Here is a 96,436-nt window from a genome sequence, read left to right as displayed (position 1 = left end):
GTAATGCCGGGCGACAACGTCAAGATGACGATCACCCTGATTGCCCCGATTGCGATGGAAGATGGTCTGCGCTTTGCGATACGCGAGGGTGGCAGGACCGTGGGCGCCGGTGTGGTGGCGAAAATACTAGAGTAGCGAGTGCCTGCTAGCGAATAAAAGCCTTTACTAGCAACCAGCAACGCGCAACTGTTTTCAACGGGAACTGTTTTATATGGCTACTAACCAAAAGATACGCATCAGACTGAAGTCCTTCGATCACAGGCTGATTGACAAATCAGCGCGTGAAATCGTTGAGACAGCGAAGCGCACCGGTGCGCAAGTGCGGGGGCCGATTCCGTTGCCTACCAAGATGGAGCGCTTTACCGTGCTTACGTCACCGCACGTCGACAAGGATGCGCGTGACCAGTATGAAATCCGTACCCACAAGCGGTTAATGGATATTGTGGACCCCACCGACAAGACCGTGGATGCGCTGATGAAGCTCGATCTTGCGGCCGGTGTGGACGTACAGATCAAGTTGAACTAGAGAAACTATCATGGCCTTGGGAGTGATTGGACGTAAATGCGGTATGACCCGCGTCTTTACTGACGCAGGGGTGTCCATACCGGTCACAGTGATCGAAGTGGATCCGAATCGTATCAGCCAGGTAAAAACCCTCGATAACGATGGTTACCGTGCGCTGCAGATTACGCTGGGCACGCGTCGTGCGAGCCGTGTTACCAAGGCTGCAGCAGGTCACTTTGCCAAGGCAGGTGTAGCTGCAGGCCGTGGCCTGTGGGAGTTCCGTCTGGAAGAAGGGGAGGGCGAAGGGCTCGCTGCCGGTGCCGAAATCAAGGTGGATCTGTTCAAGCCGGGGCAAATGGTGGATGTCGCGGGTACCAGCATCGGTAAGGGCTTTGCCGGCACCATCAAGCGTTACCACTTCACCATGGGTGACGCTACTCACGGTAACTCACTGTCGCACCGCGCGCCGGGCTCTATCGGCCAGCGCCAGACGCCGGGCCGCGTGTTCAAAGGCAAGAAAATGGCAGGCCATATGGGCAACAAGCGTCGTACTGCGCAGAATCTGGAAGTCGTGCGCGTTGACGCCGAGCGCAATCTGCTGCTGATTAAAGGGGCCGTACCTGGTTCGGCGGGTGGCGATGTGATCGTACGTCCCTCACCTAAAGTGCGTAACCGGCAAGGAGCGTAAGAAAAATGGAACTGACGCTGACCTCTGTGGGCAAAAAGGGCGCACCGGGCGTAATCCAGGTTTCTGATACCGCTTTCGGCGCTGCATTCAATGAGTCGCTGGTGCACCAGGTGGTTACTGCGTATCTGGCGGCGGGTCGTGCCGGCACGCATGCCCAGAAGACGCGTTCACAGGTGCGCGGTGGCGGCAGAAAGCCGTGGGCCCAGAAGGGTTCCGGTCGCGCACGCGCAGGTACCTCGCGCAGCCCGATCTGGCGTGGTGGTGGCAAAACCTTCGCGGCAGTGACGGGCGATTACTCGCAGAAAGTGAACAAGAAGATGTACGCACGGGCCTTGTGCTCTATTTTGTCCGAGCTCGCGCGCCAGGAACGTCTGACAGTGGTGGAAGAGTTCACGCTGGAGCAGATCAAGACCCAAGGCCTCATAGACAAGTTGGCGACGCTGGGTATAGATGGTGATGTGTTGATTGTCACTGACCAGGCCGACGAGAACCTGATGCTGTCCGCCCGCAACCTGTACAAGGTCGATGTCTGCAGCGTGAAATCAGTAGACCCAGTCAGCTTGATTGGTTTTGAGAAGGTTTTAATGACAACTGCCGCAGTCAAGCAGCTGGAAAAGGTGCTGGGATGAACCAGGAAATATTGATGAAGACGCTGCTTGCGCCGCATATCTCTGAAAAGAGCACGCGCACAGCCGACAAGCACAAGCAGTTTGTGTTCAAGGTGGCAGATCGTGCGACCAAGCCGCATATCAAGCAGGCGGTCGAGCTGATGTTCAAGGTAAAAGTCGACGAGGTTCACGTGGTCAATGTCAAGGGCAAGACCAAGCGTGCCGGTGCGCGTGGAACAGGCCGACGTTCCGACTGGAAAAAGGCCTATGTCAGCCTGCAGCCTGGACATGATATTGATTTCACCGGTGAGGCGAAGTAAGGGTACATATTATGGCATTGGTAAAAACAAAACCCACGTCACCTGGCAGACGCTTTCTGACCAAGGTCGTAACGCCTGGCTTGCACAAGGGCGCACCGCATGCGCCGCTGCTGGAGAAGCAGTCAAAGAAAGCCGGACGCAACAACCGCGGTCGTATTACAGCGCGCCATCAGGGCGGCGGTCACAAGCAGCATTACCGGCTGATAGATTTCAAGCGCCAGAAGGACGGTATCCCGGCGCGCGTGGAGCGTATCGAATACGATCCCAACCGTAGCGCCCATATTGCCCTGCTGCTGTACGCAGATGGCGAGCGTCGCTACATGATCGCCCCCAAGGATCTGGTGCAGGATGCAACTGTGCTCTCTGGCTCCGAGTCGCCAATCAAGACAGGCAACTGCTTGCCGTTACGCAACATCCCGGTGGGTAGCACGGTGCACTGCATCGAAATGCAACCCGGCAAGGGCGCGCAAATGGCGCGTAGCGCGGGTGCTGCTGTGCAACTGGTAGCCCGCGAAAGCGATCACGCTGTACTGCGTCTACGCTCGGGTGAGATGCGCAAGGTTTCCATTGATTGCCGCGCCACGATGGGTGAGGTAGGCAATGCAGAGCACGGGCTGCGCTCATATGGCAAGGCGGGTGCAGCGCGCTGGCGTGGTGTACGCCCGACAGTGCGTGGTGTGGCGATGAACCCGGTCGATCATCCTCACGGTGGTGGCGAAGGCCGCACCTCGGGTGGGCGTCATCCGGTGTCACCCTGGGGTACGCCGACCAAGGGTTACAAGACGCGCCAAAACAAGCGTACTGATAGCATGATCGTCCGTCGTCGTCCCAAGGGCGTAAGGTAAGGAATTAAATTGTATGCCACGTTCAGTTAAAAAAGGTCCGTTTATTGATGCGCACCTCGTCAAGAAGATCGAGGCGGCGGTTGCAACCAACAGCAAGCGCCCGATCAAGACCTGGTCGCGTCGTTCGATGGTGTTGCCTGACATGATCGGCTTGACCATTGCCGTGCATAATGGCCGCCAGCATGTACCCGTCATGATCACCGATAACATGGTTGGCCATAAGCTGGGTGAGTTTGCCCTGACCCGCACGTTTAAAGGCCACACCGGCGACAAGAAGGCTGCGGCACCAGCTGCATAAAGAGAGATACCTATGGAAGTGGCAGCGAAATTGAAGTACACCCATATTTCCCCGCAAAAGGGCCGTCTGGTGGCGGACCAGATACGCGGTCTGCCGGTCGAGCGTGCGCTGCAATTGCTGACCTTCAGCAATAAGAAAGCCGCCCGGCTGATCAAAAAGGTGTTGGAATCAGCGATTGCGAATGCCGAGCATAATGCGGGTGCTGATATTGACGAGTTGAAGGTTGCCACGATCTTTGTGGACGGTGGCCCCATGCACAAGCGCATGCACGCGCGTGCCAAGGGTCGTGGGGCGCGCATTCTGAAGCGCACCAGCCACATCACCATTACAGTTGCTGCCAAATAAACAGACGAGAGATTAGGGCTATGGGTCACAAGGTACATCCTGTCGGAATTCGTCTCGGAGTCATCAAGGACTGGACGTCCATGTGGTACGCCGACACGAAGAATTATGCTGATTATCTGAATACCGACCTGCAGGTGCGGGAATTCCTGCGCAAGAAGCTGGCGCAAGCCTCGGTAAGTCGTATTCAGATAGAGAGGCCCGCCCGCAGTGCGCGCATCACTATTCATACTGCGCGTCCGGGGATCGTGATTGGCAAGAAAGGTGAAGATATCGAGTCATTGCGCAAGCATATTAGCGGCATGATGGGTATACCGGTGCACGTCAGTGTGGAAGAAATCCGCAAGCCGGAAATGGACGCTTACCTCGTTGCAGAGAGCATCGCGCAACAGCTTGAGAAGCGCATCATGTTCCGTCGCGCCATGAAGCGTGCCGCTACCAACACCATGCGCATCGGTGCGCTGGGCATCAAGATCAATGTCGGTGGTCGCCTCAACGGCGCCGAGATCGCGCGCAGTGAGTGGGTGCGTGAAGGCCGCGTCCCACTGCATACCCTGCGTGCTGATATCGACTACGGTCTCGCCGAGGCACACACCACCTACGGTGTGATTGGTATCAAGGTCTGGATATTCAAAGGCGAGGTCTTCAAGGCTGGCGACCAGTTGGCTGAAGAAGGCGTCGAGAAGACAGCAGTGGCAGGGGCGTAATCGACATGCTACAGCCCAAGAGAACAAAATACCGCAAACAGATGAAGGGTCGTAATCGCGGCGTAGCCACGACCGGCAATCGTGTCAGCTTTGGTGAATTCGGCCTGAAATCAACGCGCGGCGGCCAGATTACCTCGCGTCAGGTCGAGGCTGCACGCCGGGCCATGACGCGCCACCTGAAACGTGGCGGCAAGGTCTGGATCAGGGTATTCCCGGACAAGCCGATTTCCAGAAAGCCCCTCGAGGTTCGCATGGGTAATGGCAAGGGCAACGTGGAGTACTGGGTTGCCATGGTGCAGCCAGGCCGCATGCTTTACGAAATTGAGGGTGTAACCGAAGATATCGCGCGTGAGGCCTTCAGGCTGGCCTCCGCCAAGCTTCCTGTATTAACAACTTTTGTAGCGCGTACGGTGATGTGATGAAGGCCTCTGAGCTGAGAAAGAAGTCCGAACAGGACCTGAACAAGGAGTTGCTCGACCTGCTACGCGAGCAATTCAATCTGCGCATGCAAAAGGGTACGGGCCAACTGTCCAAGCCCAGTGCGCTGCGGGCAGTGAGGCGCAATATAGCGCGAACCAAAACGCTACTGAATGAGAAGGCAGGTAAGGCCATATGAGTCAGGACAAGGCAGGCAAGGCAAGCCGCACCGTCACGGGGCGTGTGGTCAGCAATAAAATGGATAAATCCATCACTTTGCTGGTGGAACGCACAGTGCAGCATCCCATGTATGGCAAATACATACGCCGTACGACCAAGCTGCTTGCCCATGACGAGATCAATGAGTGCATGGAAGGCGACCTGGTGGCCGTCGAGCAGTGCCGCCCGCTGTCCAAGAACAAGTCATGGCGACTGGTCAAGGTGCTTGAGAAGGCAGTGGTGTAGAAAAGTCACTGTTTAGTATCAGCATGATTCATGCTACAATTTTCTGTTACCTGATGTAATTAGTAACGAGTCTGGAGGCGGTCCGTGATACAAATGCAAACCCATCTTGATGTCGCCGACAACAGCGGCGCTCGTCGGCTGATGTGCATCAAGGTGCTGGGCGGCTCACACCGCCGTTATGCCGGCATTGGCGACATCATCAAGGTGAGCGTCAAGGAAGCGATTCCGCGCGGCAAGGTCAAGAAAGGCGAGGTATATGACGCAGTGGTGGTGCGCACGCGCAAAGGCATGCGCCGCCCGGACGGCTCCTTGATTCGTTTTGACAGCAATGCGGCGGTCTTGCTTAACAATCAGAAGCAACCTATCGGCACACGTATCTTCGGGCCAGTGACGCGCGAACTGCGCAGTGAGAGATTCATGAAGATTATCTCTCTGGCACCAGAAGTTTTATAGACCAGGATCACAGGCGTCATGGACAGAATCAAGAAGGGTGATGAAGTCATCATCATCAGCGGCAAAGACAAGGGCAAGCGCGGCGCGGTTACTCGCGTTCTGGAAGGTGAACGCGTGTTGGTGGAGAACATCAACATGGCGAAGCGTCATACCAAGCCCAATCCTGCGCGTGGAGCGAGCGGTGGGATTGTGGAAAAGGAAATGCCACTGCACGCTTCCAATATAGCTATCTACAACCCGGTTACCAAGAAAGGTGGCCGCATAGGTTTCCGTACCCTCGAGGACGGTCGCAAAGTGCGCTACTTTAAGTCCAACAACGAAGTGCTCGACAGGTAGTATGAAAATGGCTGCAACTACTCCACGACTGAAGAAGCATTACGAAACCACAGTGGTCAAGACGCTCACTGAGAAATTTTCTTATACCAGCGCGATGCAGGTTCCGCGCATCACCAAGATCACGCTGAACATGGGCGTAGGTGAGGGCGTCGCGGACAAGAAGATCGTTGACAACGCTGTGGGTGACATGGCAAAGGTTGCGGCCCAAAAGCCGGTGGTTACCTATGCACGTAAATCCATCGCAGGTTTCAAGATTCGTGAAGATCTTGCTATCGGCTGCAAAGTGACGCTGCGCCGTACCCGTATGTACGAGTTTCTGGACAGGCTGATCAGTATCGCCATTCCACGTATCCGCGATTTTCGCGGCTTCAGCCCACGCTCCTTTGATGGCCGTGGCAACTACAGCCTGGGTGTGCGTGAACAGATTATTTTTCCGGAAATCGATTACGACAAAATCGACGCCTTGCGTGGCATGGATATCACCATCACGACAAGTGCGAAGAATGACGAAGAGGCGCGCGCACTGCTCGCCGCATTTAACTTCCCGATACGTACCAGCTAAAGACTATGGCCAAGACATCTCTTGTAAACCGTGAACTCAAACGCACACGTACCGTAAAAAAGTACGCGCAGAAACGTGCAGCGCTGAAGGCCAAAATGAGCGATCAGGGCGCTAGTGACAAGGTGCGTGATGATGCCAGGCGTAAGTTTGAGGCGCTGCCGCGAGACGCAAGCCCGGTAAGAATGCATAGCCGCTGCCGCATTACCGGAAGATCCCATGGTTATTATCGAAAGTTTGGTTTGGCCCGTAACAAACTGCGTGAGGCCGCAATGCGCGGTGATATTCCGGGATTGGTTAAGGCAAGTTGGTGAGTGACAGTAGCAAGTGACAAGTTGCGAGACGAGAAAAGAATAATGATTTTTTGTTTTTACTGGCCACCAGGCACTAGAGAGCTGATTTTATGAGCATGACCGATCCCATAGCAGACATGTTGACCCGCATCCGTAACGGATTGGGTGCGAAAAAGGCCGAAGTCATCATGCCGGCATCACGCCTGAAGGTGGCAGTGGCCCAGGTGTTGAAGGACGAAGGCTACATTGCTGACTATGCCGTGCGCGAGGAGGGCGCCAAGCCCAGGCTGCAGGTGGTGTTGAAATACTACAACGGCAAGCCCGTTATCGAGCGTCTGCAGCGTGTGAGTCGTCCCGGTCTGCGTGTCTACAAGCAGAAAACAGATCTGCCGAAGGTGTTGGGTGGTCTGGGTATCACTATCGTCTCTACCTCGCAAGGTGTGATGACAGACCGTGCTGCCCGCAAAGCTGGCTACGGTGGCGAAATTCTGTGCGTGGTCTCGTAAGGAAAGGGTAGGCGGTCATGTCGAGAGTTGCTAAAAATCCAATTCCGGTCCCCAACGGGGTCGATGTAGTCGTGCAAGGGCAGATGATTACTGTCAAGAGTGCCAAGGGCTCGTTGCAGATGCCACTGGACAGGCGTGTGCAGACTGTTCTTGAGAATAACGTGCTGACATTCGCGCCGCTAGACAAGGAGCCCCGTTCTGACGCCATGGCGGGGACGACCCGGGCGCTGGTCAACAACATGGTTACGGGTGTCACGCTGGGCTTTAGCAAGAAGCTCGACCTGGTGGGCGTTGGCTACCGTGCCCAGGTACAGGGCAAAATGCTGAACCTCACGCTGGGTTTTTCGCATCCGCTCAGCTTCCCTATACCTGAAGGCATCACGGTAGAAACACCGACTCAGACCGAGATCGTAATCAAGGGCATGGACAAGCAGGTGGTAGGTGCTGTTGCCGCCAAGATACGCTCTTACCGTCCGCCGGAACCTTATAAAGGCAAGGGCGTGCGTTACTCCGATGAAGTGGTTGTGCGCAAAGAAGTGAAGAAGAAGTAGCGGGGTAAAGGACGAGACCATGGACAAGAAAGAAAGCAGATTACGTCGCTCACGCAAGGCACGCGCGAAGATCAAAGAGTTGGGCATGTACCGGCTGTGCGTAAACCGCACTCCGCGTCACATATACGCCCAGTTGATCTCGCCGGACGGTGCCATGGTAGTCGCGTGCGCCTCCACGCTTGAGGCAGTTGTCAAGGCTGACCTCAAGGGAACGGGTAACGTTACTGCCGCTGCTGCTGTAGGCAAGCTGCTGGCAGAGCGAGCCAAGGCCGCCGGGATTTCAAAGGTGGCGTTTGACCGCTCCGGTTTTCAATACCATGGTCGTGTCAAGTCGCTGGCCGAAGCCGCGCGTGAACACGGCCTCCAATTCTAAGGGCTAACTGGATATGGCGAGCTACGATAGCAGTAAACCGAGCGACGGCTTGAAGGAGAAGCTGGTCAATATCAACCGTGTCGCCAAGGTGGTGAAGGGCGGACGTCAGTTCGGATTCTCTGCGCTTACAGTGGTCGGTGACGGTAATGGCAAGATCGGGCTGGGACGCGGCAAGGCACGTGAAGTGCAGGCGGCGATCCAGAAGGCAATGGAAGACGCGCGCCGCAACATGCGCTCCGTAACGCTCAATGGCACAACCCTGCAGTACGCAGTGACAGCAAATCATGGCGCGACCAAGGTGTTCATGCAGCCAGCCTCAGAAGGCACGGGCATTATCGCCGGTGGTGCGATGCGCGCCGTATTCGAAGTGCTGGGTGTGCATGACGTGCTCGCCAAGTGTATCGGCTCGGCCAATCCTATTAACGTCGTGCGCGCAACCTTGAGAGGCCTGGACGGTATGTCCTCACCGGAAGAGATGGCAGCGAAGCGCGGCAAGACGGTGACAGAGATACTGGAATAATCATGCCAGCGAAGAAAAATGTAAGGGTTACCCTGGTGCGTAGCAAGAATGGGCGTCTGCCCAATCATGTGGCGTGCCTCAAGGGCCTGGGTCTGATGCGCATGAACCAGACGGTAGAACTGCTGGATACCCCTGAAGTACGGGGCATCATCAACAAGATTTCCTACATGCTCAAAGTCGAGGACGCGGCCTGATGCATCTCAATACAATCAAATCAGCTCCCGGCGAGAAGCAGGCCCGTAAACGCGTTGGGCGCGGTGGCGGTTCCGGCCTGGGCAAGACCTGCGGCCGCGGCCACAAGGGCCAGCATGCACGCGCGGGCGGTTACCACAAGGTGGGTTTTGAAGGCGGCCAGATGCCGATTCAGCGCCGCTTGCCAAAGCTTGGTTTTGCCTCCCTCAGCGCCGGCAAATCTGCTGAAGTGCGTCTGGATACCCTCGGCAAGATCGACGCCAAGGTTATTGATGCCGCAGTGCTCAAGGCCGCCGATCTCGTGCCGAAGGGCGCCAAGCGTATCAAGGTGATCGCGTCAGGCGCACTGACCGTGGCTGTAACCGTACGTGGCCTGGCAGTTACCAGGGGTGCACGGGCGGCGATTGAGGCAGCAGGCGGCAAGGTCGAGGAATAAGTGTGTCTGTAGCCCGCTCAACCATGGCAGCTACCCTGGGGGGTATGGGCAAGCTCAGTGAGTTGAAGCAGCGTCTGCTGTTTGTGCTGGGCGCGTTGATTGTATTCCGGATTGGGGCACACATTCCGGTGCCGGGTATCGATCCGGTCGCGCTTGCAGCCCTGTTTGAGCAGCAGCGCGGCACCATTGTGGACATGTTCAACATGTTCTCAGGGGGTGCCTTGGAGCGCCTGTCGCTGTTTGCGCTCGGCATCATGCCCTACATTTCGGCCTCGATTATCATGCAGTTGCTTACGGCAGTCGTACCGTCACTGGAGCAGCTTAAAAAGGAAGGCGAGGCGGGCAGACGCAGAATTACCCAATATACGCGCCGCGGTACGCTGGTGCTGTCCATATTTCAGGCCATAGGCATTGCGGTGGCACTCGAGGCGCAGCGTAGCGGTGGTCTGCCGGTGGTGATTAATCCCGGCCCTGGCTTCATATTTGTGGCAACGGTTAGTCTGGTGACTGGCACCATGTTTCTGATGTGGCTGGGTGAGCAGGTGACCGAGCGTGGCGTGGGCAACGGCATCTCGATCATCATTTTTGCAGGCATCGTGGCGGGGCTTCCGTCTGCCATCGGTACCACCATGGAGCTTGCCCGTACCGGTGAGATGCACTTTTTCATCGTGCTGGTGCTGTTTGCGCTGGCGCTCTGTGTGACGGGATTTGTAGTATTTGTGGAGCGCGGTCAGCGCCGGATTACGGTCAATTACGCCAAGCGCCAGACAGGCCGCAAGGTGTTTGCGGCCCAGGCCAGCCATCTGCCGCTAAAGGTGAATATGGCGGGTGTGATACCCCCGATATTTGCCTCCAGCATCCTGCTGTTTCCGAGCACGCTGGGCAGTTGGTGGGGGAGTAGTGAAGGCATGAGCTGGATGCGTGATATTGCTACCACACTGTCGCCGGGTCAGCCGCTGTATGTGATCACTTATGCAGCCTTGATCATGTTTTTCTGTTTCTTTTATACGGCGTTGGTGTTTAACCCGAAAGAGACAGCCGACAATTTGAAAAAGTCCGGTGCGTTTATCCCGGGCATACGGCCAGGCGAGCAGACCGGGCATTATATTGACGCCGTGACTACAAGGCTGACCACGGTAGGCGCCATCTATATCACCTCGGTCTGCCTGTTGCCCGAGTTTTTGATTGTGTACTGGAATGTTCCGTTTTATTTTGGTGGGACCTCGCTTTTGATTATTGTGGTGGTTGTAATGGATTTTATTGCGCAGGTTCAGGCGCATTTAATGTCCCACCAGTACGATGGCCTGCTGAAAAAGGCCAACCTGAGAGGGCAGTCCCGCTAGGGTGCGCAATCGTGTTTTGAGAGTAGTGTGGAGAATAGTTTATGAAAGTACGAGCTTCGGTAAAAAAGCTGTGTCGCAACTGCAAAATCCTGCGGCGCAAGAGCATTATACGTGTCATCTGTACCAACGCGCGCCATAAACAGCGCCAAGGCTGAGTGCGGCGGATAGATTGATTATTATTCCCTGAATGCGTATACTTAACAGTTTTTCAAGGGCATTATTTCTCTTAAGAGAGCATGGTTGAATGGCCAGAATTGCAGGCATAAATATCCCGGTTCAGAAGCATGCTGCGATCGCGTTAACGTCGATCTACGGCATCGGACACACCCGTGCGCGCGCCATTTGTGCCGCTGCCGGTGTAGAACCCAACGTCAAGATCAAGAGCTTGACCGAAGCACAGGTTGAAGCGTTGCGCGCTGAAGTGGCAAAGGTCAAGGTTGAGGGTGACCTGCGGCGCGAAGTGTCGATGAGCATCAAGCGACTGATGGATCTCGGCTGTTATCGAGGGTTGCGCCACCGTCGCGGTCTCCCGGTACGCGGTCAGCGTACCCGTACTAACGCACGTACTCGCAAGGGTCCGCGCAAAGCCATTCGCAAAACATAACAGGCCTATATGGTAGTCAAAACAGCTTCGCGTGCCCGTAAAAAGGTCAAGAAAAATGTCGTCGATGGCATGGCTCATGTACATGCATCGTTCAATAACACCATCATCACCATTACTGATCGCCAGGGCAATGCCTTGAGTTGGGCGTCAGCCGGTGGCTGCGGCTTCCGTGGCTCGCGCAAAAGCACGCCCTTTGCGGCACAGGTAGCCGCCGAGAAGGCGGGCACTGCGGCACTGGAATGTGGTGTAAAAAGCCTCGAAGTATTCATCAAGGGCCCTGGTCCTGGACGTGAATACGCGGTGCGCGCACTCAATGCGGTGGGCTTCAAGGTCACTAATATCACTGACGTCACGCCGATACCGCACAACGGTTGCCGTCCCCCAAAACGTCGTCGCGTTTGAGTCTGGAGTAAGTCTTGGCTAAATATACAGGTCCGAAGTGTCGTTTGTGCCGTCGTGAGGGCGAGAAACTCTTCCTTAAGGGCGAGAAGTGTTTTACCAGCAAGTGTGCGATGGAGAACCGAGCTTTTCCGCCGGGTCAGCATGGGCAGCGTCGTACGCGCCTGACTGACTATGCCCATCAGCTGCGCGAAAAGCAGAAGCTGCGCCGCGTCTATGGCGTGCTGGAAGGTCAGTTCCGCAGCTACTATGCCGAGGCCGACAGCCGCAAGGGCTCAACCGGCGAGTTACTGTTGCAGCTGCTGGAAGGTCGCTTGGACAACGTCGTTTACCGCATGGGTTTTGGCGCATCGCGCTCGGAAGCGCGGCAGCTGGTGCGCCACAACGCGATCACGGTCAATGGCAAGAAGGTCAATATTCCGAGCTACCAGGTGCAGCCCAATGATGTCATTGCTGCTACGGATGCGGCAAAAGAGCAGTTACGCATCAAGGCAGCGATGGAAATGGCCCAGCAGCGTGGCTTTTCAGACTGGATTGATGTTGATGTCACAAAGCTGCAAGGCATATTCAAGGCTCTGCCTGAGCGCAGTGAACTGTCAGCCGACATCAAGGAACATTTGATCGTTGAGTTGTACTCGAAGTAAACCAGGCAATTCCAAAGAGGGTTTAATATGCAGGGTTCAGTCGCCGAATTCTTGAAACCACGCCTGGTCTCTGTCCAAGCGATTAATGACAGGCACGCCAAGGTAACGCTGGAGCCACTCGAGCGCGGCTTTGGGCACACCTTGGGTAATGCGCTACGCCGCATCCTGCTGTCTTCCATGCCGGGCAGTGCAGTCGTGGAAGCCGAGATCGACAGCGTGTTGCACGAGTACACCAGTATCGAAGGCGTGCAGGAAGACGTGGTCGAAATTCTACTCAACCTCAAGGGCCTTGCGATACGCATGCATGCCCGCGACGAAGCCACGCTTACACTGAAGAAAAAAGGCCAGGGTGTCGTGCTGGCGCGTGATATCACGCTCGACCATGATGTCGAAATCATGAATCCAGATCACGTCATTGCCCATTTGACCAAGTCGGGCGAAATCAACATGAACTTGCTGGTGAAGCGCGGCAGAGGCTACGAGCCAGCTGCAACGCGTCTGAACCTGGAAGAAGACCGCAAGATCGGCACACTCAGCCTGGATGCATCGTTCAGCCCGGTGCACCGCGTGACCTACACCGTAGAGCGCGCGCGTGTAGAGCAGCGTACCGACCTGGATAAGCTGGTGATCGACATCGAGACCAACGGCACCGTTGATCCGGAAGAGGCGATACGCCGTGCCGCAACGATTCTGCAGGATCAGCTCTCCACCTTCGTCGAGCTGAAGGGCAGCGAGGAAGTCCACCCGGCCACGATGCAGGCCGAGATTGACCCGATCCTGTTGCGCCCGGTCGATGATCTGGAGCTCACTGTACGTTCGGCCAACTGCCTCAAGGCGGAAAACATCCATTACATCGGTGACCTGATTCAGCGCAGCGAAAACGAGCTGTTGAAGACACCGAACCTGGGCAAGAAGTCGCTCACTGAGATCAAGGACGTGCTGGCCACCCACAGCCTTTCACTGGGCATGCGGCTGGAGAACTGGCCACCGGCGCACCTGCGCGACAAAGAGAAGGCATCAGCCTGACATATAGGGATTCTGGGAATTTTTTATGCGCCACCGCAATTCAGGACGTCAGTTAAGTCGCAACAGCTCGCACCGCGCTGCCATGTTCAAGAATATGGCCGCCGCCCTGCTGCGCCACGAAGTCATCGAGACCACGCTGCCCAAGGCCAAGGACTTGCGGCGTGTGGTGGAGCCGCTGATCACGCTGGCCAAGGTCGACAACGTTTCCAAGCGTCGTCTGGCCTATGCCCGCATCCATGATCGGGAGATGGTCACCAAACTGTTTAACGAAATCGCCCCGCGTTACAAGACGCGCCCCGGCGGTTACCTGCGTATTTTGAAGTGCGGCTTCCGTGCTGGAGACACGGCGCCAATGGCGCTGGTGGAGTTGGTGGACCGCCCACAACCGGAAGCAGTGAAAGAAGCTGCCAAGTAAGCAATGTGGCATCACACTGAAAAGGCCGAGCTTGCTCGGCCTTTTTTGTTTCGAGCTTAGGAGAGTACATGAATTACCGCTCAGGTCTGGTACGTACCGTTATCGTTGCGGCGCTTGTTGTCTGCGCGCAGCCGCTGCTGGCCTTTGAGGTGTTCTCACCCCTGCCGATTACTGCACCCATCCCGGCGGATAACCCGCAAACCCCGGCCAAGATTGCCCTCGGCAAGCAACTGTTTGCCGACAAGTGGCTCTCAGTCAACCGGGCCGTTGCCTGTAACAGCTGCCATGCCCTGAGCAAGGGAGGTGCCGATGGCCGCGTTCGCTCGCTGGGCGCGCTCGGCAAGCGTACGCGACGCTCGACACCCAGCGTGCTTAACGCAGCGTTTCAGAGCGTGCAGTTCTGGGATGGCCGCGCGGCGAGTCTGGAGGCAGCGGTTAAGGATCACCTGATTGATCCGACGGTGATGGGCAATCCGGATCTCGCCAGCGTGACTGCGCGCATCACGGCGCGAAAGAAATACCGCCCACAGTTTGCCGCTGTATTTGGCGCACAACCGACAGGCGCGGACGACAGCATCGCCCAGGCGCTAGCTGCCTATGTGCGTACCTTGATCACGCCAGACAGCGCCTTTGACCGTTACCTGCAAGGCGACAAACAGGCGCTCAGTGCCGAGGCACAGCGCGGGTTTGAAGAGTTTCAGAAGGTGGGTTGCTCGGCCTGCCACTTCGGCATCAATCTCTCCGGCCCGCCGGTACCCATGGGGGAGGGATTCTACGAATTGTTCCCCAATTACATCGGCAGTGAGTACGATCAGAAGTACAGTCTGGTGACGGACGATTTAGGACACTATGAAGCAACCCGGGAAGCCATACACAAGCACTTGTTTCGGGTATCTACATTGCGCAATATCGCACTCACCGCACCTTATTTTCACACCGGCACGGTGCCGACGCTGGACGAGGCCGTGCGCGTAATGGCGAAGACTCAATTACAGCAGGATTTGAGTGATGAGCAGGTGCAGGCTATTGTCGCGTTTTTGAACAGTCTGACAGGGAAACTTCAGTAGTCAGGTAGATAGACCCTCTAGGGTTCGAAGACTTCAAGGTCTTTGCATATTTTTGCGAGCCAGAAATTCGTTGATCTCGCGGGAACGTAGCTGACTTACGGATAGTGTGATTAATGAAGACGCTATGGTTCCCGCCTTCCCGCAACAGTTCGCAACCGTGACTCTGGAGAAGGCGTACGAGGTCGAGCCGTCTCATGCCGCCGGTGGCAGCAACGGCTCGCGAATAATGTCTTTGCCCTGAAGCATTTCCGCCCAGCGCCCGGTTGGCTGCTAACACAATCTCCACGGCCTCTGGCAGATTCCTGCGTACCTCGTCGAGTGTGTCGCCCTGGGTGTTGGCGCCGGGAAGCTCTTCGACAAAGCCGATATAGCCCTCGGGGGCTTTCTCGAATACTGCGGTCAGTTTCATGGGGTTCTCCATTCGTCAGGAACGGCGAGAAAATTATATCAGGGGTATCTGGGTATGCCTAATGTCAGAGTTCAGCGGCGCCTAAGTAGTAGCAAGTAGCCAGGATGTGGCGCAGCGGTATCCGCGAGACATACTGCACCCCCGCGCTTGTTTCCAATCAAATATAAAAAACTGCCCACCCGGCGCCTGCGCCGACAGCGATGGACAGCATGCCTGCGGCGGTCTTGCGCGACAGCGCCGCGCCGCCGATAAACAGCATCAGGCTGAATTTGAACGCAAGGTTGGCGACAAAGGCGAGGGTGATCGCTGTCACCACCGGGCTTTCGGCCAATATGCCCAACCCAAACAGGCGCAGGCTGGACAGGGTGATCGGGTCTACGTCGGCGAGGCCGGAGGCCAGCGCCACGGCATACAGTCCCTGATTGCCCGCGTAATCGGCGAGCCAGGCAGCGGCGAACAGCACCGCCGCATAGAGCAGGCCGAAGCCCAGCGCAGTGCGTAGCTCGGTGGGATTGTTGAGTTCCAGGGCGGGCAACGCGGCATCACGGTGCAGGCCACGCCAAAACAGGGCCGTACCGGCTAACCCTGCAAGCAGGCCGCCACCCAGCACCGGCAGCAGCGCGGGCAGCAGGTTGGGTGATACAACGGCGGCAATGACCCCCAGCCGTACCAGCACCATCAGGTTGGCGAGCAGGATTACTATTGCGGCAATTGGAACCAGTTCCACGTTGCTGCGCGCGTGGCGCGCGAACACCAGGGTGGTGGCGGTGCTCGATACCAGCCCACCGAACACTCCCATAAGCGGTGCGCCGTGGCGCCGGCCAACGATGCGCAGGGCGGCGTAACCCGCGAGGCTCATGCCGGAGATCAGCACCACCATCCACCATATCCGGTAGGGATTGAGCGCCTCAAAAGGGCCGTAATTCTGATTCGGCAGGAGAGGCAAGATCACCAGCGACAACACCGCGAATTGCAGGAAAGAAATCAGATCGCGCCGGGTGAGGCTGCGGGTGATGCCGTGCAACTCGGTCTTGAAGTAGAGCAGCACGGTGGTCACGATGGCGACCATCACCGCGAGCTGGTGATAGCCATACCACACCATCGCGCCCAGTCCGTAGCACAGCACGATGGCTGCTACCGTGGTGGTGCCCGGGTCTCCGCCCGCATCGGGAGGGGCGTGAGCGTAGGCCGCCACCATCATGCCACCCACCACCAGCAGGCCACCGGCCAGCACCCAGGCAGCACCGGTCTGCTCCGACAACAGCGCCGCCAGGGTGCCGAACAGCGCCACCAGAGTGAAAGTGCGCAGCCCCGCCTTGGCCGTGGGCGTGCGCTCCCGCTCCAGACCGATCAACATGCCGATGGCCAGACTGATGGCGAAGGCAGGCAGATATTCCAGACCGCCGTTGGTTATGAATTCGCTATTGATTTAAGTTTCCTTGATCCAGATATCAAGAAAAACAGAACAGAAAAACAGAAAAACAGGGTCAGGTCTTGACATCACAGTTTTCACCTCTCGCCCTTGATGACTTTGCTCACCGTAGAATAATGCACCCCGGCATGACGAGCAATCGTCGCCATGGTATAGCCATAGTCCAGATACGCTTTTCGAATGGCCTCGTCGCGCAAGGCCTTATCGCTTTGAACCGCCTTGGTAAACAACTTCCTCAGGCTTGGCCGGTGCAGCAGGCGTTGGGCACGTGGAATCTCCTTTATCTCGTCCTTCCCTTCAAGCAACGGGCGTATTTTCTCCACAAAGGCTTCCGAGCCCAGCAGCGCCTGGCCTCTCACCGCAGGCCACGGGGACGGAAGTCCCCCGCCTTCTGCCGCAAACTCAGCGTAGCGTCGTCTGGCTACGGCACGCGTTTTGGCAAATTGGCCCAGCACCCAGTCCGTTTTGAGCCACGCCGGACATTTGGCCAGCCCCATCGTTGCTGGGTAACTGCTCCAAGCGTAGCGCTCAATTTTCTCTACCATACCGGCACGTATCGGGTTTAGCACGACATAGCGGCACAACTCCAGCAGGTAGCTGTCACGATCCACCACAATCGCCTTGAATCGTCCCTGGAGCACATGCCCCACACGTCCGTGACGCCGGTTGAAGCGCTGGGTATAGACGCCGTTCAATTGCCGCATGCCCAGCGAGAGGTTGCCCTCCGGCGTCTCGATAAGCAGATGATAGTGATTGTCCATCAGGCAATACGCATGACACAGCCAGCCAAAGCGAGCAATTACTTCGCCGAGGCAACCAAGAAACAACCCCCGGTCCTCATTATCGAGAAATATCGCATTCCGCGCGTTGCCGCGTGAAGTGACGTGATAGATCGCGCCGGGGAATTCAAGTCGTAGGGGGCGAGCCATGGACAGAGATTAGCCGATCCAAAACCGTGATGTCAAGACTTGACCCCGTTTATGCCGTTTAGATGTCATGACCCTATTGATTCTTTTGATTCTTTGATTCTACGACGTTCTTTTTTCCAGAAATCACCGGAAGGTAGCGTGCTTACGCTGTACCCTGTCTTCTCGACCTCAATTTTTCTGTTTTCAAACTGGCAATACAGGAAATCTTCAAGATCCCCGGCATCGATACGGTATCCGAAATCGATTCCGTCGATCATTATGTGACAGACCGCGCCGTCAACGAGATCGCCAATGGAGGTGAACGCAATATAGAATACAATCCCGCCTATAGCTGAGAAGGCTGAAACCCCAAATAAGTCATGCTCTCGAGCGTTTACAATCATAGCGATTAGACAGAAGATGCCAAACCAAAAGACATGGGGTTTCCCCATTCGTTGATAAAAATTTGGTTTTTTCTTAGCTAGTAGCTCCTTTTTAGCGCAATAACGCCAGTCCGGGTCAATCGATCTGTAATCTTGTCCCATTGCGCCCCCTTCGTTTCATAATTGGCCTAACGTAAAGTAGCCATCCTATTTGACGCCAAATATTGCGTCAAGGTGATGGAATAATAGGGCCAGGCCTTACATTTGACATGGATGTAAATTGTAAGGCCTGACCCCTATGTTCTAAATTGTAAGGCCTGACCCCTATGTTCTTATGTTCTCTCCGAGCCCGTGCTTGCTAACCCCTTAAACGCAATCAAAGATCAAAACGGTAAATCATCATCAAAGTCGGAGCTGTCTGGAGAGCCCGCAAGAACCCACCGAGCCATCCATTTATCCATTTGGCCTAGGCTATCCCCTTTGATAAGTGGAGTCAGCCACCTTTCCCGTTCATCTTTGGATAGTACTTTGGCGGCCAAGAAAATAGAGCGCCTATCCCAGTATGCATAGTGAAGAAGTTGGTTCTTTCTATCTTTCACCCACGCTTGGTTGTTCGAGGTTATTGCGGCTCGAGCTTGCGGTCGTAGTCGCTTGCTTGAGAAAACAAGCGCGTGAGCTTTAGGTATTTTTAAAATCGATATGTGACGAGAGAAATACCACTCAAGCCACAGCCTAACGGCCCGCAAGTTGGCGGCGGGGCTTTCGCAAAGTTTCTCCAATAGTACCGTGTTTGAAGAGATGAAGTCGCTATCGGTTATAGTGTCAAGGTAGAGGGCAATGTCATTAACGGCTGCCGAAAAGAATTCAATATTTTCTATAAGGTACGTGGCTATCTCTCTAATTCCGTGTGCTTTTGCTCGACGTACTATCGCTCGGATCACTCCGAGGTCCACTGTTTGGAATTTCCTGATTCGCACAAGCGCGTCCAGAAGAAGCTCTCCCGCATTCTCTATAACAACCAAATCCAAGTCCTCAACTTCCATTGTGTAGGGGTTGACGACCTCGATTTCAGCTAAAATTTCTAATTTCTCCAGTTGGTACTGGTTGTTGAGCTCCTTGTTAAGGAAGTCATCAGAACTTATGATGTATGTTTTCTCTGCAGAAAGAGAAAGTCGCTGATTCTCATGCATGTAAACGGAGAAATCTTGTAGGAGCGATTGCAAATCTTGTTGAGAATTTCCGAATATTCGAAAGTCATCTACGTATCGAACGTGCTCAAAGCCTCGTCCATCTATAAATTGGTCTGCATCAATAAGCGTGGCTTCTGCCATTATTATGCTCGCCGCTGGCCCGACAGGGATTCCCTGAGAAGCTCTTGTATTTAGCGCGGTGAGGAAGTATTCAATCCTCTTGGATATACCAGTTGGAGTGTCGGTAGCCGACTGAATTGCATTTTGGAGTCTATGTAAGTAAATCTTGTTATAGAAATCTGATATATCTGTGGATAGTACGTATTGGTATGTTTTAGATAAATTCTCACAGCGCTCCCTGTACACATTAAAACCAGAACCATCTGTGAAGAAGCTGGTGTCGCTTTCAGAGATTCTGTATGAGCATGCCACTTCGGGATTTGCCCTAGCAGTCTCCACCGCTGGTGCAACGGTTTTTGCTAGTGCTGTGTAAATAAGGGAGTCGAGCGGCTCAATGCGGTGAACTATTCTGAACCCACCTCTCGTCTTGGGCCAGGGATCGACCAATGGGGCTGCGGACAGAACATCATCTAAATCTGAGTTAAGAATATATTCTTTCACCTCATCCCAGAAATACTTAATTGCAAAAAACTCTTCAGTTCTGGGGTAGAAGTCGGTGTCATAGTAGTGTGAAATGTGCCTAAGAGCAAAGTCGAGGCTCTCTGGGGTGATCACTGTCTTAAGAGGTTGAGACATATATTGTCAGCAACCTTCTCGGGCGATCTTTCCATCAATTGCTTGGTTTTGCACCATGACTATCCCCGGTGTAATAAGAATTCGGCACTACCTAGTATAGGTTTCTCGGTAAGGTTGGCTATTAGATACGTTCTAATACTGATTTCAGATATTGACCCGTATAGGAATGCGGCTCTGCGGCGATGTCTTCCGGTGTGCCGGTGGCGATGACTTGGCCGCCTTTGCCGCCGCCTTCGGGGCCGAGGTCGATAATCCAGTCGGCGGTTTTGATGACGTCGAGGTTGTGTTCGATGACTACGACGGTGTTGCCGTGGTCGCGCAGGTGGTGCAGTACGCGCAGCAACTGCTCGATGTCGTGGAAGTGCAGGCCGGTGGTGGGCTCGTCGAGGATGTAGAGGGTGTTGCCGGTATCGCGGCGCGACAGTTCGCGCGAGAGTTTGACGCGCTGGGCTTCGCCGCCGGAGAGGGTGGTGGCGTTCTGGCCGAGCTTGATATAACCCAAGCCGACTTCCATCAGCATTTGCAGTTTGTGGGCGATGGCGGGCACGGGGTCGAAGAAGGCGCGGGCATCCTCCACCGTCATGTCGAGTATTTCGTGGATGTTTTTGTGTTTGTAATGCACCTCTAACGTCTCGCGGTTGTAGCGCTTGCCCTTGCACACGTCGCAGGCGACGTAGATGTCGGGCAGGAAATGCATTTCCACTTTGATCAGGCCATCGCCTAAACACGCCTCGCAGCGCCCGCCCTGGACGTTAAAGCTGAAGCGGCCGGGGTTGTAGCCGCGCGCGCGGGCCTCGGGCGTGGTGGAGAATAATTCGCGGATAGGGGTAAACAACCCGGTGTAGGTGGCCGGGTTGGAGCGCGGTGTACGGCCGATGGGGCTTTGGTCGATGTTCACGACTTTATCGAACAACTCCATGCCATCGACAGAGGTATAGGGTGCCGGTTCTTCACCTGCATTATGCAGTGCGCGGGCGAGCAGGTGATACAGGGTGTCGTTGATGAGGGTGGATTTGCCCGAGCCGGAGACGCCCGTAATACAGGTCATGAGGCCGGCCGGGAGTGCGACGTCAATGTTTTTGAGATTGTTGCCGCTGACGCCGCGCAGGCGCAGGCAGCGCTTTTCATTCACCGGCTTGCGCTCGGCGGGCAGAGGTATTTTCCGCCGCCCGGAAAGATACTGGCCGGTGATGGAGTCGGGGTGGTTGATGACGTCGAGCGGCAGGCCCTGGGCGACGATGTGGCCGCCGTGCACACCGGCGCCGGGGCCGATGTCCACCACATAGTCTGCACTGCGGATGGCCTCTTCGTCGTGCTCGACCACGATCACGGTGTTGCCGAGATCGCGCAGGTAGGTGAGGGTATTCAGCAGGCGCTGGTTGTCGCGCTGATGCAGGCCGATGGAAGGCTCATCGAGAATGTACATGACACCCACCAGTCCGGCGCCGATCTGGCTGGCGAGGCGGATGCGCTGGGCTTCGCCGCCGGACAGGCTGTCGGCGCTGCGCTCCAGGGTGAGATAGTCGAGGCCGACGTTGACGAGAAAGCCGAGCCGCTCGTTGACCTCTTTCATGATTTTGGCGGCGATCTCCCCGCGCCGTCCGGCGAGCTTAAGCTCAGCAAAGAACTGCCGTGCCTGATCTACCGGCAGGGCGGTGATTTGCGACAGGGTCTTGCCTTCCACATACACATTACGCGCGGCCAGATTGAGGCGTGCACCCTGACATTCCGGGCAGGGGCGGGCGGTGAGGTATTTTGCCAACTCTTCGCGCACCATGCCGGATTCGGTTTCGTGGTAGCGCCGCTCGATGTTGGGGATGACGCCTTCAAAGGTGTGGCGACGCTTGGCGTTGGCGCTGCGCTCGTTGTAGTAGTAAAAGAGAATTTCTTCCTCGCCGCTGCCGTGCAGCACGACGTCCTGAATCTTTTTGGACAGTTTTGAAAATGGTTTTTCCAGATCGAACTTGTAGTGCTCGGCGAGCGAGCTCAGCATCTGGAAGTAGTAGGCGTTGCGTTTATCCCAGCCGCGCACGGCGCCTTCGGTCAGGCTGACGTCGGGTTGGGCCACGATTTTGGCCGGGTCAAAGAACTGCTTGATGCCCAAACCGTCGCAGGTGGGGCAGGCCCCGGCGGGGTTATTGAAAGAAAACAAACGCGGTTCGAGTTCGGTCAGGCTGTAGCCGCACAGAGGGCAGGCGAATTTTGCCGAGAACACCAGGTCTTTGCGTTTTTTGTCCTCGAGAAAGGCGACGCGCACCAGGCCTTCACTCAGGCGCAGCGCCGTTTCCAGCGACTCGGCCAGCCGCTGGCGCAGGTCGGGGCGGGCCTTGAAGCGGTCGATGACAGCCTCGATGGTGTGCTTTTTGCGCAGATCCAGCGCCGGGGCCTCGCTCAGCTCGACCACCTTGCCGTTGATGCGGGCGCGTAAAAACCCCTGACTGCGCAGCTCGCTCAATACATTGTGATGTTCACCCTTGCGCCCTTCGACGACGGGGGCGAGCAGCATCAGGGCGATGCCTTCCGGCAGTGCGACAATCTGGTCGACGATCTGGCTTACGGTCTGGGCGTCGAGGGCGGTGCCGTGGGTGGGGCAGTGCGGAATACCGGCACGGGCAAACAGCAGACGCAGATAGTCGTAAATCTCGGTGACGGTGCCGACGGTGGAGCGCGGGTTGTGTGAGGTGGATTTTTGCTCGATGGAGATCGCGGGCGACAGGCCCTCGATGTGATCGACATCGGGCTTTTCCATCACCGACAGGAATTGCCGCGCGTAGCTCGACAGCGACTCGACGTAGCGGCGCTGGCCCTCGGCGTAGATAGTGTCGAAGGCGAGCGAGGACTTGCCGGAGCCCGACAGGCCGGTGATGACGATCAGCTTGTCACGTGGCAGTTCGAGGTCGATATTCCGCAGGTTATGCGTGCGCGCACCGCGGATACGGATGCTGTTCATGAAGGATTCCGACCAGCTAAACAAACCTGTTAATATACGGGTTTAAAGAAGCAAAAGGAAACCTACCCCATGCAGCAAACGGGCATGACCCCCGGGGAGCGCCGTGCCACTATCTCACTTGCCGCCATTTACGCCCTGCGTATGCTGGGATTGTTCCTGATCCTGCCGGTATTTGCGCTTTACGCCCACGACCACCTGCCTGATTCCACCCCTGCCCTGATCGGCCTCGCCATTGGCGTGTATGGCCTGTCGCAGGCCTTCCTGCAAATTCCATTGGGGATGCTGTCTGATCGCATCGGACGCCAGCCGGTGATTATCGGCGGCCTGCTGCTGTTTGCCTTCGGCAGTGTGGTGGCGGCGATGGCGGACAGCATTGCCGGCGTGATTGTCGGCCGGGCGCTGCAAGGCAGCGGGGCGATTGCTGCTGCCGTGATGGCGCTGGCCGCCGACCACACGCGGGAGGAGCACCGCACCAAGGCCATGGCCGTGATCGGCATGACGATTGGCGTTTCCTTTGCCTTTGCCTTGGTGGCGGGTCCGGTGCTGAACAGCTGGATCGGCGTGCCGGGTATTTTCTGGCTTACCGCCGTGCTTGCGCTGGGGGGTATCGCGGTGTTGAAGCTGGGGGTGCCGCAAGCGGTCGAAAGCCATTTTCACCGCGATACCGAGGCCATGCCGACGAAGTTCAGGAGTGTGTTGAAGAATGTCGAGCTGCTGCGGCTCAATTTCGGCATCATGGTCTTGCACGCCATGCTGATGGCCAGCTTTGTCGCGCTGCCTTTCGCCCTGCGCGAGCAGGCCGGCTTGCCGGTCGAGCATCACTGGCAGGTCTATCTCCCGGTGATGCTGCTGGCCCTGATGCTGATGGTGCCCTTTATTCTCGCGGCGGAGAAAAAGCGCCGCATGAAAGAGGTATTTGTCGGCGCTATCGTTGTGCTCGGCCTGTCTGAACTGGTGCTGGCCCTGTTTTACGACTCGGTGGTCGGCATCACACTGGCCTTGCTCCTGTTTTTTATCAGCTTCAACGTGCTGGAGGCGACATTGCCGTCGCTGATCTCCAAGACCGCGCCGGTCGATGGCAAGGGTACGGCGCTGGGTATCTACTCGACCAGCCAGTTTCTGGGGGCCTTCGGCGGCGGCGTTCTGGGCGGCTGGGTATACGGGGTACAGGGTCTGGCAGGGGTGTTTGTGCTGTGCGCCGTGCTGGCCGGCCTGTGGGCTGCGGTGGCCTATGGCATGGCCAGCCCGCGCTACGTGAAAAGTTATTTGCTTAAAGTGGGGCTGCTGGACGACAATCAGTCTCAGGCCCTGGCCGAGCGTATCCGGCAGGTGCCGGGCGTGGCTGAGGCAGTGGTGGCGGATGGCACGGCCTATCTCAAGGTGGATGCCCTGGTGCTGGATGAGGCGGCTTTACAGGCCTTTTCCGCTGACGCAGAAGGGCGTGCCAGCGTCGCGTGAGGCAGAGCGCGAACAGCCTGACGACGGACAAAACAGATCAAGCGAGGAGAGATAAACATGGCAAGGGGTATTAACAAGGTAATTCTGGTCGGCAACCTGGGTAAAGACCCGGAAATACGCTATATGCCGAGCGGCGGCGCGGTAGCGAACATCACCATTGCCACCAGCGAGTCGTGGAAGGACAAGACCAGTGGCGAGCAGCAGGAGCGCACCGAGTGGCATAATGTAGTGTTTTACAACAGGTTGGCTGAGATTGTTGGAGAATATCTTAAGAAGGGATCACAGGTCTATGTCGAAGGCAGTCTGCGTACCCGCAAGTGGCAGGACAAGAACACCGGCACCGATCGCTACACCACCGAGATCATTGCCAACGAGATGCAGATGCTGGGCAGCAAGGGCGGCGGTGGTTCGGCCTCCTATGCGGACAAGCCAGCCGGTGCCAAGGGTGGTGGCGCCAAGGCCAATGCAGGGGAGATGGAGCAGGCGGTGGGCGGCAAGGCCGACAGCTTCGATGATGATATCCCGTTCTAGAGGTTTTGTTATCTATAAAAATAATAGATAAATTATGATATTATGAATAATTATTCATAATATGGATTAGATCTTGTCGCAGGCGACCCGCAAAAAATCAGGCGGACTTTTCCAGGGGGGCAATCACCCTTGGGCGCATAGTGTGGCCTACGGCCTGCACGAGGTGGGTCTGATCGCCTGTCTGGCGCTGACGATTTATCTGGTGATGGCGCTCGCCAGCTATCAGATCACCGACCCCGGTTGGTCACGCAGCGGTACCACCGAGCAGATCGCCAATCTGGGCGGCTGGCTCGGGGCCTGGATTGCCGACGTGTTGCTGTATCTGTTCGGCGTGCTCTCCTATCTGTTACCCCTCATCGTTGGTTACGGCGGCTGGTTGATTCATCAGGCCCGGCTGGGTACGACGGCATTCAACTGGCACCGCATGGGTGTCCGCACGCTGGGTGTGGTACTCCTCGTGGCTGGGGGGGCGGGTCTGGCGGCGCTGCATTTTAGCGGGCCGTCGGCGTTGCCGCATGAGCTGGGCGGCTTGCTGGGCGCCCAACTTGCAGACGTGCTGGTGCAGGGCGTGAGCTTTCTCGGTGCGACGCTGTTTCTGCTGGTGCTGTTTCTCACCGGGGTCACCCTGTTTACCGGTCTGTCCTGGCTCTGGCTGATGGACTGGGTGGGGCGCATCACCCTGCAAGTAGTTGACTACCTCATTACACGGCTGGGTCTGCGCGACTATTTCATTGGACGGCGTTCGCGCCTCAAGCGTGAGGTGGCGGCAAAACTGGAGCGGCGCAAGGTGGAAACCCGGGTGCCGCCCCGCATCGAACCGGTGCTCAAGGCGGTGGTCTCCAGTGAACGGGCAGTGAAGGAGCGTCAGGTGCCCTTGTTTGACGCCAGCGATAATGCATTGCCGCCGCTGTCGCTACTGGATCCGCCGGAGGCCCAGCAGATAAACCTGTCCGACAGCGCGCTGGAAGCGATGTCGCGTCAGGTGGAAATGAAGCTGATGGATTTCGGCGTCGAGGTGCAGGTGGTTGCGGTGCACCCAGGGCCGGTAATCACGCGTTTTGAAATTCAGCCTGCGGCCGGTATCAAGGTGAGCCAGATTACCAGCCTCGCCAAGGATCTGGCGCGCAGTCTTTCCACTACCAGTGTGCGCGTGGTGGAGGTTATTCCGGGTAAATCGGTGATCGGTCTGGAGTTACCCAATGAGCACCGGGCACTGGTACGGCTATCCGAAACGCTGCAATCCAGGGAGTATGAACATGCCGGCTCGCCGCTGGCACTGGCGCTGGGCAAGGACATTGGCGGTGCGCCGGTGGTGGTCGATCTGGGCAAGATGCCGCATTTGTTGGTGGCAGGTACGACCGGTTCCGGTAAATCGGTGGCTATGAATGCCATGGTGTTGAGTATCTTGTTCAATGCCCGACCCGACGAAGTGCGGCTGATCATGATCGACCCGAAAATGCTCGAGCTCTCCGTTTATCAGGGTATTGCGCACCTGCTGACGCCGGTGGTGACCGATGTGCGCGAGGCCGCCAACGCACTGAACTGGTGCGTGGCCGAAATGGAGCGGCGCTACCGCCTGATGGCGGCGCTGGGCGTGCGCAACATCGCCGGTCTCAACCGCAAGATCAAGGAGGCGGCAGACAGCGGCAAGCCGCTGGTAGACCCTATGGCGAAACCGGTGGAGGATGTTGACCCACCGTTGTTGCAGAGCATGGCCTACATCGTGGTCATCATTGATGAGTTGGCCGACATGATGATGGTGGTGGGCAAGAAAGTGGAAAACCTGATTGCGCGTCTGGCGCAAAAGGCCCGTGCCTCGGGGATACATCTGATACTTGCCACCCAGCGACCCTCGGTGGATGTGATCACCGGGCTGATCAAGGCCAACATACCGGCGCGTATCGCCTTTCAGGTCTCGGCCAAGGTGGATTCGCGCACCATACTCGACCAGATGGGCGCAGAGCAGTTGCTGGGGCAGGGCGATATGTTGTACCTGACGCCGGGCGGTGGTATCCCCACGCGGGTGCATGGGGCGTTTGTCGCCGATCATGAGGTGCACAAGGTGGTAGCGTACCTGAAGCAGCGTGGCACACCGGACTACCACGAAGAGGTGTTGCAGGGAACGATGGAGGACGCGACTACTCTAACGGGGGAAGAGGGTGACAGTGGCGAGGCCGATCCGCTTTATGATTCTGCATTACGTATTGTTACCGAGACGCGACGTGCCTCTGTCTCGGGTATTCAGCGCCGGCTCAAGATCGGCTATAACCGTGCAGCGCGCATGATTGAGGAGATGGAGCGTGCCGGGGTGGTGAGCCCATTGCAATCCAATGGCAGCCGCGAAGTGCTGGCTGCCGCGCCTCCCGAAGATTAGCCGGACAGAAGAATATGGTATTTCCACGCTCACGCTGTACAGGGTACCTCTGCGCGCTGCTGTGCGTGCCGCTGATTGCGGCGGCCACAGAATCAACGCCGGCAAGCGCAACAGCGCAGGCTGCTGTCCGTTCCGGGGCAGACACGGCGCCAGTACACTCCGTGACCGAGCGCCTGCAGGTATTCTTTCAGGGTGCCCGGACGATACAGGCAGATTTCAAGCAGACGCTGCAGGATGGCAAGGGCCGGGTAGTGCAGCGGGCGAGTGGCAGTCTGCTGATGCAGCGTCCGGGAAAGTTTCGCTGGGATTACCAAACACCTTACCGCCAGGTCATTGCCTCCGATGGCAAGGAAATCACGATTTACGACGAGGATCTGGAGCAGGCGACCATCAAGCCACTGGGCCAGGCGTTGGGTGGCACACCAGCGTCGTTGCTGAGCGGCAACCAGCCACTGGAGGAAAGCTTCAGCATCGCTCAGGCCGAGTCAAGGAATGGTCTGGACTGGGTGGAGCTAACGCCGAAGCAGACAGACAGCGGTTTCGAACGTATCCGCCTGGGTTTTGGACAAAGTGATTTGCAGGCGATGGAAATGCACGACAGTTTTGGCCAGATTACGGTGCTGAATTTTTCCAACCTGAAGTATGACGCTGCGCCGGACCCGTCACGGTTTGTGTTTGTACCCCCGGCGGGTACCGATATCCTGCGCGAAACCGCTGCCAGCCCCTCCGCTCACCAGAAGTAGGCCAGCACCAGCAGGCCGAAGCCGATTCGGTACCAGGCGAATACGCGGAAGCTGTGATTGGCGACAAAGGCGAGTAGCCCCTTGATGGCCAGCAGCCCGCTTATAAAGGCGGCAATAAACCCCGTCGCAAACAGCGTGATATCGTTGCTGCCCAGCAGGTGCCAGCTTTTATAGAGGTCATAAAGCGTGGCGGCAAACATGACGGGAATGGCGAGGAAGAAGGAGAATTCGGTTGCCGCCCGGCGTGACAGCCCAAACAGCAAGCCACCCATAATGGTGGCGCCGGAGCGGGAGGTACCGGGAATCAGGGATACGGCCTGACACAGGCCGATTTTAAGCGCCGTCTTCCAGTGGATGGCGTCGACTGAGTCTGTGTGTGGCACATAGCGCCGCTGCTCGATCAGCAAAATAATCACACCGCCCATGATTAAGGCAATGGCGACGCTGGCAGGCGTGAATAAATACGTCTTTATCATGTCATGGAATGCCAGCCCGAGGATGGCCGCAGGCAGAAAGGCAACGAACAGATTGGCAAGGAAAGTGAAGTTCTGTGTGGCCCGCTCGGGAGGGGAGGTCTGCAGCAGTGCGAGCAGGCGGATGCGGTAATGCCAGCATACGGCGAAGATGGCGCCCAACTGAATACAGATTGTAAAAGTCTTGGCACTGATGCCATTAAAACCTACCGTATCCGCAACGATGATGAGGTGTCCTGTGCTTGAGATAGGCAAAAACTCGGTGAGCCCCTCAACGATGCCAAGCAGCAGGGCTTTCAGGTGTAACAGACTATCCATGGGTGTCCTTGGTCATAAGGTGGGGGACATTATACCCCCAGTGATGTGCTTTCTTAAGGCGCGCGCGCCGCTGCACAGATACCTTTTTACACTGCATGACGGCGTCGTGGGAAAGGGTCTTTGCGTGTCGCTTCTATTTCAGTTTCGATATGAAACAGCCGGGCAATAAACTCTTCCAATAACGGCGCACAGGCGAGCAGCAACACGCTGATTTGCAGTGGGGACAGGGATAACGATGCGCCCCGGTAGCCGAGCAGTCCGGCATGCAGTGACGGGTTGTGCGCATGCAGCTCGTCCAGAAAGCGTGCATCCAGCCGCTGTAGCCCGCTGACCTCGAACAGGCCCTGAAAGGTACAGCCTTCCGGTGTCAGCGTGCCTGTCATTAGGCGACGCGGTTGTATAAATGAGTCAGGTGGCGCAGGCGTTCAGTAATGTCCGGCGTAATCTGGGCCCAGTCAAATCGCCATTTCCAGTTGCCGTGCGTAGTGCCGGGTATATTCATGCGATGTTCGCTGTCGAGTGCCAGGATATCCTGCATTGGCAGGATGGCGAGATTCGCGACTGATGCCAGTGCCATGCGGATGAGTGGCCAGGGCATGGGCTCCTCCGGTGCACCGAGGTAATCATTGATGTGTCGTTTTTGATCCGGCCCAAGCTTGTTGAACCAGCCCAGGGTGGTGTCGTTGTCGTGAGTACCCGTATAGACGACGCTGTCAATTTCATGCTGTGGCGGCAGGTAGGGATTGTGCGGGTCACCGTCAAAGGCAAATTGCAGTATTTTCATTCCCGGAAACTTGTATTTTTTGCGTAGCGCATGCACTTCAGGTGTGATCAGCCCCAGGTCTTCGGCGACCAGCGGCAGTCGACCAAAGTCTCGCTTGAGCGCGGCGAACAGTTCATCGCCCGGCGTCTTGACCCAACGCCCGCCTTCTGCGGTCGGCAGTTCTGCGGGAATTTCCCAGTATGCCTCAAAGCCACGGAAGTGATCGATGCGGATCAGATCGAATAACCGCAGTTGTGTCCGCATGCGTTCGCGCCAGCAGCGGAAACCGTCGTCACGAATGCGCTGCCAGTTGTAATGCGGATTACCCCAGCGCTGGCCATGCTCGGCGAAATAATCCGGCGGAACACCGGCGACAACACGCGCCTGTCCGCCTGGATTGAGGTCATACATGTCGCGTCGGGACCAGACATCGGAGCTGTCATGGGCAACGAATATGGGCATGTCACCAAACATCGTCACTCCATGGGCATTGGCGTAGCGTTTAAGTGCATCCCATTGACGGAAGAAAATGAATTGTTCGAAGCAGGTTTGCGTGATGGCGCTGTCATGCTGCGTGCGTGCTTTGCCGAGTGCATGCGGGTCACGATTGCGCAAAGCTGCAGGCCAGCCGAGCCATGAGTGCCCGGCATACTCGCCCTTGATCGCCTGATACAGTGCATAATCAGGCAGCCAATGGCCCTGCTGCTTTATAAAATCAGCGAACTCCTCGTGCTCGGTTGCGGGCGCCTGCTGGGTGAAGCGCTGACAGGCCCGATGCAGGAGGGATGTGTGCGACTCGCTGGCTTCAAAGTGCCCCAGCCAGCCTGCTTGCTGTAAAAGTTCGGGGCTGATGAGGTTGGGGTTGCCGGCATTGGCCGACAGGCACTGATAGGGTGAGCCATCACCGTGCGTAGGGCCGAGCGGGAGCACCTGCCACACCCGCAGGCCATTTGCCGCAAGGAATTCGACGAAGTGATAGGCTTCAGGGCCGAGATTGCCCTGCGCATGCGGGCCAGGGAGGGAGGTGGGATGCAGTATGATGCCAGCGCGCCGGGTTTTTCCTTGTCTCGACTTCACCGGGACTCCTGACCGGGGCGCATCACGCCACCCTGCGCAGGTGCCCCGCTGCCACGGGACAGCACCAGCGACAATTCTTCTGGGATGGCTTCGCCGAGCGAGCGGTACAGATTGGCAAGATGACGCCGGAACAACAATTCAAAATCACTCACACTGTCAGCGGGATTATAGCCACCGAACCACCAAAACCAGTCTGAGCCTTCACAGATGGCCATCAACTGCTCCAGTGCGGTACGCTGCTCATCAGTCACGCGGCCCGAGGCAAGCACGGAGTCATAGGCATGCTTGGCGGCACACAACCGGTCCCACGCCCTGTTTTTGTCATCATCGCCGATCCAGGTAGAGAAATTACCGTATACCCAGCTGCCTGCAACAAGGCTGGGCAGGCACTCCGTGGACGGCAGCTGGTCGAGGCAGGCCGAGAAGGTTGTCATTTCCAGTTGTGGGTGGGAGCTGAGGCGCTGATACAGGGCGCTCAGAAAGTAATAACCATTGTTGGGGTAATACTCCCATGCGTTCTCGCCATCAAGGATGATGGATACAACGCTGTTGTTACAGTCGTAGGTGTGGGCAATGCTGTCCAGGTGTGAGACGAGGTTGCCGACGGCATCGTCCGCATGCCACTTGCAGTAGGTGAAGCCGATGAGGTCGGACAGTCCGTCGTCACGGAAGAAGGTTGCGATCTTGCCTGCACCTACCGTGTACGGCCGGTACAGCCATGCCTTGTTGGCGGGCTCCGCCTTGTTGTGGCGAGTGAGGCTGCTATACAGCACAGCTTCACCACTCGCTGCCCAGCGGAAGCCAAATTCATCCAGTGTACGTAGTGCGGCATCACTGACGCTGCCTTCAGAGGGCCAGCAGCCCTGTGGCGTAAAACCAAAATGGCGGTGAAAGACCTCCATGCCATGCTGGATGTGCCAGCGCACGCGCTCTTCACCGCCAGGATAGGCGCTGGACACGGGCAGGCGCACCTCAGGCATGGCTTCACGGGCACTGCTGAAATCCAGCAGCAGCGGCAGAATGGGGTGCGCGTAAGGTGTCATGGAGAGTTCGACTTGACCGCATTCGGCAAGCTTGCGGTAGCGACCCAGTAATCCACTGAGCAGTTCGGCGATCACTGACAGCAGGGTCAGTCTGTCATTCAAGGTGAATGAATAGCTTTTGTCGAGCAGGGCGCGTACCGTCATATTCTTGCGCCGCACCGTTTCACCCAGCCATGCCAGGTGATACCACATGAGGAGATCGGCAAAGTATTGCTCACCGAGATAGTTCAAGGCCTCCGTATCGTCTTCGAGACGTCCTGCGATGTCGACCAGGCGGCGGTAATGCGGAAACGGATGGATGAGGTGTTCGTGGTTGATGCGCAGGCAGGATTTTACCAAGGCACTGCGTGCACCATTCTCTTCAGGCAATTTTTCAGCGCTGAGCGCCGCCAGTAGAGGATCATTCAGCGGTGTGCGCGAAGTTAAAAACTCATTGAGCTGATGCGCGTAGTCTGCAATCTGTTCCAGCAGGACAGGTGCAAAGTTGACGACCACGCGCGCGGCGGGTGTGTCCTCGAGCAGCGCCGCCATGTCTGTGTAATCCTTGATCGCATGCAGGTAAGTCCATGGCAGCTGGTATTCATGGGTAAGGGAGTCGCGGTATTGTGGCTGGTGCATATGCCAGCACAGCACCACCTTGAGGCGCGGCTTATCGGGCATGGTGTATGCGCTGGCCCAGCATTTCCGGGGTTACCAGCACGACGCCCTTGGGCGTTACATGAAAACGCTTGGCATCTTCGGTGTGATCGAGACCAATCACTGTGCCATCTGCTATCACGCAGGCCTTGTCGATAATGACCTTCTGCAGCGTGCAGTGACGCCCTATTTTTACATCCGGCAGGATGACGGAGTCAGTAATGGTGGAGTGGGGCTCGATAACCACATTGGAAAACAACAGGGAGCGGCGCACGGTGGCACCGGAAACGATGCAGCCTCCTGAGACGACCGAGTCCACAGCCATACCGCGCCGATCCTCTGCATCAAACACGAATTTGGCCGGTGGCAGCTGTGCCTGATAGGTCCAGATCGGCCAGTCTTCATCATACAGATTAAGCTCCGGCGTGACACCGACCAGCTCCATGTTGGCCTCCCAGAAAGTGTCCACTGTGCCCACGTCGCGCCAGTAGGCGCATTTCCCGGTATCGTGATCCAGGAATGGAAAGGCTACTACATGGTGTTTATCGATCGCCCCGGGGATGATGTCCTTGCCGAAGTCGTGTGCGGAGTGCGGAGATTCGGCATCTTTGAGTAACTGCTCATAGAGAAACTCGGCATTGAATACATAGATGCCCATGGAACAGAGCGCCACATCGGTGCGGTCCGGCAGGGGCTGAGGGCAGGCGGGTTTTTCCTGGAAATCTACCACGCGCGCATGTTCCTGCACGCTGAGGATGCCGAAGGAGCTGGCCTGCTCAAGCGGCACTTCAATGCAGCCCACGGTCAGGTCGGCGTTGTGCAAGGCATGGAAGGCGATCATCTGGCCATAGTCCATTTTGTATACGTGATCGCCACCAAGGATAAGAATATATTTCGCCTTATGGCCGCGAATGATATCCAGGTTCTGGAACACGGCATTGGCGGTGCCGGTGTACCATGAAGTTTCAATGCGCTGTTGGGCCGGTAGCAACTCGACGAATTCGCCAAACTCTCCACGCATGAAACCCCAGCCACGCTGGATATGGCCGATGAGCGAATGGGCCTTGTATTGTGTCAGTACCGAGATGCTGCGTATGCCGGAGTTGATGCAGTTGGAGAGGGGGAAGTCGATGATGCGGAACTTGCCGCCGAAGGGAACTGCGGGCTTGGCGCGCCAGAGTGTCAGGTGCTCCAGGCGTGAACCTCGACCCCCGGCCAGAATCAAGGCCAGTGTATTGCGCATGCGGCGTCGTTCGAAGCGGCGAATATGACCTGGATGCATGGGTTCTCCTTGTATCAGCTGAGGCGGTAGGGGTCATTCGCCGCGAGGCGTCGGTATGTCAACTGTAATCGAAAACGCTGTCGTTCCCCAAGCCTCGTCTATATATTGAAGAGTATATTGTATGGTACAGATGTTCCAACAGAAAACAGCAACTTTCGGGCCAGCCTTACCCATCCCGCCGGGTGGGGTGTTGGCCCCCGGATGAGGCGGGACTATGTTGCGCGAAACATGAAATATACCGCGCCCAGCAGGCACAGGCCTGCCCATAGAAAGTCCAGTTTCACGGGCTGCTGCATGTAGAAGACGGCGAATGGCACAAACACCACCAGCGTGATAATTTCCTGCAGCAGCTTTAACTGCGCGAGGCTTAGCTCGCTGTAGCCGATGCGGTTGGCAGGGACTTGCAGCAAATACTCGAACAGTGCGATACCCCAGCTTATCAGGGCAGCAAAATACCATGCCTTGTCATTGAGATTTTTAAGGTGTGCGTACCACGCAAAGGTCATGAACACATTCGACAGCGCCAGTAGCAGCGTGGTTTGCAGTATGACCGACATGCAGGCAGAGACCGGTTTTCAGGGCCCCGGCCCCGCGAGCTGGGACTGCATGAATGCAACGATGTCTGACAGGGGGATATTCCTGCTTTCACTGTCTCGTCGTCCCTGGTACTCCATCGTGCCTGTATCAAGGCCGCGCTCGCCCAGCACCAGGCGGTGTGGAATGCCGATCAGCTCCATGTCGGCAAACATCACGCCGGGGCGCAATGGACGGTCATCAAACAACACCTCTATGCCGCTGTTCTGCAGCTTCTGGTAAAGCTGCTCTGCGGCTTCACGCACTCGTTGAGACTTCTGCATGTTCATTGGCAATAGTGCTAGCTGGAACGGTGCAATCGACTGGGGCCAGATAATGCCGCGAGCGTCATTGTTCTGCTCGATGGCGGCGGCGACGATACGCGAAACACCAATGCCATAGCAGCCCATGGTCATGACCGCTGATTGGCCGGACTGGTCGAGCACGGTGGCGTTCAGTGCGGCGCTGTATTTGGTGCCGAGCTGGAAGATGTGGCCGACTTCAATGCCGCGCGCGATAGAGAGCGAACCTTTGCCGTCGGGGGCAGGGTCGCCCGCGACGACGTTGCGGATATCTGCGACCAGCGGCTCAGGCAAATCCCGCCCCCAGTTGACGCCGGTATAATGGTGGTCTTCCTGATTCGCGCCGCAGACGAAATCAGCGAGCTGTGCGGCGGCACGATCGACAATCACGTCGACTTTCAAGTCCACCGGGCCGAGTGAGCCCGGCTCGCAGTTGGCGGCGGCACGCACCTGTTCAGTGGTTGCGAAGACAACCGGGCTCGCGACCTGCTCCAGTTTACCGGCCTTGACCATATTGAGTTCATGGTCGCCGCGCAGTACCAGTGCGACAACATTGGCATGGGTTCCTTGCACCAACAACGTTTTGACGCAGCGTTCGTGAGGTATTTTCAGGAACTTGCTTACCTCATCAATGCTGTGCTGTCCCGGTGTTGCAACGCGCTGCATTGGGTGCTGTGCAGGGGGGCGGTTCCCTCCTGGCGTCATGGCCTCCGCCAACTCTACGTTGGCGGCGTAGTCGCTGGCGTCCGAAAACGCGATGGCGTCTTCGCCGGAGGTGGCGAGGACATGAAATTCCTGTGAACCGCTGCCGCCGATGGCGCCGGTGTCGGCGTATACCGCCCGAAACTTCAGCCCGAGGCGCGTAAAGATGCGTGTGTAGGCCTGGTGCATGGCGTCGTAGGTTTCCTGCAAGGAAGCCTGGTCGAGGTGGAAAGAGTAGGCGTCTTTCATCAAAAACTCGCGGGCGCGCATGATGCCGAAGCGCGGACGCGGTTCGTCGCGGAATTTGGTCTGAATCTGGTAGAACGTTGCGGGCAATTGCTTGTAGCTGCGGATTTCGTTGCGAATGAGGTCGGTGATAACCTCTTCATGGGTGGGGCCGAAGCAGAAGTCACGCTGATGGCGATCCTTGATGCGCAGCAATTCTGAGCCATAAAAACCCCACCGGCCAGACTCCTGCCACAATTCGGCAGGCTGGATCGCCGGCATCAGGACTTCTTGTGCGCCGACACGGTCCATCTCCGCGCGTACGATGGCTTCCACTTTGCGCAACACGCGCAGACCGAGCGGCAACCAGGTGTAGATGCCGGCGGCCAGTTTGCGGATCATGCCCGCCCGCAACATCAACTGGTGGCTGATGACCTCGGCATCGGCGGGAACTTCTTTGAGCGTGGGAAGCAGTAGTCGAGATGTGCGCATGTGTTGACGGGTCGCCGGAGATTCAGGAGTTGTTATGCAGCAGCCCTGCTGTTTCCGCAAGGCGTTTGCCGAGTGCGCGGCACAGGCGCTTTTCTTCCTCGCTCAGCGCCAGGTTGCTGTCAGCGCCTGCAAGATGGCTTGCGCCATAGGGGGTGCCGCCGGTGGTAGTGCTGGTGAGATCAGGTTCACTGTAGGGCAGGCCCACGAGCAGCATGCCATGGTGCAGCAAGGGCAACATCATGCTGACCAGCGTGGTTTCCTGTCCGCCGTGGAGCGAGGCGGTGGAAGTAAATACCGCTGCCGGTTTGCCGATCAAGGCCCCCGATAGCCACAGTGCGCCGGTGCTGTCGAGAAAGTATTTGAGCGCAGCAGCCATATTGCCGAAACGGGTCGGGCTGCCCAGCGCCAGGCCCGCACACTCGCGCAAGTCGTCTGTGGTGACATAGGGTGGTCCGCTGGCCGGGATGGCATCTTCTGTCGCCTCACACACGGCGGTGACGGCAGGTACGGTGCGTATGCGGGCGGCCATGCCGGGCACCTCTTCGATGCCGCGTGCTATCTGGTGCGCCATTTGGGCTACATTGCCGTTACGGCTGTAATAAAGGACAAGAATATCCGGCATGGCGTGAGAGGTCATCGGTCTGCGGTGCTCTGATACGCTATGGTAGCCGAGTTGGGGCTTGCTTGACAGTGCAGGAGACGGGTGCTAGGTTTGCGAAACCACGCGGTATCCGCCTTCCGTTCCTGATGTGCATGGATATGCCCATGATTGTATCTCGCCTCCGCTACCTTGCGCCGCTCATGTTCAGCATGATGCTGGGTTGCACCAGCATTCCTACCCAGGAGATGAGCGATGCGCGCCAGGCGGTGCAGGCCGCACGTGATGCGAACGCGGGCCAGCTGGCGCCGGAGATTATGGAAGGTGCGGAAACGTTGCTTAACCGGGCCAAGCAGGCGCTCGATGCGGGGGCCTATAACCAGGCGCGCGATGAAGCCGTCGCGGCACGGCGCGAAGCGATCAAGGCACGTAGCGAAGCACTGAAGGCCGCGCCCTTACCTTAAAAGTCAGGTTTTTGGATGCGGTATCCGGGTTAACCAGCCGCAACAGAGCTGCGCGGTGTCACACTTCGATCATTTCAAAATCTTCTTTGCCGGCGCCGCATTCCGGGCATTTCCAGTTCAGAGGAATATCCTCCCATTTTGTTCCGGGTGGAATGCCCTCCTGGGGCAGGCCTGCGGCCTCATCGTAGATAAAGCCGCAGATCACGCACATATATGACTTCATTAAAACTCCTGATGGTGGGCGACAGGTCGTCTTCAGCCTGTCACGAAACGCTATTTTCGCACGTCCTTGCAATGGATGAAACCATCCTCGCTGCGCGACACAAATGCTATAGTACGAATCATGCCCAACCAGCCTGAAAATCCACCGGTAGTGATGGTGTTCGCAGGGAGCGATCCTACCGGTGGAGCCGGGCTGCAAGCCGATATCGAGGTATTGGCGAGTCAGGGTTGTCACGCAGCATCCGTGGTTACTGCGCTCACCGCACAGGACACGACAGGCATCAAGGATTGCATGGCGGTTGATGCCACGCTGGTGATTGAGCAGGCGCGCGCTGTGCTTGAGGATATGCCGGTAGCGGCCTTCAAGATTGGCATGCTGGGTAGCCGTGCGGTGGCCGAGGCCATACATACCATTCTCAAGGATTATCCCGGCGTACCCGTGGTGCTTGATCCCGTGCTTACTTCCGCAGGGGGGTATGAGCTGGCCGATGCATCGCTGCAGGCCGCCATGATTGCACTCTTGCTACCCCTGGCCACTGTGCTCACGCCCAACAGCCTGGAGGCGCGGGCGCTGGCATCCGCCGCCGACACCCTGGATGCCTGCGCCCAGCAACTCATGGAGTACGGCAGCGAGTTTATACTGGTGACGGGCACGCACGAGAACACGCCGGAGGTTATCAACACCCTGTATGGCAATCATCGCAAACTGGAAACCTTTCACTGGGAACGTTTGCCAGGCAGTTATCATGGCTCCGGCTGTACGCTGGCATCGGCTATCGCGGGTATGCTGGCGCACGGACTTGAACCGTTCACCGCGATACATGAGGCGCAGCAGTACACCTGGAATGCGCTCAAGCACGCGCGCCGCCTGGGTAAGGGACAGTATCTGCCCAACCGCCTGTTTTGGGTGCAACACGAAGACGGCGAATGACTGGCCTTGCCTCCCTGGTACGTACTGAAAGGCCGCGCCTGCGCGGTCTGTATGGGATTACCAGTGCTGACGCGCTGGGTGTTGAGAAGCTGGTGCAGCATGTAACGCAGGCCCTGGAGGGTGGGGCTGCACTGATACAATACCGCGATAAGGGCACGGACACGGTACGCCGATTGTCCGAGGCTTGCGCCCTGCGCGAGATTTGTCGCAGTTATCAGGCACCCTTCATCATCAATGATGACGTTGCGCTGGCGCGTGCAGTGGGAGCGGACGGCGTGCATTTGGGGGATGACGATGCCGCAGTGAGCGAAGCACGGCAGCAGTTGGGCCGTGACGCCATTATCGGCGTGTCGTGTTACAACACCTTGATACGGGCACGCGCGGCGGCGGCCGGCGGTGCGGATTATGTTGCGTTTGGGCGCTTTTTTCCGTCACACACCAAGCCGCAGGCCGTCACGGCCAGTCTGGGGTTGCTGCGCGCGGCGCGTGCCGAGCTGCAGATCCCGATTGTGGCTATCGGCGGCATCACACCTGACAACGGTGCGCAACTGGTCGCTGCCGGGGCAGACATGCTCGCCGTGGTGGAAGGCGTGTTTGGCGCGGACGATGTGCGCGGCGCGGCGCAATACTACACACAACTATTTGAACAGCAGGAAAAATAATTATGACCAGGTCACACGAGCTTTTTGTCGCAGCCCAGAAGCATATCCCCGGCGGGGTTAACTCACCGGTGCGCGCTTTTCGCGGCGTAGGCGGCGAGCCGGTGTTTTTCAGTCGTGGCGAGGGTGCGTACCTCATCGATGAAGACGGCAGGCGCTATATTGATTATGTGGGCTCGTGGGGGCCGATGATTGCGGGCCATGCCCATCCGCAGGTGATTGAAGCAGTCAAAATGGCGATAGAGCAGGGCCTGGGTTTTGGCGCGCCTACCGCGATTGAGACTGCGATGGCGGACAAGGTGTGCGAACTGGTGCCTTCGATTGAAATGGTGCGCATGGTCAGCTCAGGCACGGAGGCCACCATGAGTGCTATCCGTCTGGCGCGTGGGTTTACCGGGCGGGACAAGATCATCAAGTTTGAAGGCTGTTATCACGGCCATTCCGACTCGTTGCTGGTAAAGGCCGGTTCCGGCGCGCTCACTCTGGGCGTGCCAACCTCGCCGGGAGTGCCCGCGGCACTGGCTGAGCATACTCTGACACTCGCCTACAACGAGCTTGAGCAGGTACAGGCCGCCTTTGTGCGGTACGGTGCGGAGGTTGCCTGTGTCATCGTTGAGCCTGTGGCGGGAAACATGAATTGCGTGCCGCCCGTGCCGGGGTTCCTCGAAGGATTACGCAAACTATGCGACGCACACGGCAGCGTACTGATCTTTGATGAAGTCATGACGGGTTTTCGCGTGGCGCTCGGCGGTGCCCAGCAGCATTATGGCGTGAAGGCGGATATCACCACGCTGGGCAAGGTTATCGGTGGCGGTTTGCCGGTAGGCGCGTTTGGTGGGCGCAAGGACATCATGCAGCAGATTGCCCCGCTGGGCCCTGTGTATCAGGCCGGTACGCTGTCGGGTAATCCGGTCGCGATGGCGGCCGGGCTTGCCATGTTGCACCTGGTCAGTGAGCCGGATTTCCATGCGCGCCTCAGCGCAACCACCAGGCGCCTGACAGATGGACTGGTGCAACGTGCGCAGCAGGCGGATGTGCCACTGTGTGTGAATCAGGTGGGCGGCATGTTTGGGCTATTCTTCAGCAGTGAAAAAAGCATCCACAACTTCGCACAGGTCATGGCGTGCGATGTGGAGCGCTTCAAGAAATTCTTTCATGCCATGCTGGAGGAGGGTGTGTATCTGGCGCCCTCAGCATTTGAAGCCGGCTTTGTGTCGAGTGCACATGGTGGCGCCGAGATTGACGCCACCCTGGCTGCGGCAGAGAAGGTGTTTGCACGTCTCGTGTCCTAGTCCTGGCAGGGTGCTACTCCTGCTGGTTTGTGCGCATACTCAGCATGTCGCGGAGTGTGGTGTCGCGCGTGAATACGTGGTGCAGCAGGCCCATCGCCACGTGCCCGATCCAGTAAGCCCAGACGAAGCCGGCGATAAATTCATGCACCTCTTTGGCTGCGCCGGTGACGAGGTTGGTCTGGCCGTTTTCCGGTAGCGCGAAGAATAACACCGCGCCGGTGAGCCCCGCGCCGGTCACGGCGAGAATGCCGAGGCCGTGGATCAGTCCCGAGAACTTGCCTTTGGGTCCGCCGGGCGGAAGGCGCAGCGTCAGCAGTCCACGCAGTTCCTGCGCGATGGCGGTGCGTTCAGCTGTACCCCAGGGGAAGAGGTGGCGCATGCCGACGCCGCCCGCGCCCCACAGGCTCCATGCCCAGTGCAGCAATACTACGGCAAGCGCCGTCATGCCCAGCCACTCATGGCTGTGAAACACCAGAGCCTCAAGCCCGCTGAGCGGGTGATCCGGCTCCGGCGCTTCCATCACGAGGCTGTTCAGTAATTGCAGGCTCACCGTGAGTGCCAGCCCCATATGCAGAAAGCGTGTAGCGCGATCCCAACAACGGTGATGATGTGTGTCAGCAGTCATGATCGGTCTCCTGTAAGTACGCCGGACGGAAACCCGTCCGGCGTGCACCAGTAGTAATATGGTTAATCGTGGTCCCTGGTTTCGTCGGCATCTTCCCGCTCATCGTCGTCGGCTTCTTTGCCGTGTTCCTTCGACTCATCCTCGGATTCAGCCTTGCCCTTATGCTCGCGTTTCTCATGAGCGGCTTTATCTTTGTGTTCATAAGGCGCTGCCGTTGTAGAAGATGGTGCCGCGGTCTTCTCGTGTTTCTCGCCGGCAATGGCTGTGCCACCCAGGCCCAGTGCAAGCAGTGAGGCCGCCAGTGCCGCACTTAGTGTGTTTTTGTGTAACATGATGTAGCTCCTCTGTGGATGACGTGTTGAACCATTCAGCACGTTGGAACAGAGCATGGCACTGGCCACATTACCTCCGCCTTTCCGCAGCATTAAAAATTGGTAATGTCACAGACCCATGCGCTGGCTTATGATGGGGCATGCGTATTCTGCTGATTGAAGACGACCGTCAGGCGGCGGCCTATCTGGTTAAAGGCCTGAAAGAGAGCGGCTATGCGGTGGATCACGCCGCCAATGCGGGGGAGGGCAGCCATCTCGCGTTGCAGGAGAACTATGACGCCATGATTATCGACCGCATGCTGCCCGGGGGTGACGGCCTGTCCATCATCGAAGCGATACGGGGGCGTGGCAATGCCACACCCGTGCTCATCCTGAGTGCGCTGGGTGAGGTGGACGATCGCGTCAAGGGTCTGCGTGCCGGGGGTGACGACTATCTTACCAAGCCCTATGCCTTTTCCGAGCTGCTGGCACGGCTTGAAGCGCTGTTGCGCAGGCGAGCGGGCGGCGTAGATGGCCAGCTGCGCGTTGCCGATCTGGAGATGGATCTACTGGCGCGCAGCGTGACACGCGGCGGTACGCGCATTGATTTACAGCCGCGCGAATTTCGCCTGCTTGAATATCTGATGCGTCACAGCAATCAGGTGGTCACGCGCACCATGCTGCTTGAGCATGTGTGGGATTACCACTTTGATCCGCAGACCAATGTGATCGACGTCCATGTCAGCCGTTTGCGCCAGAAGATCGACAAGAATTTTTCCGCGCCACTGTTGCATACGGTGCGTGGCGCCGGGTATTGCCTGCGTGCGCCTGCCTAATCTCTTTCGCACCAGCGCATTCCGCGTGGCGCTGCTGTATGCGGCCCTGTTCGGAGGTTCCGGCTTTGCCGCACTCGGTTTTGTGTACTGGACGACCACAAACTACCTGGAAGCGCAAACTGATACGATGATACGCGCAGAGGTGGATGTCCTGCGTGAGATATATCAACGCACAGGATTAAAGGGCTTGCAACGCACTGTCGATGAGCGCTCCAAGGTGGGGGATGATACTGGTCATATCTACCTGCTTGCCGGCCCGGACTACACGCTGTTGGCAGGAAATCTACCGGCTTGGCCGGAGAGCCTGCGCACCGGTGATGCGTGGGGTCGTTTGAGAGTTGTGGAACACGACAGTGATGAGGGGCATGAGACGCGTGAGGCCCGCGTGCTGAGTTTCACCCTGCCGGGCACGTTGCATCTGTTGGTCGGTCGAGACCTGCACGAACGTGAGGAACTGCGCGAACACACGCTAGACACGTTGTTCTGGGCGCTGGGTGTGATGATTGCGCTCGCGCTTGCCGGTGGTCTGGTGCTGAGCAGGGGTGTCTTGCGGCGCATCGAACATATCAATCGCACCAGTCGCGAGATCATGGCCGGACATTTCGATCAGCGCATGCCGCTCAGCGGCAGCGGCGATGAGTTTGATCAACTGGCGCAGAATCTCAATCTCATGCTGGAGCGGATCGAACGCCTGATGGTCGGGTTGCGGGAGGTTACTGATAACGTCGCGCACGACTTGCGCAGCCCGTTGACCCGTTTGCGCAGCCGCCTTGAACACAGCCAGCGTAGTGCACCGGACAGTACTGAGTATCAAAATATCATCGAACAAACGCTGCGCGATGTCGACGGGCTGCTGGCCACGTTCAATGCCCTGCTCAGCATTGCCCAGCTGGAGGCAGGGACGCGCCGCGGCGACTGGGAGCTGCTTGATGCCGGTGCATTGGAGAACGATATGGCTGAGCTGTATCAGCCGCTGGTTGAGGAGCATGGCGACATGCTGACAGTCGACGCCGAGCGCGGGCTTGTGCTGCACGGAAGTCGTGAGCTGCTATCGCAGGCGCTTGCCAATCTGCTAGATAATGCCATCAAATACACGTCCCGTGGCAGCCACATACGACTCAGCGTGGCGAGTGTTGATGGAGCCATTGACCTCTGTGTGGCCGATAATGGCCCCGGCATTCCGGTCGAGGCACGTGAGCGGGTGTTGGAGCGTTTCGTCCGGCTGGATGGCAGCCGGCATCAGCCGGGTAGTGGGCTTGGCCTCAGTCTGGTGCGTGCAGTTGCGCAACTGCACCGCGCTACATTGCAACTGGATGATAATCATCCGGGGCTCAAGGTAACATTGCGCTTTCCCCTGTCACCGTAACGCTGCAGGGCTCCTTTCCTTTACAATAGTTGTCGTAGTCTCTCAGGGTATTTCAATGTTTGACAATCTCAGCGAACGTCTTGGTCGCATCCTCAAAAACCTGCGTGGTCAGGGCCGCTTAAGCGAAGACAACATCAAGGACACGCTGCGCGAGGTACGCATGGCGTTGCTGGAAGCCGATGTCGCGCTGCCGGTGGTACGCGAATTCGTCGAGCGCGTGCGTGTACGCGCCGTGGGTCAGGACGTGGCGCAGAGCCTCACGCCTGGTCAGGCACTGATCAAGATCGTGCACACAGAGCTGGTTACGCTCATGGGTGAGGCCTGCGAAGAGTTGAAACTCAACGTGCCTCCGCCGGCAGTAATCCTGATGGCAGGTTTGCAGGGTGCAGGCAAGACCACCAGCAGTGGCAAGCTGGCGCGGCTGCTAAAAGAGCGCCTGAAAAAGCGTGTCTTGCTGGTCAGTACTGACATATACCGTCCCGCTGCCATTGAGCAGCTGCGGGTGCTGGCCGCAGACGTGGGTGCGGAATTTTTCCCGAGCGAGGTAACGCAAGCTCCGGTAGCTATTGCTGAGGCCGCGCTGGCGCACGCACGCACGCGCAGTATTGATGTGGTCATCATTGACAGCGCAGGCCGGCTGCATATTGATGGCGAAATGATGGACGAGATCAAGCGCCTGCACGCAGTGCTGAATCCAGTAGAGACATTGTTTGTGGTGGACAGCATGACCGGCCAGGACGCCGTTAACAGTGCCCGCGCCTTCAATGAAGCGCTGCCACTCACCGGCGTCATTCTCACCAAGACCGACGGCGATGCGCGTGGCGGCGCCGCGCTTTCGGTGCGCCATGTCACCGGTAAGCCCATCAAATTTCTCGGCACCGGCGAAAAGACCGGTGCGCTGGAGCCATTTCATCCCGAGCGCGTCGCGTCGCGCATCCTCGGCATGGGTGATGTGCTGAGCCTGGTGGAAGAGGCGGGCCGCACTGTCGACATGCAGCAGGCGGAGAAGATGGCCGCCAAGCTGAAAAAAGGCAAAGGTTTTGATTTGGAAGATTTTCGTGATCAGCTGCGCCAGATACGCGCCATGGGTGGCATGGCAGGCGTGATGGAAAAACTGCCCGGCATGATGAATATTCCCGCTGCTGCGCAAGGCCAGATCAATGACAAAGACCCGCAACGCATGGAAGTCATCATCAACTCCATGACGCTTGCGGAACGCCGCAAGCCCGACATATTGAACGGTTCGCGCAAACGCCGCATCGCAGCAGGCTCCGGCACCCAGGTGCAGGATGTCAACCGCCTGCTCAAGCAATATGACCAGATGCAGCGCATGATGAAGCAGGTCGCCAAGGGCGGCATGGCGAAAATGCTGCACAACATTAAAGGGCGCATGAAAGGGCGCATGCCGTTTTAATGGGTTGTTGGAAAAGACTATCTCTGGTCTTTTTCAGCATGAAAATGAACACGTGTGACTAATTCATGCTCTGTGGCGCGATTTTGCTTCACCATGGTGAGATATCTTGCTCTTGCTCTTGCTCTTGCTCTTGCGAGTTGAGCCCCTATATACTTATAAACCATACGCCTTTGCTCAGTTATTTCTCAGCTAACCAGGTGGCCGGTATTGGCCATATCGGGGTAAGCAATGAAGACGTCTGGTCTCATGGTTGGTTTGACGCTGGATGGGCAGCGCTATGCGCTGCCTCTCGCCCAGGTAGAAAGGGTCATCCGCGCGGTTGAGATTATCCCCCTGCCCAAAGCGCCGGAGATCATCGCGGGCGTGATCAATGTCCGGGGGCAGGTGATCCCGGTGGTCAATATCCGCAAGCGGTTCCGCCTGCCTGATCGGGAAATAATGCTCAGTGACCAGTTCGTCATCGCGCGCACGTCGCGGCGGCCGGTGGCGCTTGTGGCGGATGGGACTGACGGGGTCATCGAACTCCCGGAACATCGGGTCGTGCGCGCGGAGAAAATTCTGCCCGACATGGACTATGTCGAGGGCGTCGCTAAGCTTGATGACGGCATGATCCTGATTCACGACCTCGACAAGTTTCTTTCTTTCCAGGAAGAAAAGACCCTGGAGCACGCGCTGTCCGGCGCTACGGCGCGCAAACCATGAATCCCGGCCTTTCCGAGATGCTGTTGTCGCAATTCAGCGACTTTATCGCCGCCCGGATCGGCTTGCATTTCCCCCGGGAACGCTGGTGTGACCTCGAGCGCGGAATCAGTTCAGCCGCCCGGGACTTTGCGCTGGGGGATGCGCGTGCGTGCGTCGAGTGGCTTATGTCCCACCCGCTGACGAAGCGCGAGATCGAGATACTGGCGAGCCACCTGACCGTAGGGGAGACCTATTTCTTCCGGGAAGAGAAAAGCTTTGCGGCGCTCGAAGCGCACATTCTCCCGGAATTGATACGCCGGTGGCGTGATGGCGAAAAGCGCCTGCGCATCTGGAGCGCCGGCTGCTGTACGGGCGAAGAGCCTTATTCCGTTGCGATTCTGCTCAACCGGATGATTCCCGACCTGGACGACTGGAATCTTACCCTCCTGGCGACGGACATCAATCCGCATTTTCTCGGTAAGGCATCGAACGGCGTATACAACGAGTGGTCGTTTCGCGCGACCCCTGGGTGGGTCAGGGAACGATATTTCACTAAAACCTCTGAAGCCCGCTTCGAGCTTGATCCCCGGATCCGCAGACGAGTCACGTTTTCCTACCTCAACCTGGCGGAGGATGTGTATCCCTCGCTGCTGAACAACACCAACGCCATGGATGTCATTTTCTGCCGCAATGTGCTGATGTACTTTTCTCCGCAACGCGCGCAGCAGGTCATCCGCAATCTTCACCGCTGTCTGGTGGATGGCGGCTGGCTGATCGTCAGCCCGAGCGAAGCCTCGCATACGCTATTTTCGGAGTTTTCGACGGTAAATTATCCGGGAATTATCCTTTACCGCAAAGTTTCGAGTTGCAAGTTTAAGGTTGCGAGCCCTGCGCCGGAACCCATGACATTAAACGTCGAACTCGAAACTTTAAGCTCGCAACCCGAAACGGCCAGCGCAAAACCCGAAACGGAAACGCCCAGGCCGCAACAGAAACCCTCATACCGGCAGGCCCAGGCGCTGTACGAGCAGGGCTGCTACGACGAGGTATCCGAAGAACTGCAAGCCGTGTTGACGCAGGAACCGGGCAACACCGAGGCGATGACGCTACTGGCGCGGACCCTGGCGAATCAGGGAAGGCTCGCCGAGGCGCTGGCGTGGTGCGAGAAGGCCGTCGCCGCGGGCAAGCTCAATCCGGCATCGCATTATCTCCTTGCCATTATTTTACAGGAACAAGGACAGGATGCGGACGCTGTTGCTTCGCTGAAGCGCGCGCTCTATCTCGATCCGGATTTCGCCCTGGCTCATTTCGCGCTCGGTAATCTTGTTCGCCGGCAGGGCAGGCACAAGGAGTCGGAAAGGCATCTTCAAAACGCGCTCTCGATTCTGGACAAGTACCCGCAGGAAGACCGCCTCCCGGTATCGGAGGGGATGACCGCCGGCAGACTCAGGGAAATCATTCGATCAATGGTTCATAAGGAGATGGCGGCATGAAAGACAGCAAGACGGCCCCGCCCAGGAAAAAAACAACCGCTGTTGACTGGGATGCCGTCCGTCGCCGCCTGACGGAGGCGCAGGCGATGACGGATAAGGGATGGACGCCCGCCCCGGCGGAACAGAAGAAAATCCTCAGGGCGCGGGCCAAGGCCGCCGCGCAAGAGCCGCCTGCGCGGGAGGCCGCCGGAGAGCAGATCGAGATCGTGGAATTCCTGCTGGCGTATGAAAGGTACGGCATCGAATCGTCCTATGTGCGCGAGATCCATCCGCTCAAGGAACTCACGCCGCTGCCGTGCACGCCCGCGTTTGTCCTCGGCATCATCAACATCCGCGGCCAGATACTCTCGGTTCTGGACATCAAGAAGTTCTTCGATCTTCCGCAGAAGGGTCTGACCGATCTCAACAAGGTCATCATCGTCAGGTCGCGGGGAATGGAGCTCGGCATCCTGGCGGATGCCATTCTCGGCGTGCGCTCAATTTCGCGCAAAGAGATTCAACCATCGCTGCCGACACTGACGGGCATCCGGGAAGACTATCTCACCGGAGTGACGAAGGAACGCGTGGTGATCCTGGACGCCGCGAAGCTGTTATCGGACAGAAAGATCATCGTGCAGGAGGAAGTGGAAGCATAGGAAAGTGCGGAACGCGGAATAAAAAAGAACACGCATGCCATGAAGGATCGAATCCGCAATCCGAAATCCGTAATTGAAAAACGAGGGAACCGCCATGAAATGGTTTTTAGATCTCACCACGCGCGTCAAGCTCTTGCTCGGTTTCGGGCTGATGGTCGTTTTCCTGGCGGCCGCGATCTTCACCGCCTACAGCGGCATCAGCGCCATCCAGCAAACACAGAAAAACCTGTATGAGGAGGACTTCGCCAATGCCATGAATCTCTATGCCGTCAGATCCAATATTAATGGCATGCGCGCAGCGCTGCTGGACATGATACTGGTGAGCGCGCGGTCCGAGCAGGAGACATGGCATCAGGACGTCAAGAGCCGGACCAAGGAGATAGACACGGCCATGCAGCAACTGCTTGCGCGCAACCGCAACAATCCGCAGTTGCTTGGCCGGATTGAGGAGCTCAAGGCACCCTTGGATAGCTTCGTTCAGGCGATGGACGCACAACTCATCCCCCTGATCTATGCCGGCAAGACCAGCGAGGTGATGGAGTTGGTCTTCGGCGTGCAGGCGGAACGCTACCGGAAAATGCGCGCCATCGCCCAGGAGCTGACAAGCGACGCCGAAAAGCAGGCCCAGGCCAATGTCGCACAGGCAGAACTCAGGGCGAGTGAAACCCTGCGCATCTTCGCGCTGGTCGGCGTAGCCGCGCTGCTGCTGGGCATCATGATGGTGTGGTTTCTGACCCGGGTCATTGCCGGACCTCTGCGGGAGATCGTGGGGGTTGCCGAACGGGTGGCTTCCGGTGACCTCACGGTCAACGTGCGGGCGGATAACCGGACCGATGAGGTCGGTGTCCTGGCGCAGGCGTTCCGCCGCATGGTGGAAGGTCTGCGTGAGATGAACCGGGAGATGAAAGAAGGCATCAACGTCCTCGCTTCCTCCTCCAGCGAGATATTGGCGTCCACCACCCAGGTGGCCGCCGGTGCTGCCGAGACCGCCACCGCCGTGAGCGAGACCACCACGACCGTCGAGGAGGTGAAGCAGACGGCGCAGGTCGCCAGCCAGAAGGCGAAGCAGGTCTCGGAGGGTGCGCAAAGGGCGGCGCAGGTGTCGCACGGCGGGCGCAAGTCCGTGGACGAACTGATCGAGGGTATGAGCCGCATCCGCGAGCAGATGGAATCCGTCGCCGAGAGCATCGTGCGCCTGAGCGAGCAAAGCCAGGCCATCGGCGAGATCACCGCCACGGTCAACGACCTGGCGGAGCAATCGAACCTGCTCGCCGTCAACGCCTCGATCGAGGCGGCCAAGGCGGGCGAGCACGGCGCGGGTTTCGCGGTGGTGGCCCAGGAGATCAAGAGCCTGGCGGAACAGTCCAAGCAGGCCACGGGTCAGGTGCGCGCGATCTTGGGCGACATCCAGAAGGCGACCGGCGTCGCGGTCATGGCGACCGAGCAGGGCAGCAAGGCGGTGGAGATTGGCGTGAAACAGTCGGCGGAGGCCGGCGAGTCCATCCGGTTGCTCGCCGACAGCATCACCGAGGCCGCCCAGGCCGCCACGCAGATCGCGGCCTCGAGCCAGCAGCAGATGGTGGGCATGGATCAGGTGGCCCTGGCCATGGACAACATCAAGCAGGCGAGCCTCCAGAACATGGCGGGCACCAAGCAGGCCGAGACCGCCGCGCACGGCCTGCATGAACTGGGGCAGAAGCTGAGATCCATGATCGGTAGCCAAAGAGGCTGACTATTGCCCCCCCGGATCGGAACAAGGCTATGGCCAATAAAAACGACGATTTCCTGAAAAAGCTTCTCGCGACGTTCAAGCTCGAGGCGGAAGAACACTTCAGTGCCATGTCCTCCCTGCTAGTGGCGCTGGAAGACTCGCCCGGCGCGGACGAACGGCAGAGCCTGGTTGAGACCCTGTTCCGGGAGGCACACAGCCTGAAAGGCGCGGCGCGGGCGGTGAATCTGTTGCCGATCGAGTCGGTCTGCCAGTCGCTGGAAGACGTTCTGGCCGGGCTGAAAAACCGCAACATCGGTTTATCGGCTGACCTGTTCGATGTTCTGCATCAAGTGGTGGACAGCCTCGGCGCGATGCTTGCCTCCGCTACGGCGGGACAGACAAATTTCGACGACAGCCGCATCGCGAACCTCAAGACATTGCTCAAACGCGCGCAGAAGGACGCCGTTGCGCCGCAGGTACAGCGTCCCGGCAAGAAAAAGCCAACAAGGAAAAAAGCCGAAGTCCCGCCGCCGGCAGCGGGGACAGCGAACGCGGTTCCCGCCGTCGTCCCGCTGAAGAAAAAACCAACAGAGAAAGCTGAAACCGTCCGGGTAGCGACCGCCAAGCTCGATACGCTTCTACTCCAGACCGAAGAATTACTGTCACTGAAACACGCCGTCGGCCAGCGCACCGCGGATCTGCGGGCGCTCGGCGGCGCGCTGAAGATATGGACAAAGGAATGTGCCAAGGCGTATCGCGACGCGCGCGGCGTTCAGCGCGCGCTGGAAAAAAACGGCGGACGCAACGGAAAACCGGACGGCATGGAGAAAAAGCGAACGGGGATGAATCAGCTCGTCGAGGCCCTGGAGCGCGGCGATCTCCTTGGCAAGTCGTTCGACAACAGGGTGTCGCTATTGATGAAGGCGGTTGAGCAGGATCACCGCATGCTGGGCGGGATGGTGGACAACCTCCTCGGCGACATGAAGAAGATATTGATGCTCCCGTTCGCGTCGCTGCTGGAGATTTTCCCGAAACTGGTGCGCGACCTCTCGCGCGACAGGCGCAAGGAAGCGGAACTGCTGGTCCAGGGGGCGGAGATCGAGATTGACAAGCGCATCCTGGAGGAGATGAAGGACCCGCTGATCCACCTGGTGCGCAACAGCATAGATCACGGGATCGAGGATCCGGCGCAGCGGCAGCGCAAGGGCAAGTCCTCACGCGGGCAACTCTCCATCGCCATCGCGCAAAAGAACGGCGGCAAGATTGACATCCTTGTTTCCGACGACGGGGCGGGCATTGACGCGGCAAAGGTCAGATCCGCCGCGGTCAAGCATGGCGTCATCACGCAGGAGGACGCGGAGAAATTGACTGAACCGGATACGCTGTCTCTCATCTTCCGCTCAGGTGTATCCACCAGTCCGATCATCACGGATATCTCCGGCCGGGGGCTGGGTCTCGCCATCGTGCGCGAAAAGGTGGAGAGATTGGGCGGCGCTATCTCCGTGGAAAGCCGGTCCGATGGCGGCACGTCATTCCGGATTGCTCTGCCGCTGACGCTCGCCACCTTCCGCGGACTGCTGGTGCAGGCGGGTGAGCGCGTGTTCGTTGTTCCCGCCGCCAGCGTCGAGCGGGTGGTGAGGGTGCGGGGAGACGACATCAAGACGGTGGAGAACCGCGAAACAATTCAGCTCCACGGGCGGACACTTGCGCTGGTACGGCTGGCGGACGTGCTGGAACTCCCGCGCCGCGCCGCGAAACAGGGTGGGGCATCGGGCGCGGCGGCGGTCATTCTCGGCCTGGGAGCAGAGCGCATCGCGTTCATGGTAGATGCCGTTCAGGGCGAACAGGAGATACTGGTCAAGGGCCTCGGCGCGCAGCTTGCGCGCGTGCGCAACATCGCCGGCGCCACCGTGCTCGGTACCGGCAGGGTAGTGCCGATCCTCAACATCTCTGACCTGATGAGGTCAGCCGTGAAGATCGCCGCCGCGCCGGTCGCGGTCGCCGCCGCGGAGACGCCCGCTCAGAGAAAAACCATTCTGGTAGCGGAGGATTCCATTACCGCCAGGACACTGGTGAAGAATATTCTGGAGGCTGCCGGCTACGATGTCAGGACGGCGGTGGACGGCGCTGAGGCGTTCGCCTTGCTCAAAACCGAGAAGTTCGATCTGGTGGTGTCGGACGTGGAGATGCCGAGAATGGACGGGTTCGATCTCACGGCGAAGATACGCGCGGACAAGAACCTGCCGGAATTGCCGGTGGTGCTGGTCACGGCGCTGGAATCGCGCGAACATCGCGAGCGCGGGATTGACGCCGGCGCCAACGCCTATATCGTGAAAAGCAGTTTCGATCAGAGCAACCTGCTGGAGGTTGTGAAAAGGCTCATATGAAAGGAATGATCGATGTCCTGGTTGTGGAAGACTCTCCGGTGATACGGGAGTTCCTGGTTCATACGCTCAGTTCGGATCCGAAGATTCGCGTGATCGGAACCGCAGCCAATGGTGAGGAGGCGCTGGAGCAGATAAGGAAAAAGAAGCCGGACCTCATCACCATGGACATCCACATGCCGAAGATGGACGGCTTTGAGGCCACGCGCCGGATCATGGAAACGTATCCCGTGCCCATCATCATCATAAGCGGAAGCAGCACCGGCGACGAAGTGGCCACGACCTTCCGCGCCCTGGAGATGGGTGCGCTGACGGTGATTCCGAGGCCAAACGGCATCGGACACCCGATGTACGAGGCCACGGCGAAGGAACTGGTTCAGACCGTGAAACTGATGTCGGAAGTGAAGGTGGTGAAACGCTGGGCCCGGCCGGTCACCGCCGCGACCACACGGCCATCCCCGGCGGGGGCAGCGGGTGTCGAACGCGCCCCGGCCAGGATAGGTATCGTCGCCATCGGCGCATCCACCGGTGGGCCGCAGGCGCTGCAGACAGTTCTGTCCGGGCTTCCCGAAGATTTTCCGGCGCCGGTGCTGGTGGTGCAGCACATCGCGCCCGGATTTCTGCAAGGGCTGGTGGAATGGCTGGCCGGATCATGCGCGCTGCCGGTGCGTATCGCCGGCCACGGCGAGACGCTTCAGCCGGGACAGGTTTATATCGCGCCGGACGGATTTCAGATGGGGGTGCGGCGCGGCGGAATCATCGTCCTGAGCCAGGATGAAACGGAAAACAACCATTGCCCGTCGGTATCCTGTTTATTTCGCACCGTTGCCGAAGCGTACGGCCGCAACGCGGCCGGTGTGCTGCTCACCGGCATGGGAAAAGACGGCGCGGAAGAACTGAGGCTGATGAAAGAGCGCGGCGCCGTCACAATCGCACAGGACGCGCAGAGCTCGATCGTTCACGGCATGCCGGGCGAGGCGATCCGCCTCGAGGCAGCGGTGCACGTGCTGGCGCCGGAGCGGATCGCCGCCGCGCTGACCGGCCTGGTGAAGAAAAGATGAAGTGGCCACCGGAACGCAATAAAAATAAGGAGGGTGCGGGACATGAACGCCAAACCAAGATCGGGTAAGAAATCCGAGCGGCAAAGAACGAAAGTCCTGATCGTCGAGGACAGCCCCACGCAGGCCGAGCAGCTCACACATCTGCTCGAAGAGCGCGATTTCCATGTCACCCACGCGGCCGACGGCGAGCAGGCGCTTGCCGAAGCGCGCCGGCGCAAGCCGGCGCTGGTCATCAGCGACATCGTCATGCCGCGGATGGACGGCTATACCCTGTGCAAGACCATCAAGTCAGACAAGAAGCTGAAGGATGTTCCGGTGATCCTGGTGACCTCGCTTGTCGGCGTGCAGGACGTCATGAAGGGCCTGGAGTGCGGTGCAGACAACTTTATCCGCAAGCCGTACGACAAAAAATACCTGCTCGCGCGCATTGATTACATCCTGATGAACTGCGAGCTGCGCAAGAATCAAAAGATGCAGATGGGGGTGGAGATCCTGCTGGGCGGCCAGAAACATTTCATCACCGCCGAGCGCCAGCAGATCGTGGATCTGCTGATTTCGATTTACGAGGAGGCGGTTCACCTCAATGAGGAACTCAAAACACGGCAGCGCGAGCTCGCGCACTCCAACCAGTCACTCAGCGGGCTATACCGCGTCGCGGCGGGTTTAAACGCCGCGGCCACCGAGCATGAGGTGGCCAATAAAGCGCTGGAGCGGGCGTTGGATCTGCCCGGTGTCCGCGCCGGCTGGATCGTCCTGCACGAAAACGATACCGGTTTCCGCATCGCGGCCGCGCGCAACCTGCCTCCCGCGCTAGAGGCGACCGGGGCGTTCGAGGGCGATTGCCTGTGCCGGCGCCAGTTCCTTTCCGGCCAGCTCGACGGCGCAACCAATATTATGGAATGCGAGCGGCTACGCAGGATAAACGGCGAGGCGCACGGCCTGCGTTACCATGCCAGCGTTCCGCTGTGGATCGGCGACCGCCGTCTGGGAATCATGAACCTGGTCGGCGCCGACGAAACGCTGTTCGATGAAGACGACCTGAGAACGCTGCACGGCGTGGGCAACCAGGTCGCCATCGCCTTGGAGCGCGCCCGGCTGCACGAGCACCTGGAAAGCCTGGTGGAACAGCGTACCGCAGCCCTCACTGCAGAGATCGAGGAGCGCAAGCGCGCGGAGGCCAGGGTCATGCGCCTCAACCGCGTGTACGCAGTTCTGAGTGGCATCAACACGACGATTGTGCGTGTTCGCGAGCCTCAGGAACTGTTCGACGAAGCCTGCCGCATCGCGGTGAAGCATGGCCAGTTCACGTTCGCGTGGATGGGCACGTTTGACGTGGACACGCAGCAGGTCACGCCGGTCGCCAGAGCAGGCCGCGACGACGGGTATCTGGATCAGATCAACCTGACCGCCGCGGCCGATACCCCTGGAAACTGCCGGTTGACGGCGGAGGCGATCACACAGGCGAAGCCGGTGATCTGCAACGATATCGCATCGGATGATCGCATGAATATCTTGTGTAACGAGGCATTGAGCCGCGGTTATCGCTCCGTGGCAGTGTTTCCGCTGATTGTAGAGGGGCGGCCGGTCGGCGTGTTCGTGCTCTATGCGCCGGAAGCGGGTGTTTTCGACGAAGAGGAGATGCGGCTGCTGGTCGAGATGGCGGGCGACATTTCATTCACCATGGATAAGCTCGAAAAGGAGGAGAGGCTTAATTATCTCGCCTACTATGATGTGATTACCGGCCTGCCGAATCGGGCGCTGCTCCAGGATCGGGTCGAACAGCGAATCGGCGCCGCATACCGTGATCATAAAGTATTTCCCGTAGTCATGTTCAACCTCAATCGATTCAGGAGCATCAATGAAACCCTGGGCCGGCAGGTTGGCGACGATCTGTTGCGCCAGGTCGCGCAGCGGCTGCAGGGAGTGCTCGGTGGAACGGACATCCTTGCCCATTTTTCAGCCGACTACTTCGGCATCGTCTCCCGCCGCCATGATGAAAAAGTAAACATCGTTCATGTCCTGGAACGTATGTTGTCGGCGATTCGGGATCAGTCGTTCCTGATCGGTGGGCAGGAGCTGCACGTTTCGGCGAGGATAGGGGTATCGTGTTATCCCACCGACGGCGAGGACGCCGAGACCCTGTTACGCAATGCCGATGCGGCGCTGGGAAAAGCCAAGCTTTCCGGCGACAGGTACCTGTTTTACGCTCCTGAGTTCAATGCCCGCGCTGCCGAGAAGCTGACGCTCGAAAACAAGCTGCGCCGGGCGCTGGAACAGGAACAACTGGTGCTGCATTACCAGCCCAAGGTCAATCTCAAGAACGGGCGGATTTGCGGGTTGGAGGCGCTGCTGCGCTGGAACGATCCTGAAACCGGCCTGGTGCCGCCGATGAAGTTCATTCCCTTGCTCGAAGAAACCGGAATGATTATAGAGGCAGGTCAGTGGGCCTTGGAAAAAGCGGTATCGGATTCTCTGGTGTGGCAGACGAAAGGGCTGCGATCTCCAAGGATCGCCGTCAATGTCTCTCCGGTTCAGTTACAACAGAAAGATTTCGTCAGCATGATGGAGCGCGTGGTGAAGGGTGACGGAGATGTGGCCGGCAGGCTGGAACTCGAGATAACCGAGAGTCTGGTCATGCAAGACATAGAGGCCAATATCCAAAAGCTCCGGGGCATTCGGGAGATGGGCATCGAGATCGCGATCGACGACTTCGGCACCGGCTACTCCTCGCTCAGCTATATCGCCAAGCTGCCTGTCAACGCCTTGAAGATCGACCGGGCGTTCATCATAAACATGACCAGCAACGCTGATGACCTGAGCATCGTCTCCGCCATCATTTCCCTGGCGCATTCCCTGAAACTGCGGGTGATTGCAGAAGGCGTGGAGACCGAGGAGCAGGCGAATTTGCTGAGGCTGCTCAAATGCGACGAGATGCAGGGGTACTTGCTCACTCCAGCGGTTCCGGCGGAGCAGATAGAGCAGTTTTTGCGAGAAAAGAAAGCGCTGCCGGGCACCTGAATGAGATCGCCGCATCCGCCCATACTTTCCCTGCGCACCCGCAACGGCGGAACGCAGCGACATGCCGAATGCCGCCATGGCAGTCGGTAAGAGCGAAAAAGGTCATTTTCGCTTTGCGCCATTTCTCAAACCCCTGCAGCGTGTTTGAAAAATGGCGGCCCATCCCTGGGCTGCACGCAGGCTGCTTCTCAACAACCTGCTAAGCCATGATGCCGCAGGGGGGGCAGTCGCAGGCTCTTCCTTGGGGTGTATTTTTGGCGTACAATGCTGGGATTTTCAGGCTCTTGCCGTCTGGGCACGTGGGCCGATTTTGAGGGTAGAGGACGCATGGTAACCATACGCATGGCTCGTGGCGGCGCGAAAAAGCGGCCATTTTACAACATCGTTGTGACAGATAACCGTCAGCCGCGCGACGGGCGCTATATCGAGCGCGTAGGATTCTATAATCCTGTCGCCACCGGTGGCGAAGTAAAGCTGACGCTGGACAATGAACGGATTGGCTACTGGATATCCAAGGGCGCAAAGCCGTCCGAGCGTGTTGCAGGGCTCATCAAGAATCACGCGGCCTGAGTTGTCCGGCGGCGGTGCAGGAGCACCAAGCCTGATCGGGGTAGGCCGGGTTGCAGGCCTGTTTGGGGTGCGCGGCTGGTTGAAGATTGTTTCCTACACGTCGCCGCTGGAAAATATCCTGCACTACCGTCCGTGGTATCTGCGTGCAGCTAACGCAGCAACGGATGCGCCGTGGCTGGAACAGGCGGTCGCAGAGAGTCGTAGCCAGGATAAAGGCATTGTGGTTCGGTTTGAAGCGCATCAGGATCGTGATGCTGCCCAGTCGATGCTGGGGGCGGAGATCGCTGTCAACCGTGATCAACTGCCGCCGCTGGGGCAGGGTGAGTATTACTGGGCTGACCTGGTAGGTCTCAAGGTGGTGACGCTGGCGGGGCTTGAGCTCGGCGTGATTGATCACCTGCTGGAGACCGGTTCGAATGATGTGCTGGTGGTCAAGGGTGAACGGGAACGGCTGATCCCCTATATCCCGGGACAGGTGGTGCATGAGATTGACCCTGCGCAGGCCGTGATGCGCGTGGATTGGGATCCGGAATTTTAGCGGTGGAAATAGCAGTCGTTACGCTGTTCCCGCAGATGTTTGATGCGCTGGCGGATTATGGCATTACCAGCCGGGCGCTGAAGAGCGACGTGCTGCGTCTCACGCGCTGGAATCCGCGCGATTACGCGCATGATCGCCATCACACGGTGGATGACCGCCCTTACGGGGGCGGCCCCGGCATGGTGATGCAGGTACAGCCGCTACGCGACGCGATTAATGCCGCACGCGGCACGGGCGGGGACAGGGCCCATGTGGTCTACCTTACGCCACAGGGGCGGCGGCTGGATCAGGCCGGAGTAGAGGCGCTTGCCGCGCATGCGCGCCTGGTGCTGGTGGCCGGGCGCTATGAGGGGATAGATGAGCGCGTGATCGCCACGCAGGTTGATGCAGAATGGTCGATCGGTGATTATGTGCTCTCCGGTGGCGAGCTGGCGGCGATGGTGATGATTGATGCCATCACGCGCCTGTTGCCGGGCGCGCTGGGGCATGAAGATTCGGCGTTGCAGGATTCGTTTTCGGGCGGGCTGTTGGACACGCCGCACTATACGCGGCCCGAGGAGATTGACGGGCTGCGGGTGCCGGAGGTGCTGCTGAGCGGGGATCACCGCGCGATAGCGCGCTGGCGCGCCAAGCAGTCACTGGGACGTACCTGGCTGAGAAGGCCCGAATTGCTGGAAGGTATTGAGCTTACGCAGGAACAGCGCAGTCTGCTGGATGAGTTTATTAAAGAACAAAACTGATGTTAAATATTTAGGACAGGGATACACCACCATGAGCAACATCATTCTGCAAATCGAAGCCGAACAAATGACGCGTAAGGTACCGGATTTTTCGCCGGGCGATACCGTCGTAGTGCAAATCAAGGTCAAGGAAGGCACGCGTGAGCGTTTGCAGGCCTTCGAGGGTATAGTGATTGCGCGCCGCAATCGCGGGCTCAACTCCGCCTTTACCGTCCGCAAGATATCGCACGGCGAGGGCGTGGAGCGTGTATTCCAGACCTACAGCCCGAGCATTCACGACATCAGCGTGAAGCGTCGTGGCGCAGTGCGTCGTGCCAAGCTCTACTACCTGCGCGAGCTGAAAGGCAAGGAAGCGCGCATTCAGGAAAAGCTGTAGCCGTCTGTGGCCGCGCCGGTCGCTGAAACGACCTACGCGGCCATACTGCCTGCCCCTGCGGATTTACGGGTCAAGCTGGGTGTGCGCCTGCACTCCTCCGCCCTTGTCAGTATCGATTTTCTTCCCTCGCACCATGCTGATCTCACACCTGCCACAGCCCTCGCCCTGCGAGTGACGGAGCAGTTGCGTCGCTATTTCACTGATCCGCGCCATGTTTTTTCAGTCCCGCTGGCGTTGCAGGGAACCCCGTTCCAACAAAAGGTATGGCGGGCGCTCATGCGCATCCCGCCTGGCGCCACCCTCAGCTATGGCGCGCTGGCCGCGCAGCTGACAACCGGCGCCCGCGCTGTAGGCAATGCCTGCCGTGCCAATCCGGTGCCGATTATCGTGCCCTGTCATCGCGTGGTGGCGCGGGACGGCATGGGCGGCTATGCAGGTGCAGCTACAGGTCGCAACCTCCAACTCAAGCGCTGGTTGCTCAGCCATGAACAGCGTGGCGGCTGAACACCCGCCAGTATTGCTGTCAGAGGCCGAGCAGGCGCTGATTGAGAGTTTTCTCGACCGCGTGTGGATGGAGCAGGGGCTGAGCACCAACACGCTTGCCGCTTACCGCAATGATCTGCAAGGGTGCGCGCGCTGGCTGGCAGAAAGACAGTGCAGCCTGATGGATTGCGAGCGCAGACATGTATTGGAGTATCTGGAGGTGTGTGCCGGACAGGGCAGAAAGCCCCGCTCGCGTGCCCGGCTGATTTCGGCCTTGCGCCGGTTTTACCGCTTTTGGTTGCGGGAGGGTCGTATGGCGCAGGATCCCACTGCGCAGGTGGACATGCCGCGCACAGGGCGCAATCTGCCCGCGTCGCTGACGGAGGCGGAGGTCGAGGCGCTGCTGGCCGCGCCGGTGGTCGAGACTGCGCTGGGGCTGCGTGACCGTGCGATGCTTGAGTTGCTCTATGGTTGCGGCCTGCGGGTCTCTGAATTGGTGCAGCTCACGGCAGCACAGATCAACCTGCACCAAGGGGTGTTGCGGATCACCGGTAAAGGCTCGAAAGAGCGCCTGGTGCCCTTCGGTGAAGAGGCGCGGGTATGGCTGGAGCGGCATCTGGCGGAGTCCCGGCCACAGTTGCTGCAAGGGCGGACGTGCGCCTTTCTGTTCCCTACGCGGCGCGGTGGGGCGATCACCCGGCAGGGGTTCTGGTATCTCATTAAACGCCACGCACTGCGTGCTGCGATTACCAAGCCGCTGTCACCCCACACCCTGCGTCACGCGTTTGCCACCCACTTGCTGAATCACGGCGCTGATTTGCGCGTGGTGCAGATGTTGCTGGGGCATAGTGATTTATCCACCACCCAGATTTATACCCACGTTGCGCGTGAGCGTTTAAAAAATCTGCATGCGCAGCATCATCCGCGTGGGTGAGGCGATGAAATCGCCGAACGCCCGGCCATGGAGGGCCGGGCAGGGATTTGTTTGTAAAGCTGAAGTTTCGCCGGGACGGCAACAGATTTCTCCAGTCATGAGTAGAGTTTTCCAACGTTTCCGTAAATAATAGGCACTATGCCATCATTCGACGTAGTCTCTGAAGTTGACATGCATGAACTCGCCAATGCGCTTGACCAGTGCAATCGCGAGATCGGTACGCGCTTTGATTTCAAAGGCAGCGGAGCCAACGTCGAGCAGGCAGCAGCGCTGCTCACGCTGCACGCGGACAACGAGTTCCAGATCAAGCAGATCAGTGACATCCTGCACAGCAAGCTGGCCAAGCGCGGTGTCGATGTCGGCGTGCTCAAGGCAGACAAGATTGAGATCAGTGGCAGCAAGGCCTTGCAGAAAATCACCGTGCGCCAGGGTATCGAGAGTGATCTGGCCAGGAAGATCGTCAAACTGATAAAAGATTCAAAGCTGAAGGTGCAGGCGGCCATTCAGGGCGAACAGGTACGTGTAAGCGGCAAGAAGCGTGACGACCTGCAGGAGGTGATGGCGCTGCTGCGCAACGCCAAACTTGAGTTGCCGCTGCAATACATCAATTTTCGTGACTGATACTGACTAAATAAGGATGAGACGTGACACATAAATCAATGGCGGCGGGATTGTTGGGTTTTCTATGGTTGGGCGTAATCGCACCCGCTATGCCCGTGGAAGATACCACCAAGCTCAAGGCTGCACTGGCCACCCTGTTACCTGGAACCACACCAGACAGTATCAAGCCGTCTGCGATTCCGGGCATGTATGAGATTGGCTACGGTGCTACCGTGCTGTACATGACCCTGGACGGCCGCTATCTGTTGCAGGGTGATCTGATTGATGTCGAGCGTGGCGAGAACCTGACCGAAGTTAACCGGAGCCAGGCCCGTCTCAAGATAGTCAGCGCCATCGACGAGAACAGCATGATCGTCTACGCGCCAAAGCAGGTAAAGCATACGATTACGGTGTTTACCGACCCGGATTGTGCCTACTGCAGGAAGATGCACGGTGAAATGCCGGCATACAACAAGCAGGGCATCAAGATGCGTTACCTGGCCTTCCCGCGTAGCGGGGTGGATACCCCATCATATGAGAAATCGGTTTCCGTGTGGTGTGCCAAGGATCGCGCGGTGGCCATGACCCGGGCCAAGCGCGGTGAGGAGATGGCGAAGAAAACCTGTGACGATCCGGTGCAGATACACCTGCAGGCCGCCAGGAAAATCGGTATTTCAGGCACACCTACGCTTATCCTCGAAGATGGCAGCTTGATACCGGGCTACGTCCCGCCAGAGAGGTTGGCGGAGATTCTCGGCGCACGCACTGGAGGCTAGAGAGCCTCTTATTTATTCAGAGGCTCCCTATGGTGCAGGGATGCACCGCTGTTTATCAACCGCCCAAGTGCTTGATTAAACGATGAAGGGCAAAAACCACGTGGGTTGCTTTCATCGCTGGAAAATCCGGGGATGGAGCTTTCGGGGCTTCCTTTAGGTCAGCAAGGTTTTGGCGTTGGCGCGGCGCTGCTCGTAGGCCTCGCGCGCAATGCGCACGTCTTCGAGGAACCAGGGCAGCTCTTTCAGCGTGAGTGCCTGCGGTCCGTCCACCAGCGCCTTGTGCGGCGCCGGGTGAAAGTCTATCAGTATCATGTTGGCCCCGGCAACGACACCCTGTGCAGCCACATGCACAATGTCGAGGATGCCATCAGGCGCCATGTCGCGCGTACCCACGGAATGGGATGGATCAATGCAGACCGGCATGCGGGTGAGACGTTTCACCACCGGCACATGGGCGAAGTCGACGAAATTGCGGTGTGGATCGCCCGCGTTGGTCTTCATGCCGCGCAGGCCAAAGACCACATTACGGTTGCCTTCGCTGGCAAGATATTCCGCCGCGTTGAGTGATTCCTCCAGCGTAATGCCGAAGCCGCGTTTGAGCAGCACTGGAAATTCGTGCTGTCGTCCGACCACCTTGAGCAGCTCGAAGTTCTGGGTGTTGCGGGTTCCGATCTGAAGCACGATGCCGGTAGGGTTGCCGGTCTGGCGTAGCGCCTGCCGTATTTCCTCCACGTGTGACTCGTGCATCACTTCCATTGCAATGACCTTGATGCCGTATTTGCCTGCGAGCTCGAAGACATACGGCAGGCAGTTCTTGCCGTGGCCCTGGAAGGAGTAGGGGTTGGTGCGCGGCTTGTAGGCGCCCATACGGGTACAGACCTGGCCATGATCGCGCAGGGCCTGCATCATCATTTCGACGTGTTCGGGTGTATCGACGGCACACAGGCCGGCGAAAATGTTGAGAGTGTCCTGCCCGAAACGCACACCGTTATAGTCGAAATGGGTGTCGCGGTTGTCATCCTTGTGGCGGCCAAGAATGCGGTATTCCTCGGTTACCCGGACCGCGCGTTCGACACAGGGCAGATTGTTCATGTCCTCCAGCCCGAGCGACAGCGTATTACCGATCAGGTAAATCTCGGTAAGGGTACGTTGCGCGCCTACTTCATCATGCACGCGCACCTTGATCTCGGAAAGATTTTCGAGATGCTTGATAAGCGTCTGGTAGTCAGCGCTGTGCTTGTCGGTGTCCGGCTTGAGGATGAGTATCATGATGGAATCTGCTTGCGGTTTAGATGGTTTCCGGAGCGGCCTGGCCCGACCTGTTCAAGCCGCGCATTATGGCACAATCAGGCGCGGGGGGCACGTTCCAGAGCAACCGCGTAGTAGGTGTCGGTAGGGTGGCGATGGCTGTAGAGGTGGAGGGCTGGGGTGGTTTCCGGGAGGCTGATGGGCACATGCCTGCGTGCCAGAATGGCGCCCGCAGGCAGGATGCTGAACTCGGGCTGCTCGGCCAGAAACGCCTCAATGACTGCCTCGTTCTCTTCGTGCAGCGGGCTGCAGGTGGCGTATACCAGCCGCCCGCCCGGTTTGACCAGTTCGGCCGCCGCCGCCAGTATGCGGCGTTGCAGTGCTGTGATTTCGTCGAGCGCGTGTGCCCGCCATTTGATGTCCGGGTTACGGCGCAGTGTGCCCAGCCCGGTGCAGGGCGCGTCCACCAGCACGCGGTCTATTTTGCCGCGCAGGCGTAATACGCGTGGGTCGCGTTCATGCTCTATGACAACGCTGCGTACTGTGTCGAGGCCAGCGCGCCGCAGACGGGGCTTCAGCTGGTCAAGCCGTCTGGCAGAGACGTCGAAGGCATAGAGGGTGCCGGTGTTGTCCATCAAGGCACCCAGGTGCAATGTCTTGCCGCCGGCACCGGCGCAGAAGTCCACTACCATTTCCCCCCGTCGTGGTTCCAGCAGCGGGGCAAGCAGCTGGCTGCCCTCATCCTGTATCTCGATCAGCCCCTCGCTGAAGGCGCGGGTTTTAAACAAGGGGCTGCGCGCCTGCCGTCGCAGGCACACCGGCGAAAGGGCGCCGGGTTCAGTGGGGTAACCCTCCTGCTCCAGCAGGGCAGCGGCTTCTGCGGGGGTGGTCTTGAGCGTATTGGCGCGCAGGTCGACTGGCGCGGGTTGATTCAGCGCTGCTGCCAGTGCAAGGGTTTCCGCCTCGCCCAGTTGCGCCGCCAGCCGCTCGTACAGCCAGTCAGGCATATCCGCACGTACGGCAGCGGGCAGGGCGGAGACATCGGTTGCACGAATATGCGCCACCTGCTCCCGGATCCCGGGGCGGCAGCCTGCCTGTTCCAGGGCGCGCGCACTCCAGCCCTGCACGGCGGCAAGATAGGCGGCGACGGTGTCCTGTGCAGCAGGTGACGGGCCCAGAAAGTGTTCCAGCAGACGTTTACGCCGCAGGCAGCCGTAAACGGTTTCGGCGACGAAGCCCCGGTCGTTGACGCCCATGTTGCGGTGTTTGCGGAAATACGCCTGCATCTGCTGGTCGGCGGGTAAACGGCCACGCAGGATCAACTCCAGCAACTCGGCGGCACGCGCCAGTGGAAAATGTTTCATACGGTGTGGGGTGTTAATCGCAGTAGCGCCGGGTCAAATCCTGATAGGCGTCGATGCGTCGGTCGCGCAGATACGGCCAGATACGCCGCACCTGTTCATTGTGGGCGAGATCAATTTCAGCGATCAGGGTAGTCGGCGTATCTTGTGGCGCCTGCGCCAGCAGCTCACCCTGGGGGCCTGCGGTAAAACTCGAACCCCAGAAGCGGATTCCCGCGCTACGCCCCGTCGGGTCGGCTTCAAAGCCGGTACGGTTGCACACCAGCACCGGCAGGCCATTGGCCACGGCGTGTGCACGCTGGATGGTAATCCAGGCCTCACGCTGGCGCGCCTGCTCCTGCGCATCATCGTTCGGATCCCAGCCGATGGCAGTCGGGTAGATGAGCAGGTCGGCACCGCCGAGCGCCATCAGGCGCGCGGCCTCCGGGTACCACTGATCCCAGCACACCAGCACGCCCAGCGTCCCGCGCGAGGTCTTGATCGGCGTGAAGCCCAGGTCGCCCGGCGTGAAATAGAATTTTTCGTGATAGCCCGGATCATCCGGGATGTGCATCTTGCGGTATTTTCCGGCGACAGTGCCGTCCCGTTCCAGCACGACGGCGGTATTGTGGTAGATCCCTGCCGCGCGCCGTTCGAACAGCGAGGCAACAATGACCAGATCCAGTTCGGCGGCAAGTGCACCGATAGCCTCAGTGGCGGGGCCGGGGATGGTCTGGGCGAGATCAAAGTTGCGTGCGTCTTCGGTCTGGCAGAAGTAGGGGCCGAGATGCAGCTCCTGGAGTACCACCAGTTGTGCGCCCGCACGGGCGGCTTCACGCACCGCCTGCAGGCTGGCTGCAAGATTGGCGTGCACGTCAGAGGTCTGAACCTGCTGCTGTATCAGCGCGACGGTGAGTCGTTTTGTTTCCATGGGCACAGTTTACAGTACTGCGGCGGGTATCTGCATGGTCACGCAATGCAGACTGCCGTATTGGCGGATGAGCGGCAGACAGGGGATTGCGATGATGCGGCGATCCGGAAAGCATGACTGCAGTACAGCCAGTGCGGCTGCATCTGCCGGGTCATCATAGGTGGGTGCGAGCACCGCACCATTGATGATCAGAAAGTTGGCGTAACTGGCGGGCAGACGCTTGCCATCCTCGCCGTATTTGGCCTTGGGCCAGGGCAGGGCAACCAGCCGATAAGGGGTGCCGGAAGACATCCGCAACGCGCGCAGCTCCTGCGCCATGGCGTTGAGTTCGGCGTAATGTTCGTCATGGGGGTCATCGCAGGCCACGTAACAGATCGTGTCCGCAGCGCAGAAGCGCGCCAAGGTGTCGATGTGGCTGTCAGTATCATCGCCGGCGAGATAGCCGTGCCGGAGCCACAGCACGCGGGTGACGCCCAGCCACTCGCGCAAATACGACTCGATCTGGCTACGGGTGAGCGTGGGATTACGCTGCGGCGACAGCAGGCAGCGCTCGGTAGTGAGCAAGTTGCCAGCACCGTCCACCTCCAGGCTGCCGCCTTCCAATACAAATCCCAGAGTAGTGATGGGTGTGGCGCCAAAAGCGCCCTGGCCATGCAGTCGACGGGTCAGGGTGTTGTCCAGGCTGGCGTCGAATTTTCCGCCCCAGCCGTTGAAGCTGAAATCAAGCAACTCCAATGTGCCGTCCGTAGTGACAGTGATGGGGCCGTGGTCGCGTACCCAGGTATCATTGGAGGGGGCGATATACAGGCCGACGCGGCCAGGGTCGATGCCGGCCTGGTGCAGCAGTGTTTGTATGTGTGTGCGATGCCCGGCATCGTACGCGCTGATGATGAGGTGCTCGTGTTCAGCCGCAGCGTGTGCAATGGCAATAAACACCGGCTCGACTTGCCTAAGCCACGGACGCCAGTCGCTGTGGACATGCGGCCAGGTGAGCATGATCGCCTGTTGCGGTGACCATTCGGGGGGCAGGTGGGTGTTTGGATGGGTTTTATATTGCATATTTAACTTTAGTATTGTTTTATATCTTATTGTTAATAATTGTGTTTTTTATTATTATAAAAATTTTTATGAGGCCCCGCCTCGTTGCCAATCCATTGTCTCATTTAGCGTGCACTACTTGCACTGAGATATACAACGGTTCTTTTCCCGGTGACCCAGCGTATCTTCACGCTGAGCGACAGTTTCTGATTACCCGATACATGGCTGGATTTTCCAGGGTTGTTTCAGATAGTACAGACTGGGCGCTCCCAGTTTTATTGCGGGGCTCAAACAGCAGGGGTAGCCTGTCTCGGCACCCGCTGAGGCGCATTTTTTTTATGAATATGTTTTAATGTGGACTCATGTTCAGGCCGCTGGAACTCTTCGTAGGACTGCGCTATACGCGCGCCAAGCGCCGTAATCACTTCATCTCGTTTATTTCACTGACTTCTATCCTCGGTATCGCGCTGGGCGTCGCGGCACTGATCACCGTGCTTTCGGTCATGAATGGCTTCCAGCGTGAGATACGCGAGGGGATTCTGGGTATGACTGCGCATGCAACACTCACCGGTGTCGATGGCACGCTCAGCGACTGGCGCGTGCTGGAAAATCAGGTCTTGCAGCATCCGCGTATTCAGGGCATGGCACCCTATATCGAGGCGCAAGGGATGCTGACCAACGCGCAGGTGGTAAGTGGCGTGCTGGTACGGGGCATCCTGCCGCAAGAAGAACCCAAGGTCTCCTACATCGACCAGAAAATGGTGGCCGGGCAACTGGCCGATCTTACGCCGGGGTCATTCGATATCGTGCTGGGGCAAGCACTGGCCCGTTATCTGGGTGTGGAGGTAGGCGACAAGGTCACACTGGTGACGCCGCAGGCGATGGTGACGCCTGTGGGTGTATTGCCGCGCCTGAAGCGCTTCACGGTAACAGGCATATTTCACGTCGGCAACAATGAATATGACGGTAACCTGGCCTTGATGCACATGGAGGATGCTGCGCGCCTGTTCCAGATAGAAGGCAAAGTAACAGGTGTGCGCCTCAAACTGGATGACCTGTTTTTGGCGCCGACAGTGGTGCGTGACCTCATGCAGATATTGCCGGCGCAGTACATGGGCACAGACTGGACGCGTCAGCATGTCAGTTTTTTCCGGGCGGTAGCACTGGAAAAACGCATCATGTTTATTATTCTCACGCTGATTGTCGCGGTCGCAGCATTCAATATTGTTTCTACCATGGTCATGGTAGTCACTGACAAGCAGGCTGATATTGCGATTCTGCGTACACTCGGCGCCACACCGGCGAGCATACTTGCCATTTTCACGGTACAGGGGCTGGTGATAGGTATTATGGGCACCCTGCTGGGCGCAGTAAGCGGAGTGGTGCTGGCGCTCAATGTCGAGACCCTGGTGCCGTGGATCGAGCATACCTTCGGTGTGCAATTTCTGTCGGCGGAGGTGTATCTGATCAGCGAGGTACCATCCGACATGCACTGGAGCGATGTCATCAGCATCAGTGCGGTAGCCTTCGTGCTGAGCCTGCTTGCCACACTCTATCCGGCGTGGCGGGCCGCCCGCTGCCAGCCAGCGGAAGCCCTGCGCTATGAATAGTACGCCGGTGTTGGAGTGTCGGGGGCTGACGAAGACGTTTAGCGAAGGCGGCTTGTACGCGGAGGTATTGAAAAACGTGGACCTCTCCATCGCTGCTGGCGAGAGTGTGGCCATCATCGGTGCATCGGGTTCTGGCAAGAGTACGCTGTTGCATCTGCTCGGCGGGCTGGATGTTCCCACAGCCGGGGAGGTGTGGGTGCAAGGGCGCAGCATGGCAACCTCCAGCGATGCCGAGCGTGGACGGTTGCGTAATCGCGCGCTGGGCTTTGTGTACCAGTTCCATCACCTGTTGCCTGAATTTACTGCGCTGGAAAATGTGAGTATGCCGCTATTGATTCGTGGACTCGCGCCACATGAGGCGGAAGCAAAGGCGCGAGTACTGCTGGAAAAGGTCGGATTGGTGACACGCCTTGAGCACCGGCCAGGCGAGCTGTCCGGTGGCGAACGCCAGCGGGCGGCTGTGGCGCGTGCACTGGTAACCTCGCCACAATGCGTGCTGGCGGATGAGCCCACAGGAAACCTTGACCGGCGCAATGCCGGGCAAGTGTACGAACTGATGCTGGAGATCAATGCAGCATTGCACACCAGTCTGGTAGTGGTGACGCATGATCCGGCACTGGCTGCCCGCATGCAGCGGGTGCTTACCCTCAGCGATGGTGTATTGCAGGATGTGGTACAGTAATCATGCTGAACGGGGAGGGGCGGGCAGCGTGACACAGGCTGGGTTAATGGCAGGTAGACGAACGTGCTAGAAATTATCAAGGCAGGCGGCTGGCTGATGTGGCCGATATTGTTGTGCTCTGCCGCCGCCACCGCCATCATCCTTGAACGTTTCTGGGCTCTGCAGACCAGGCATGTCGCACCGCATTACCTGCTGGGGCAAATCTGGCATTGGGCCAAAAGCAACCAGATCAATGCCGCCCAGATCGACAATCTGCGCAAGAGTTCTCCGCTGGGTTGCATATTGGCTGCTGGCCTGGTCAATCTGCATCACAGTCGTGAGGTCATGCGCGAGAGTATCGAGGAAACCGGGCGGCATGTGGTGCATGAGATGGAGCGCTTTCTGAATGCGCTTGGCACTATCGCATCCGTGACGCCACTGCTGGGTCTGCTGGGTACGGTTTTCGGAATGATAGAGGTATTTAACTCCATCAACGTGCATGGTGTCGGCAATCCCTCGGAAATGGCAGGCGGCATCGCCAAGGCACTGATTACCACGGCGGCTGGCCTGTGCGTAGGTATCCCCAGCCTGATGTTTTACCGTTACTTTCGCGGACGCATTGACGAACTGGTGGTAGCGATGGAGCAACAGGCTATCAAGATGGTTGAGGTGTTGCACGGCGACCGCGAGCATGAGGCGCATCCATGAACCTGCGTCGCACCACCCGCGAGGATCCGGAGCTGAATCTGATCCCGCTGATCGACGTCGTGTTCATGTTGCTCATCTTCTTTATGGTGACCACAACATTCAATCGTGACTCCGGTATCAAGCTCACGCTGCCTGAAGCATCTGCCGAGGCCGATATCGAGCAGGAGCAGAAACTGGAGATCGTGATTGACGCCGAGGGGCGTTACTATATCGACCAGCAGTTGGTGGTGAATACGGCACCGGAAACCCTGAAGCGCGCCTTGCAGCAGTCACTCGCACAGAACAAGGATGTACCGGTCATCATCAGCGCCGATGCCAAGACACCCCATCAGGCAGTCATTACCGTTATGGATGTTGCCCGACAGCTTGGGCTGGTGAATTTCACCCTGGCCACGCAGAATCCCGCAGCAGGACAGCCCTGAGACAGCGTGCCCGCATGACCCATACCCAGGCGAGCGCAACGACCGTTTACCGGCGTCTGTTACGTTATGCAACCCCCTATTGGAAGGCATTTTCAATCGCGACGCTGGCGATGGTGTTTTTTGCCGCGACCGAAACCAGCTTCGCGGCGCTCATCAAGCCACTCGCTGACGGCAGCTTTGTAGCCAAGGATCCGGATATCATCCGCATGATGCCGATCTGGCTGGTAGGCCTGTTTGTGATACGCGGTATCGCATCGTTCGTCTCCAGCTATGGTCTGGCGTGGATGGGACGCAGGGTGGTGAATGACCTGCGTGACCGGATGTTCCGCCACCTGTTGGCGCTGCCAGCCGCCTTTTACGATAACCATTCCTCCGGCCAGCTGCTGTCCCGGTTGATCTACAACGTGGAGCAGGTCACCCAGGCCTCCACCAGCGCCATCACTGTGATCATAAAAGACACATTGACCGTGATCGGTCTGGTCGCGTGGATGCTGTATCTCAATGTTATTCTGGCGCTGACATTTCTGCTGGCGGGCCCCTTCATTGCCTTCATGGTACTTTATATCAATCGACGATTCCGTCGTATCAGCACGCGCATCCAGGGGTCGATGGGTGATATCACGCATGTCTCCGAGGAGGCGATCAAGGCGCACCGGGTGATCAAGGTGTTTGGAGTGCAGGTATATGAGGCGAACCGCTTTGCGCGCACCAACGAAGCCAATCGTCATCTGAACATGAAGATGACGGCGACCTCGGCCACCAGTACCGCACTGATCCAGCTGGTCACGGCGTGCGCGTTGGCGGGGATTGTCTATATCGCCACGCTGGATGAGATGCTGGCTTCCATCAGCGTAGGTACATTCATGTCATTTGTGGCCGCCATGGTGCTCATGCTCGGGCCGATGAAGCGGATCACGACCATCAACGCCACGCTGCAGCGTGGTATTGCAGCCGCAGACAGCATTTTCGGCTTTCTCGATAATGCCGCCGAAACAGATGACGGTACGCAGAGCATCGCGCGGGCGCAGGGCGCGGTGGAATATCATAACGTTTCGTTCGGCTATGATGAGAGCAAGGGCAGTGTACTGAATGATGTCAGCTTCAAGGCAGAGCCGGGCCAGACCATTGCGCTGGTAGGGCGATCCGGCAGCGGCAAGTCAACACTGGTCAGCCTGTTGCCGCGTTTATACAACGTCAGCAGCGGCAGTATTACCATTGATGATCACGACATTCGCAGCCTGCAACTCAGCAGCCTGCGTGACCAGATCGCACTGGTCAGCCAGGATGTAATCCTGTTCAACGATACGATCGCACACAATATCGCTTATGGCAGGCTCGATACCGCAAGCGAGAGCGAGATTGTCGAGGCCGCAGAGGCGGCCCATGCCATGGAGTTTATCCGCCAGTTGCCCCAGGGTCTGGATACCCTGGTGGGGGAAAATGGGGTATTGCTTTCGGGGGGGCAGCGCCAGCGTCTGGCGATTGCACGCGCCCTGTTGAAGAATGCGCCGATACTGATTCTGGATGAAGCGACATCATCGCTGGATACCGAGTCGGAGCGCTACATCCAGTCAGCACTCGAGCGCCTGATGCGCACGCGCACCACGTTGGTGATTGCGCACCGCCTTTCCACCGTTGAAAGGGCCGATCTGATTATCGTGCTGCACGCCGGACGTATTGTCGAGCAGGGCAGGCACGGTGATTTGCTGGCGCGCAATGGCCACTATGCTGCGCTGCATAAGATGCAGTTTCGTGATCCTGCGCCGGGGCACACACAGCAGGCCACTACGTCACATTTGTCTTGATGAAGCGTCTGGACTACTACTGGTACAGCAACAACCCTGTGGCAGTCCTGTTGTTGCCGCTTTCATGGCTGTATGCGCTGGTGGTCATGCTGCGTCGGAGTTTATATCGTGCGGGGGTACTGCGGACGATCAAGGTGGGTGTCCCTGTTATAGTGGTGGGTAATATCACGGTGGGTGGCACAGGCAAGACTCCGCTCGTCATCTGGCTGGCGGAATACCTGAGGGCACACGGCCGGAAGCCGGGCATAGTGAGCCGTGGCTATGGAGGCAAGGCAACGCACTATCCTCTGACAGTGCATGCGGATACCGATACCGAACTTGCCGGTGATGAGGCTGTATTGCTTGCGCGCCGCAGTGCCTGCCCGGTGGTGGTGGCGCCGTATCGGCTTGATGCCGCACGCCAGCTGGCCGCCAGCTGTGACGTCCTGATAGCCGATGACGGCTTGCAGCACTATGCGCTGGCACGCGATATCGAAATTGCCGTGGTTGACGGTATGCGGCGCTTTGGCAATAACCATTGCCTGCCGGCAGGCCCTCTGCGGGAGCGCCCTGCGCGCTGGGAGACCGTTGATCTCAGAATATGTAATGGCGGCAGAGCCCGGGCAGGTGAGCACGCCATGGTATTGCAACCGGGTGATGCATGTAGCCTGACGGATAAAGAGCGCAGGCGAACAATAGCAAGCTTTGCTGCCGAGACGGTGCATGCCGTTGCCGCTATCGGTAATCCCGTGCGGTTTTTTGAGCAACTGCGGTTGTCAGGATTGCGGGTCATCGAGCATGCCTTTCCGGATCACCACCGCTATACCGCACAGGATTTCAATTTCGATGACGGGCGCAATGTCCTCATGACCGAAAAGGATGCGGTAAAGTGCGGACAGGTGGCAAAACCGCACTATTGGTATGTGCCAGTCACGGCGGAGCTTGACCCTGCCTTTGGCGCGAGATTGTCAGAATTTCTGGAGAAGAGAGTGTATGGATCCAAGGCTGCTTGATATTCTGGTATGCCCTGTATGCAAAGGGCCGTTGCTGTATGACAAGTCGGCTGCAGAGTTGATCTGCAAGTGGGACAAGCTGGCTTACCCGATACGTGATGACATCCCTGTGATGCTGGAGCAGGAGGCGCGACGCCTGCAGAGCGAAGATCCGACGTGAGCTTCGATGTGGTCATCCCGGCGCGCTACGCTTCCACCCGGCTGCCGGGCAAGCCGTTGCGCACAATTGCCGGCAGGCCGATGCTGGAGCACGTCTATCGGCGTGCGTTGGAAAGCGGTGCAAATCGCGTCATTATTGCCACTGACGATGAGCGCATTGCACAGGCCGCACGTGTTTTCGATGCCGAAGTGTGTATGACCTCGATGCATCATCGCTCAGGCACGGAGCGGATTGCCGAGGTAGCGGCCAGCCTGAATCTGGATGACGACGAGGTAGTGGTCAACGTGCAGGGTGACGAGCCGTTGATTCCGCCTGCCATCATCCGTCAGTCTGCCCGGAATCTTGCAAACCACACCCAGGCCTCTGTCGCGACCTTGTGTGAGATGATTACCGAGGCCGATGATTTGTTCGACCCCAATGTATGCAAGGTGGTTGTCGACAGCCAGGGCTATGCCCTTTATTTTAGTCGGGCACCGATACCCTGGCACCGGCAGGCATTTGCCCAGGGAGGCCAGCAGCTCCCGGCGGATACCCAGCATTTCCGGCATATCGGACTTTACGCTTACCGTGCCGGTTTTCTCAAGCACTATGCTGGCTGGTCGGAGAGCGTGCTGGAACGTACAGAGGCGCTGGAGCAGTTGCGTATTCTGTGGCAGGGCCATCGTATTCACGTGGATCTGGCCCAGGAGACGCCGGGTCCCGGTGTGGACAGCGAGCAGGATATCGCGCGCGTGGAGCGGCTGTTGGTCTCAGCGGGAAAATAGTCGCAAATGTATAAAGGCCGGATTTAATTCGCCTGGCTCATCGCCCGCCAGCGGTACAATAAACGTGGGGGCGACACGGCGGTGTGCCTCGCCATGCTGGTCTGGCTGGATCACGGTGTGCTGTTCGCAGTCTTGCAGTACCAGTGCCGGGCCATCCTCCAGTACCTCGATGACCTGGCAATCAATGCCGGTATGGCGTACCCGCCGACCGATAAAGGTGCGCAGTTGCTCAAGGCTGATGGCGGAGTGTGGCATGCGTATACAATACCCATGCGGTACCCGGAAAGTCCAATTTTCAGGGCGTAGCACGGCGAGGCAAGGGGTTGATGGAGTAGATGATGGTACGGGTACTATTTGTATGCATGGGCAACAAGAAACATAGCTGATAAAAGCCTTATGCGCTGCGGTATCCCGCCGGATACACCTTGAATTGGATACACGGCTGGATACACCACCGCTTTTTGCAAACATGAAAACCCGCCACAACGCCATGCTGGATACACCGTGTCACTCGCATAAAAAACCCGCCACTTGGGCGGGTTGTGCGGCAGGGGTTGAAGCTACGCCTAGCCTTTAGCGGATGCATCCAGCGCATGGCTGAACGACGCGCTGGCACTCAGCCTGACAAGAGGGTCAGCCGATCACCTGGCGGATTGCGCCAGGGTTGCGCTCGATAATATTCAGAATCGCACGCTCGCCGCTAGTAGTGGCAAGAAAGCCCGCCACCAGCGACGGATCCAGCACGTTGATGTTCTTCATGCTGAATGACACGTTCGGTGCGCCAGGCAGATTCACCAGTCCGCCCTCAGCGTAACTGAGGCGCGGCGCGGCGGGCATGAAGTTACCCGAGCTGATGCGGTGCATGTTGTCCAGCATGCCCACGCCCAGGCGGCGCACGGCGGCGGCGCTGAACACATACTCGCCGCCGTGCACAATCCCGCGCGGCTGGTATTTGCCGCCCGCGCCGGTATAGCCGCCCTCCGCAAAACCGAACAGCGTGCCGATGCCGCCCGCTAGCCCCGACAAGGCCGATCCGAGCGAACTCAACAGGCTCGACAGCAGCGAGCCGAGCGTGCCGAGCAGGTTTGACAGCATGGAGCCGAGGCGCGAGAAAATGGATTCCGTCTGCGCGGCAATCTCGCCGCCGACATCCGCGCCGGCGGCGGTGGCCACGTCTTGCACGTAGACCGCGTTCGCCTGGGTGGAACCGTCGCGCTTGGCGCCGAGCCCGAAAAATTTACCTGCGCCGATCACCGACTCGCGCGGGAAGGCTTGCAGTATAGAATCGGTGAGGCTGGCCGCGAGCACGTTTGACAGCGACACCCGCACCAGATTCACCAGCCCCAGCACCGCACCGCGCGCGACCTCGCCGGTAAAGGCGTTGTTGAGCACATCGGCAATCGAGCGTTGCAGGTTTTCGGCCAGCGCGCGGTAAATATCCTTCGCCTGTTCCACCGCTTCATCCAGCGCCTTGCGTCGCGCTTCCGCCGCCTGCTTGTCGTCCAGCGCAGCATTCAGCGCCGCGCTGAGTTTTTCATATTCTTGTGTGGTCAAATTGACTTGCAGCTTTTCCATCTCCAGCAGCGCGACGCTGCGCTCGCGTTCCTGATTGGTAAGCCCGAGCAGCCGCGCCTCCAGCGTCAGCGCATCCACCATGTCCTGCGCCGTCTTCACCGCGTCGCGGCGCGCGGCGATCTGCGCCGTGGTGGAGGCGGCGGCCTCGCCGGCGACGCGGTTCTGCACCAGCGCGATCTCGGCCTCGATTTTCAAAAGATCGCCGGCGGCCTTGATCTTTTCCGCCGCCTCCGCGCCTGGGTCGCGCTGAATGGCCAGCGCGGCGGCGCGTTGCTGCTCCAGCAGCGCGATCTCGCTCGCCGCCTGCTGCTGTTGCAGCGCCGCCAGCGTGGCGTAGTAGTCACCCGCCGTAATAAGTTTGTCGTCGTAGAGTTGCTTGTTGGCATCCAGCGCGCGCTTGATGTCGTCCTGTTCCAGCCGCGCCAGTTGCTCGGCCTGGGTGCGCGCCAGCGCCAGGCGGGCTTTGGCCGCCGCCTCCGCTGAGACTTTTTCTGCAGCCACTCGCTTGTCCAGTGCTTTTTTATCCAGTTCGGATTTTAGCCTGGCGTCTTCGGCATCCTTTTCGGATTGTTGGCGGGTCAGTTCATTAATTTGGCCCTGAGCTGCCTTGTAGTCCTCCAGCGTTATCCCGGCGAGTAGACCGCCATCCCGGCCGAAGGGGTCAATTCGTGGGGCCTGCAGCTCCGCTAAAAATGTCCCTTCGATCAGCTTTCTCGTAACATTGATCGCACCGGCAAGACCGCCTGCACTGCCGGTCGCCGCCGGGCTTATCTTTTTCCCGAGCACCTCCAATAAATCATTCCAGGCATTTTTCAGATCATTCGTTGCCTTGAGCAGGCCGGTGTTCATTTCTGTTGCAACACCACCGATGGAGCCGCGCAGCGCGTCCATAATGACGTTCTGCGCCGCCGCCTTATCATTGACGTCTTCAAATGATTTCAGCAGACTCTTCTGGTTGTCAGTCAGTACCACGCCCGCTTCTTTCAGGAGCCGCGCGGCAGCTTCGGGGTCGGCGAGTGCCTTACCAAGCTTGGCCGCCGCCTCTGGCAGATCAGTGCCGGTAAGCCGCGCCCAGTCAGCCGCCAGCCGGATAGCATCGCCAAAGGTGGCTTTGCTGATAACCCGGAATTTGAGTAACTCGATCTGCGCAGCAATCACAGACTCATCCGAGAATCCCAGCGTTCGCTGAAACTCGGCGGAATCTTTAATGAGTTCTTTCCGGGTAAGCCCGGCGGCAAGCCTGGTAGCCTTCAAAACCGCGTCGAGTTTGCGCACCGCCTCCTCAGACTCGGCGAATGCTTTTATGGACGCTTTGCTAAATGCGAGAATGGAAGCGACACTCAACCCGGCGCCCATACGACTCAGCAAGCCATTAAGTTTGTTGCCCGCAGCAGCCAGCGAGGCCATGTTGGCCTTGGCCGAGCTGATCGCCGCCTTGCTGCGGTCATCGCCCTCGATGATGATTTTGGTTTTAACCGTCATAAGCAATCTCCCGCGTGGTGTTCGATATCATTCAAACCTTGCACCGGCTGCCTAGGCCGGGTCCGTCGGTTTTTTCTGCTGCCATCAACGATGACAACTACGGTGCGCTGAGCCCATACGGAGGACCACTTGCGTGCCGGAGAAACGCGCAAGATATGCGGCGAGCTATGGGTAGGCGCTCTCTCGCTCGCCGCATAGAAAAACTATATTTCGATTTCGGCGCGGCGTAGCGCGTCCGAATCGGGTGCCGCTTCCGGAAATTCGGTGCCCTCGAAAGGGGGCGCCGGCGCGGTCAGGCTGATGGCTTGGGCAATCACGACATCTAAGCTGTGTGCCTTGCCAGCAAGGCTGCGAGCGCGGTGCAATGCATGGATAGGGCGCACAGCATCGGGGATCATCGCTTCATATTTTTTAGCCTGGGCAAGCCAGAAGTCGCGGTGCATTACGCGCGCCCGATCCACTATATTTTCGAGTTCTGCCTCGATCCTCTGTGCCTCCAGCCGGCGCTGGGTTATCGCCTGGGGGTTTTTTACCATCTTCGCCGCGTGCAAAGCATCAAGCTCGGTATCAAGCAATGCATCGAGCTCGGCGATCTCGGCAGTCAGTTTTTCAAATTCACGGACGCTCATGCTGCTAGCCCTCGTGCGACGCGCCGCTGAAAAGCCTGCGCCTTTTTGACAAGATTCTGCAGGCGCTTCCTCGCTCGCGCCTCGATGGCACGGTACGTCGCCGCGCCTGCATGGTTCCCGCTCGCCAGCGCAGCATCAATCGCCTCCAGCTGGACGCCGATCTCCGCGTCCAGGTTCGCCACAGCCTCTGTTAGCTTGGCGTAATCGCGACGGACGTTCATCACGCGCCACCTCGCACGACACCGAGGCGGCCAAGAGGCACAGCGCCAAAATCAGCCATCACCCTTAACATTATTCCGTCGATACTGATCTTCGGCTCTATCACTTCAACAATGGTTGGCCGCGAGCCGATATTTCCTTCAAGATATAGACGGCCAATCACTGGCGCCACCGAAGGCGCTGCCATCAAATACCAGCGATCTGCCGGCAGCCATGGCGAGGCAATGATATCGATAGTGGTGGCGCCGATGTCATGCAGCAGTTTCATGGCGTGGTACTCGAGCGCGGCAGATATAATCAAGAAGGCCGCCTTGCTGTTTGATAGGTTGCCACTCAGGGTTGGCTGTGTGCGCAAGGCGCCCATGGCCGCCGCGAGGCTGGCAGCGTCCAGGCTGGCGGCAACAATGTTGCCGTGCCCAGCATCGAACATCAGCTCGCCATCGGCCAACATAGGATTCGACTCGAGTAGTGCATAAATAATCCGCGCCTCGGTGCGCGCCGCAGCGGCGCCTCGCTGCGTGAAAACGGTGTCAAGCAGCCCAACATCGTCGTTGATGATAGTGTTCCGCGTCACCAATATTGCGCCGCCATAGGTGTACAGCTGCGCAGAAAGCCCGGTGCTCACATTGACGACCTGGTGTTTGAGTTCGCTCAACTCCCCGACAGGAGGTAGTTCGTCTGATAAGTCAACGGAAGGAAAATCCACTTGCAGAAAGTTCCGGGCTGGAACCGGTAGAGTGAACGCGCGATGGGGGCTGGAGGCATCATATGCCAACGCCACAACCCGACGCAATGAGCCCCCCAGCGCCGCTGTAAAGTCAGAACTACTCATGCCCAGGCCGAGGGCCCTCAGGTCATCGGCGGGCCTGCCCTGTTTCAAGGCCTCAACGCTGCCTACCAGCTTGGCGATATCGGCAAGGCTGGCGTGTTCATCAACCATTCGCCGAGCGATGGGGTGTGGTTTTGCCGGCTGCCTTCCAGAGCGCGTGAGCACCCAATCTGGCATAGCGTCGAGGATGTCAGCGGGCTTAAATTTACCAATCTGCATAATTCAATTCCTCACCAGTTGTTAATGTGAAATTATTAAAACACCCAATTTCTGACCAATGTCAGAAATTTGGTCAGAGAATCTCGAATAGTTTTCGCTGACTGCGTATCGGCCTTGCGCCACTGCGGAAGGCCGCCCAGAGCGCCAGCTTTAGCGGCGGCAGGGGGGGCTGTTCCGCCGCTTCCTTGTAGCGCAGCCACGTGGTTGATTCGAAGGATCTCAGCGCAGACGCAAGCAGGCCAGCCACCGCCCAGCGTGGCATTCCCCCATCCGGGTCGATACATCTGGCGGCCTCGCGCAGCGCACGGTCGCGCGCCCTTCTCATATCGCTGGACTGGAGACCGAGCGCCGCGTCAAGGCTGGTTCCATCCCGCCAGGCGGCAACGCCACTGTGCAGCCAGAGCGCCAGATCCGGATCGTGCTCTTGCGCGATTTCTACCAGGCGCTGGAGGCGGACTGATGGGCTGGCGTCTATCACGGGATGATTAACCTACAGCCCCAACCTTTAACCAATCCAAAAGCCCACCCACTACAAAAAAATCGGGGTTCGAATTACCCCTGCTTGGAGCGGACGGGGAGTACCTTAAGTGCGATCCTCGCGCCAGCCACCCGGCTCGCAGGTCGCTGGTCGGCAGTGCCAGCACGAACGCACATTGCAGCACATGCGGGCAATATGGTAGCGGCCACCAGCGCTCACACAGAGAGCGCAGCGATCCACGCCCCTTACTTTTCGCCGTAAAACGCAAAGTCTTGGTGTGCTTTATTCTGGCAATAGCCCTTGCCAGATACATGTCCAACACTAGTCGCCGCGCACGACACCCCGTGATCGTCTATCCAGCAGCACGACCGTCGATTGGATGATTGCGCGGCGACCGCGACAAGATCAATATCCTCCCAACCTTTCCCCCGAAGCCACTTAGCAGGGTAGGGGATGAACTCACCACCATCCTTCACCCAGTCCTTGCTCTTCTTGGCATGCTCCACAGCGGTGATTATTGTGGTCTGTAGCGCCTTGTCCGGCTTGAGCGTCTTCCACGCCTTCTCGGCATCCCCCTTGCTGCGCTTCTTCGGGTACACCCGCCAGAATGCGGGGAACCCATCACCCCTGACTGTTGGCGCTCTTGGAACTCTTGACGTGTCGGCGCATGCCGCAGGCTGCGCAAGGTCTTCTACGTCTCCGTCTCCGTCTCCGTCTAAGTGCGCATCTGCTACGCAGATGCTACTCACATGCGTAGTAGCTGCCGTGCATCCTTCAGGCGGTGGCGGGTACTTGCTCTTTTCTGCTCGCGTTTGCTGGCGGAAGTCCAGCAGTTGCAGGTATCGCTTCCCGTCCGGTGCCAGGTACACACTTACAAGGGCCGCTGTCACGCAACTGGTGAGCCACTTCCCAGTGTCCGCGTCGGATACTTTATCGATCAAGAGTGGGTAACATGCTGCCCGCAGCAGCTTAGGGTTCGCATGATAACGACCAAAATCATCAACCACCGACATGATGCGGCGGTAAAAAACCTCTTCGGCCCAGGAGAGCATTGCTACGCGCTCGCTAGCGAGAATGCCTTCGCGCAAAATTCTATTTGGCATTGGTAGCCTCGGCCTGGATCATTGGCTTTTCTCGCCCTCAATGAATTGCTCCACTGCTGCCAACACGCCTTCCTTTTCCTCACCGCCGATCTGATATTTATGCGAGCACGCGCCGCAAAGGTGATAAAGAAAAATAAGGGGAAGCTGGATGTGAAGGGGAATAATTTTGAGATCGTATCGCCGCCTGCGCGCTGGCGTGAATAGCTTGCGACAGCTGGCGCAATAAGGGCATGGTGTGCCGAGCGGCGGCGCCTCGTGCTTCACTCCTTTGAACCACGGCAAGACATCCTGCACCCGTTTGCCGGGCGGCAGAGCGACGAAATTGTGCATGGGCTGGTGCTTAGCCATGGCGCAGCTTGCCCATTTTCTGCGGCCGCGTCGGCGGGCGCCCGGTACGGCGGCCTTCGAGATGGGGTGGCGCCGCAGGGCGCCCGGACGGGAGGGCGTCAATCCACGCGGCCAGATCGGCAGTACGGATAAGGACGCGGTTGCCGTGCCGTCGGCATGACAGTTCACCGGCACGGATAGCGTGGTCGATTGTCGATTCTGAAAAGGACGACAGTTCTGCCGCACCCCTGAGGTTGACCGCTAGCGGGAGAGGGGGGGCATGGGGCTTAGTGTCGCGCATTTCATTTCCTCACATCCTTTAACATGAGGGAATGCTAACGTGACTACATTTAACCAATCATTCTAAATAACTGATTGGTTAATATTACACGTCTTGTTTTTTTCGCAGATAATCCAACATCCACTTAAAATCCTTTGCGTAATAGCTGGCGCGAGCTGTCTCATAAGAGACGTGCAGTTGCTTGGTAGCGCGTTTTAATCGCGCAGTGGTGGTGCTGCGCATATGGGCTTTTTCATCTTCGACAATAAACTCTGCCAAGTAGTATCGACGCGCCTCGCGCGTCCGCCTGCGCAGCGGTGCGTGCTTACCGTCATGTGGAATTTGTACTCGCTCAATAACGTAAGCTAGCCAAAGGCGTGCGGCATTTGGCAGTGGTTTACCACTTTTCAATATGCCGATAATTTCGTGTTGCATGGCTTGGCGGTACTCAATCTCGTTGCCGTGTTTTGCTGCCAGGGCAAGCCATGTAAAATCATCCTCAGGTGGTGGTTCCTCACCTCGCAGAGCAGCCGCAGAAGCGGCAGCAGCACGGGCCATGCCCCAGTCATTTTCGCCTAATTTTTCAATTTTTCGCGCGGCCTCATAAAATGCTTCCTCAAAAGCTTTGCTCAGCATTTCAACAAGGACGTGTTGGCCACTACCACGCGAGACTTCATCCCGTAGCTTGCCAGATACTTTGCCGAGTGTTTCAAGCAGCGCTTCGGACACTATTTTAAAGCATGTATTATGAAACTCCTTCGCTTTTTCCTTGGGGATATACTTGTCTTCCTCTCGTCGAAAAGAGACATAATCGAGTACATCATCGATTGGTATTGGTTTTTTCATGGCGCACACCCTTCACAGTGCCACCCTCAAATAAGAGCCGCACCATGCCGGTGAAGGTATCCCGGCTATTCGCCCCGTCGGGCTAGGCGCGGCAAACCTAGTTACATCCGCCGCCAGAACTCCTCAGGCGAAATGAAGCCCTTGTCCCGCAACTCAATGAGGCGTTGCAGCTTGGGGTCCTTGTTCGCTACCCGGATCGCGTACCGTACGGCCTTATCCTTTATCCACTCTGGTGCGGCTTCCAGTTGCCTGCACAAACGGATCATCTTCGGGTCAGTGGTGAAATATACGCCCTTGCTTGCAGCAGGTTGGTTGTTCATATTGAAACAACGCCATCTGCTAGTGCCCGCCGCGACGCGGCGGCGTAGAGCGCCCCCAGCTTATCCTTAAGCCTGTAAAGCCGATACACCTGTTCATGGGCCGGCGGCAGCAGTGCGTAGAATCGCGAGCTCATTCTCACCTCGGCGCTCTGGCCTGAATCGTCCAGGCATTTTCCATCGTATGCCGGTACCCCAAGATCAGGAATTGTATCGGACATCAAGCTGAGATACGTGCGCAGAAGAGCCGCAGCTTCGTCCACGGTACACATTGCATCGAAAATTTCATTTTCAATATTGATGATAGAATTGGTGTCAGCCATGATCGCTACTCCTTGTTGGTTGCGGTTGTGGTCAGGGGTCGCTTGGTGGTGGTTCACCTTGCGGCCCCGCTTTTTTTGCCGCCGGTACTGCCGGTGGCCCCAGTGATTTCGAGCACCACGCGCTCGACCGTCTTCGCTGCAACGATGCGTTCCTCGGTCATTTCGGCGTGGTCGTAAATGCGCAGCATCCCTTCGAGAGCGTGGTTTAATGCCTTCTCGATAACGTGCGGCAGGACGCCGGCATCTTTCGCCAGCGTGGCGAAGGTGCGGCGCAGATCATGCGGCGTCCAAGTCACGCCGCGACGCCGCACCCACGCTTGCACGGCGGTCGGGGATACATTGAATGATTCTGCAAGCTGTGTTTTTGCCGTGGGCGTCAGGAACACCCAATGCGGCCTGCCGTTTTTGGTTTTTTCGATGCGCCACAGATCGCCGTCCTGCCGCCCATGCTGGCCCTCTGATATCCGAAGGCCCGTAAGCAGCAGGAAGCGCAACAGCGCCGCGTTGCGGCCATCCCAGGCCCATAGTTGGCGGATATCATCATGGGTCAGGACGCGGGTGCGCGGCGCGTAGGTGTACCCGGTGACGCGGGCGCCAATGACGGAAGCGGGGTTGTCATCCCGCAAGCCGAGCTCAATGGCGAGGGCGAACATGGCCTTGAGATGGCTGCGCAGGCTGTCTGCCGCCCTCGGCGTGCTCCGGTGGTTCGATACCAACTCCGCTAGGCGCTTCGCGGTGACTTCGGACACGCGGGCATTCCCCATGGCCAGTCGGATGCGTTTCTCGTAGGTGGCGAACTGCGCGGGCCTGGCATGGCCTTTGATGACCGCGTCGTGGTATCGTTGAAGCAAGGTGCCGATGGTGGCGTCAGAAGGTGTTTTGACGGTGACGGCAAGCCGGGATGCATCTTTGAGCGAAAGGGTAGGCCAATCTCCCAGGGTGATAACTTTGGGCTTGCCGGCCACCTTGCGGCGGACGATGAAGGTTTTGCGCCCGGTGGTGCGAACCCGCAACCACAAGCCCCCGCCGCACCCGGTCATATAGTCGGCGGCTTGTTGTCTCAGCGCCCTGATAGTTGTCTCATTCATGGCCTTCGGATACACCGCTGGATACACCGAAAATACTAGATTAAATGTTTATATAAGTAAATATAAGTTTTGCAACTCTTATAAATCAACATGTTACCACAATCATGCCAATCGTGAAAGTACTATTTGTATGCATGGGCAACATCTGCCGATCGCCGCTGGCGCACGGATTCTTTGAGCAGCTGCTTGAGCAGGAGGGCCTGCAGGACCGTGTGGCTGTAGATTCGGCCGGTACTCACAGCTATCACGTCGGCGATCCGCCCGACGAGCGCGCCCAACGCAGTGCCTTGATCCGTGGCTTTGATATCCGTGAGCAACGTGCGCGACGTGTGCAGGTGTCTGATTTTGAGCAGTTTGATTACGTGCTTGCCATGGACAATGAAAACCGTGCCAACCTTGAGCAGCTGTGTGTCGATACGGTCCAGCGGCAGAAGCTACGGCTGCTGCTGGCATTTGCGCCACACCTGAGTGAGCGCGAAGTGCCTGACCCTTACTATGGCGGATCCAGCGGTTTTGAACGGGTCATTGATCTGGTTGAGGAGGCCTCTTATGGACTGCTCGAGGATATCCGCCAGCATCATCTGAAGCGCTGATGCCCGGGTGGCAGGATACGGTTGCCGCGATTACCGGTAGTGTGCCGCGCTCCATAGAGCCTTTGACAGGCGGTTGTGTGGGCGAGGTGTACCATGTCACCTGCGCTGATGGTCGTGCATGGGTGGCAAAAATAGATCGCTCTCCCACCCCGCGTCTGGTCTGTGAGGGCCGGATGCTGTCCTATCTCGCTACGCACACCAGCCTGCCGGTACCGGCGGTTTTGCACAGCAGCAACACATTGTTGTTAATGGAGTACATTGAGGGTGAAAGCCAGTTTCCGCCATCGGCGCAATCGCATGCGGCCGAGCTGTTGGCGGCGCTGCACCGGTTACATGCCCCGCAGGGTTTTGGCTTTGAGGAAGAAACTCTGATAGGCGGTTTGCGCCAGCCAAACCCGTGGACCGCGTCCTGGCTGGAATTTTTCCGCGACCAGCGCCTGCTGTACATGGGCGGAGAGGCGGTATCTGCCCGGCGCATGCCGCAGGCATTATTGACCCGGCTGGAAAGGTTCGCGGCACGTCTCGACAGCTGGCTGGAGGAGCCGAGGTACCCTGCACTGATTCACGGCGATGTTTGGACTGCCAACGTGCTGGCCCGTAATGGTCGGATCACAGGCTTTATCGACCCCGCCATTTACTACGCCCACCCCGAGATCGAGCTCGCCTTTACCACGCTGTTCGGAACCTTCGGCGGGCCTTTCTTTGAGCGCTACAACGAACTTAACCCGATTGCCCCCGGCTTTATGGAGGTGCGCCGCGATATCTACAACCTGTATCCGCTACTGGTGCATGTGCGCCTGTTCGGCGGCAGCTATGTGGCCTCCGTCGAGGGTGTACTGCGCCGCTTTGGTTGCTGACGGCGCGGCGTGCATTAATCAGCCTTGTTCTCCGGTGTGGCGTGCAGGCTCTCACGCGGCTCGGTGGCGGCAGGCGCAGGACTGTGATGTTGTATCCCGGGTAGCGGAAATGCCGGACGCGAGCGCTCCAGATCGGGGATCACTGCGGCCGGAAATGGCGCCTGAATTGGCAGCGGCGCACTGGCGACAGGTTTGCGTACAGGTTCGGCAGGGTGTGCAGCTGCCGCAGGCAGTTGTCCGGCATCAAGCGGGGCTGAGGGAGGCCGTTCGGCAGCAGGCTGCCCGGTTACAGTAGCTTCGTCTGCGCCAGTGGCGGACTGTGGCGCAGGTGCAGAGGCACCGCCTTCCGGACGCCGACGCCTTCCACCCCGGCGACCCCGGCGACCGCTGCGTGGCCGTTCTGGTGTAGCCGCAGCCTCCCGCTCAACGGCTTCTGTGGTGGGCGGCGGGGAAGCCTGTACAGGTGTGGTGTCTGCCGGAGTTTCTGGTTTGTGTGCGGCAGTTCTGTCTTGTGCGGGTTGCTGGAGAGGCTGCGGGGTTGCCGGGCGCTGTGTCTTTGCTGTCTGGGTGCGTTCGCGCTGCTCACGCTCGCGCACCCGACGACCTTCGTGCTGCTCCTGGCGTGCCTTGCTGCGTTCACGGCCGCGTCCCTTGTCGCGGCCACGTGCGGCAGATTCTTTGGGACGCTGTGCAGGAGTTGCCGTGGCCACAGCCGGGGTGTCGCTACCGACCAGTTTTTTCCACAGACGGACAAGCAGGCCAGGGCCATCCGCCACGGCCTCACTGCTTTGTACGTGCACCACAGGTACCGGTGGTGGCATGGGGAGCAGGCCTTTGACGGCCGGTTCTTCTATGGTGGGCCTGTGCATGGTGCCCATTTTCTCGCTTACAGCCTGGACTACCGTGGCCAGCTGGTAGCTGCTGGGCGTATTGGCCTCATCGGCAGGAATGTCATCTGTTCGCAAGCGCTGTATTTCGTACTGCGGTGTCTGCATTGATGCATTCGGAACCAGGACCACACCAATGTGGTGACGCTGCTCGATGCTGTGCACGGATTGGCGCTTCTCATTCAAGAGGTAGGTGGCGACATTGACCGGTAATTGCGCGACAATACGCGCGGTATTTTCTTTGAGGGCCTCTTCTTCAATGATGCGCAGTGTGGAGAGCGCGGCCGATTCGACGCTGCGGATGGTACCCTGGCCGCTGCAGCGGGGGCACATCATCCGGGTGGACTCGCCCAGAGAAGAACGCAGACGCTGACGTGACATTTCGAGCAGGCCAAATCGCGAAATGCGCCCGACCTGAACCCGTGCCCGATCCATTTTGAGCGCTTCTTCCAGACGCTCTTCCACCAGACGTTTGTTACGCGGCGGCGTCATGTCGATGTAGTCGATCACGATGAGGCCACCGAGATCGCGCAGCCGCAACTGACAAGCGATTTCGTCCGCAGCTTCAAGGTTGGTGTTAAGGGCTGTTTCCTCAATGTCGCTGCCACGGGTAGCGCGCGCCGAGTTTATATCGATGGACACCAGCGCCTCGGTGTGATCAATCACAATGGCGCCGCCTGAAGGCAGGCGTACTTCGCGCCGGAAGGCGGATTCGATCTGGCTTTCGATCTGGAACCGGGAGAACAGCGGTACATCGTCTTCGTAAAGCTTGACCTTGACCAGGTTGTGCGGCATCACCTGTTGCATGAACTCGCGTGCTTCGTTGTAGACGGCCTCGTTATCAATCAGTATCTCGCTGATGTCTTTGCGCAGATAGTCGCGGATCGCGCGGATGACGAAATTGCTTTCCTGATAGATCAGATAGGGCGCAGAGCGCGTACCGGTGGCCCCCTGGATGGACTTCCAGAGATGCAGCAGGTAATCAAGATCCCATTGCAACTCCTCTGCGCTCTTGCCGACACCTGCGGTACGTACAATGAGCCCCATGTCTTCCGGCAAGGTGAGGGAGTTGAGCGCATCGCGCATTTCGGCGCGGTCTTCACCTTCGATGCGCCGGGAGACCCCTCCGGCCCCCGGGTTGTTGGGCATGAGCACCAGATAGCGGCCCGCGAGGCTGATAAAGGAGGTGAGTGCCGCGCCCTTGGTGCCGCGCTCCTCCTTTTCCACCTGCACCACAATTTCCTGGCCTTCTCGCAGCATGTCCTTGATGCCGCTGCGCCCGGCGCCCGGGTTGTAGCTGGGGAGAAAATTCGAACGGGCAATTTCGCGCAGCGGCAGGAAGCCATGGCGTTCCGCGCCGTAGTCAATAAACGCGGCCTCCAGGCTGGCCTCTACACGTGTGACCCTGCCTTTGTAGATGTTGGATTTTTTCTGTTCCCGACCGAAGGTTTCAATGGCCAGATCATACAGACGCTGGCCTTCAACCAGCGCAACCCGCAACTCTTCAGGCTGAGTTGCGTTAAATAACATTCTTTTCATGTCATATTCCTTAAAAGTACCAGCGCTCTACCACGTCCGTTGTGGCGGCAGCCGTGCGGCCCATCGTGTTCTGTCCAGCCGCGCACTCCAGGGTCAGGGTGTGCTTCCGGCTGTCGTATTCCAAGGGCCCGCTCGACCTCTCCCAGGCTTGGGAGGCGGGGGCGCGTCGTTTTATCAATCAATGGTCGCCTCTGCTTGCGAGGAGGGGCAACCCTGAAACTGTGGTTATCCTGCCGGGGCAGGTATAATTGTGTATGTCGTGTTGCTCTCTTATCGTTAATTTTAGTTACAAATCACTGCAAATTGCCGCAAACTAGACTGGGTTGAGGCAAGGCAATGGGCTGATAAACCGCCTGAAGTAAATTATCTCAAAAATGAGCAACAGTTGCAAAGATATTGATAAACAGGCCAATTTTATTGAGGTCGGGGCCGAGCATGCAGGCCGCCGACTGGATAACTTCCTGCTGGCATACCTGAAAACCGTGCCCAAGAGTCGGGTATACCGCATAGTGCGCCGTGGCGAGGTGCGGGTCAACAAGGGGCGCATCAAACCAGACTACCGACTGCAGGCGGGTGACCGGGTGAGGATTCCGCCGCTGCGGATCGAAACCGTTGCGCCCAAAGCAGCCCCCCACGATCGCATCCTGGATCTGGTCGAGCACAGTGTGTTGCACGAGGACGAAACCCTGCTGGTGCTGAACAAGCCCGCGGGGATTGCCGTACACAGCGGCAGCGGGGTCGAGCATGGTGTGATTGAAGCGCTGCGTGCGTTGCGTTCCGATGCCCCTTTTCTTGAGCTGGTGCATCGCCTTGACCGGGACACGTCGGGCTGTCTCATGATCGCCAAGACACGGCCGACACTGTCGGCACTACACACATTGCTGCGTGCTGGAGAGGTCGAGAAGCATTATCTCGGGCTGGTCAAGGGCCGCTGGCAGGGCGGGAAGCAAACCGTCAATGCCGCACTGCGCAGGAATGTGCTGCGCTCAGGTGAGCGCATGGTGCAGGTCACGGAGGAAGGCAAGTTGTCCGAAAGCGTGTTTGAGCCGCAACGTCTGTTTGCCGACGCCAGCCTGATGCGTATCGGGCTGCATAGCGGACGCACCCACCAGATTCGTGTGCATGCGGCGCATATCGGGCATCCCTTGGCGGGTGACAGTAAGTACGGCGATGCCGACTTTAATCACGCCATGCGCGCAGTGGGCGTGAAGCGCGTGTTTCTGCATGCACGGGAGATAGCCTTACAACTGCCAGGAGCGGCGCGGAAGCTTCACGTTACCGCACCTTTGCCGGAGGATTTGCAGCGGGTGCTGGAGAAGATGGTTTAGTGGTGGTTGGATATAAACTGCTGGTGTTCGACTGGGACGGCACGCTGATGGACTCCGAGGCCCATATTGTGCAGTGTCTGCGCCTGGCTATTCGTGATGCCGGGTTGCCTGCCGTAGAGGATGCAGCCATCCGGAATATTATTGGCCTGGGTTTGGGCGAGGCATTGAAGAACTTGCTGCCGGGCGTCGGCGATGATCTGCAGGGGGCGCTGGTCGGGCATTACCGGCGCCACTTTCTCGCAGGCGAACACACGCCCTCCGAACTGTTCCCCGGTGCCAGTGAAACGCTCACCCGGCTGGCAGAGGAGGGCTACCTGTTGGCGGTCGCTACCGGTAAGGGGCGCCAAGGGCTGAATCACGTGCTGGAACGTACCGGGCTGAAGCATGTATTTCATGGTACGCGTTGCGTAGATGAAGCTCCCTCAAAACCGCACCCGCAAATGCTGCGGGATATCATGGCTGTGCTGGATGTGGCACCGGGAAACACGCTGGTCATCGGTGATACGGAGTATGATGTGAATATGGCGCGCAATGCGGGCTCGGCTGCGGTGGGTGTGAGCTATGGCGTCCATGGGCGCGCACGGCTGTTGCAATGTGGCGCACTGGCTTGTCTGGATAGTCTGCATGAGCTGCCCGGCTGGCTGGCAACCTCCGCCCCGATTTCAGTTCCCAACACCTGAGAGGCGCATGAACATGTCAGAAGGGCAAAACACATCTGAACCCGGAAGCAGCGGAGAGCCGGCAGTTTGGGAGCGTGAGACACTCAATAAGGTCTTGTTTGCCTCACTCAAAGAGCAGCGCAGCACGCGTCGCTGGGGCGTATTTTTCAAACTGCTGTTTTTCGGATACCTGTTCGCGCTGCTGTTGTTGTACCTGCCAGGGCATCTGACCGGGGGCAGCATGTCGTTGAGCAAACATACCGCCCTGGTTGAGGTCGGAGGTGTCATTGCCGATAACAGCAACGCCAGCGCCGACCACATCATTACGGGACTGCGTGCAGCATTCAAGGACAAAAATACCCAAGGTGTAATTTTACGCATCAACAGCCCGGGCGGTAGTCCGGTGCAGGCCGGCTATATCAACGACGAGATCGTGCGTTTGCGGGAGCAGTATCCCAATGTACCACTATACGCAGTGATCACCGATATCTGCGCCTCTGGTGGCTATTATGTTGCTGCGGCAGCGGACAAGATTTATGCCGACAAGGCCAGCATAGTGGGATCCATTGGCGTGCTCATGGACGGCTTCGGCTTTGTCGGGACGATGGAAAAGCTGGGTGTTGAGCGCCGCCTGCTGACGGCAGGCGAACACAAGGGCTTTCTGGATCCGTTCTCGCCCGCCCGAGAAGAGGACATCGCGCACGTGCAGGGCATGCTCAAGGATATTCACCAGCAATTCATTGCGACAGTTCAGAAAGGGCGTGGTGCGCGGCTGAAGGAAAGCGACGAGCTGTACTCCGGCCTGATGTGGACCGGCGAGCAGAGTCTGGAAATGGGGTTGGTGGACGCGCTGGGCAGCAGCAGTTACGTAGCGCGTGAAGTGATAGGGGCCGAGACCATCGTCGATTTCACGCCGCGCGGCAACTACCTTGACCGGCTTGCCGAGCGCATCGGTATGGCTCTGGGTGAAGTGCTGCTGTCTGGCACGACAGCATGGGGTGGTCTCAAATAAGGCGTACGCCTTCCTGCTCCAGCATGCGCGTGAGGCGGATCAGGGACAGACCGATGAGTGCGCTGGGGTCGTCGCCGATCAGGCGTTCGATGAGTGCGGCACCTGCACCTTCGGAGCGGAAGCTGCACGCGCACTGATAGGGTTGCTCGCGCTCTAGATAGTTTTCGATCTGTGTCGCGTCGAGGGAGCGAAACACCACGGTAGAGGGGACGATATCGACCTGCACCGTGCCGGTGGCGCTGTTGAGCAGGCACAGCCCGGTATAGAAGGTAATATGTTTGCCGGAGACACGCTGTAGCTGGTGTACCGCCTGGGCATGATTACCCGGTTTTCCGAGGATGTCATCCCCCAGCGCCGCGACCTGATCAGCGCCTATGATCAGTGCAGCAGATTGCTCTGCGGCTACCGCACGGGCCTTGGCCTCGGCCAGGCGCGTAACCATGGCGGTGACCGGCTCGCCGGGCTGGCGGGCTTCGTCTACGTGAGGCGCGCTCACGCTATAGGGCAGCCCCAGGCTTTCCAGCAGTTGTTTGCGGGCGGGTGAGGTGGATGCGAGAATCAGTGGCAGCATGCGGTAAGGGTGGCCGGGAAAGCTCGGCAGTGACGGGCTTGGGTGATTTTGACACAAAATACAGTTAATTATACAATGCGCGGCCTATGATAGAGCGCCTGCCGTTGGTCATTGACCCGATACGGCTTGCCGAGGCGGGAAGCCGGTTTCAGGGTCAGCTGGAGCTGGCGCAGTTGCAGCGGCTTGCACCCACCCTGCAGCAGGTACAGGGCAAGGTGGAAGTGGAGGTTGAGTTTGGCCGGGACGACCTGCATATCGCCTACCTGAGCGGCCGTTTGCAAACCCAGCTTGGGCTGGTGTGCCAACGCTGCCTGCAGCCAATGACATGGCCGGTGAATACCACGTTTGCGCTGGGGCTGGTAACCACAGATCAGGCGGCCGAGCAGTTGCCGGAGGGTTACGAACCACTCATGGTGAGTGGCGCCATGACGTTGGCGGATATTATTGAAGATGAATTGATACTCGCCGTGCCGCTGGTGCCAATGCACGCCAGGGCAGAATGCCAGGCGCAGGGTCTGGGCGGTGGGCAGCAGGGAAAGGAGACGCATCCATTTGCGGCACTGGCCCAGCTGAAGCGGCATTAATAGCGTACGATGTTGATAAATTTTACAGGGAGTTAAGCCCATGGCAGTCCAGAAAAGTCGTAAAACCCCTTCCAAGCGTGGCATGCGCCGTTCGCATGACGCCTTGACCGGGCCCACCTTGTCGACCGAGTCCACGACAGGTGAAACCCATCTGCGGCATCACATCAGCCGCGATGGATACTACCGTGGCCGCAAGGTCGTCGCCTCCAAAAGTGAGTAGCCGCGCAGTAAAGCCAGAGCCACGTCTCTGAACCTTCCCGGGTTGTTGCCTCACGGCCCACGTACTTAAAGCAGGCATCCAGTGGAACTGCATTCAGGTTTTGTTCCGTCGACGACGCACGCCCTGACGATTGCGCTCGACGCCATGGGTGGCGATCATGGTCCCACTGTTGTGGTGCCTGCGGCACTGAAGGCGCTGGCGGACTATGAAACCTTGCGCCTGATTCTGGTGGGCGACGAGGCCATCCTGCGCACGGCAATACAGGGCAGCAGGACTGCGCGTGACTATGCAGCAAGTGAACGCCTGCTGGTGCAGCATGCGTCGCAGCGGGTGGAGATGGATGATCTTCCGTCCCAGGCGATGCGCAACAAGAAGGATTCCTCGATGCGAGTTGCGCTCAACCTGGTGAAGGAGGGGAGCGCGAATGCCTGTGTCAGTGCCGGTAACACCGGTGCGCTAATGGCCTTGGCACGCTACGTACTGAAAACCCTGCCGGGTGTCGACCGCCCCGCCATCATCACCGCACTGCCGACCGTGACCGGTCATACCTATATGCTTGATCTGGGCGCGAACAGTGACTGCACCCCCGAGCAGCTGTATCAGTTCGCCGTCATGGGTTCTGTGCTGGCGAGTGCAGTGGATGGTATGCCGCGGCCACGCGTAGGCTTGCTCAACATCGGGGCGGAAGAAATAAAGGGCAACGAGCGGGTGAAGGAAGCCGCCCGTCTGCTGGCAGAGAGCTCCCTGCACTACATCGGTTTCATTGAAGGTGACGGCATTTATGCCGGTGAGGCGGATGTGGTGGTGTGCGATGGCTTCACCGGCAACGTGGCCTTGAAGTGCAGCGAAGGTGTGGCACACATGCTGCGGCATTTTCTGAAGCAGGAATTTCAACGCAATCTCTTTACGCGGATGTGCGCCCTGGTTGCCATGCCGGTACTCAAGGCATTCCGCAACAAAGTGGACCCGCGTTGCTATAACGGCGCCAGCCTGCTGGGGTTGCAGGGCAGCGTGATCAAAAGCCATGGCAGCGCCGATATCTTCGCCTTTGGCTGCGCCATCCGTGAAGCCATACTGGAGGTGGCGCAGGATGTGCCGCAGCGCATCGGCTCACACTTGCAGGCACACTTGACGGAGAGCGCGCTACAGTGAGTATCTATGCCCGCATTCACGGCACGGGCAGCTATCTGCCGTCCCGGGTGTTGACCAATGCCGACCTGGAAAAAATGGTCGAGACCTCCGATGAGTGGATCGTCGAGCGCACCGGCATTCGTGAACGGCACATTGCCGCCGAGGATGAAACGACCAGCGTGCTGGCCGAGCACGCGTCACGGCAGGCCATCGAGGCGGCGGGTATCAACCCCGCCGACATTGACCTCATTATCGTCGCCACGACTACGCCAGATAAAATTTTCCCCAGCACGGCCTGTCTGCTGCAACAGCGTCTGGGAATTCAGGGGGGTGCGGCGTTTGATGTGCAGGCCGCCTGTACCGGCTTCGTCTATGCCCTGAGTATTGCAGACAAATTTATCCGCAGTGGTACAACGCAGTGCGCACTGGTGGTGGGCGCCGAGATTTTCTCGCGTATCGTGGACTGGAAGGATCGCAACACCTGTGTGCTGTTTGGCGATGGGGCCGGTGCGGTGATTGTGCGGGCAGACAGCGAGCCGGGCGTGTTGTCTACCCATCTGCACGCCGATGGCCAGTACCATCACCTGCTGACCACAGAGGACATCAGCGACGCGCCCAGCGGTGGCTACGTCACCATGCAAGGCAGCGAGGTGTTCCGGATGGCGGTCAATACCCTGGATCGCATCGTGGATGAAACACTGGCAGCCAACCAGATGGAAAAAGCAGACATAGACTGGCTGATTCCACATCAGGCCAATACCCGCATTATCAGCGCCGCCGCCAGGAAACTCGGCATGCCGATGGAGCGGGTAGTGGTGACCGTCGACAAGCATGGCAATACCTCGGCCGCATCCGTGCCCCTGGCGCTTGATACAGCAGTGCGTGATGGCCGCATCCAGCGCGGTGACACCCTGCTGCTGGAGGCCTTTGGTGCCGGCTTCACCTGGGGCTCGGCCCTGTTGAAGTACTGAGCCGGATGACGACGGCATTTATTTTCCCCGGTCAGGGCTCGCAAGCTGTCGGCATGCTGGCAGAGCTCGCCCAGCAGCACCCGCAGGTAGAGGCGACCTACGCCGAAGCCTCGGCGGTACTGGGCTATGATTTGTGGGCGCTGGTGCAGCAGGGCCCTGAGTTGGAGCTGAACCAGACCGCCCGCACCCAACCGGCCATGCTCGCGGCAGGTGTGGCCGTCTGGCGCGTCTGGCAGGCCAGCGAGGGTAAACTGCCCGCACGCCTTGCCGGGCACAGCCTCGGTGAATACACGGCACTGGTGTGTGCCGGGGCGATCAGCTTCGGTGACGCGGTCGCACTGGTGGCCAAGCGCGGCGAACTGATGCAACAGGCCGTACCAGACGGTGCGGGCGCGATGGCAGCGATACTGGGGTTAGAGGATGCCGCTGTACGCAAGGTGTGTGCTGAGGCGAGTCAGGGCGAGGTGGTGGAGGCGGTCAATTTCAACGCGCCGGGCCAAGTGGTGATCGCCGGTACACAGACGGCGGTGGCACGTGCGGCGGCATCGGCCAAGGAGGCGGGCGCCAAACGGGTGCTGCTGCTGCCGGTGAGTGTGCCTTCGCATTGCGCTTTGATGAAACCGGCCGCGCAAAAACTTGCAGCGTATCTGGAGCAGATTGTATGGCAGGCACCACGTATCCCGGTGGTCAGCAATGTAGATGTTGCAGCCTATGAGACTGCTGCCGCTATCCGGGATGGGCTGGTGCGCCAACTCTATCAGCCGGTGCGCTGGGTGGAGGTGATACAGTCGCTGGCGGCTGCGGGTGCTGACAGCTTTGTCGAGTGCGGGCCGGGCAAGGTGCTCGCAGGCCTGAATAAACGCATCGTGCCGGAGGTGCGCACGCTCGCCGTCTATGACACGCCAACACTGGCTCAGGCGCTGACTGCCTAGTCCGTGATCGCAGGAGAACAGTATGCAGCTTGCTAACGAAATTGCCCTGGTAACCGGCGCCAGCCGTGGTATAGGTCTGGCAATAGCCTTGGAGTTGGGGCGGTTGGGGGCCACGGTTATCGGTACTGCAACTTCACAAAATGGTGCAGATTTAATAGTCAAGATATTGAATGAAAATGGTATTAAAGGCAGTGGCGAGGTGCTGAACGTGACCGACCCGGCCTCCGTCAGTGCGTTGCTGAGCAGGCTGGAGCAGGCTGTGGGTACGCCGAGTATACTGGTCAATAACGCCGGCATTACCCGTGATGGTCTGCTGATGCGGATGAAGGACAGCGACTGGGAGGAGATCATCGCTACCAACCTCAGTTCGGTTTATCGTCTCACTAAGGCCTGTATCCCGGCCATGATGAAGGCCAGACGCGGTCGTATCATCAGCATTTCGTCCGTGGTGGGCGCGAGTGGCAACGCCGGCCAGACCAACTATGCGGCGGCCAAGGCCGGCATTCTCGGCTTCACCAAGGCGCTGGCGCGCGAAGTCGGTTCACGGGGTATTACCGTGAATGCCGTGGCGCCCGGCTTCATCGATACCGACATGACCCGGGCCTTGCCGGAGGAGCAGCGTAACGCCCTGTTGCAGCAGATTCCGCTCAAGCGCTTGGGCAGCGTGGACGAGATTGCAGCGGTGGTGGGGTTTCTGGCCTCGCCGGCGGCGGCCTATATCACGGGCGAAACACTGCATGTGAACGGCGGAATGTACATGACCTGAGTTTGGCTGCACTGTTTTTCGTTTTAATATCATTGTGTTGATGGTAATTATGGCCTAATCAGCCGGTTTCCCATAAAATACCGCCAGTCTTGGAACTATTCATCACCGCTGGGAGGATGTATCTGTCATGAGCACCGTCGAAGAACGTGTCAAGAAAATCGTGGTTGCGCAGCTCGGGGTCAAGGAAGAAGAGGTCAGCAACGAATCCTCGTTTGTCGACGATCTTGGCGCTGATTCACTCGATACCGTAGAACTGGTGATGGCGCTTGAAGAGGAGTTCGAGTGTGAAATCCCGGATGAGTCGGCCGAAAAGATCACAACCGTTCAGCAGGCCGTTGATTACATCAAATCCCAAGCCCCCGCATAAGTCATCCCCTGTCCGGGGCCGCTCCATCACGATGGCTGCGGCCTTTGGTTTTCACCTTGATAGACAACGAGGTTTAACGTGAGCAAACGTCGCGTGGTGGTTACGGGGCTTGGCATGGTGTCGCCCGTGGGGCTTAGCGTGCAGGAGTCATGGGGCAACATACTCGCCGGCAGGAGTGGCATTGCGCCCATCACCCACTTTGACGTCTCGGCGTTCCCCACCCGGTTTGGCGGCAGCGTGAAAAACTTTGACCCCGCCCTCTACATTCCCGCCAAAGATATCAAGAAGATGGATCCCTTTATCCATTATGGCATTGCCGCAGCGAAAGAGGCGGTAAACGACGCAGGACTGGTGGTGACCGAGGCCAATGCAGATCGCATCGGCGTAGCTATCGGCTCGGGTATCGGCGGCCTGCCCGGCATTGAGAAGGGTCACAGTGCCTATCTCGAGGGGGGGCCACGCAAGATCTCACCCTTCTTTGTGCCCAGCAACATCATCAATATGATTTCCGGCCATGTGTCGATCATGTATGGCATGAAAGGGCCCAACATTGCTATCGTCACCGCATGCTCCACCGGCTCGCACAACATCGGCGAGGCTGGCCGCATCATCGAATACGGCGATGCCGACGTCATGGTCGCGGGCGGTGCCGAGATGGCGACCTCACCCACCGGGCTGGGTGGCTTTTGCTCGGCACGGGCATTGTCGCAACGCAACGATGATCCGGTGACCGCCAGCCGTCCGTGGGACAGGGATCGTGATGGGTTTGTGTTGGGAGACGGCGCCGGTGTGCTGGTGCTGGAAGAATATGAGCATGCCAGGCGCCGTGGTGCCAGAATCTATGCGGAGCTGGGCGGGTATGGCATGAGCGGTGACGGCTACCATATGACGCTGCCGGCCGAGGGTGGCGAGGGCGCCAAACGTTGCATGCAGTCCGCGTTGCGCAACGCCGCTGTTGCGCCTGCAGCAGTCGACTACGTAAACGCCCACGGTACCTCGACACCGGCCGGTGACAAGGCCGAAACACTGGCCATCAAGAGTGCCTTTGGCGATCACGCCCGCAAGCTTGCGATCAGTTCCACCAAGTCCATGACCGGACATTTGCTGGGTGCGGCCGGTGGCATCGAGGCTGTGTTCAGTGTGTTGGCGCTGCGCGACCAGGTTGCGCCGCCCACCATCAATCTGCTCACGCCCGATCCGGCATGCGATCTGGACTATGTACCAGACACTGCGCGCCAGATGAAGGTTGATGTTGTATTGTCGAACTCCTTCGGCTTTGGCGGCACCAACTGTACGCTGGTGTTCAGCCGCCCGCGCTGACACGGCAACGGCCGGGTACGGGATGGCCGCGCATTACCTGCTCGAGGGCGATTGTGACCTGTTGGCGCTGCATGCTGCCCAACCGGCACGCTACCCCAGTTTGCTGGAGAGCGTGGTGCATGGCACGGCCTCCGCGCGCTTCGACATCCTGTTCGCCTTCCCCGGTGCCACCCTGGAGTTGACAACCCTGACCACGCTGCGCGGCATGGCGGTGGAGGGCGTGGATTTTCTCGCGCAACTGGATCGCTGGTGGGGTGCGGAACACAGTTCAGAGGATCACACTGAGCGCGCGTTGCCGTTCCGCGGTGGCTGGTTTGTTTATCTGGGGTATGAGTTGGCCGCCCAGATAGAGCCGGGTTTGTGTCTGCCTGAAGGCGAAACCGGCCTGCCCGTGGCCTACGCCACGCGTATCCCGGCAGCAATCATCCGTGATCACCACAGTCAAAGTGTTCACCTGATTGCAGAGCAGGGTGGTGAGGGTTTGTTGGCGCAGATGCGCGAGGATATCGCCACGCTTGCGGCGAGTGAGATAGCTGAGGTCGCAGCACCGGTAATCGCATTGCAGGAAGATGCGCCGCAGGAGTTTTTGGAGGGTGTTGCCTGCATTCTGGAGTATATCCGCGAAGGCGATGTGTTTCAGGTGAATCTGTCGCGC

The 96,436-nt window shown here is 58.5% G+C and carries 112 protein-coding genes and 2 pseudogenes (1 of these 114 only partly in view); 79 read left to right on the top strand and 35 right to left on the bottom strand.

Features of this window, described 5'->3' with window-relative positions:
• The 30 genes from tuf to Q8L89_01275 all read left to right on the top strand — a co-directional run.
• A partial coding sequence (gene tuf / locus Q8L89_01420) for an elongation factor Tu (protein MDP1707727.1) occupies positions 1-135 on the top strand: 135 nt, incomplete at its 5' end.
• Between the two features lie 76 nt (positions 136-211).
• Complete coding sequence (gene rpsJ / locus Q8L89_01415; protein MDP1707726.1) at positions 212-526, top strand: 30S ribosomal protein S10; 315 nt, start codon at positions 212-214, stop codon at positions 524-526.
• Between the two features lie 10 nt (positions 527-536).
• On the top strand, positions 537-1,193 hold the full coding sequence (gene rplC / locus Q8L89_01410; GenBank protein ID MDP1707725.1) for a 50S ribosomal protein L3: 657 nt from the start codon (positions 537-539) through the stop codon (positions 1,191-1,193).
• Positions 1,194-1,198: 5 nt separating this feature from the next.
• The gene (rplD, locus tag Q8L89_01405) at positions 1,199-1,822 is read left to right on the top strand and encodes a 50S ribosomal protein L4 (protein ID MDP1707724.1); all 624 of its coding nucleotides are present in this window, start codon (positions 1,199-1,201) and stop codon (positions 1,820-1,822) included.
• The gene (rplW, locus tag Q8L89_01400; GenBank protein ID MDP1707723.1) at positions 1,819-2,121 is read left to right on the top strand and encodes a 50S ribosomal protein L23; all 303 of its coding nucleotides are present in this window, start codon (positions 1,819-1,821) and stop codon (positions 2,119-2,121) included. The genes rplD and rplW overlap by 4 nt, the downstream gene beginning before the upstream one ends.
• 11 nt (positions 2,122-2,132) lie before the next feature.
• Positions 2,133-2,966, top strand: coding sequence for a 50S ribosomal protein L2 (gene rplB, locus Q8L89_01395; protein MDP1707722.1), 834 nt, complete (start codon positions 2,133-2,135; stop codon positions 2,964-2,966).
• A gap of 13 nt (positions 2,967-2,979) precedes the next feature.
• Positions 2,980-3,264, top strand: a complete 285-nt coding sequence (gene rpsS / locus Q8L89_01390; protein ID MDP1707721.1) for a 30S ribosomal protein S19 — start codon at positions 2,980-2,982, stop codon at positions 3,262-3,264.
• 12 nt (positions 3,265-3,276) lie between these two features.
• A complete protein-coding gene (rplV, locus tag Q8L89_01385; GenBank protein MDP1707720.1) occupies positions 3,277-3,609 on the top strand; it encodes a 50S ribosomal protein L22 in 333 nt (110 codons plus the stop codon).
• 20 nt (positions 3,610-3,629) lie between these two features.
• Positions 3,630-4,313 (top strand): 30S ribosomal protein S3, encoded by a 684-nt coding sequence (gene rpsC / locus Q8L89_01380; GenBank protein ID MDP1707719.1) that lies wholly within the window; start codon positions 3,630-3,632, stop codon positions 4,311-4,313.
• 5 nt (positions 4,314-4,318) lie between these two features.
• A complete protein-coding gene (gene rplP, locus Q8L89_01375; protein ID MDP1707718.1) occupies positions 4,319-4,732 on the top strand; it encodes a 50S ribosomal protein L16 in 414 nt (137 codons plus the stop codon).
• Complete coding sequence (rpmC, locus tag Q8L89_01370; protein ID MDP1707717.1) at positions 4,732-4,929, top strand: 50S ribosomal protein L29; 198 nt, start codon at positions 4,732-4,734, stop codon at positions 4,927-4,929. The genes rplP and rpmC overlap by 1 nt, the downstream gene beginning before the upstream one ends.
• A complete protein-coding gene (rpsQ, locus tag Q8L89_01365) occupies positions 4,926-5,195 on the top strand; it encodes a 30S ribosomal protein S17 (protein MDP1707716.1) in 270 nt (89 codons plus the stop codon). The genes rpmC and rpsQ overlap by 4 nt, the downstream gene beginning before the upstream one ends.
• An 84-nt stretch (positions 5,196-5,279) precedes the next feature.
• A complete protein-coding gene (gene rplN, locus Q8L89_01360; protein MDP1707715.1) occupies positions 5,280-5,648 on the top strand; it encodes a 50S ribosomal protein L14 in 369 nt (122 codons plus the stop codon).
• Between the two features lie 18 nt (positions 5,649-5,666).
• Positions 5,667-5,984 (top strand): 50S ribosomal protein L24, encoded by a 318-nt coding sequence (gene rplX / locus Q8L89_01355; GenBank protein MDP1707714.1) that lies wholly within the window; start codon positions 5,667-5,669, stop codon positions 5,982-5,984.
• Between the two features lie 7 nt (positions 5,985-5,991).
• Positions 5,992-6,546 (top strand): 50S ribosomal protein L5, encoded by a 555-nt coding sequence (gene rplE / locus Q8L89_01350; protein ID MDP1707713.1) that lies wholly within the window; start codon positions 5,992-5,994, stop codon positions 6,544-6,546.
• A 5-nt stretch (positions 6,547-6,551) separates the two neighbouring features.
• Complete coding sequence (gene rpsN / locus Q8L89_01345; GenBank protein MDP1707712.1) at positions 6,552-6,857, top strand: 30S ribosomal protein S14; 306 nt, start codon at positions 6,552-6,554, stop codon at positions 6,855-6,857.
• 89 nt (positions 6,858-6,946) lie between these two features.
• The gene (rpsH, locus tag Q8L89_01340; protein ID MDP1707711.1) at positions 6,947-7,342 is read left to right on the top strand and encodes a 30S ribosomal protein S8; all 396 of its coding nucleotides are present in this window, start codon (positions 6,947-6,949) and stop codon (positions 7,340-7,342) included.
• Positions 7,343-7,359: 17 nt separating this feature from the next.
• Positions 7,360-7,893 carry a 50S ribosomal protein L6 gene (gene rplF, locus Q8L89_01335; GenBank protein MDP1707710.1) on the top strand — a complete coding sequence of 178 codons (534 nt, stop codon included), beginning with the start codon at positions 7,360-7,362 and terminating at the stop codon, positions 7,891-7,893.
• A gap of 19 nt (positions 7,894-7,912) precedes the next feature.
• Entirely contained in the window at positions 7,913-8,266 is a 354-nt protein-coding gene (gene rplR / locus Q8L89_01330; GenBank protein MDP1707709.1) for a 50S ribosomal protein L18, read from the top strand.
• Positions 8,267-8,279: 13 nt separating this feature from the next.
• Positions 8,280-8,786, top strand: coding sequence for a 30S ribosomal protein S5 (rpsE, locus tag Q8L89_01325; GenBank protein ID MDP1707708.1), 507 nt, complete (start codon positions 8,280-8,282; stop codon positions 8,784-8,786).
• A gap of 2 nt (positions 8,787-8,788) precedes the next feature.
• Positions 8,789-8,980, top strand: a complete 192-nt coding sequence (rpmD, locus tag Q8L89_01320) for a 50S ribosomal protein L30 (GenBank protein MDP1707707.1) — start codon at positions 8,789-8,791, stop codon at positions 8,978-8,980.
• A complete protein-coding gene (gene rplO / locus Q8L89_01315; protein MDP1707706.1) occupies positions 8,980-9,414 on the top strand; it encodes a 50S ribosomal protein L15 in 435 nt (144 codons plus the stop codon). Before rpmD ends, rplO begins: the two co-directional genes overlap by 1 nt.
• 23 nt (positions 9,415-9,437) lie before the next feature.
• Positions 9,438-10,757, top strand: coding sequence for a preprotein translocase subunit SecY (secY, locus tag Q8L89_01310; protein ID MDP1707705.1), 1,320 nt, complete (start codon positions 9,438-9,440; stop codon positions 10,755-10,757).
• 41 nt (positions 10,758-10,798) lie between these two features.
• Positions 10,799-10,912, top strand: a complete 114-nt coding sequence (gene rpmJ, locus Q8L89_01305) for a 50S ribosomal protein L36 (GenBank protein MDP1707704.1) — start codon at positions 10,799-10,801, stop codon at positions 10,910-10,912.
• 89 nt (positions 10,913-11,001) lie between these two features.
• Complete coding sequence (rpsM, locus tag Q8L89_01300) at positions 11,002-11,361, top strand: 30S ribosomal protein S13 (GenBank protein ID MDP1707703.1); 360 nt, start codon at positions 11,002-11,004, stop codon at positions 11,359-11,361.
• Positions 11,362-11,370: 9 nt separating this feature from the next.
• Positions 11,371-11,763 carry a 30S ribosomal protein S11 gene (gene rpsK / locus Q8L89_01295; GenBank protein MDP1707702.1) on the top strand — a complete coding sequence of 131 codons (393 nt, stop codon included), beginning with the start codon at positions 11,371-11,373 and terminating at the stop codon, positions 11,761-11,763.
• A gap of 14 nt (positions 11,764-11,777) precedes the next feature.
• Positions 11,778-12,404, top strand: coding sequence for a 30S ribosomal protein S4 (gene rpsD / locus Q8L89_01290; protein ID MDP1707701.1), 627 nt, complete (start codon positions 11,778-11,780; stop codon positions 12,402-12,404).
• A 27-nt stretch (positions 12,405-12,431) separates the two neighbouring features.
• The gene (gene rpoA, locus Q8L89_01285) at positions 12,432-13,430 is read left to right on the top strand and encodes a DNA-directed RNA polymerase subunit alpha (GenBank protein MDP1707700.1); all 999 of its coding nucleotides are present in this window, start codon (positions 12,432-12,434) and stop codon (positions 13,428-13,430) included.
• Positions 13,431-13,455: 25 nt separating this feature from the next.
• Positions 13,456-13,845, top strand: coding sequence for a 50S ribosomal protein L17 (rplQ, locus tag Q8L89_01280; protein ID MDP1707699.1), 390 nt, complete (start codon positions 13,456-13,458; stop codon positions 13,843-13,845).
• A 68-nt stretch (positions 13,846-13,913) separates the two neighbouring features.
• The gene (locus tag Q8L89_01275) at positions 13,914-14,912 is read left to right on the top strand and encodes a cytochrome c peroxidase (GenBank protein ID MDP1707698.1); all 999 of its coding nucleotides are present in this window, start codon (positions 13,914-13,916) and stop codon (positions 14,910-14,912) included.
• 192 nt (positions 14,913-15,104) lie between these two features.
• On the opposite strand, the pseudogene Q8L89_01270 reads toward Q8L89_01275, so the two are convergent.
• From Q8L89_01270 to uvrA, 6 genes and pseudogenes are all read right to left on the bottom strand, one after another.
• Positions 15,105-15,321: pseudogene (locus tag Q8L89_01270) on the bottom strand (type II toxin-antitoxin system HicB family antitoxin).
• 157 nt (positions 15,322-15,478) lie between these two features.
• The gene (locus Q8L89_01265) at positions 15,479-16,750 is read right to left on the bottom strand and encodes an MgtC/SapB family protein (protein MDP1707697.1); all 1,272 of its coding nucleotides are present in this window, start codon (positions 16,748-16,750) and stop codon (positions 15,479-15,481) included.
• A gap of 80 nt (positions 16,751-16,830) precedes the next feature.
• On the bottom strand, positions 16,831-17,682 hold the full coding sequence (locus tag Q8L89_01260; GenBank protein MDP1707696.1) for a transposase: 852 nt from the start codon (positions 17,680-17,682) through the stop codon (positions 16,831-16,833).
• 65 nt (positions 17,683-17,747) lie between these two features.
• Positions 17,748-18,206: a hypothetical protein gene (locus Q8L89_01255; protein MDP1707695.1), complete on the bottom strand. Its 459-nt coding sequence runs from the start codon at positions 18,204-18,206 to the stop codon at positions 17,748-17,750.
• 221 nt (positions 18,207-18,427) lie between these two features.
• Entirely contained in the window at positions 18,428-19,990 is a 1,563-nt protein-coding gene (locus tag Q8L89_01250) for an RNA-directed DNA polymerase (protein MDP1707694.1), read from the bottom strand.
• 121 nt (positions 19,991-20,111) lie between these two features.
• Positions 20,112-22,940, bottom strand: coding sequence for an excinuclease ABC subunit UvrA (gene uvrA / locus Q8L89_01245; GenBank protein MDP1707693.1), 2,829 nt, complete (start codon positions 22,938-22,940; stop codon positions 20,112-20,114).
• Between the two features lie 69 nt (positions 22,941-23,009).
• Here uvrA and Q8L89_01240 point away from each other — a divergent pair, with 69 nt between their 5' ends.
• The 4 genes from Q8L89_01240 (at position 23,010) to lolA (ending at position 28,046) form a co-directional block, all read left to right on the top strand.
• Positions 23,010-24,398 carry an MFS transporter gene (locus Q8L89_01240; protein ID MDP1707692.1) on the top strand — a complete coding sequence of 463 codons (1,389 nt, stop codon included), beginning with the start codon at positions 23,010-23,012 and terminating at the stop codon, positions 24,396-24,398.
• A 57-nt stretch (positions 24,399-24,455) separates the two neighbouring features.
• On the top strand, positions 24,456-24,929 hold the full coding sequence (ssb, locus tag Q8L89_01235) for a single-stranded DNA-binding protein (protein ID MDP1707691.1): 474 nt from the start codon (positions 24,456-24,458) through the stop codon (positions 24,927-24,929).
• A gap of 142 nt (positions 24,930-25,071) precedes the next feature.
• Positions 25,072-27,303 (top strand): DNA translocase FtsK 4TM domain-containing protein, encoded by a 2,232-nt coding sequence (locus tag Q8L89_01230; GenBank protein MDP1707690.1) that lies wholly within the window; start codon positions 25,072-25,074, stop codon positions 27,301-27,303.
• A 14-nt stretch (positions 27,304-27,317) separates the two neighbouring features.
• Positions 27,318-28,046: an outer membrane lipoprotein chaperone LolA gene (gene lolA, locus Q8L89_01225; protein MDP1707689.1), complete on the top strand. Its 729-nt coding sequence runs from the start codon at positions 27,318-27,320 to the stop codon at positions 28,044-28,046.
• Here the strand turns inward: lolA and Q8L89_01220 are convergent.
• From Q8L89_01220 to wrbA, 8 genes are all read right to left on the bottom strand, one after another.
• The gene (locus Q8L89_01220; GenBank protein ID MDP1707688.1) at positions 28,034-28,837 is read right to left on the bottom strand and encodes an undecaprenyl-diphosphate phosphatase; all 804 of its coding nucleotides are present in this window, start codon (positions 28,835-28,837) and stop codon (positions 28,034-28,036) included. The genes lolA and Q8L89_01220 overlap by 13 nt on opposite strands.
• An 86-nt stretch (positions 28,838-28,923) precedes the next feature.
• Positions 28,924-29,220, bottom strand: a complete 297-nt coding sequence (locus tag Q8L89_01215; protein ID MDP1707687.1) for a hypothetical protein — start codon at positions 29,218-29,220, stop codon at positions 28,924-28,926.
• Positions 29,220-30,677 (bottom strand): 4-alpha-glucanotransferase, encoded by a 1,458-nt coding sequence (gene malQ / locus Q8L89_01210; GenBank protein MDP1707686.1) that lies wholly within the window; start codon positions 30,675-30,677, stop codon positions 29,220-29,222. Before malQ ends, Q8L89_01215 begins: the two co-directional genes overlap by 1 nt.
• Entirely contained in the window at positions 30,674-32,380 is a 1,707-nt protein-coding gene (locus Q8L89_01205; protein ID MDP1707685.1) for a glycoside hydrolase family 57 protein, read from the bottom strand. The genes malQ and Q8L89_01205 overlap by 4 nt, the downstream gene beginning before the upstream one ends.
• The gene (glgC, locus tag Q8L89_01200) at positions 32,370-33,638 is read right to left on the bottom strand and encodes a glucose-1-phosphate adenylyltransferase (GenBank protein ID MDP1707684.1); all 1,269 of its coding nucleotides are present in this window, start codon (positions 33,636-33,638) and stop codon (positions 32,370-32,372) included. Before glgC ends, Q8L89_01205 begins: the two co-directional genes overlap by 11 nt.
• 212 nt (positions 33,639-33,850) lie before the next feature.
• A complete protein-coding gene (locus tag Q8L89_01195) occupies positions 33,851-34,195 on the bottom strand; it encodes a DMT family protein (GenBank protein MDP1707683.1) in 345 nt (114 codons plus the stop codon).
• A gap of 18 nt (positions 34,196-34,213) precedes the next feature.
• Positions 34,214-35,932 carry a proline--tRNA ligase gene (locus Q8L89_01190; GenBank protein MDP1707682.1) on the bottom strand — a complete coding sequence of 573 codons (1,719 nt, stop codon included), beginning with the start codon at positions 35,930-35,932 and terminating at the stop codon, positions 34,214-34,216.
• A 22-nt stretch (positions 35,933-35,954) separates the two neighbouring features.
• Positions 35,955-36,554, bottom strand: a complete 600-nt coding sequence (wrbA, locus tag Q8L89_01185) for an NAD(P)H:quinone oxidoreductase (GenBank protein ID MDP1707681.1) — start codon at positions 36,552-36,554, stop codon at positions 35,955-35,957.
• 143 nt (positions 36,555-36,697) lie between these two features.
• Between wrbA and Q8L89_01180 the strand changes: the two genes are divergently transcribed.
• A complete protein-coding gene (locus tag Q8L89_01180) occupies positions 36,698-36,994 on the top strand; it encodes a DUF4398 domain-containing protein (protein MDP1707680.1) in 297 nt (98 codons plus the stop codon).
• 58 nt (positions 36,995-37,052) lie between these two features.
• Here the strand turns inward: Q8L89_01180 and Q8L89_01175 are convergent, their stop codons facing one another.
• Complete coding sequence (locus Q8L89_01175) at positions 37,053-37,217, bottom strand: rubredoxin (protein MDP1707679.1); 165 nt, start codon at positions 37,215-37,217, stop codon at positions 37,053-37,055.
• Between the two features lie 120 nt (positions 37,218-37,337).
• On the opposite strand from Q8L89_01175, the gene Q8L89_01170 reads away from it, so the two are divergent.
• Genes Q8L89_01170 through hemL form a run of 3 tightly spaced genes read left to right on the top strand, consistent with a single transcriptional unit; the run spans position 37,338 to position 40,098 of the window.
• Positions 37,338-38,147 carry a hydroxymethylpyrimidine/phosphomethylpyrimidine kinase gene (locus Q8L89_01170; GenBank protein MDP1707678.1) on the top strand — a complete coding sequence of 270 codons (810 nt, stop codon included), beginning with the start codon at positions 37,338-37,340 and terminating at the stop codon, positions 38,145-38,147.
• Positions 38,144-38,809 (top strand): thiamine phosphate synthase, encoded by a 666-nt coding sequence (gene thiE, locus Q8L89_01165; protein ID MDP1707677.1) that lies wholly within the window; start codon positions 38,144-38,146, stop codon positions 38,807-38,809. Before Q8L89_01170 ends, thiE begins: the two co-directional genes overlap by 4 nt.
• A 2-nt stretch (positions 38,810-38,811) precedes the next feature.
• Positions 38,812-40,098, top strand: coding sequence for a glutamate-1-semialdehyde 2,1-aminomutase (hemL, locus tag Q8L89_01160; protein MDP1707676.1), 1,287 nt, complete (start codon positions 38,812-38,814; stop codon positions 40,096-40,098).
• A 13-nt stretch (positions 40,099-40,111) separates the two neighbouring features.
• On the opposite strand, the gene Q8L89_01155 is transcribed toward hemL, so the two are convergent.
• The gene (locus Q8L89_01155; protein ID MDP1707675.1) at positions 40,112-40,723 is read right to left on the bottom strand and encodes a cytochrome b/b6 domain-containing protein; all 612 of its coding nucleotides are present in this window, start codon (positions 40,721-40,723) and stop codon (positions 40,112-40,114) included.
• Between the two features lie 62 nt (positions 40,724-40,785).
• Complete coding sequence (locus Q8L89_01150) at positions 40,786-41,055, bottom strand: hypothetical protein (GenBank protein ID MDP1707674.1); 270 nt, start codon at positions 41,053-41,055, stop codon at positions 40,786-40,788.
• A 140-nt stretch (positions 41,056-41,195) separates the two neighbouring features.
• On the opposite strand from Q8L89_01150, the gene Q8L89_01145 reads away from it, so the two are divergent.
• The 18 genes from Q8L89_01145 to Q8L89_01060 all read left to right on the top strand — a co-directional run bounded on the left by Q8L89_01145 (position 41,196) and on the right by Q8L89_01060 (position 60,650).
• Positions 41,196-41,870 (top strand): response regulator transcription factor, encoded by a 675-nt coding sequence (locus tag Q8L89_01145; GenBank protein ID MDP1707673.1) that lies wholly within the window; start codon positions 41,196-41,198, stop codon positions 41,868-41,870.
• Positions 41,836-43,236: a HAMP domain-containing sensor histidine kinase gene (locus Q8L89_01140; protein MDP1707672.1), complete on the top strand. Its 1,401-nt coding sequence runs from the start codon at positions 41,836-41,838 to the stop codon at positions 43,234-43,236. The genes Q8L89_01145 and Q8L89_01140 overlap by 35 nt, the downstream gene beginning before the upstream one ends.
• Positions 43,237-43,291: 55 nt before the next feature.
• Complete coding sequence (gene ffh / locus Q8L89_01135) at positions 43,292-44,650, top strand: signal recognition particle protein (GenBank protein MDP1707671.1); 1,359 nt, start codon at positions 43,292-43,294, stop codon at positions 44,648-44,650.
• Between the two features lie 228 nt (positions 44,651-44,878).
• Positions 44,879-45,352 carry a chemotaxis protein CheW gene (locus Q8L89_01130; GenBank protein ID MDP1707670.1) on the top strand — a complete coding sequence of 158 codons (474 nt, stop codon included), beginning with the start codon at positions 44,879-44,881 and terminating at the stop codon, positions 45,350-45,352.
• Positions 45,349-46,824 carry a CheR family methyltransferase gene (locus tag Q8L89_01125; GenBank protein ID MDP1707669.1) on the top strand — a complete coding sequence of 492 codons (1,476 nt, stop codon included), beginning with the start codon at positions 45,349-45,351 and terminating at the stop codon, positions 46,822-46,824. Before Q8L89_01130 ends, Q8L89_01125 begins: the two co-directional genes overlap by 4 nt.
• Positions 46,821-47,459 (top strand): chemotaxis protein CheW, encoded by a 639-nt coding sequence (locus Q8L89_01120; protein ID MDP1707668.1) that lies wholly within the window; start codon positions 46,821-46,823, stop codon positions 47,457-47,459. Before Q8L89_01125 ends, Q8L89_01120 begins: the two co-directional genes overlap by 4 nt.
• Before the next feature lie 94 nt (positions 47,460-47,553).
• Positions 47,554-49,191 (top strand): methyl-accepting chemotaxis protein, encoded by a 1,638-nt coding sequence (locus tag Q8L89_01115; protein MDP1707667.1) that lies wholly within the window; start codon positions 47,554-47,556, stop codon positions 49,189-49,191.
• 29 nt (positions 49,192-49,220) lie between these two features.
• The gene (locus Q8L89_01110; protein ID MDP1707666.1) at positions 49,221-51,557 is read left to right on the top strand and encodes a hybrid sensor histidine kinase/response regulator; all 2,337 of its coding nucleotides are present in this window, start codon (positions 49,221-49,223) and stop codon (positions 51,555-51,557) included.
• A 5-nt stretch (positions 51,558-51,562) separates the two neighbouring features.
• Positions 51,563-52,615 carry a chemotaxis response regulator protein-glutamate methylesterase gene (locus Q8L89_01105; GenBank protein ID MDP1707665.1) on the top strand — a complete coding sequence of 351 codons (1,053 nt, stop codon included), beginning with the start codon at positions 51,563-51,565 and terminating at the stop codon, positions 52,613-52,615.
• A gap of 42 nt (positions 52,616-52,657) precedes the next feature.
• On the top strand, positions 52,658-55,633 hold the full coding sequence (locus Q8L89_01100) for an EAL domain-containing protein (protein ID MDP1707664.1): 2,976 nt from the start codon (positions 52,658-52,660) through the stop codon (positions 55,631-55,633).
• A gap of 327 nt (positions 55,634-55,960) precedes the next feature.
• Positions 55,961-56,203: a 30S ribosomal protein S16 gene (gene rpsP / locus Q8L89_01095; GenBank protein ID MDP1707663.1), complete on the top strand. Its 243-nt coding sequence runs from the start codon at positions 55,961-55,963 to the stop codon at positions 56,201-56,203.
• 1 nt (position 56,204) lies between these two features.
• Positions 56,205-56,741 carry a ribosome maturation factor RimM gene (gene rimM, locus Q8L89_01090; protein MDP1707662.1) on the top strand — a complete coding sequence of 179 codons (537 nt, stop codon included), beginning with the start codon at positions 56,205-56,207 and terminating at the stop codon, positions 56,739-56,741.
• A 2-nt stretch (positions 56,742-56,743) separates the two neighbouring features.
• The gene (gene trmD / locus Q8L89_01085) at positions 56,744-57,481 is read left to right on the top strand and encodes a tRNA (guanosine(37)-N1)-methyltransferase TrmD (GenBank protein ID MDP1707661.1); all 738 of its coding nucleotides are present in this window, start codon (positions 56,744-56,746) and stop codon (positions 57,479-57,481) included.
• 31 nt (positions 57,482-57,512) lie between these two features.
• Positions 57,513-57,857: a 50S ribosomal protein L19 gene (gene rplS, locus Q8L89_01080; GenBank protein ID MDP1707660.1), complete on the top strand. Its 345-nt coding sequence runs from the start codon at positions 57,513-57,515 to the stop codon at positions 57,855-57,857.
• A 6-nt stretch (positions 57,858-57,863) separates the two neighbouring features.
• Complete coding sequence (locus tag Q8L89_01075; GenBank protein MDP1707659.1) at positions 57,864-58,361, top strand: methylated-DNA--[protein]-cysteine S-methyltransferase; 498 nt, start codon at positions 57,864-57,866, stop codon at positions 58,359-58,361.
• On the top strand, positions 58,342-59,274 hold the full coding sequence (gene xerD / locus Q8L89_01070; protein ID MDP1707658.1) for a site-specific tyrosine recombinase XerD: 933 nt from the start codon (positions 58,342-58,344) through the stop codon (positions 59,272-59,274). The genes Q8L89_01075 and xerD overlap by 20 nt, the downstream gene beginning before the upstream one ends.
• A 138-nt stretch (positions 59,275-59,412) precedes the next feature.
• The gene (locus Q8L89_01065) at positions 59,413-59,895 is read left to right on the top strand and encodes a YajQ family cyclic di-GMP-binding protein (protein ID MDP1707657.1); all 483 of its coding nucleotides are present in this window, start codon (positions 59,413-59,415) and stop codon (positions 59,893-59,895) included.
• A gap of 23 nt (positions 59,896-59,918) precedes the next feature.
• Positions 59,919-60,650 carry a DsbC family protein gene (locus Q8L89_01060; GenBank protein MDP1707656.1) on the top strand — a complete coding sequence of 244 codons (732 nt, stop codon included), beginning with the start codon at positions 59,919-59,921 and terminating at the stop codon, positions 60,648-60,650.
• A 153-nt stretch (positions 60,651-60,803) separates the two neighbouring features.
• Here Q8L89_01060 and Q8L89_01055 read toward each other — a convergent pair whose 3' ends face one another.
• From Q8L89_01055 to Q8L89_01040, 4 genes are all read right to left on the bottom strand, one after another.
• A complete protein-coding gene (locus Q8L89_01055; protein ID MDP1707655.1) occupies positions 60,804-61,919 on the bottom strand; it encodes a 3-deoxy-7-phosphoheptulonate synthase in 1,116 nt (371 codons plus the stop codon).
• Positions 61,920-61,996: 77 nt separating this feature from the next.
• On the bottom strand, positions 61,997-63,262 hold the full coding sequence (locus tag Q8L89_01050) for an RsmB/NOP family class I SAM-dependent RNA methyltransferase (GenBank protein ID MDP1707654.1): 1,266 nt from the start codon (positions 63,260-63,262) through the stop codon (positions 61,997-61,999).
• A 13-nt stretch (positions 63,263-63,275) separates the two neighbouring features.
• Positions 63,276-64,169 carry a carbon-nitrogen hydrolase gene (locus tag Q8L89_01045; protein ID MDP1707653.1) on the bottom strand — a complete coding sequence of 298 codons (894 nt, stop codon included), beginning with the start codon at positions 64,167-64,169 and terminating at the stop codon, positions 63,276-63,278.
• Between the two features lie 9 nt (positions 64,170-64,178).
• Positions 64,179-65,228, bottom strand: a complete 1,050-nt coding sequence (locus tag Q8L89_01040; protein MDP1707652.1) for an agmatine deiminase family protein — start codon at positions 65,226-65,228, stop codon at positions 64,179-64,181.
• A gap of 341 nt (positions 65,229-65,569) precedes the next feature.
• Here Q8L89_01040 and Q8L89_01035 point away from each other — a divergent pair, with 341 nt between their 5' ends.
• The 8 genes from Q8L89_01035 to kdsB all read left to right on the top strand — a co-directional run bounded on the left by Q8L89_01035 (position 65,570) and on the right by kdsB (position 72,329).
• The gene (locus Q8L89_01035) at positions 65,570-66,817 is read left to right on the top strand and encodes a lipoprotein-releasing ABC transporter permease subunit (protein MDP1707651.1); all 1,248 of its coding nucleotides are present in this window, start codon (positions 65,570-65,572) and stop codon (positions 66,815-66,817) included.
• Entirely contained in the window at positions 66,810-67,499 is a 690-nt protein-coding gene (gene lolD / locus Q8L89_01030) for a lipoprotein-releasing ABC transporter ATP-binding protein LolD (GenBank protein MDP1707650.1), read from the top strand. Before Q8L89_01035 ends, lolD begins: the two co-directional genes overlap by 8 nt.
• Before the next feature lie 63 nt (positions 67,500-67,562).
• A complete protein-coding gene (locus Q8L89_01025) occupies positions 67,563-68,186 on the top strand; it encodes a MotA/TolQ/ExbB proton channel family protein (GenBank protein MDP1707649.1) in 624 nt (207 codons plus the stop codon).
• Positions 68,183-68,608, top strand: coding sequence for a biopolymer transporter ExbD (locus tag Q8L89_01020; GenBank protein MDP1707648.1), 426 nt, complete (start codon positions 68,183-68,185; stop codon positions 68,606-68,608). The genes Q8L89_01025 and Q8L89_01020 overlap by 4 nt, the downstream gene beginning before the upstream one ends.
• A 14-nt stretch (positions 68,609-68,622) precedes the next feature.
• A complete protein-coding gene (gene msbA, locus Q8L89_01015) occupies positions 68,623-70,413 on the top strand; it encodes a lipid A export permease/ATP-binding protein MsbA (protein MDP1707647.1) in 1,791 nt (596 codons plus the stop codon).
• Positions 70,413-71,405 carry a tetraacyldisaccharide 4'-kinase gene (gene lpxK / locus Q8L89_01010; protein MDP1707646.1) on the top strand — a complete coding sequence of 331 codons (993 nt, stop codon included), beginning with the start codon at positions 70,413-70,415 and terminating at the stop codon, positions 71,403-71,405. Before msbA ends, lpxK begins: the two co-directional genes overlap by 1 nt.
• On the top strand, positions 71,386-71,565 hold the full coding sequence (locus Q8L89_01005) for a Trm112 family protein (protein ID MDP1707645.1): 180 nt from the start codon (positions 71,386-71,388) through the stop codon (positions 71,563-71,565). Before lpxK ends, Q8L89_01005 begins: the two co-directional genes overlap by 20 nt.
• On the top strand, positions 71,562-72,329 hold the full coding sequence (kdsB, locus tag Q8L89_01000; protein MDP1707644.1) for a 3-deoxy-manno-octulosonate cytidylyltransferase: 768 nt from the start codon (positions 71,562-71,564) through the stop codon (positions 72,327-72,329). The genes Q8L89_01005 and kdsB overlap by 4 nt, the downstream gene beginning before the upstream one ends.
• Here the strand turns inward: kdsB and Q8L89_00995 are convergent.
• The 8 genes from Q8L89_00995 to Q8L89_00960 form a co-directional block, all read right to left on the bottom strand.
• A complete protein-coding gene (locus tag Q8L89_00995) occupies positions 72,315-72,584 on the bottom strand; it encodes a hypothetical protein (GenBank protein MDP1707643.1) in 270 nt (89 codons plus the stop codon). The two genes, kdsB and Q8L89_00995, sit on opposite strands and share 15 nt — an antisense overlap.
• A 378-nt stretch (positions 72,585-72,962) precedes the next feature.
• Positions 72,963-75,386 carry a phage tail length tape measure family protein gene (locus Q8L89_00990; GenBank protein MDP1707642.1) on the bottom strand — a complete coding sequence of 808 codons (2,424 nt, stop codon included), beginning with the start codon at positions 75,384-75,386 and terminating at the stop codon, positions 72,963-72,965.
• A 203-nt stretch (positions 75,387-75,589) separates the two neighbouring features.
• Positions 75,590-76,015 (bottom strand): hypothetical protein, encoded by a 426-nt coding sequence (locus tag Q8L89_00985; GenBank protein ID MDP1707641.1) that lies wholly within the window; start codon positions 76,013-76,015, stop codon positions 75,590-75,592.
• Positions 76,012-76,236: a hypothetical protein gene (locus Q8L89_00980; protein MDP1707640.1), complete on the bottom strand. Its 225-nt coding sequence runs from the start codon at positions 76,234-76,236 to the stop codon at positions 76,012-76,014. Before Q8L89_00980 ends, Q8L89_00985 begins: the two co-directional genes overlap by 4 nt.
• Positions 76,236-77,282: a hypothetical protein gene (locus tag Q8L89_00975; protein ID MDP1707639.1), complete on the bottom strand. Its 1,047-nt coding sequence runs from the start codon at positions 77,280-77,282 to the stop codon at positions 76,236-76,238. The genes Q8L89_00980 and Q8L89_00975 overlap by 1 nt, the downstream gene beginning before the upstream one ends.
• 73 nt (positions 77,283-77,355) lie before the next feature.
• Positions 77,356-77,760, bottom strand: a complete 405-nt coding sequence (locus tag Q8L89_00970; GenBank protein MDP1707638.1) for a hypothetical protein — start codon at positions 77,758-77,760, stop codon at positions 77,356-77,358.
• A 245-nt stretch (positions 77,761-78,005) separates the two neighbouring features.
• Positions 78,006-78,863, bottom strand: a complete 858-nt coding sequence (locus Q8L89_00965; GenBank protein MDP1707637.1) for a hypothetical protein — start codon at positions 78,861-78,863, stop codon at positions 78,006-78,008.
• 18 nt (positions 78,864-78,881) lie between these two features.
• A complete protein-coding gene (locus tag Q8L89_00960) occupies positions 78,882-79,193 on the bottom strand; it encodes a hypothetical protein (GenBank protein MDP1707636.1) in 312 nt (103 codons plus the stop codon).
• On the opposite strand from Q8L89_00960, the gene Q8L89_00955 reads away from it, so the two are divergent.
• Positions 79,192-79,371, top strand: a complete 180-nt coding sequence (locus tag Q8L89_00955) for a hypothetical protein (GenBank protein MDP1707635.1) — start codon at positions 79,192-79,194, stop codon at positions 79,369-79,371. The two genes, Q8L89_00960 and Q8L89_00955, sit on opposite strands and share 2 nt — an antisense overlap.
• Positions 79,372-79,575: 204 nt before the next feature.
• On the opposite strand, the gene Q8L89_00950 is transcribed toward Q8L89_00955, so the two are convergent.
• The 4 genes from Q8L89_00950 to Q8L89_00935 form a co-directional block, all read right to left on the bottom strand.
• Positions 79,576-80,316: a hypothetical protein gene (locus Q8L89_00950; protein ID MDP1707634.1), complete on the bottom strand. Its 741-nt coding sequence runs from the start codon at positions 80,314-80,316 to the stop codon at positions 79,576-79,578.
• A 101-nt stretch (positions 80,317-80,417) separates the two neighbouring features.
• Positions 80,418-80,636: an SHOCT domain-containing protein gene (locus Q8L89_00945; protein ID MDP1707633.1), complete on the bottom strand. Its 219-nt coding sequence runs from the start codon at positions 80,634-80,636 to the stop codon at positions 80,418-80,420.
• Positions 80,633-80,956 (bottom strand): hypothetical protein, encoded by a 324-nt coding sequence (locus Q8L89_00940; protein MDP1707632.1) that lies wholly within the window; start codon positions 80,954-80,956, stop codon positions 80,633-80,635. Before Q8L89_00940 ends, Q8L89_00945 begins: the two co-directional genes overlap by 4 nt.
• A 53-nt stretch (positions 80,957-81,009) precedes the next feature.
• A complete protein-coding gene (locus Q8L89_00935) occupies positions 81,010-82,044 on the bottom strand; it encodes an integrase family protein (GenBank protein MDP1707631.1) in 1,035 nt (344 codons plus the stop codon).
• 104 nt (positions 82,045-82,148) lie between these two features.
• On the opposite strand from Q8L89_00935, the gene Q8L89_00930 reads away from it, so the two are divergent.
• Both Q8L89_00930 and Q8L89_00925 read left to right on the top strand, forming a co-directional pair.
• On the top strand, positions 82,149-82,637 hold the full coding sequence (locus Q8L89_00930) for a low molecular weight protein-tyrosine-phosphatase (protein MDP1707630.1): 489 nt from the start codon (positions 82,149-82,151) through the stop codon (positions 82,635-82,637).
• Positions 82,637-83,494 carry a fructosamine kinase family protein gene (locus tag Q8L89_00925; GenBank protein ID MDP1707629.1) on the top strand — a complete coding sequence of 286 codons (858 nt, stop codon included), beginning with the start codon at positions 82,637-82,639 and terminating at the stop codon, positions 83,492-83,494. Before Q8L89_00930 ends, Q8L89_00925 begins: the two co-directional genes overlap by 1 nt.
• A gap of 350 nt (positions 83,495-83,844) precedes the next feature.
• Here Q8L89_00925 and Q8L89_00920 read toward each other — a convergent pair.
• Positions 83,845-85,920 (bottom strand): annotated as a pseudogene (locus tag Q8L89_00920) (Rne/Rng family ribonuclease).
• Positions 85,921-86,294: 374 nt separating this feature from the next.
• Between Q8L89_00920 and Q8L89_00915 the strand changes: the two are divergent.
• From Q8L89_00915 to Q8L89_00905, 3 genes are read left to right on the top strand one after another with little or no spacing between them, the layout of a single operon-like run.
• On the top strand, positions 86,295-87,248 hold the full coding sequence (locus Q8L89_00915) for an RluA family pseudouridine synthase (GenBank protein ID MDP1707628.1): 954 nt from the start codon (positions 86,295-86,297) through the stop codon (positions 87,246-87,248).
• A 2-nt stretch (positions 87,249-87,250) separates the two neighbouring features.
• Entirely contained in the window at positions 87,251-87,928 is a 678-nt protein-coding gene (locus Q8L89_00910) for an HAD-IA family hydrolase (protein ID MDP1707627.1), read from the top strand.
• Between the two features lie 13 nt (positions 87,929-87,941).
• Complete coding sequence (locus Q8L89_00905) at positions 87,942-88,919, top strand: S49 family peptidase (protein ID MDP1707626.1); 978 nt, start codon at positions 87,942-87,944, stop codon at positions 88,917-88,919.
• Here Q8L89_00905 and Q8L89_00900 read toward each other — a convergent pair.
• On the bottom strand, positions 88,912-89,490 hold the full coding sequence (locus tag Q8L89_00900; GenBank protein MDP1707625.1) for a Maf family protein: 579 nt from the start codon (positions 89,488-89,490) through the stop codon (positions 88,912-88,914). The two genes, Q8L89_00905 and Q8L89_00900, sit on opposite strands and share 8 nt — an antisense overlap.
• Before the next feature lie 86 nt (positions 89,491-89,576).
• Between Q8L89_00900 and Q8L89_00895 the strand changes: the two genes are divergently transcribed.
• The 9 genes from Q8L89_00895 to Q8L89_00855 all read left to right on the top strand — a co-directional run.
• Positions 89,577-90,074 (top strand): YceD family protein, encoded by a 498-nt coding sequence (locus tag Q8L89_00895; protein MDP1707624.1) that lies wholly within the window; start codon positions 89,577-89,579, stop codon positions 90,072-90,074.
• Between the two features lie 40 nt (positions 90,075-90,114).
• Positions 90,115-90,294, top strand: coding sequence for a 50S ribosomal protein L32 (gene rpmF / locus Q8L89_00890; GenBank protein ID MDP1707623.1), 180 nt, complete (start codon positions 90,115-90,117; stop codon positions 90,292-90,294).
• Positions 90,295-90,381: 87 nt separating this feature from the next.
• Entirely contained in the window at positions 90,382-91,446 is a 1,065-nt protein-coding gene (plsX, locus tag Q8L89_00885) for a phosphate acyltransferase PlsX (GenBank protein ID MDP1707622.1), read from the top strand.
• The gene (locus tag Q8L89_00880; GenBank protein ID MDP1707621.1) at positions 91,443-92,396 is read left to right on the top strand and encodes a beta-ketoacyl-ACP synthase III; all 954 of its coding nucleotides are present in this window, start codon (positions 91,443-91,445) and stop codon (positions 92,394-92,396) included. Before plsX ends, Q8L89_00880 begins: the two co-directional genes overlap by 4 nt.
• A 5-nt stretch (positions 92,397-92,401) precedes the next feature.
• Positions 92,402-93,328 (top strand): ACP S-malonyltransferase, encoded by a 927-nt coding sequence (gene fabD, locus Q8L89_00875; protein ID MDP1707620.1) that lies wholly within the window; start codon positions 92,402-92,404, stop codon positions 93,326-93,328.
• A gap of 22 nt (positions 93,329-93,350) precedes the next feature.
• Positions 93,351-94,094, top strand: a complete 744-nt coding sequence (gene fabG, locus Q8L89_00870; protein ID MDP1707619.1) for a 3-oxoacyl-ACP reductase FabG — start codon at positions 93,351-93,353, stop codon at positions 94,092-94,094.
• 127 nt (positions 94,095-94,221) lie between these two features.
• Positions 94,222-94,461, top strand: a complete 240-nt coding sequence (gene acpP, locus Q8L89_00865; GenBank protein ID MDP1707618.1) for an acyl carrier protein — start codon at positions 94,222-94,224, stop codon at positions 94,459-94,461.
• 78 nt (positions 94,462-94,539) lie between these two features.
• Entirely contained in the window at positions 94,540-95,781 is a 1,242-nt protein-coding gene (fabF, locus tag Q8L89_00860; GenBank protein ID MDP1707617.1) for a beta-ketoacyl-ACP synthase II, read from the top strand.
• A gap of 22 nt (positions 95,782-95,803) precedes the next feature.
• Positions 95,804-96,436 carry the beginning of an aminodeoxychorismate synthase component I gene (locus Q8L89_00855; GenBank protein MDP1707616.1) on the top strand. Its footprint extends 726 nt past the window's final position, so only the first 633 of its 1,359 coding nucleotides appear in the window; the start codon lies at positions 95,804-95,806; its stop codon lies beyond the right edge, outside the window.

This window comes from Gammaproteobacteria bacterium, assembly GCA_030680605.1.
Taxonomy (GTDB): Bacteria; Pseudomonadota; Gammaproteobacteria; order SURF-13; family SURF-13; genus JAQBXX01.
Note: the sequence above shows the minus strand (reverse complement) of the source record. Positions and strands in the feature narration are given on the sequence as shown.

Bases quoted from the DNA above. Each gene is read 5' to 3' on its own strand.
- rpsJ (MDP1707726.1), top strand. From the start codon at position 212: ATGGCTACTAACCAAAAGATACGCATCAGACTGAAGTCCTTCGATCAC.
- rplC (MDP1707725.1), top strand. From the start codon at position 537: ATGGCCTTGGGAGTGATTGGACGTAAATGCGGTATGACCCGCGTCTTT.
- rplD (MDP1707724.1), top strand. From the start codon at position 1,199: ATGGAACTGACGCTGACCTCTGTGGGCAAAAAGGGCGCACCGGGCGTA.
- rplW (MDP1707723.1), top strand. From the start codon at position 1,819: ATGAACCAGGAAATATTGATGAAGACGCTGCTTGCGCCGCATATCTCT.
- rplB (MDP1707722.1), top strand. From the start codon at position 2,133: ATGGCATTGGTAAAAACAAAACCCACGTCACCTGGCAGACGCTTTCTG.
- rpsS (MDP1707721.1), top strand. From the start codon at position 2,980: ATGCCACGTTCAGTTAAAAAAGGTCCGTTTATTGATGCGCACCTCGTC.
- rplV (MDP1707720.1), top strand. From the start codon at position 3,277: ATGGAAGTGGCAGCGAAATTGAAGTACACCCATATTTCCCCGCAAAAG.
- rpsC (MDP1707719.1), top strand. From the start codon at position 3,630: ATGGGTCACAAGGTACATCCTGTCGGAATTCGTCTCGGAGTCATCAAG.
- rplP (MDP1707718.1), top strand. From the start codon at position 4,319: ATGCTACAGCCCAAGAGAACAAAATACCGCAAACAGATGAAGGGTCGT.
- rpmC (MDP1707717.1), top strand. From the start codon at position 4,732: ATGAAGGCCTCTGAGCTGAGAAAGAAGTCCGAACAGGACCTGAACAAG.
- rpsQ (MDP1707716.1), top strand. From the start codon at position 4,926: ATGAGTCAGGACAAGGCAGGCAAGGCAAGCCGCACCGTCACGGGGCGT.
- rplX (MDP1707714.1), top strand. From the start codon at position 5,667: ATGGACAGAATCAAGAAGGGTGATGAAGTCATCATCATCAGCGGCAAA.
- rplE (MDP1707713.1), top strand. From the start codon at position 5,992: ATGGCTGCAACTACTCCACGACTGAAGAAGCATTACGAAACCACAGTG.
- rpsN (MDP1707712.1), top strand. From the start codon at position 6,552: ATGGCCAAGACATCTCTTGTAAACCGTGAACTCAAACGCACACGTACC.
- rpsH (MDP1707711.1), top strand. From the start codon at position 6,947: ATGAGCATGACCGATCCCATAGCAGACATGTTGACCCGCATCCGTAAC.
- rplF (MDP1707710.1), top strand. From the start codon at position 7,360: ATGTCGAGAGTTGCTAAAAATCCAATTCCGGTCCCCAACGGGGTCGAT.
- rplR (MDP1707709.1), top strand. From the start codon at position 7,913: ATGGACAAGAAAGAAAGCAGATTACGTCGCTCACGCAAGGCACGCGCG.
- rpsE (MDP1707708.1), top strand. From the start codon at position 8,280: ATGGCGAGCTACGATAGCAGTAAACCGAGCGACGGCTTGAAGGAGAAG.
- rpmD (MDP1707707.1), top strand. From the start codon at position 8,789: ATGCCAGCGAAGAAAAATGTAAGGGTTACCCTGGTGCGTAGCAAGAAT.
- rplO (MDP1707706.1), top strand. From the start codon at position 8,980: ATGCATCTCAATACAATCAAATCAGCTCCCGGCGAGAAGCAGGCCCGT.
- secY (MDP1707705.1), top strand. From the start codon at position 9,438: ATGGCAGCTACCCTGGGGGGTATGGGCAAGCTCAGTGAGTTGAAGCAG.
- rpmJ (MDP1707704.1), top strand. From the start codon at position 10,799: ATGAAAGTACGAGCTTCGGTAAAAAAGCTGTGTCGCAACTGCAAAATC.
- rpsM (MDP1707703.1), top strand. From the start codon at position 11,002: ATGGCCAGAATTGCAGGCATAAATATCCCGGTTCAGAAGCATGCTGCG.
- rpsK (MDP1707702.1), top strand. From the start codon at position 11,371: ATGGTAGTCAAAACAGCTTCGCGTGCCCGTAAAAAGGTCAAGAAAAAT.
- rpoA (MDP1707700.1), top strand. From the start codon at position 12,432: ATGCAGGGTTCAGTCGCCGAATTCTTGAAACCACGCCTGGTCTCTGTC.
- rplQ (MDP1707699.1), top strand. From the start codon at position 13,456: ATGCGCCACCGCAATTCAGGACGTCAGTTAAGTCGCAACAGCTCGCAC.
- Q8L89_01275 (MDP1707698.1), top strand. From the start codon at position 13,914: ATGAATTACCGCTCAGGTCTGGTACGTACCGTTATCGTTGCGGCGCTT.
- Q8L89_01260 (MDP1707696.1), bottom strand. From the start codon at position 17,682: ATGGCTCGCCCCCTACGACTTGAATTCCCCGGCGCGATCTATCACGTC.
- Q8L89_01255 (MDP1707695.1), bottom strand. From the start codon at position 18,206: ATGGGACAAGATTACAGATCGATTGACCCGGACTGGCGTTATTGCGCT.
- Q8L89_01250 (MDP1707694.1), bottom strand. From the start codon at position 19,990: ATGTCTCAACCTCTTAAGACAGTGATCACCCCAGAGAGCCTCGACTTT.
- uvrA (MDP1707693.1), bottom strand. From the start codon at position 22,940: ATGAACAGCATCCGTATCCGCGGTGCGCGCACGCATAACCTGCGGAAT.
- Q8L89_01240 (MDP1707692.1), top strand. From the start codon at position 23,010: ATGCAGCAAACGGGCATGACCCCCGGGGAGCGCCGTGCCACTATCTCA.
- ssb (MDP1707691.1), top strand. From the start codon at position 24,456: ATGGCAAGGGGTATTAACAAGGTAATTCTGGTCGGCAACCTGGGTAAA.
- lolA (MDP1707689.1), top strand. From the start codon at position 27,318: ATGGTATTTCCACGCTCACGCTGTACAGGGTACCTCTGCGCGCTGCTG.
- Q8L89_01220 (MDP1707688.1), bottom strand. From the start codon at position 28,837: ATGGATAGTCTGTTACACCTGAAAGCCCTGCTGCTTGGCATCGTTGAG.
- Q8L89_01215 (MDP1707687.1), bottom strand. From the start codon at position 29,220: ATGACAGGCACGCTGACACCGGAAGGCTGTACCTTTCAGGGCCTGTTC.
- Q8L89_01205 (MDP1707685.1), bottom strand. From the start codon at position 32,380: ATGCCCGATAAGCCGCGCCTCAAGGTGGTGCTGTGCTGGCATATGCAC.
- glgC (MDP1707684.1), bottom strand. From the start codon at position 33,638: ATGCATCCAGGTCATATTCGCCGCTTCGAACGACGCCGCATGCGCAAT.
- Q8L89_01195 (MDP1707683.1), bottom strand. From the start codon at position 34,195: ATGTCGGTCATACTGCAAACCACGCTGCTACTGGCGCTGTCGAATGTG.
- Q8L89_01190 (MDP1707682.1), bottom strand. From the start codon at position 35,932: ATGCGCACATCTCGACTACTGCTTCCCACGCTCAAAGAAGTTCCCGCC.
- wrbA (MDP1707681.1), bottom strand. From the start codon at position 36,554: ATGCCGGATATTCTTGTCCTTTATTACAGCCGTAACGGCAATGTAGCC.
- Q8L89_01180 (MDP1707680.1), top strand. From the start codon at position 36,698: ATGATTGTATCTCGCCTCCGCTACCTTGCGCCGCTCATGTTCAGCATG.
- Q8L89_01175 (MDP1707679.1), bottom strand. From the start codon at position 37,217: ATGAAGTCATATATGTGCGTGATCTGCGGCTTTATCTACGATGAGGCC.
- Q8L89_01170 (MDP1707678.1), top strand. From the start codon at position 37,338: ATGCCCAACCAGCCTGAAAATCCACCGGTAGTGATGGTGTTCGCAGGG.
- thiE (MDP1707677.1), top strand. From the start codon at position 38,144: ATGACTGGCCTTGCCTCCCTGGTACGTACTGAAAGGCCGCGCCTGCGC.
- hemL (MDP1707676.1), top strand. From the start codon at position 38,812: ATGACCAGGTCACACGAGCTTTTTGTCGCAGCCCAGAAGCATATCCCC.
- Q8L89_01155 (MDP1707675.1), bottom strand. From the start codon at position 40,723: ATGACTGCTGACACACATCATCACCGTTGTTGGGATCGCGCTACACGC.
- Q8L89_01150 (MDP1707674.1), bottom strand. From the start codon at position 41,055: ATGTTACACAAAAACACACTAAGTGCGGCACTGGCGGCCTCACTGCTT.
- Q8L89_01145 (MDP1707673.1), top strand. From the start codon at position 41,196: ATGCGTATTCTGCTGATTGAAGACGACCGTCAGGCGGCGGCCTATCTG.
- ffh (MDP1707671.1), top strand. From the start codon at position 43,292: ATGTTTGACAATCTCAGCGAACGTCTTGGTCGCATCCTCAAAAACCTG.
- Q8L89_01130 (MDP1707670.1), top strand. From the start codon at position 44,879: ATGAAGACGTCTGGTCTCATGGTTGGTTTGACGCTGGATGGGCAGCGC.
- Q8L89_01125 (MDP1707669.1), top strand. From the start codon at position 45,349: ATGAATCCCGGCCTTTCCGAGATGCTGTTGTCGCAATTCAGCGACTTT.
- Q8L89_01120 (MDP1707668.1), top strand. From the start codon at position 46,821: ATGAAAGACAGCAAGACGGCCCCGCCCAGGAAAAAAACAACCGCTGTT.
- Q8L89_01115 (MDP1707667.1), top strand. From the start codon at position 47,554: ATGAAATGGTTTTTAGATCTCACCACGCGCGTCAAGCTCTTGCTCGGT.
- Q8L89_01110 (MDP1707666.1), top strand. From the start codon at position 49,221: ATGGCCAATAAAAACGACGATTTCCTGAAAAAGCTTCTCGCGACGTTC.
- Q8L89_01105 (MDP1707665.1), top strand. From the start codon at position 51,563: ATGATCGATGTCCTGGTTGTGGAAGACTCTCCGGTGATACGGGAGTTC.
- Q8L89_01100 (MDP1707664.1), top strand. From the start codon at position 52,658: ATGAACGCCAAACCAAGATCGGGTAAGAAATCCGAGCGGCAAAGAACG.
- rpsP (MDP1707663.1), top strand. From the start codon at position 55,961: ATGGTAACCATACGCATGGCTCGTGGCGGCGCGAAAAAGCGGCCATTT.
- rplS (MDP1707660.1), top strand. From the start codon at position 57,513: ATGAGCAACATCATTCTGCAAATCGAAGCCGAACAAATGACGCGTAAG.
- xerD (MDP1707658.1), top strand. From the start codon at position 58,342: ATGAACAGCGTGGCGGCTGAACACCCGCCAGTATTGCTGTCAGAGGCC.
- Q8L89_01065 (MDP1707657.1), top strand. From the start codon at position 59,413: ATGCCATCATTCGACGTAGTCTCTGAAGTTGACATGCATGAACTCGCC.
- Q8L89_01055 (MDP1707655.1), bottom strand. From the start codon at position 61,919: ATGATACTCATCCTCAAGCCGGACACCGACAAGCACAGCGCTGACTAC.
- Q8L89_01050 (MDP1707654.1), bottom strand. From the start codon at position 63,262: ATGAAACATTTTCCACTGGCGCGTGCCGCCGAGTTGCTGGAGTTGATC.
- Q8L89_01045 (MDP1707653.1), bottom strand. From the start codon at position 64,169: ATGGAAACAAAACGACTCACCGTCGCGCTGATACAGCAGCAGGTTCAG.
- Q8L89_01040 (MDP1707652.1), bottom strand. From the start codon at position 65,228: ATGCAATATAAAACCCATCCAAACACCCACCTGCCCCCCGAATGGTCA.
- Q8L89_01035 (MDP1707651.1), top strand. From the start codon at position 65,570: ATGTTCAGGCCGCTGGAACTCTTCGTAGGACTGCGCTATACGCGCGCC.
- lolD (MDP1707650.1), top strand. From the start codon at position 66,810: ATGAATAGTACGCCGGTGTTGGAGTGTCGGGGGCTGACGAAGACGTTT.
- Q8L89_01020 (MDP1707648.1), top strand. From the start codon at position 68,183: ATGAACCTGCGTCGCACCACCCGCGAGGATCCGGAGCTGAATCTGATC.
- msbA (MDP1707647.1), top strand. From the start codon at position 68,623: ATGACCCATACCCAGGCGAGCGCAACGACCGTTTACCGGCGTCTGTTA.
- lpxK (MDP1707646.1), top strand. From the start codon at position 70,413: ATGAAGCGTCTGGACTACTACTGGTACAGCAACAACCCTGTGGCAGTC.
- Q8L89_01005 (MDP1707645.1), top strand. From the start codon at position 71,386: ATGGATCCAAGGCTGCTTGATATTCTGGTATGCCCTGTATGCAAAGGG.
- Q8L89_00995 (MDP1707643.1), bottom strand. From the start codon at position 72,584: ATGCCACACTCCGCCATCAGCCTTGAGCAACTGCGCACCTTTATCGGT.
- Q8L89_00990 (MDP1707642.1), bottom strand. From the start codon at position 75,386: ATGACGGTTAAAACCAAAATCATCATCGAGGGCGATGACCGCAGCAAG.
- Q8L89_00985 (MDP1707641.1), bottom strand. From the start codon at position 76,015: ATGAGCGTCCGTGAATTTGAAAAACTGACTGCCGAGATCGCCGAGCTC.
- Q8L89_00980 (MDP1707640.1), bottom strand. From the start codon at position 76,236: ATGAACGTCCGTCGCGATTACGCCAAGCTAACAGAGGCTGTGGCGAAC.
- Q8L89_00975 (MDP1707639.1), bottom strand. From the start codon at position 77,282: ATGCAGATTGGTAAATTTAAGCCCGCTGACATCCTCGACGCTATGCCA.
- Q8L89_00965 (MDP1707637.1), bottom strand. From the start codon at position 78,863: ATGCCAAATAGAATTTTGCGCGAAGGCATTCTCGCTAGCGAGCGCGTA.
- Q8L89_00955 (MDP1707635.1), top strand. From the start codon at position 79,192: ATGGGCTGGTGCTTAGCCATGGCGCAGCTTGCCCATTTTCTGCGGCCG.
- Q8L89_00960 (MDP1707636.1), bottom strand. From the start codon at position 79,193: ATGCACAATTTCGTCGCTCTGCCGCCCGGCAAACGGGTGCAGGATGTC.
- Q8L89_00950 (MDP1707634.1), bottom strand. From the start codon at position 80,316: ATGAAAAAACCAATACCAATCGATGATGTACTCGATTATGTCTCTTTT.
- Q8L89_00945 (MDP1707633.1), bottom strand. From the start codon at position 80,636: ATGAACAACCAACCTGCTGCAAGCAAGGGCGTATATTTCACCACTGAC.
- Q8L89_00940 (MDP1707632.1), bottom strand. From the start codon at position 80,956: ATGGCTGACACCAATTCTATCATCAATATTGAAAATGAAATTTTCGAT.
- Q8L89_00935 (MDP1707631.1), bottom strand. From the start codon at position 82,044: ATGAATGAGACAACTATCAGGGCGCTGAGACAACAAGCCGCCGACTAT.
- Q8L89_00930 (MDP1707630.1), top strand. From the start codon at position 82,149: ATGCCAATCGTGAAAGTACTATTTGTATGCATGGGCAACATCTGCCGA.
- Q8L89_00925 (MDP1707629.1), top strand. From the start codon at position 82,637: ATGCCCGGGTGGCAGGATACGGTTGCCGCGATTACCGGTAGTGTGCCG.
- Q8L89_00915 (MDP1707628.1), top strand. From the start codon at position 86,295: ATGAGCAACAGTTGCAAAGATATTGATAAACAGGCCAATTTTATTGAG.
- Q8L89_00905 (MDP1707626.1), top strand. From the start codon at position 87,942: ATGTCAGAAGGGCAAAACACATCTGAACCCGGAAGCAGCGGAGAGCCG.
- Q8L89_00900 (MDP1707625.1), bottom strand. From the start codon at position 89,490: ATGCTGCCACTGATTCTCGCATCCACCTCACCCGCCCGCAAACAACTG.
- Q8L89_00895 (MDP1707624.1), top strand. From the start codon at position 89,577: ATGATAGAGCGCCTGCCGTTGGTCATTGACCCGATACGGCTTGCCGAG.
- rpmF (MDP1707623.1), top strand. From the start codon at position 90,115: ATGGCAGTCCAGAAAAGTCGTAAAACCCCTTCCAAGCGTGGCATGCGC.
- fabD (MDP1707620.1), top strand. From the start codon at position 92,402: ATGACGACGGCATTTATTTTCCCCGGTCAGGGCTCGCAAGCTGTCGGC.
- fabG (MDP1707619.1), top strand. From the start codon at position 93,351: ATGCAGCTTGCTAACGAAATTGCCCTGGTAACCGGCGCCAGCCGTGGT.
- acpP (MDP1707618.1), top strand. From the start codon at position 94,222: ATGAGCACCGTCGAAGAACGTGTCAAGAAAATCGTGGTTGCGCAGCTC.